Source organism: Pseudoduganella sp. jia 9, assembly GCF_055502615.1.
Genome location: NZ_JBUPWE010000009.1, coordinates 167,769 through 280,183, shown reverse-complemented (window position 1 = coordinate 280,183; position 112,415 = coordinate 167,769). Strand labels below are relative to the sequence as shown.

Sequence of the window (112,415 nt, the reverse complement as noted above, 5' to 3'; positions counted from 1 at the left end):
AGCCATCCTGGCGCTGACGTTCGTGCGCCTGGTCTATCGCCTGATCATGAAGGCCGTGCACAAGATCACCGGCCGCGGCACGAAGACGCCGCCGCCGATGGCTGAAGCCGCCTGATCGCTACCGTCTTTCTCCATTGGGGCCGCCACAAGCGGCCCTTTTTTTCGGCCATTGTTTCCTTGGACCGGGGTCAGACCCCGGTTTTGAGCAACGTTTCACGGGATACGTTGTTGGGAAGCCTGTCCATCTGGTTTTTTGAGACCAAAACCCCGTGCTTGTCTAGCAGATTGATCAATCAAATTGTTACTAAAGTTGTTTTGATACATGTTGCAGTGCGGGGAAACGAACGCTCGTATCAAAATTTTCTGTGGTGTAGTATGCTCGCCCCGCAGCCCCAGCCGTGAGAGGGGAGCAATTATTCGAATGGCAAGAATAGACAGCGAGACTATCCGTGAACAAAAAATACCTGACCCTGATCATCATGGCCGCGATGGCGACCGTGTCCGCGACCGCCGGCGCATCCGGCTACCGCTTCGGCTCGCAGAGCGTGTCGTCGCAAGGTACGGCCGAGGCAAACGGCGCCGAGGCGGCCGATGCGTCGACGATTTTCGCCAACCCGGCGGGCCTGTCGCGGCTGGAAGGCCGGCAATTGATGACCGGCGTGACCGGCCTGGTGCCGCATTCCACGTACGCCGATAGCGGCTCGACCCGTTTCACCGGCACCAGCACCCAAGGCACGCGCCTGCAGGACGATTACGCGCCCACTGCGGTGGCCGCGCCGTCGCTGTACTACAGCCAGAAGCTGAACAGCCAATGGACCGCCGGCTTCGGCATGTTCGTGCCGTACGGCGCCAACCTGTCGTATGACTGGGACTGGTCCGGCCGCTACGCGCTGACGAACATGAAGCTGACCGCGATCGCGCTGAATCCATCCATGGCATTCAAGATCAACGAGCGCCACTCGTTCGGCTTCGGCATTACGGCCGAGTTCATGAAAGCCAGCCTGGGCCAGATGGTCGACGTGCCCGGTTCCGTGGCCGCGTCGCAGGCCGCCGGCACGGGTGGCGCGCTGATCCGCCAGATCGCCGCGCTGGGCGGCAATCCGGCCTTGCTGGCCCGCGTCACCGATGCGCGCGCCGAAGTCGAGGGCAAGGACTGGGGTTATGGCTTCAACGTCGGCTACCTGTACCAGCCGGCACCGGGCACCCGCTTCGGTATCGCCTACCGCTCGCACATCGATCACAAGCTGGGCGGTGGTGCCGACTGGGACTTCTCCACCGTGACCACCGACCCCATCGTGAATGGCGTCATCGAAGCGGCATCGCACCACGAGGATTCCGCTGCGCGTGTGAAACTGCGCACGCCGGAAACGCTGTCGGTAAACGGCTACCACGAGTTCGACGACCGCTGGGCCGGCGTGTTCGATGTCACCTGGACGCGCCACTCGCGCATGCAGAACATCAACATCGAGTTCCTCGGCACCGACAATGGCGACGAGGTGATCCGCCAGCAGTGGAAGAACACCGTGCGCGTCGCCCTGGGTGCGAACTACAAGCTGAACGACCGCGTGCTGCTGCGTGCCGGTATCGCCTACGACGAGGCGCCGGTGCGTAGCGACGAGCTGCGCCATTCGGCATTGCCGGATTCGGACCGCAACCAGCTGTCCTTCGGCGCCAACTGGAAGCTGTCGGACAAGTCCTCGATCGACGTTGCATACTCGTACCTCGACTTCAAGGAAGCGAACAGCAACTACAGGAACGACTGCCGTCCTGGCCTGCTGACCTGCACGGGCAATGGCGAAACCACGAAGGGTACCTGGCAGACGCACATGAACCTGCTGGGCGTGGCCTACAACTACAAGTTCTGATCGTCTTACCGCGGCATTCACAGCGGGTGCCGCCTCGGCGGCACGAAAAAAAGCCGGCACCTCGCGCGAGGTGCCGGCTTTTTTACTGATTGCCAGATCAGCGGTTCGGCGTGGTGCCGGAGGTGCCCGTGTCGCCGGCGGTGCCGGACGTGCCCGAGGTGCCGCCGGGCGAGGCTGGCGTCGTGGCGCCATCGGTCGGTGGCGTCGTGGTGGCGTCGGCCGGCGGGGTGGTGGTGTCCATGGCGCCGCCGGTCGTGCCGGCATCGCCGCTGGTGCCGCTGGCCGGCGGGGTGGCCGGAGCGGCCGGCGTGGTGCTCGTATCCGGCGTTACGGCGGGTGCCGTGGTGTCGGCCGGTGCCGTGTCCGCATTGCGGTCCTTGCAGCCGGTCAATGCGGCGGTGCCCAGCACGGCGGCCAGGATCAGGGCGGACGATTTACTCAGCTTGATCATTTCGACTCCTTAAAAAAGTGGGGTAGTGGTGCAACCCCCAGTTGTCGTAAGACCGCCAGGATGGTTGCCGGTTCAATGACATGCCTGATAGTAAGTGCCGCTATTCCCTCAGGCTGGGGCTAGCGTACGCAACAGGGCCGGTATTTCGGCCGAAATCTCCCGCGCCAGGTAACCCAGCACGCCATACCGGATCGACAGCTGTTCGCCGGCGGAAGCATGCAGCGCAACGCCCCACGCGGCAGCCTGCTCCAGTGTGGCGCCGCGTGCCACGAGGCCGGCAATGATGCCTGCCAGCGTGTCACCCGAGCCGGAAATGGCCAGGCCGACATTGCCGCCCTGGTGTTGCCACTGCTGGCCGTCCGGCGTGGCGATCACGGTGGTGGCGCCCTTCAGCGCCACGATCGCGTTCCAGCGCCGTGCGGCCTCCTGCGCCGCCTCGATCGGGGCGTCGCAGATTCGTTCCTTGTCGCGCCGCGTCAGGTGCGCCAGTTCGCCGGCGTGCGGCGTCATCAGCACTGCTTCGCGGAAGCGGAAATGTTCCATGTCCTTCGGCTCCTCCAGCAGGTGCGGTTCGCCTTGCGCCCGCACCGCGCCCATCGCCGCCGCATCCAGGATCACGGGGGTGCCGGCAAAGCGCGGCAGCAGCGCATGCACCAGTTCCGCGGTGGCCGCATCGTCCTGCATGCCCGGCCCTACCAGCAGCGCGCTGGTCTTGCCGGCCAGTTCGCCGAGCCGCCGCGCCGCTTCCACCGTGAACCCGCCGGCGCTGGTTTCGCCCAGGCCGATCACGCGGGCCTCGGGTATCGCGGTCGCCACCAGCGGCGCCACCGTGGCCGCCGTGGCCATCGTCAGCTTGCCGGCGCCGGCCCGCAGCGCGGCGGTCGCCGCCAGCATCACGGCACCGGGCATTTCGCGCGAGCCGCCCACGATCAGCACGTGGCCGCGGCCTTCCTTGTCGTCGTCGAACGACGGTTCGGGCAGCGCCCATTCCCGTAACGTGGCGGCGGTGATTTCGGTTGTCATCGATGCTCCTGTCGTCACGATTTGGGGGCCGCCGGCTGGTCCTTGCTTTTCGTGACCGGCGTGCCGGTGGACGTCAGCGGCGCAACGAAGTTTTCCAGGTCGAGCACGAGCTTGCCCCGCTTGCCGGCGGCCGGATCGAAACGGTAGGACGTGACGCTGCAGTTCGGCACGTCGGCGGCACGGTCGATGGCGAGGATCGCGTCTTCGTCCATGCGTTCGAGCAGATAGCGGCAGCAGTTGACGATCACCTGGTGCCCCACGATCAGCACGCGCTCGCCGCGGTATTCGCGCGTGATCATCTCGAGCACGCTGCGCAGGCGCAGGATCACGTCGCACCAGCTTTCGCCGCCAGGTGGCCGGAAATAGAACTTGCCCACGTGGCGGCGCTGCTCGTGCAACTCGGGAAACTTGTCGGCAATGCCCAGCGGCGTCAGGCGGTCGATGATGCCGAACTCCTTTTCGCGCAGCCGCTCGTCGGTCACCACCGCCAGCAATTCATCGCGATCGAGGCAGTCGATTATCGCCTGGGCCGTCTCGCGCGCCCGCAGGTAAGGCGAGAACAGCACCACGTTCGGCCGCTGCTCCGGCGGCAACGCACCGAACCATTGCCCCAGCGCAGCCGCCTGGCGTTCGCCCAGTTGCGACAGCGGCACGTCCATGTCCCGTTCGGCGATGTCGATCAGAAACTGTGAGGCAGCTTCGGCTGCTTCACGCGCGACATTGCCGGCACTTTGTCCGTGCCGCACGATCCACATCTGTTGGGGCCACTTTTGTTCCATTGCCGTCCGTCTCAGAATTCGGTTTGCGAATACTAGACGAAACTGCAAAACGGTGGCGCGAGATGGCGCCCAACCGCGCGCGCCGGCGCGGCATCGCTTCCTCAGGCGGGCGTGGTTTCCGATTCGATATCCGCATCCGCATCGGCGTCGCGCTCGAACACGGCCACGTCGGTCTCGCCCATCACGCGCGAAGTCAGCGTGCCCGCCGTGATCGCGCCGGAAACGTTCAGCGCAGTGCGGCCCATGTCGATCAGCGGTTCGATCGAGATCAGCAGGCCGGCCAGCGCCACCGGCAGGTTCATCGAGGAAAGCACGATCAGTGCGGCAAACGTGGCACCGCCGCCCACGCCGGCCACGCCGACCGAGCCGATCGTGATCACCGCCAGCAGCGGCAGCAGGAACGATACGGTAAACGGATCGATGCCGACGGTGGGCGCGATCATCACGGCCAGCATTGCCGGATAAATGCCGGCGCAGCCGTTCTGGCCGATCGTGGCGCCGAACGACGCCGAGAAATTGGCGATGCCTTCCGGGGTGCCGAGCCGCTGCACCTGCGTCTGCACGTTCATCGGGATCGCGCCGGCGCTGCTGCGCGACGTGAACGCGAACGTCAGCACCGGCAGGATCTTCCTGGCGAAGCGCAGCGGGTTCAGTCCGGTACCGGCGACGATGGCGAGATGCACGCAGAACATCAGCAGCAGTGCGCAATAGGAGGCGGCCACGAAGCCGATCAGGTCGAGGATGTCGGCATAGCTGGACGTGGCGACCACCTGGGCCATCAGCGCGAAGATGCCGTACGGCGTCAGCCGCAATACCAGCGTCACGATGCGCATCACGATCGCGTGCGCCACCTTTACCGCATGGTCGAACGACACGAACAGCTCGGGCTTCTTGTCGGCGATGCCGATCGCCGCGATGCCGACGAACACGGAAAAAATGACGACGGCGATGGTGGACGTCTTGCGCCCGCCTGTCATGTCGAGGAATGGATTGGCCGGAATGAACGACAAGATCATGTTCGGCAGCGAGATCGCCTGCGCGTCGGCCAGCCGTCCTTCGAGGTAGGCGCCGCGTGCCACTTCGGCGGCGCTGGACGTCAGCCCCGCCGCCGACAGCCCGAACAGCTTGGCCATCAGGATGCCGATCGCCGCGGCGACCGCGGTGGTGGCCATCAGCGTGCCGATCGTCAGCGCGCTGATCTTGCCCAGCGACTTGGCATCGCGCAGCTTCATGATCGCCGCCACGATCGACACCATGATCAGCGGCATCACGATCATCTGCAGCAGCTTCACGTAGCCGGTGCCGACGATGTCCAGGTATTCGCCGGTGGTCTTGACGATGGCGCTGTCGGCGCCGTACATGGCCTGCAGCGCCGCGCCGGACACCACGCCCAGGCCGAGCGCCGTGAACACGCGCACGGTGAAGCTGGCATGCCGGCGCTGCTGATGGTACAGGAACCCCAGCAGGAGCAGGGCGGCGGCGAGATTGAGCAGAACGGGGAACGTCATCGTGATCCTGACCGGTGGATGGGGTAATCGGGGTAATAAAGTTTGGTAACCGAGCAATGCCCGCCTGCGAAATCGTTGCAACGGCATTGCTTTGACGAATTTTACCGCCGTCCCGCCGCTCGCGTGCGACCGCTCTTGCCGTGCCCATGAGAATATTGCCGCATATCCTTATGCATTGGAGCGCAATGAAATTTCTTCACAAGCTGTTTGGCGCCGGCCATATTGCCGTCGCCGTCTTCTTCCTGCTGTGCGGCGTCGCGCTCGTCGGCATGGCCGCCTGGGAACTCTGGACCGCGATGACCGCCGTGATCGAAGCCGAGGAACCGCCCCGCTTCGTGCGCGTGCTGGAGTGCGTCGGCCTGCTGACGATCGCCGTCGCGTCCTTCGAGCTGGGCCAGACGGTGCTGGAAGAAGAAGTGCAGAGGGAGGCCAGCACCAGCACGCCGACCCGGGTCCGGCGCTTCCTGTCGCGTTTCCTCGTCGTGGTCGTGGTGTCGCTGTCGATCGAATGCCTGGTGTCCGCCTTCCAGTCCCTGCACGGCCATCCCGAACTGCTGCCGCATGCCGGCGTGATCGGCTTGTGCGCCGCCGGGCTGCTGCTGGCCTGGGGTGCCTTCATCCGCCTCAACATCGCCGCCGAACACCTCGAACCGCAAGCCATGCAGGAAGCGCAAGCGGAGGACGACAAGATCGACACCTGAGCTGTCGTCGTGCGGCCACGGCGCCGGCAGTCGTGCTTAACGCCTGCACGAGGCGGCACTTCATGTAGCTCTCCAGCAACGGCACTTTGTCGGCGATCAATGGTGTGATTCGTCGACGAATGACTCGCCCTGGGCAGTGTTAAATTTCCATACGGAAATTTACTTCTCAGGAGGATTACATGACGGTCAAGTCTGGCGCTCCCCTTATTTTTGGTGGTTTTGCTGGCGATATACAGGAAGGGTCGGATTTCGGCGATATCTTCGTCGGTGGCTTCGGGCCGACGGGGGATGCCGGCCACGATGCCGTCTACGGTTACGGCGGCAACGATACGATCTTCGGCGCCGATGGCAACGATACGCTGGACGGCGGCGCCGGCAGCGATCTCGTCGATTACAGCGCGGCTCCGCGCGCCGTCACGGTCCATCTGGGCAATGGTACTGCCGAGCTGGCGCGGTCGGAATTCGATATCGATGGCAGCTTGACCGACCACGCCACGCTGGTGTCGATCGAGCGCGTGCAGGGCTCCGGGTTCGACGACAGTATCGTCGGCAGCGGCGGCGGCGATGTGCTGGCCGGCGGTGCGGGCAACGACACGCTTGACGGTGGCGACGGCATCGACACGGCCAGCTATGCTGGCGCGGCGGCCGGGGTGAATGCCAGCCTGGTGACGGGCGGTGCGAGCTCGACCGATGGTTTCGACCACCTGCGCCATATCGAAAACCTGGAAGGCAGCGGCCACGCCGACGTGCTGGCCGGCGACGGCGGCGCCAACCTGCTCGACGGCGGTGCCCGCAACGATGTACTGCGCGGCGGCGGCGGCAACGACACGCTGGTCGGTGGCACGGGTGACGATACCGCCGTGTTCTCGGGCAAGCAGGGCGAATACGCCATCATCACGCAAGCCGACGGCCGGGTGACCGTCAGCGACCTGCGCGCCGGCGAAGACGGTACCGACACCCTGGCCGGCATCCGCCACCTGCAGTTTTCCGATGGCACGCTGGACCTGGCCGGTATCGATCCGTTGGTGGCGGCCGATGCGCGGGCGCAATCCGTGACCGGCCTGGCGGATGGCTCCTACGTCATCGCCTGGCAGGCCAGCGATGCCGACGGCAGCGGCGTGTTCTGCCGCCAGTTCGACGCCGACGGCATGCCGCGCGGACCCGCCGCGCAGATCAATTCCGCCACGGCAGGCAACCGGGCCGTCCCGGTCGTCGCCGCGCTGTACGACGGCGGCTGGGTTGCCGTTTACCAGAGCGCCACCGCCAGCGGCTGGGACATCGCGCTGCAGCGCTTCAATGCCGACGGCAGCGTCAACGGGGCCGAAGTGGTACTGGGCAGCGCCGGCGACCAGACGGCGCCGGCCGTCACCGCGACCATCGATGGCGGCTTCGCCGTCACATGGCAGGCTGGCACCGACGTGCGCGTGGCGCGCTTCGGCTGGGATGGCGAAGCGCAGGCCGACGTCATCGTCAATGCCAGCACCGCCGGCGAGCAGGGCGCCGCCGCGATCGCGGAGCAGGACAACGGCTGCATGGTGGCCTGGCAGTCGGACAACGGCGGCACCCATGGCGTGCTGGTGCAGCAGTTCCGCTGGGATGGCGAAGCCATGGGCACCGAAGTCCGGCTGGCCACGACGGGCGTCGTCGGCAGCGTCGGCATTGCCACGCTGTATGGCGCAGCCGGCACGGTTGTCTCCGGCACGGTAGTCACCTGGGTCCAGGATGACGGCAACGCCGCCACGGCCGACGATGCCGTGATGGTGCAGCGCTTCGACGCCGGCGGCACGCGTGCAGGTAACCCGGTCGCGGTCGCCAGCACCGGCTTCCAGCACGACGCTGCCGTGGCGGGCCTGCGCGACGGCGGCTTCATCGTCGCCTGGGACAATGTCGCGGCCGACGGCACCACGGCGGTGATGGGGCGCCATTACCAGGCCGACGGCAGCGCCGCCGGTGCCGCGTGGCAGGTCAACCAGGTCGCCATTGCGGGCACCGTCACCGCGCCCGCCGTGGCCGAAGCGGCCGACGGCCATGTGGTCGTCAGCTGGACCACGACGGCGCCCGAAGGCGCCAGCCGAGTGTGGCAGCAGATGATCGACGATGGCGGCGCCGCCGAGTTCGTCGCGTCGAGCAGTCCGGGTCAGCCGCCGAGCGCATCCCGGTTCACCGTGCAGGCCGCCGACGAGCTGGTACAGGTCGCCACGCTGACCGGCGTACAGGATGCGCAGCTGGGCGACTTCGACCTGTTCAACGGGTATTAGCAGTACCGCGTCCCGCCCGGGCGCCGCTTCGCGCAGGCCAGGCGGCTTTTCTACGAGTGCAATGCGTGGCGCTGGCCCGGCCACGGCAGGCACCGCAGCGCGCGGCCGGCAAACAGCCCGTTGAACACGCCGTACAGGGTGCAGACCGCCGTGGCGAACAAGGTGTCGCCGGCCAGCGCCGGGGCGATCACGCAAACGATCGCCACGGCGTACTTCGTCGCGAACGTGGCCATCATCAGCGCCAGCGGCAGCCAGCTGCCGCGCTGCCGTACGGTCGTGGCGCCGGCCGCGTGCTCGGGATACGCCTGTTCCGTGAAGCGCCATGCAAGCAGGGTCGCGGCCGCCATGCCGGCCAGCCAGCCGGCTGCCGGCAGGCCAGCGATGCCGAAACGGCCGGCCATGTCGTGCAGCGACAGCGCCAGCAGTACCGCCGGGAGCACGAACACCTGGCGCAGCGGTATCACGCGGTCGCGGCTGGCGGCGATGCCGCGCCAGACCAGGACCGCCAGCAGCAGCCAGACGTGGAAGGGGGTGTAGGCGACGATCTGCTGCAGCATGGCGGTTCCTCAGGTTGGGTGGTCGATGAGGAGAGCATGCCCGGCAGTTCGTGTCGGGGCGAGGCCGTTGCGACGGAAACGGGCCGCCGGGCCGCGAAACGGGCCCGGGGCGGCGCGAAACAGCAGCGGCTCAGAAGCCCGGCGGGCGTTCCCCGGCCACGCCGGAGAGGCGTTCCAGGGCCATGCCGGCGCGCGCCATCGTGCCTTCGTCGAACAGCCGGCCGATCAGCGTGACGCCGTGCGGCACGCGCCGCGGCGGCGCGAACTTCGGCAGCGGCCGGGACGGGTGAGGAGCCCAGTCGCTGCGCGCCTCGGCGACCTGCACGAAACCGGTGCGCAAGGTCAGCGAAGGGTGGCCGGTATGGTTTGAGATCACCAGCATCTCGTCGCGCAGCGACGGCACCAGCAGCACGTCGACCTCCTCGAAGATGGCCGCCATCTGCTGTGCGACCATGCGGCGCATGCGGTCGGCCTGCACGAAGTCGACGGCGGACAGGAAACGCGCCTCGCGCAGCAGGTTCGGCCACGCATCCGGCGTCTGCTCGGAGAGCAGCTCCATCTTGCCGGAGAATGTCCACTCCTCGAACGCGGCGGCCGCTTCGGCGAACAGGATCGTGTTCAGCGATCCGTACGGCCAGTCCGGCAGCGCCACCGGCACCGGCTTCATGCCGGCCTTGCGGGCCAGCTCCAGCGCGGCGCGGTCGATCCCCTCCTTCATCCACTCGGGCAGGTAGCCGACGCGCAGGCCGCGTACCGGCACGGCGGGGTCGAAGTCGAGTTTCGCGTGCACGCTGGCCACGTCGCCGGCGTCCGGTCCGGCGATCGCGTCGAGCACCAGCATCGCGTCTTCCACCGAGCGCGTCATCGGGCCCAGCTTGTCGAGCGACCAGCACAGCGTCATCGCGCCGGTGCGCGGCACACGGCCGAACGTCGGACGCAGGCCGGTCACGCCGCAGCGCGTGCTGGGGCTGACGATGGAGCCGCCGGTTTCGCTGCCGATCGTGAACGCCACCAGCGCCGCCGCCATCGCCGCGCCGGGACCGGCACTGGACCCCGATGCGCCTTCCTCGGGCAGCCACGGGTTCATCGTCTGGCCGCCGAACCAGATGTCGTTCATCGCCAGCGCGCCCAGCGACAGCTTGGCCAGCAGCACGGCGCCCGCTTCGTGCAGGCGCGCGATGACGGTGGCGTCGGTGACGGGCGTGCGCTCCTTCAGCGGCTCGGCGCCCCAGGTGGTGGCGATGCCGGCCGTGTCCAGCAGGTCCTTCACGCCATACGGAATGCCGTGCAGCGCCCCGCGGTAGCGGCCCGCGGCAATCTCGCGGTCGGCGGCGCGTGCCTGTTCCAGCGCCTGTTCCGGCAGCAGCGTGATGATGGCGCGCAGGCGCGGATCGAACTGGCGGCAGCGCGCCAGGTAGATCTGCGTGAGACGCTCGGAAGTAAGCTTGCCCGCTTCGATCCAGCGCGACAGCTGCGCCACGCTGGCGTAGGCAATGTCGGCGTCGCTGCCCGGCAGGGCCCCGGGATCGGCGAAGCCGCGCACGAAGCGGGCGCGCGCCGGGCCGGCCTTCATGCCCGGCAGCAGCGGATCGAAGCGCGACATCGGTGCCACGCTGTCGTCGATGGCCACCTTGTTCGGGCCGGTGCGGCGTTTCGCCAGGCCGGCCAGCGTGGTGGGCCAGGCCTGGGCGGCCATCTGGCGCTGGGCCGGCGTCATGGTCACCTGCAGCAGCTTTTCCGCTTCCGCGAACGTGGCCGGGGATACCTGCGGCCCGGCGGGCGGCAGCGCGCCGAAGGTGGGTGGGGCACCGGCCGTAGCGGGCGGTTCGGCTGCGGTCGCGGCAGTCGCGGTAGCAGCCGTGGCAGTGGTGGCGGCCAGCAGGCCGAGCGGGGCATTGATCAGGAAGCGGCGGCGGTCGGTCATCTCATTTCGAAGTTTAATTGGCGGCGAACAGGGCAAATTCGCAGTGAAGTCTATCATCGGGGCGACAAGGCAGCGCCCGTTGCCCTATAGTTCCAGGTTTGTACCGTCAACATCAAGAGAAGGAGCCCGCATGCCCACCCTCAACATCAACGGCACCGACACCACGCTCGACGTGCCGGACGATATGCCCATCCTGTGGGCCCTGCGCGACGTGGCCGGCCTGACCGGCACCAAGTTCGGCTGCGGCGTGGCGCTGTGCGGCGCCTGCACCGTGCACCTGGACGGGCAGGCGATCCGCTCGTGCGTCACGCCCGTCTCGGCGGCCGCCGGCAAGAAGATCATCACGATCGAGGCGATCGGCAACGATCCGGTCGGCGCCCGGGTGCAGGAGGCCTGGCGCCAGATCGACGTGGTGCAATGCGGCTACTGCCAGTCCGGCCAGGTGATGGCCGCGACCGCGCTGCTGGCGGCCACGCCGAAGCCGAACGATGCCGACATCGACAACGCCATGTCGGGCAATATCTGCCGCTGCGGTACCTATGGCCGGATCCGCACCGCGATCAAGATCGCGGCGGGTACCGTGGTCGCCAACGCGGCAGTCAAATAAAAGAGGAACGCAATGGGCTCCATGACTGATGAAACCAATGAAAAACTGAGCGACAGCGCGACTGCCCGCCGGCGCTTCCTGCGCGTTGGCGCGGCCGCCGGCGGCGGGCTGCTGGTCGGCTTCGTGCTGCCCGGCTGCAACCGCAAGGAAAGCGACCGCCAGGAAGCCCCGCCGGAAAAGGCGGTGGGCCATGCCGCCACGGCTGTCTCGGAAGTGCCGCCGGGGCTGGCGCCAAACGCCTTCATCCGCATCGACCGCGAGGGGCTGGTCACGCTGATCATGCACAAGGTGGAGATGGGGCAGGGTACTTATACCTCGATCCCGATGCTGATCGCCGAGGAGCTCGGCGTCGACCTGGCCAAGGTAAAACTGGAACATGCGCCGGCCGACAACAACCTTTACAGCGACCCGCTGCTGGGCGGCCAGGTGACGGGCGGCTCGACGTCGATCCGCGGCGCGTGGAAGCCGCTGCGCGAAGCCGGCGCCGCCGCTCGCGCCGTGCTGGTGCAGGCCGCGGCGCAGACCTGGAACGTGGACCCCGGCACGCTGCGCGTGGCGAACGGCGCCGTGACGAACAAGGCCGGCAAGTCGCTGCATTTCGGCGAACTGGTCGACGCGGCGGCGAAACTGGAGGCGCCGAAAGCGGTGGCGCTGAAAGATCCGGATGCCTACACGCTGATCGGCAAGAAGCATGCGCGGCTCGATTCGGCACCGAAGGTCGATGGCAGCGCGCAGTTCGGCATCGACGTGAAGCTGCCGGACATGGGCATTGCCGCCGTGGCGGCCAGCCCCGTCATCGGCGGCAAGCTGATCGCATCGAACGATCCGAAGGCGCTGGCCGTGCCGGGCGTGCGCGAAGTGCTGAAGATCGGCAGCGCGGTGGCCGTGGTGGCGAGCAATATGTGGGCCGCGAAGCAGGGCCTGGCCGCGCTGGCGCCGCAATGGGAATCCGGTGCGAACGCGAACGTGACCACGGCAGGCATCGTGGCCGACATGATGGAAAAATCCAAGGCCGGCGGCGCGGTGGCGGCCGACGAGGGCAACGCGCTGAAGGAGCTGGAGGGCGATGCCAAGGCCGGCCGCAAGATCGAGGCGATCTATGAAGCTCCCTTCCTGGCGCATGCGACGATGGAACCGATGAACTGCGCCGTCGACCTGCGCGCCGACGGTTGCGACCTGTATTGCGGCACCCAGGTGCCCAGCCTGGCGCAGGGCGCCGCCGCCAAGCTGACCGGCCTGCCGCTGGAAAAGGTGAAGGTGCATAACTTCTACCTGGGTGGCGGTTTCGGGCGCCGCCTCGAAGTCGATTACGTGACGCAGGCGGTGGCGTTCGCCAGGGCGCAGGCCAAACCGGGGCCCGTGAAATTCGTCTGGACGCGCGAGGAAGACATCCAGCACGACATGTACCGCCCGTATTACGTGGACCGCCTTGCCGCGAAGCTGGACGACAAGGGCATGCCGCAAGCATGGTTCCAACGCGTGACGGGCTCGTCGATCATGGCGCGCTTCGCGCCGCCGGCCGTGAAGAACGGCGTCGACCCGGACGCCGTCGAGGGCGCGGCCGACCTGCAGTATGCGATTCCCGCGCTGCGCGTCGAGTACCTGCGCCACGAGCCGCCCATCCCGACCGCCTTCTGGCGTGGCGTGGGGCCGACCCACAACGTGTTCGTGGTCGAGAGCTTCATCGACGAGCTGGCGCACGCGGCGAAGCAGGACCCGGTGGCCTACCGCCGCGCACTGCTCGACAAGTCGCCGCGCCTGCTGGGCGTGCTGAACCTGGCCGCGCTGAAGGCCGGCTGGACCAAGCCGTTGAAGGCGGTGGCCGGCCGCAAGGTGGGCCGCGGCGTGTCCGCCCAGTTCGCGTTCGGCAGCTACATGGTGCAGATCGCCGAGGTGTCGGTCGGCCCGGAAGGCGACGTGGCCGTGCACCGCGTGGTGTGCGCGCTCGATTGCGGCCAGCCGGTCAACCCGGACGGCATCGTGGCGCAGATGGAAGGCGGCATCGTCTTCGGCCTGACCGCCGCGCTGTGGGGCGAGATCACTCTGGACGGCGGCAAGGTGGTGCAGACCAATTTCGGCGACTACCGGATGATGCGCATGAACGAGGCGCCGAAGGTGGAGGTGCATATCGTCGCCAGCAAGGACGAGCCGGGCGGCATCGGCGAGCCGGGCACCTCGGGCATTGCACCGGCGCTGTGCAATGCGATCTTCGCCGCCACCGGACAGCGCATCCGCAAGCTGCCCGTGTCGGCGTCGCTGAAGAAGGCCTGATCTACGCGGCTCGGCGGGCACGGCGGCGCGCCAGCGCGCCAACGCCCGCCAGGCCACCCAGCAGCATCAGTCCGGCCGAGGGTTCCGGCACGGCGCTGATGCTGATGTCGCCCATGCTGCCGACGGTGAGGCTGTATGCCCCGGCATCCTCGTCGAAGTAGCCGGTCAGCACATAGACATAGTTGCGGCCCGGTTCCATGAACACCTCCATGCCCGTGAAGTTCCGGCCATCGGCGCTGGCATTCATCAGGTTCTCGTGCGGCTTGTCGGGATCGAACGAGCCATCGTAGAAGAAGGAGACGCAGCTGTATTCGCAGCTCGCCATGAACGAGTACATCCAGTTGCTGGCATTGCCGCTGACGTTGAACGCCTGGTAGGACACGCCCGTGATCCACGGGTACGATTCACCTCCCCAATCGCCCGGGCGTACGAACGTGGGCATGCCGCTGGTGTCGCCGGTCAGCGTGACGATGTCGGCGGCCGCCTGCTGGACGACGCCGGCCAGCAGCAGCGCGGCGGCAATGGTATTGCGAAGAATGGTACGCATCGTTCTCTCCTGATCAGTAGGTGGCAAGGGCGGCGGAAGCGCCACGGCGGCGGCGCGCCGCCATGCCGAGCCCGGCCAGCCCGGCTCCCAGCATCAGCCATGCGGACGGTTCCGGTACGGGAGTGAGCGGCGAGATCTCGAACATTCCGTCGCCGGACACCGTGGTACTGAAGAAGCCGGACGTCGTGGCGTCCTCGCCCGAGATCACCAGTGTGAAATGGCCGACGTCCAGGGGGCCATGGAAATAGGCGGTGAAGTAGCCGAACGCGTTGCCATCGGCGAACAGGAAATTCTGTTGCGGATTCGCCGCGTCGAATGCCCCGGTGTAGATGTACATCGAGCAGTCGAAAACGCAGGTGGTGGCGAAGGTCACGTTCTCGGCCGACTCCAGGATGTTGATATCGAATGCGCGGTACGTCGTGTCGGGGTAGGTCCAGCCGACTGGCGGCCAGTAGAACGGGTCCTCTTCGATCCGGTCCCAGGTCGGCCCGCCGGTGGTGTCGCCGGTGAAGGTGGTGATGGTGGCGCCGGCCTGTTGCGCGAGGCCGGCCAGCAATGCGGCGCCGAGCAGGGCGCGGCGCAGGAAGAATGTCTGCATTGAAGAAGTGCTCCTATCAGAACGGTCGAACCGGTCGAGTCCGCCGCAGGCAGGCATGGCTCGTGGCCATCCTGCCGGTGGTCGGCGTACCGGCATGAGGTAAGTACTTTATTGGATAGCGCTATCATCATGGCTGCCAGCGTCGACTGGAATGCCTGCGTCGAGCGCATCGAATGAATTGCCGATGCGACCGGCCGCAACGATCCGGAGCCCGTGCCGGAGCCCTGTGCCGCGGCACCCTGTCACGGTGCGCGCTGCACATGAGCTCATGTTAGATCGAAAGTTGGAGAGGAATTGCAGTTTTAGATAGCGTTACCAAAAGATTGCCGGGGCAAGCACAATTTCGTGTCATTTTTGACACGGGGCGGTTTCAGCCGCCGGTGCCGCGCCGTGCCCGGCAATCCTGGGAATCGATCATGGCCAGCAGGCTGTCCGGCCGTACGGGCTTGACGAGATAGGCATCGAAGCCGGCCGCCAGGGCACCGGTCCGGTCCTGCGCCTGGCTATAGCCCGACAGGGCGACGGCGAACATGCGCGAACCGCCCGCGCGCAGCCGGCGGATCACTTCGAGGCCGTCGATGCCGGGCAGGCCGATGTCGCAGATCAGCACGTCGAAACCACCTTCCTGCGCCAGCGCCAGGCCGGCGCGCCCATCGTAGGCGGCGGTGACGTCGTGTGCATCGAGCATCAGGAAGCCCTTCAGCGTATCGCACACGTCGACGTTATCCTCGATCAGCAGTACGCGGCATGCTTCATGGGTCAGCGTTGCCGAGGCAGGTTCCGCGGAGGGTATCGGCCCGCCAGCCGGCATCTCCACCGTGAAGATGCTGCCGCGGCCGGGCCCGCCGCTATGGGCCTGGACGGTGCCGCCATGCATGTGCACCAGGTTGCGCACCACGTTCAGGCCCACGCCCAGGCCGCCTTCGGAACGGGCCAGCGAACGGGGGCCCTGGGTGAACAGGTCGAAGATATGGGGCAGCACGTCGGCGGCGATACCGGTGCCGTTGTCGCTCACCGTCACCTTCACGCCGGCCGTGCCGGCGCCGGCTTCCAGCACCAGGTGGCCGCCATCCTGGGTGTACTTGGAGGCATTGGCGAGCAGGTTTGAAAATACCTGCGTCAGACGCACGCGGTCGCCGTTCAGCGTCAGCTCCGGCGCGCTCACCCGCACGTCGAGGCGCTGGCCGCGCTCGGCAACGCGTGGTTGCACGGTTTCGACGGCGCGATCGATGACGTCCGCCAGCGCCACGGGCGCCATGTCCAGTGTGATGCGGCCGCTGCTGATGCGCGCGGCGTCGAGCAGGTCGTCCAGCAGGCGGGCCATGTGTTCGGTCTGGCGGCTGATCACGCTGCGCAGCGCCACGATCTCGGGCGACAGGTTCGGCATGCGTTCCAGCATGGCGGCGGCCATGCTGATCGGGGCGAGCGGATTGCGCAGTTCGTGGGCCAGCATCGCCAGGAATTCGTTCTGGCGCTGGTTGGCCGCTTCGGCCTCGTCCTGCAGGGTCTGCGCGGTAACGGTGGCCTGCACCAGGTGGCTGTTGGCCTCGCGCAGCAGGTTGTTTTCAAAGCGGGCCTGGCGCAGTGCCAGCCGCAGCTCCGCCACGTGCTGCGGATCGTTGTCTTGCGGCTGTTCCAGGTCCGCCATCATGCTAGCTGCCGTCGCGGTGTGCGGAAGGGTGGCCGGACAGCATGCCGTCGAAGCGCACCCGGGTCTCTTCGATCTCGATGCCGGCATCGGTGATGCGGAAGGCCCGCAGCGCGCTGCTGTGCGAGCAGCCGCGCAGCTTGACGACCGAGATCACTTTCGTCAGTTCGCCCTCCATCTCGACGTAGCGGGTGGCGATGATGCCGTCGGTCAGGAAGGAGACCTCGGCATCGGAGAAGCGCAGCTCGGTGAAGCGGTCCTCGATGCCCATCGTGACCAGCACGGTCACGCCGCGCTTGGCCAGGTGAGACAGGATGCGGAACACCGTGAGGCGGAACTCGCGCCGGAATTCCGGTGCCAGGTACAGCAGGAACTCGGACAGCGAATCGATGACGACGCGCTGCGCGCCCGTTTCGTCGATGGCCGTCAGCAGGTCCTGCAGCAGCTCGTCGGCGGTCAGGTCGAGCGCGCGGCTCTCGACGATCCTTACATGGCCGGCCTGGATCAAGTCGGCCAGCGCGGCATTGCGCAGCCGCGACGTGCCTTTCTCGAACGAGCAGGCCACGCCTTTTTCGCCCAGGCGCACCCCCTCGGCGAGGAATTGCGTGCCGAGAATCGTCTTGCCCGATCCGGACGGACCGGCGACCAGGATCGAGTGGCCTTGCGGGATGCCGCCGTGCAGCAGCACGTCCAGCGATGGCACGCCGCTGGAAATGCGGCGCGGGTCGCGGTCCACCGGCACGCCGGGCAGCCGGTCGGCGGCCAGCGGCGGCAGCATGCGCGGGAAGATGCGCACGCCGTCGTCGCCGATGCGGAAGGTATGCATGCCGGCCATGTGCGCCTGGCCACGCATCTTGACGATGCGGATCTTGCGCACCGTCGAGTTGTCCTGCTGGGATTGCGACAGTGCCAGCACGCCGTCCGCCACCGTCATGATCGGATTGGCTTCGGCTTCCACGTGTACATATTCGCCGATCAGGAACGTGGTGGCCTGCCAGCTGGTCATCCGCGTGCCCAGTTCCTGGATGAAGTGCTGCAGGTCGGCAATGCCTTCGCTGCCGTTCTGCGCCGTCTGCGCCACGGAACGGAAGGAATCCACGAATACCAGGCTGGGCGAGAATGCCTCCACTTCACGCATGATGCGTTCCAGCACCCCGGAGAAATCGCCGCTGCGCAAGTCCTCGGCCAGGTTGACATAGCGGATCGCGCTGCCGACCTTGTCGAGCTCGAAGAAATCGTATTGCTGCTGGTAGCGCAGCATCTTCAGCGGCGGCTCGCCCAGCACGGTGAAGAACAGCGCGCGCCGGTCGGGCGTGGCCAGCGCGAACATCATCTGGTGCGCCAGCGTCGTCTTGCCGCTGCCGGGAGCCCCGGCGATCAGGTTGAACGAATACTCGCCCAGTCCGCCGCCGAGCAGGGTGTCCAGCCCCGGCACACCGGTCTCCAGCAATCCCAGACTTACTTTGTCGCTCATTTACTTCTGCTCCCCTGCATTGTTTGGTGCCTGTTCGCCGTTCCACGCGTTGTCGATCAGCCTGGTCGTCAGGCCTTCGCCGATCAGCTCGGTAAGCAGCCGCGTAAACGTAATCAACAGGGCTTCGTTCGCCAGCGCCGCCTGCGCCGGCTCTGCCCCGGCAAGGTCTTTCTCCAGTGTCCGGAACAATGCATCGAGCGGCTGCGAAGACGAGCCGGTGCTGAGCCAGCCGTGGTGTTGCGCCAGCAGCCGGCCGGTGCGCCCGTAGAGCGCGCCGAAGCCGCTTTCGCCGATCAGGGGGCTCAGGTGCAACGCCAGCGAACGCCAGGGCAGCAGGTGCCGCTCCGTCGCATCCGCGCCGCCGGCCCGTGCCAGCATCGCGCGAATCAGTTGCGTGCGCTTGTCGTCTTTGTTATCCATGCATCTGATCAGTGATTGGGTACTTGGCGTGCCGTAGGTACATAGCCCGCGACAGGTGCTTGGCGGCAGGAATATTTGCCTGCCGCCGGTGGCCGCCATTATAGCCGTCCAAGGAAAAACGACACGGCAGGCGGGTGCTGATCGTGTGAGGACTGTATGTTGCAAGGGAATCGTCGCATTGCTGATTGAATAACGCAACCGGAATTGGCTTTTTACCGGCCGCGAGCACGAAAATTCGCACCGTGCTATCCTGCCCGGCTTCGTTTTTTTCGGCTGTTCCCCATGCAAGAAGCAACCCTTCCAGATTCACACACTCCTTCCATCATCGCCCCGCGCGGCGCCGGCATGGCCGAGCTGGCGCTGGCCATCGGTGGTCTGGCCATCGGCACCGGCGAGTTCGCATCGATGAGCATCCTGCCGCTGGTCGCGCAGGACCTCGGCACCACGCTGCCCGACATGGGCCACATGATCAGCGCCTATGCGCTGGGCGTGGTGGTCGGCGCGCCGCTGATCACGATCTTCATGGCGCGCATGCCGCGCCGGATGATGCTGATGTGCCTGATGCTGATGTATGCCGTCGGCAATATCCTCGGTGCGCTGGCGCCCACGCCGGGCCTGCTGATCCTGGCTCGCTTCGTGGCCGGCATTCCGCACGGCGCCTATTTCGGCGTGGCCGCGCTGGTGGCCGCGGCGCTGGTCACGCCCGACAAGCGCGCCCAGGCAGTGGGCCGCGTGATGCTGGGGCTGACGGTGGCCAATATCTTCGGGGTGCCGCTGGCCACGTGGCTGGGGCAGGTGATGGGCTGGCGTTCGGCGTTCGCGATCGTTGGCGCGCTGGCGCTGCTCACCGTGGCGATGGTGTTCGTCTTCCTGCCGTTCATCGCGGCCGGCAATGCCAGCATCCGCGGCGAGCTGGGCGTGTTCCGCCGGCTGCAGGTGTGGCTGACCCTGCTGATGGTGGCGATCGGCTTCGGCGGCATGTTCGCCATGTATACGTACGTGACGCCGACCTTGCAGCAGCTCACGCACGCGTCGCCGCTGGAAATTTCCGTGCTGCTGGGCCTCATCGGCGTGGGCATGACGGTCGGCAGCCTGGTCGGCGGCTGGTTTGCCGACCGCAACCAGACGGCGACGATCTTCGGCGTGCTGGTCTGGGAAGCGCTCGTGCTGGCGGCGTTCGCGTACACCAGTTCGAATCTGTGGCTGGCCGGCCTGAACCTGTTCCTGATCGGCACCGGCATCGCCGTGGTGCCGGCGGTGCAGACGCGCCTGATGGACGTGGCCGGCGATGCGCAGACCGTCGCCGCGGCACTGAACCACTCCGCGTTCAACATCGCCAATGCGCTGGGCGCCTGGGCCGGCGGCCTGACGATCGCTGCCGGGTATGGCCTGGCATCCACCTCGCTGGTCGGCGCGCTGCTGCCGCTGGGCGGCATCGCCGTGCTGGCCGTGTCGCTGGCGGTGGAGCGCAGCAGCGGTGCCCGTGCGGCGGTACCGGCCGCCTGATTGCGCACCTGTGCAACCGGGCACCGGGCCGCGGGCTATACTCGTGGCCCGATATGAACCATTGCGGCAATGACGGAAGAACACGATGACGATCGGCTGAGCATCGAGCTCGGCCTGGCGGAGCGCGGCATCGCGCTGATGAAACTGGAGGGCAGGGTCTTCCTGCGCTTCGACGGTACCGCCGAGGCTGCTGGCCTGCGCGTACCGTATGCGCTGGTGCCGGCCCAGGGTGTGCTGGCCAAGCCGTCGAAATGGCGCAAGCTCGATGCCGACGCACGCGCCGCGCTGATCCGCGAACGCTCGACGGACCGGGCGCTGCGTGAACTGCACGACAGCGTGAATGCCTTCGTCGACGAACTGGCCGGCGAATGCGACGAGTTCGGCCTGGCGCCGATGGATTTCCTGCATACGCTGGCCGATGTGCAGACGTCCGAGCCGGCCTCGGTCGTATTCGACCGCATCCGCCAGCGGCTGGGCCACGCGGTCGAGCGGCAGCGCGAGGAGCAGCATGCCGAGCGCACCCGCCAGAGCATCAACCTAGCCGAGTATCCCGCCTCGTTCGAGGTGGCGCGGCGGCTGCCGCGCAAGTTCATCGCGCTGCTGGGCCCCACCAATTCCGGCAAGACCCACAAGGCGATGGAAGCGCTGGCCAAGGCGGCCAGCGGCGTGTACCTGGCACCGCTGCGGCTGCTGGCGCTGGAAAACTACGAACGCCTGCTGGAGGTGAGCCGCCACGGCAAGCCGCTGGCGGTCAGCCTCGTCACCGGCGAGGAGCGCAGGATCGCCGAGGATGCCACCCATGTCGCCAGCACGGTCGAGATGCTCGATACGCGCACGCCGGTCGACGTGGCGGTGATCGATGAAATCCAGATGCTGGCGGACCGCGACCGGGGCGCCGCCTGGACGGCGGCCGTGTGCGGCGCGCCGGCCCGCACGGTGTACCTGGTGGGCGCGCCGGAAGCGCGCCGCGCGGTCGAGGCGCTGGCCGAACGGCTCGAATGCCCGATCGAGGTGCACGTCATGAAGCGCAAGGGACCGCTGGCGATGGAGCCGGGGCCCGTGCGCAGGGTGAAGAACCTGCGGCCGGGGGATGCGCTGATCGCCTTCTCGCGGCGCGACGTGCTGATGTGGCGCGACATGGTGGCCGAGATGGGCCACTCGGTGGCCACCGTGTACGGCAATCTGTCGCCCGAGGTACGGCGTGCCCAGGCGCAGCGCTTCCGCGACGGCGAGGCCGACATCGTGGTGGGCACCGATGCGATCGCGATGGGCCTGAACATGCCGATCCAGCGCATCGTGATGACGTCCACGGTGAAGTTCAACGGCATCGAGGAAGAGGAAATCCCGGCGCCGCTGGCGCGCCAGATCGCCGGCCGGGCCGGGCGCTACGGCATCCACGAAGAAGGCCTGGTGGCCGGCTACGATGCCGACAGCCACGAGGTGATGCGCTCGCTGCTGAAGGAAAAGCCAGTGCCGCTCAATACCAGCGGCTTCGCGGTGGCGCCCACGCTGGAACACCTGCACCGCATCGCTGCCGTGACCCAGGAAAGCTCGCTGGCCAAGCTGCTGAAGCGCTTCATCCATAACATCGACGTGCCGGACGGTTTCTTTTACCCGCGCATCACCGACGACCAGATGGAGCGCGCGCAATGGCTCGACACCTTGCCGCTGTCGGTGGCCGACAAATTCGCCTTGTCGCTGGTACCCGTGTCGACCAAGGTGCTCGCGCTGCAGCGCGCGTGGGAGCACTGGTGCGTGGCGCTGTCGAAGAAGCGCATCACGCGGCTGCAGGCGGAGGATCACCAGCTGCATTACATGACGCTGCAGGAAGTCGAGGATACCTGCCGCCTGTACTCCGCGTATGCGTGGCTGGGCTACCGTCTGCCCGAGTATTTCCCGGACATCGAACTGGCGCTGGAATTGTCGCGCGCGGCATCCACCCGGGTCGATTCGATGTTGCAGGACCAGAACACCTCGTCGCGGCGCCGGCACCACCGGCGGCGCTGACCCAGCACGGTGACAGCCTGGTTTTCGGCAGCAGGTGACTGATGGGGGGCGTGGCGGATGCTGGTAATTGGTAACGTTTTCATCCACAATTGCCGGCACGTTCATTTCCGACAGGATTACGATGCCGCCCACTTCCTCCCGCCTGGATCTCGTCGATGCGCTGCGCGGCTTCGCCATCGTGTCGATCATGCTGCTGCATAACCTCGAGCATTTCGACCTCTATCACAAGCCGGCCGGGCAGCCCGACTGGCTGGTGGTGCTGGACCAGAATATCTGGGATGGCATGTTTTTCCTGTTCGCCGGCAAGTCCTACCTGATCTTCGCCCTGCTGTTCGGCGTGACGTTCCACCTGCAGGATTCACGGCGGGCGGCAGCGGGCGAGGACTTCCGGCCGCGCTTCGCCTGGCGCATGCTGTTGCTGCTGGGTTTCGGCATGGTCAATTCGCTGTTCTACCAGGGCGACATCCTGTCGTTCTATGCGGTGATGTCGTTCACGCTGCTGCCGGTGGCGCGCCTGGGCAGCCGCGCCGTGCTGGCGATCGCGGCGATCCTGCTGCTGCAGCCGTATTTCTGGGTGCATGTGCTGCAGGCGCTGCCCCAGCCTGACGCGAAGCTGGCGGACCCGGCATCCTGGGCGTACTTTGCCCGCACCGGCGAATACATGACGGGAGGCACGATGTTGCAGACCTACCTGGGCAACGTCACCACCGGCAAGACCGCGGCGGTGCTGTGGAGCTGGGAGAACGGCCGCTTCTTCCAGATACCGGCCGTCTTCATGCTCGGCATGCTGGCCGGCCGCGCCGGCGTTTTCGCGCTGTCGGACGCCAATCGCGCCTTCTGGCGGCGGCTGCTGGTGGTGGCCGTGCTGTGCTTCGCGGCGCTGTACGCCACGACCAGGGGGCTCGATGCCGCCGTGACAGGACAGGCGCTGCAGCGGCCGCTGATGGTGATCGTCAAGTCATGGTCGAACTTCGCGCTGATGGGCGTGATCGTGGCCGTGTTCGCATTGCTGTACCAGCGCGGCACGCTGGCACGGGCGTTGAACGTGTTCGCGCCGCTCGGCCGGATGAGCCTGACCAGTTACGTCAGCCAGTCGGTGGTGGGCACCGCGCTGTACTACGGCTTCGGCCTTGGCCTGTACCAGGTCACCGGCGCCGCCGCCTGCCTGCTGATCGGTGTGGTGCTGGCGCTGCTGCAGGGGCTGTTCTCGGCCTGGTGGCTGAAGCGCCACAAGCAGGGGCCGCTCGAGGCGCTGTGGCACCGGGCCACGTGGATCGGCGTCACGAATCCGGCGTTGGGTCGTCCAGCCAGCTGAGCCGCCCGTGGCCGGCCTCGTTGAGGCGCGCCACGAGCGCGCCCGCGGCGTCGTCCGGCAAGCTGAAATGGCAGGCCACGTCGTCGCCATGCGCCACGTCGAGCAGCGTGGCGCCGGCAGCATCGAGTTCGCGCCGCAGCATGCCTTCCAGCGCATACGGCACCACGCAGCGCAGTTCGCGCGACTTGACGATGGCGATGCGCTCGGCCTTCAGCAGCGCCTGCGCCACGCCATCCGTGTAGGCGCGCACGAGACCGCCCGCGCCCAGCTTCACGCCGCCGAAATAGCGCACCACGGTGGCCAGCACGCCTTCCAGGTCCTGGTGGCGCAGCACGTCGAGCATCGGCCGCCCTGCAGTGCCGCTGGGTTCGCCATCGTCGACCGCGGCCGACTGGCCGCCGGCCAGCAAGGCCCAGCAGACGTGGGCAGCACCGGGATGCTCGGCCTTCAGGCGCGCCACCACCGCTTGCGCGGCGGCACGGTCGGCCATCGGTTGCACGCAGGCGATGAAGCGGCTTTTCTTGATCAGCAGTTCGGCGGAGCAGGGGGCGGCGAGGGTGTGCGGCATCGATACGGAAGCAAGGGGGGACTGCCGATTGTAACCGGCGGCCCGGCCATGCCGGAAGATGGCCGGGCCGCGGCTGTTTCAGGCATAGCTGCGCAGGCGCGCTGCGAACTCGCGCAGCATGCCGATGCCGGAAAGCTCGGCGCGCTCGCACCATTGGCGCAGGTGCGCCAGCAGTTCTTCCGGCGCCGCATGCTGGCGCTGCCACAGCTCGGCCAGCTCGGCGCGCAGCTGCTGCATGGTCAGCAGGGCGTTGCGGTGGCGCAGGAACAGCGCCAGCGTGGCCGCCTGTTCGGCGGGCACCAGGCCGGGATCGCGGCGCAGCAGCCGGTCGACCTGGGCCAGGTAGTGCTTGTCGAACGCCACGGCATGCACCTGCCTGGCTTCCTGGCGGAACGCCCGCCGCAGCATGCGGGCATAGCGGGCCATCACTTCATGGCGGTTGGCGATGATCGCATGCAGCGTGTGCAGGTCCGCCTCCGGCTTGGGCATGGCCCGGCGCGGCCGCGGTGCCACGCGCGTCACGCGGGCAAGGCCGCATGCCTGCAGCAGGCGGATGTACAGCCAGCCCACGTCGAACTCGAACCAGCGCGACGACAGCCGGGCGGACGTGGGGTAGGTGTGATGGTTGTTGTGCAGTTCCTCGCCGCCGATCAGCAGGCCCAGCGGCCCGATATTGGTGGCGGCATGCGGCCCGTCGTAGTTGCGGTAGCCCCACCAGTGGCCCAGGCCGTTGATGATGCCGGCCGCGGTGACGGGAATCCACAGCATCTGTATCGCCCACACGGTAAGGCCGATGACGCCGAGCAGCGCCACGTCGATCACCAGCATCAGGCCCACGCCCTGCCAGACAAAGCGCGAATAGACGTGCCGCTCGACCCAGTCGTCCGGCGTACCGGCGCCGTATTGCGCCACCGTGACAGGATTGGCCGCCTCGATCCGGTACAGTTCCGAGCCTTGCGCCAGCACGCGGCGAATGCCGAACACGGCCGGGCTGTGCGGGTCGCCATCGATTTCGCAGCGGGCATGGTGCTTGCGATGCACGGCCACCCATTCGCGCGTGACCATGCCGGTGGTCAGCCATAGCCAGAAGCGGAAGACGTGGCTCGCGGCCGGGTGCAGCGTCAGTGCGCGGTGCGCCTGGCAGCGGTGCAGGTAGATGGTGACGGCGGCGATCGTGACATGCGTCAGCGCCAGGGTCCAGGCAACGATCGCCCAGGCGTTCCAGTCGAGCAATCCGCGGGACAGGAAGTCGAGCGAGAAGGATAGAAGGGCGTCCATGCTGTGCTCCGTGACGGCAGGTAAGCCAGCATAGTCCCTTTACGTGAGGCCGTCGATATGCGCACACCGTTCGGTTCGGCAACGTACCGTGCAAAAACACCGGGCTGCGCGAGGCAGCCCGGTGCTACGGCGGGCCATGGCGGCCCGGCGTCAGGTGTCGTTCAGGTGTAGCTCAGGTGTCACTCATGCGCGCGCCAGCTGGCGCCGGCGCAGTGCGGCCACGCCCACCAGGCCGACGCCCAGCATCAGGTACGTCGAGGGCTCCGGCACGGCCAGCACCTGGATCGAGCCGCTGCCCAGCGTGGTGGCGATGTCGAGCTGGCCGCTGTCGACCAGCAGCGTATCGAAGAACGTGACCGACGAGTTGCCGCTGCCGATGGCCTGGAACGAGATCGTGGCCAGGCTGCCGGTGCCGGAAACGCCGGGGATCGAGCCGAGCAGCGTGCTGAACACGAAGGACACCGTGCCGGCCGCGTTGTCGATGATGCCTTCGGAATTGTAAGTACCGCCCAGGAAGTCGCCCAGCGTGACGCTGCTGGCCTGCAGCACGTTCGGGTCGAAGGCCAGCGAGAACTGGTAGCTGTACAGGTCGGTGACATCGATCAGCTGCACGTCCAGTTCGACCGCCTGGCCGACGGTTGCCGGGTTGGGTGCCGCGACGGGCGTCAGCGTGGCCGCGTAGGCCTGCAGGCTTGCCGCGCTCAGCAGCGCCGCGCCCAGGTATTTCTTCCATCCACTCATCTTGTTTCTCCTTGTGCCGGGTGGGCAAAAATCAAATGTGATTTGCAATATCGATTTGCACTATCGATTCGCAGTATTCGAGGATTGCCCCGGCCGGGTTGGCCCGGCCGGGTGGTGCTCGCCCGATGCGGGTTCACCCCGCATGGCGAGCTGGACAGCGGTCAGTTGCAGGATGTTCCCTGCGGCACGAGACGGGCCACGTAGGTCAGGTCGCGCACGTCGATGACGCCATCCTGGACGACGTCGGCACGTGGATCGAAGCCTGGCTGGCCGGTACGCGTGCCGAACGCGGCGCGGATGACACCCAGATCCGCACAGTCTACGACGCCGTCGGCGTTGACGTCGCCCGGCAGGTCGATCTTGAAATTCACGTTCGACACGTCGAAGAACACGTTGCCGATCGCCTCGACCTTGATGCGGGCCGAGCTGGTGGCGACTGCCGGCAGGGTGACCGACGCGCTGCCGTCGTTCGGCGTGCTGGCGGCCAGCGTGTGCGGCCAGGTCTTGCCGCCGTCCGTCGACAGCGAGATCTTCACGTTGTCGACGCCCACCGGCGCCGCGTTGGTGTTGGCCACGCTCCACGTCACCGTTTGCGTGGAATTCGCCCGCAGCGTGGCGGCCGCGTTGGGCGAGGTCACCAGGAACGGACCCGCGCCATGCGCCAGTACGAGCCGCGTATCGGCGCTGCTGACACCGCCAACGCCGTCGCGCGCGGTCAGCCGGAAGTTCAGTGCCGCCGGGCTGGCGTTGTCGCCGTAGCCCACGTAGGCAGCGGTGGGCAGGAACTCGGCGTAGCACTCGATGTTGGCGGCGGTCGGCGTGCCCGACGGCGTCGGGCAGGCGCCGCTTTCCGCGTTGGTGTTGTTGGCCAGGATCTGGTCGATGTCGGGGAACACGCGGGTCGGATCGGTCGTCACGTGGTTCTCGCCGGGCGATTCGTACTTGATCGTGTCGGCGCTGCTGACGATGGCGCGCTTGCCGAACTGGCTGAACAGCGGACCGTTGGTCTTGCCGTTCTCCACCAGCTGCGTGCCGTTGCGGCCGCCGCGGTCGTTCTGTTCCCACAGGTAGGTGACCGTGTCGCCATCGGCATCGGTGGCGTTGCCGGTCAGCGCGAACGGGGTGCGTACCGGGATCGTGTAGCCGGCCGGCGCGGTGACCAGCGGCGCGCTGTTGCCGCTCGACGAGACGGTGCCGCCGCGCTTGGTCAGGCCGCCGGCGGCAACTTCACCGGTGAGGCCGCTGACGCCGCTGGAGAAGTTCGCCAGTTCCAGCTGCGCCACATTGGTACCGGCCAGCGTGCCGCCGAACGTGATGTTGAAGCCGGTGTTGGTCAGGCTGCTGATGGTGACGGTGCCGCCCGCTGGCCAGCCGGCAATGCCCTGGATCGCGGTGCGGATGCCGGCGGCCGTGTAGTTGGTGCCGCGCACGATCGGCGCCGACAGGTTGCCGTTCCAGCGGATCTGGAATCGCTGGCCGTTCGCGGTGAAGTTGCGCAGCGCCGCTACCTGCACTTCGTTGATCTCGGCTTCGGCACCGGATGTGTAGGCGACGATCTCGTCGAAGCTGCGCTGCGACCAGTACGGGTCGCTGTGCGGCTGGACGTTGTCCGAGGGGCCGCAAATGCCCGCGTAGGCCATGATCGATGTGCCGCTGCCGGGTTCCACCGAGGTTTCGTCGTTGCGGTTGCCGCCCGTGCAACTGCCATTGACGCCGTTGAAGGTGTGGTTGCCGGAGAACTGGTGGCCGATTTCATGCGCCACGTAGTCGACCGCGAACAGGTCGCCCACCGGCGTGGGCACGCCGGTACAACCCTGCGCCTTGAAGCTGCCGCCGACCACGCCCAGGCTGGCGATGCCGCCGCCGGCCAGGCCGAAGCCGATGTGGCCGATGTCGAAGTTGCTGGCGCCGACCAGCAGCCCGGTGACGACGCGGTTGCGCGACAGGGTGGCGCTGCCGCAGCCGGAAGCCTGCGACGCGGTGTAGCAGGCCGCGCCGCCGCAGGGGCCGTTGGCGCCGGTCATCTGCGCATCGGTGTCCAGGTTCAGCGCATCGGTGCCTTCGATCAGCACCAGGCGGATCGAGGTTTCGTCTTCGTAGATCTGCGTGACGCGGTTGATCAGCGTGACCTTGGCCGCCGTCACGTTGGCGGAGCCGCCGAAGTAGCTGGCATACGTGGGGTCGGTGACCAGGGCCAGGCGATAGGTGCGCAACTGGTTGCCCACGGTGGCGCTGGCGGCCGCGGCGGCTTCGACCACGTGGTACGCCGCGGTGCTGGTGGCGCGGCCGTCGCTGGCGACGACTTCGAAGGCGCCGGTACTGCCGGCCTGCAGTGTCAGTTTCACGACGCCATTGCTGTCCGCCGTGGCGACGGCACTCTGCAGCACCGCCGTATCGCCTTCGGCGCGCACGGTGACATTGACGCTGGCGCCCGGCGTGAAGTTCAGGCCGCGCACTTCCAGGCTGTCGCCTTCCTTGTAGAACCCGCGCGTCAGCGTCAGTTGCGCTTCGCCCAGTGCGGCTTCCACCAGCGGGCCGTGCTGGTTGACGAGGTCGCGGCCGTGGTAGCTGGCGTACAGGCTGTCATCGAGGTGGTAGTACGGATCGACGTACCAGCCGCCGTTCGGCGAGCGCACGGAGGCGTGCAGGCCCAGCTTGGTGATGTCCATCCGCAGCGTGGCGGTCGGATCGTCGATACCCTTGCCGCGGTAGGTCTTGATGTCCGGGTGTTTCGCCGCCAGGCCCGGTTCCATGATCGGCGATTCGACCAGGGCGAAGCGCTGGTAGCCGCCATCGGGGTGGGGCAGGGAAATCGTCAGCGTATCGGGCACTTCGGCAAGGCCGCGCTCGAGCGGCGCGCCGGCCGTCAAGCCGTTCATGCCGATCTTGTCCAGGGTCGCTGCATGGAAGCGCTTCAGTTTCAGCGCGGGCTTCCTGGTCGCGCCGCCGACGGTCAGCGAGCTGGCTGGCGTGGATACGCTCTGCCAGTGCGGCGCGGCGCGCTCGCTGGAGACTGCAGGAGTGGCCGCCTGTGCCGCGTGCGCGATCGGCGCGGCGGCGGTGAAGGCGAGGGCGATACAGAGGGCCAGGGAGGATTTCACGCCCGGCACGGTGCGCATCTGCTGCAACCCGCCGTGGTACGACGGGGTCGACGGCTTGATTCTCATGCAATGTCCTTTCGCGACTTGGTTTGCTCTGCTCGGTGGTCTTGTTGTGTTGCCTCTTGTGTTGCCTCTTGTTGTGATATCCCTTTGCATCCGCCGTCTGGGCGGCGGTTGTCCAGAGCCTGATATAAATAAGACAATTGAACTCAACCATACTATTGCCGGCTTGTTACATAACTCAAGCATAATTTTTCGGGGCGTTGTAAAGACGATGAAATCCTTGCCATACCGTAGTGGGTGGACTGTCAGGAAAGGTCTTTGTTGCCCAAGGCGAGCAGATTTGCCCCGCATGCGCATAAGCTGATGAGGAAATTGACGCTCCGAAAACTTGTTATGCCGATATACAATGGCCGGCTTCATCCATGTGCCGCACGTGCGGCCGCTACATCCCGGCAATCGTCTTGAGCAGCATTCAACATTTCATCGGCGGCGGTTCGCGCAGCGACCTGGTGCGCGGGCGGCAGCTCGTCACCGCGGCGGAGCTCGCTGCCGGGATCACCGGTGGGGCACTTGACGGGAGTTGCCGCCTGATCGAAGCAGGATGCGGCGCATCGCACCATTTCGCGGCGGCGCACATTCCCGGCGCCGCCTACCTCGATACCTGCGCGCTGGAAGGCGGACCGTTGTGGAACAAGGTGGCCGACGAGCTGCTGCTGCGCGTCCTGCTGGCGCATGGAATACGGCACGATACGACCGTGATCCTGTACGGCCGCAACAATCTGGCCGCAGCGCGCGTGGCGCACCTGCTGCTGTATGCGGGCGTCGCCGACGTGCGGCTGCTCGATGGCGGATTCGCCGCCTGGCAGGCTGGCGGATATCGATGCGAGGCTGGCCCGATGCAGCCCCTGGCGCCGGCAGCCGACTTCGGCGGGCCATTTCCCCTGCGTCCCGATTACCTCGTCGACATCGCGCAGGCCCGTACCTTGCTGGCACGGCCGGATGCGGCGCTGGCGAGCATTCGCAGCGAGGCCGAATACCTCGGCAAGGTGTCGGGCTACAGCTATATCGCCGCGCGGGGCGATATTCCCGGCGCGCGATGGGGCAGGGCGGGGGCCGATGGCGATGTCAACAGCATGAGCGCCTACCAGTACGCCAACGGCACCATGCGGCCGGCCCGCGAGATCGCCGCGATGTGGGAACCTTGCGGCATTACGGCCGGCCGGCGCGTCGCGTTTTATTGCGGCACCGGATGGCGCGCGTCGATGGCGTTCTTTTATGCGTGGCTGATGGGGTGGGAGGATATTGCCGTGTATGACGGCGGGTGGCTGGAGTGGAGCAGCGATGCACATGCCTGGAAGCAGTGCAGGGCGAGCCTGGGCTGACATTTCTTGTTCCGCCCGGCCATGACTGCACAGGCGCCAATGCGAACGTTGGCACCTCCCACCAGAAACTCCCTGTACTTACCCGGGCAGCGGTTTGCCTTCGATCCGGAAACGCCTGGATACTCGGAACCCTCGGGTAACGCCGCGTGGATCGGAAACGAGGGGAACGGCGAATTCCTGCTCGCTGAGCAGGACCAGGCGCCATACGATGCCTCCGAAGAAGCGAAACGTCAGTACATTCGGCGGCAGCAGGCTGAGGTCGGCAAATGTGCCGGTCGAGTACATCGCACCCAGCACGGCCGTATCGACCAGCGTCATATCGGAGCTGAACATATAGATGCGCAGCATGTCTTCGAACGGAATGTCGTCGGTGAAGAAGATGATGCGGCAGCCTTGCCATTCCACGGCAGCTTCGAGCACGGCTCCGGGCACGATCAGGCCGGTGGGTCTGCCGTTTATGAGCAATTCGGACGAGGCGAGCTTCGATTCCATATTGGGTGACGTAATCCGTGCTGTGAATTCCGCGGGTGGAAGTAATCTCACGAGCCTTCCCTACCAAATGAAACCAGCGCCAAAGGCTGCAAGAGCACCTCCGACAAACGCACCGATAGTCACGCATACGGGTGCACCAGGGCCGCACGCCAATCCGGCAAGAGCGCCCGCAGCAATGCTTCCGCCGATTCCTGCGGCGGTCGTCGTCAACTCCCGTTTTACTGCGGTAGATCTGTTACGAGCGGTGAGAACGTTGTACGTCGATAACGCCAGCGACAAGAGAATGATACTGCGGCCAAGATATGACAGTCGTCGCACGTTGCGGGTGATCGTGGGATGAGATCTTCCGGCCGACGCGACGATTTCCGCGAATACGCGGTTCTGCTTTGATGGCGAGAGCTTCGTGAAAACAGCGCCTTTCCCGAACAGCTTCGAGGTCTTCTCGGCGACCAGTGCGTTCAGGCCTCGCCCCTCGGCTTTCGTGCGTTCCGCGAAGGCGCGGGCAACAGGAGTGGTATGCGACCTGGTGAGCTGCATGACTGTGTTGCGCGTGGTCTGGGCCTGCTCGGCGGCTTGTACCCACGTCAATTGCCCGCTTGCGACCTGCCGGCGGAGGTTGTCCGACATGGCCTTTATCTCGCGCACATAAATCCGGCGTGCGGTGGAGTCTGTTTCCAGATGCGTTCCAACGCTGGTCGTTGTCGCTTCCAGGGACTTGATCGCGTTGTCGAACACTTCTTCGTCTGACTGCTGCATGGTGACCTCCTGTCAAAGATGTCTGACAAGAGTATTGGTGTGGAGTGAAGCGGCACTTGTAGGAGCGCAAGATCAAGCGCTTTGGCAGTTAGTGATATCCCCCGCTGGCGGCTGCCGCTCTTTGATTTTCCAAACTTAAGAAATGCTAGGGATTTTTCTTTTGGAATCAGTGAACTTAGGCGGTGACTCGACGAATTGCGGGCATGGATGTATTACAAATGGAGATCCGAGCGCCTCAAGGAGAACGCAGGAAGGGTCGGAGGTCTTTCGAAGCGGCCAGACAGGGACCAGAAAACAAAAAGCCCACGAACCGAAATTCGTGGGCTTCCTGAAAAATCTTGGTAGGCCGTGCGGGATTCGAACCTGCGACCAACGGATTAAAAGTCCGCTGCTCTACCAGCTGAGCTAACGACCCAAGGTAAAACACATCAATAAAACTGAGCAACCAAGCTCGGCAACATCTGCAAGTGGTAGGCCGTGCGGGATTCGAACCTGCGACCAACGGATTAAAAGTCCGCTGCTCTACCAGCTGAGCTAACGACCCCCTGCAAACTACGATGATGCTGCTTCTTTCGAGTGGTAGGCCGTGCGGGATTCGAACCTGCGACCAACGGATTAAAAGTCCGCTGCTCTACCAGCTGAGCTAACGACCCTCCGAAAGAAGCGGGATTATAGGATGGCCCGGCCGTTCCTGTCAAATGCTTAGGAGCATCGAATTATGGCCGGCGCACATCGGTAGCCGTCTTTGCGCGAAGGCCGTGCCGGCATCGGTGACAGGCACCGGCACGGACACGGCCTCGGCACGAACAGGGAACGCTTACTTGCCGCCCAGCCGTTCCTTGGCGGTGCGGGCCGCGGCCGTGTTCGGGTAGGCCTTGATCAGCTCGTTGAGCGTCTTCTTGGCGTTGTTGACGGCTTTCAGCTCGGTCTGGCAGGCGGCGACGGTCAGCAGCGCGTCCGGCGCTTTCGGGTTGTCCGGGAAGTTCTTCACGAAGGCCTGTTGCGAGGTAATCGCGGCCTTGCAGTCGCGCTGCAGGTAAAGGGCGCTGCCGAGCCAGTACTGGACGTTGGCGGCATAGGCGGAGCCGGGGTAGCGCTTGCCGAAGTTCTGCAGCGACGTGGTCGCGGCTTCGTAATCGCCTTCCTTGAACTGCTGCATGGCGGCGTCGTAGGCATTCTGCTCGGCCTGGTCGACCGAGGCCGTCTGGCCGTCGATTTCCACCTGGCGCGGTTCCAGCGCGCGCAGCCGCTTGTCCATGTCGGCGTACAGGTCCTTCTGGCGTTTCGAGGCCACTTCGATCTCGTTCTGCAGCACTTCGACCTGGCCGCGCAGGCGGGCGATTTCCTGCATCGTCTGGTCGTGCTGGGCGATCAGGTCCAGCGTCGACGTCTTGTCCGCCTTGGTGTCGAAGCGGCTGTTGACGTCCTTCGTCAGCGCTTCCAGTTTGGCGCGCAGGTCGAGGATCGCGCGGCGCGCTTCGTCGTCGTCGAAGACACCGGCGGAAGCATGCAGGGAGAAGGCGGCAACGGCCAGCGCGACAGCCGTCTTGGTGAATTTGATCATGTTCTCAACGCTCTCAATGAAAAAACGGGGCAGGGCGCAGTATAACTTGCGCGCTGCCCCGTGGCGGGTGTCGACTCGTCGACCCGGAAATTACTTGTAGACGATGTCGGCGCGGCGGTTCTGTGCCCACGCTTCTTCGTTGCTGCCGGTGGCTTTCGGCTTTTCCTTGCCCAGCGAAACGGCTTCGATCTGGCCGTCGGCCACGCCCAGCGCAACCATCGAACGCTTCACGGCTTCGGCGCGCTTCTGGCCCAGGGCCAGGTTGTATTCGGCGCCGCCGCGTTCGTCGGTGTTGCCTTGGATCAGGATGTTGCGGTTGGTGTTCTTCGTCAGGTAGCCGGAGTGGTTGGTGACGACCGACTTGCCGTCTTCACGCACTGCGTAGCTGTCGAAGTCGAAATACACGCTGCGCTGTGCCAGCACGCCTTGTGGATCGTCCAGCGGGTCGATCGACTTGGTTTCCACCGGTGCCACGGCACGGGTGTCCTGCGCTGCCGCTGGCGCTTCGGCCGGCTTGCTTTCCACTACCGGTGCCGGCTCGGAAACCTTGACGGGGCTCGAGCAAGCTGCCAGCAGGGCCGCGCTGCTGATGATGAAGGCGATGCTTTTTACGTTACGCATGTTGATTCTCCTGGTCATTGTGAAAGGTCTTTACTGCCTGTTTTACTTCATGAAAGGACCCCAGGTGGGCTCCTTGATTGCTCCGGCCTGAATGGTCAGGCGTTGCTTGACCCGGCCGTCCACCGACACCACCGCCAGCGCCTTGCGCCCGCCCGATTCGGTCGAGTACAGGATGTACTTGCCGTTCGGAGCGAAGCTGGGGGCCTGGTCGTTGGTGTTATCCGACAAACGTTGCTCCTGGCCGCTTGCCAGATCCAATACATAGAGCTGGAAGTTGCCGTTGCGCCGGGAAATATAGGCCAGCGTCTTTCCATCGGAGGAAATGCGCGGGCTGATGTTGTAGGTGCCGTTGAAGGTCACGCGCTGGGCATCGCCGCCGTTGACGCTCATCCGGTAGATCTGCGGGCCGCCGCTGCGGTCGCTGGTGAAGTAGATCTGCTGGCCGTCGGCGGAAAACTGCGGCTCGGTATCGATGCCGCTGCTGTTCGAGATGCGGCGGATGCCGCCGCCGCTGCTGTTGGCGATGTACACCTGCGTGTTGCCCGTCTTCGACAGGGCCAGGGCGATGCGGCTGCCGTCCGGCGACCAGGAAGGCGCCGAATTGCTGCCGCGTTCGTTGGCGATCACGGTGCGCTGGCGCGTGATCAGGTTCTGCACGTAGATGACCGGCTTCTTCTGCTCGAACGAGACGTAGGCCACCTTGGTGCCGTCCGGCGACCACGACGGCGAAATGATCGGCTCGTTCGACGACAGCGCCAGCTGGACGTTCTCGCCGTCCGCATCCGCCACTTCCAGGCGGTACGACTTGCCCTGCTGCGTCACGTAGGCGATGCGGGTGGCGAAGATGCCGCGCACACCGGTCAGTTTTTCGTAGACGTCGTCGGCGATCTTGTGCGCAGACAGGCGGGTGAACTGCGCCGGCGCCTGCTGGTCCAGTTGCGAGATCTTCGTGTTCTGGATCGTCGACATCAGCTTGTAGCGGACGTCGTAGGTGCCGTTCGGCTGTTTCTGCACGGTGCCCACCACCAGCGCATCGGCGCCGCGTGCCTTGTAGGAGGCGGCATCGACCGCGTTGATGTCGGCGATCGTGCCGGCATCGATCACCTTGAAGGCGCCACTGCGCTCCAGGTCGGTCTTGATGACCTTGGAAATCTGTGTCGGCGACTGGCCCTCGTCGACGAAGGCGGCCACGGCCACGGGAATCTGGTTGCTGCCGACGCCCGAGATTTCCACGCGCAACTGCGCCTGGGCGGTCAGGCTGGCCAGCACGCCAGCGGTGAGGAACAAGGTGTGTAGTTTTTTCATGGTCAAGGCAAGTCTTTCAAATTAAACGTCGCGTTGATATCCCGTTCCACCGTGCCGTCTTTCTTTTTCGGCAGAGGCGACGATTTGGTAATCGCGTTCTCCACTGCGGCATCGTAGGCGGGGATCCCGCTGCTCTTGATCTTTCGGACCGAAATGATTTCCCCAGTCGGCAATTGCGAAATCTTGAACACGGCCTGCGGATTGCCGGAAACGTCCTGGCTGCCCGCATAGCTGATGTTGCCCTTGATCTTGGCCGTGATCGCGGCCACGTAGCCACTGTCCATGCGCGGCGCGGTCGATTTCTCGGCCGAGCCCGTACTGCCGGAGGCGCCGCCCGTGATGCGCTGCATCGTCTCTGCGCGGAGCTTGGCGATTCGGTCAGCCTCTTTCTTTTCCGCGGCCTTCTTCTCGGCCAGCTGCTTTTTCTTGGCCTCGTCTTCCTTTTTCTTCTTCTCGGCCGCTTGCTTCTGCTCGGCCAGGCGTTCCTTTTCCTCTTCCTCGCGCTTCTTTTCTTCTTCTTTCTTCTTCTGCTCGGCGAGCTTGCGCTCTTTTTCGTCTTCGAGCTTCTGCTTGCGCTGTTCCTCCGCCTTTTCGGCGGCGATGCGCTTTTCCTCTTCCTTCTTCTTCTCGCGCTCTTTGCGCAGCGCGATCTCGGGATCGGGCTTCGGCGGCGTCACTTCGCGCGGCGGCGGCGGCGCCACCGGGGTGGGTGGCGGCGGGGCCGGCTCCGGCTCCGGTTGCGGCTCCGGCGTCGGTTCCGGTTCCTCGGCGGGCGGCGGCGGCGGCGCGGCCTGCTGCGTCGTCAGGTCCCACACTTCCGCTTCCACGGCCACCGGCTGCGTACTCTGCCAGTTGATGCCGATGCCCAGGAACAGGAACAGCAGCGCGTGCGTCGCCAGCGCGAGACCGAACGCGCGCCAGCCGCTGCCATGCCGGGGCACCCGGTACGGGCCGCCCCTGTTTGCTTCACTCGTCGCCATGCCTTACTTCGTCGCCAGACCGACGCGGTTGATGCCCATTTTCTTTGCTTCCGAAATCAGCTGGATCACGTCGTCGTACTTGCTTTCCTTGTCGCCAGCGATCAGCACCGGATAATCGGGATTATCCTCGTGCAGCGTCGCCAGCTTGCGCACCAGTGCATCGCGGTTCGGCGCCGTCTCCGGCGCATCGGCATTCTTGCCCGCGATGCCGATCGACAGCGCACCGTTGGGTTTCAGCGTGACCTGGATGTAGGCATCCGGCGGGCGCACCGATTTTTCCGCATGCGGCAGGTCGATCGAGCTCGGGTTGTTCGAGCTCGGCATCACCATGAAGATGATCAGCAGGCACAGCATCACGTCGATGTACGGCACCACGTTGATCTCGGACTTCAGCTTGCGGCCGCGGCCGCCGCGCATGCTGCCGCTGTTGAAGGAAGACGCCATGCTGTACCCCTATCGCGACTGACGCTGCAGGATGTTGGAGAATTCCTCGACGAAGCTTTCAAAGCGGATCGCCAGGCGGTCGATGTCATGCGAAAAACGGTTGTAGGCCACCACCGCCGGAATTGCCGCGAACAGGCCGATCGCGGTGGCGATCAGTGCCTCGGCGATGCCCGGCGCCACGGCCGACAGCGTGGCCTGCTGCACATTGGCCAGGCCGCGGAACGCATTCATGATGCCCCACACGGTGCCGAGCAGGCCGATGTAGGGCGATACGGAACCGACCGAGGCCAGGAAGGCCAGGTGCGATTCGAGCACGTCCATCTCGCGCTGGAATGCGGCGCGCATCGCGCGGCGGGCGCCGTCGAGCAGCGCGCCGCCATCGAAGCTCTCGCGGTTGGCCGCCACGGCCTGCTTGCCCTTGATGAATTCGCCCATGCCCGCTTCGAAGATGCGCGACAGCGCACCGTTGTTGGCGCGGTTGCTGCTGGCGGCCTGGAACAGCTGGTGCAGGTTGCCACCGGCCCAGAATGTCTTTTCGAAATCGATCGTCAGGCGGCGCGCGGCGCGCACGTCGAACCATTTCTTGAAAATGTACGTCCAGCTGACGATCGAAAGGCCGAGCAGCAACGCCATGATCAGCTGAACGATCAGGTGCGCGTTGGAGATGAGGGCGATGAAGGAAAGATCTTGAGAACCGTTCATTGATGAATTAGTTAGAATAGTAAGTACGGCAAAAGGTCACGCTGGCGATGACGCGGCTCTGTTCTCGACGTTATGCGACATAGTCGCGCATGCGGCTGGCCACGTCGTCGGGCACGGCACGCGGATGCAGCGCGGAATCGACACAGCCGATCTTGACATGCGCGGTATTGAGCAGGGTCGTGCCACGCCATGCCTGCTGCCGGAATACGACAGAGGCACGGCCAAGCTTCTCGATAACTAGTGTTAATTCTAGGGCATCGTCCAGTTTGGCCGGCGCATGATAGTCCGCGCTCACGTTCTTCACCACGAACATTGCATCATGCTCTTCCAGCAGCGCCTGCTGGCCAACGCCAATCGCACGCAACCATTCGGTGCGGGCGCGTTCGAAGAACTTCAGGTAATTCGCGTAATAAACGATGCCGCCCGCGTCCGTATCCTCGTAGTAGACACGGACTTTCCAGGTGAACTCTGAAGGCATGATGAGATTGCTACAAGTGTTATTAGGCAACATTCTACGTCATTTAGCACGCAACGTTGCCAAAAGTTTGCTGACAGTATGTCAAGCTGATCAGTTAATCAAATTCGCTGAAATCGACCAATACTTGTAACAAACGCTTACGATTGGTTCACCAGGGCAACTCGGCGCCGCTCATTGACCGGCCTGGCAACCGGCTCAGCCAACACGCTTCACGGCCAGCGGACCGGCCGCCTGGCAGGTCGGCATCAATTCGATCATGTTGATGTTCACGTGCGGCGGCAGCGTGGCGATCCAGTAAGCGGTGGCGGCAATGTCGTCGGCCGTCAGCGGCGTGGTGCCTTCGTACACTTTCGCCGCCGCGGCATCGTCACCCTTCAGGCGCACGTTCGAGAACTCGGTGCCGCCGCACAGGCCAGGAGCGATATTGGTGGCGCGCACGCCGGTGCCCACCAGGTCCGAACGCAGGTTCAGCGTGAACTGGTCGACGAACGCCTTGGTGGCGCCATACACGTTGCCGCCGGGGTAGGGGAAGCGGCCGGCCACCGAACCCAGGTTGATGACCAGGCCGCTGTTGCGTTCCACCATGCCCGGCAGCACGGCGCGCGTCATCGTCACCAGGCCGGTGCAGTTGGTGGCGATCATGGTTTCCCAGTCTTCCAGCTGGGCTTCGTGCGCCGGGCGCACGCCGAGCGCCAGGCCGGCATTGTTGATCAGCACATCGATATCGCGCCAGCCGTCCGGCAGCGCCGCCAGGGCCGCATGGATCGCCGCCTTGTCGGTCACGTCCAGCGGCACGGCGCGCACGTTGGGGCCCAGTTCGCCGGCCAGCGCTTCGAGCCGGTCCTCGCGGCGGCCCGAGATCAGCACGCGGTGCCCGTTGGTGGCGAAGATGCGCGCCATCGCGGCGCCAAAGCCGGCGGTGGCGCCGGTGATGAAGACGATCATGAACGTTCCTCGAGGTTGCGGTTGGTCGGACAGGGCCGGCAAATGCCGGTCAACCCCGGATTGTAGCTGAAACATCAGTGTTGTGGTCGCGCTACCAACGGCGCCGGCGGGCCTGCCGGAGGCAGCTTCCTTGCTCTCGTACAGTACATCACATACAATCTCGGCTCCATTTATGTCTCACGTAACTGGCGAAAAGCGCTCGGGTGCATCGGCACCGCGCGCGAAAGGTGGGTATCCACCGGGGAACGTGAGATGTCACAACGCCGTTCGCCTGGGCAGCCAAGATGGAATCGTGCGGATGTGCGCGCGGTCGGGCTGCCCATGTCTCTCCGGCCTTCGTCATTCGATCCTATCTGCCAGTCCTCATCGGAGTAAATTCATGTTTGCAAAAGATCACAACCTCGCATCCGTCGACCCGGAACTGTTCGGCGCCATCCAGAACGAGAACAAGCGCCAGCACGACCATATCGAACTGATCGCCTCGGAGAACTACACGTCGCCGGCGGTGATGGAAGCGCAGGGCTCGCAACTGACGAACAAGTACGCGGAAGGCTACCCGGGCAAGCGCTACTACGGCGGCTGCGAATACGTCGACGTGGTGGAGCAACTGGCGATCGATCGCGTGAAGCAGCTGTTCGGCGCCGAAGCGGCCAACGTGCAGCCGAACTCCGGTTCGCAAGCCAACCAGGGCGTGTTCTTCGCCGTGCTCAAGCCGGGCGACACGATCATGGGCATGTCGCTGGCCGAAGGCGGCCACCTGACGCACGGCATGGGCCTGAACATGTCCGGCAAGTGGTTCAACGTGGTGTCGTACGGCCTGACCGCCGAGGAAGACATCGACTACGCGGCCATGGAAAAGCTGGCCCACGAACACAAGCCGAAGCTGATCATCGCCGGCGCATCGGCCTTCTCGAAAAAGATCGACTTCGAACGCTTCGCCGCCGTGGCCAAGGCCGTCGGCGCCTACTTCATGGTGGACATGGCCCACTACGCCGGCCTGATCGCCGCCGGCCTGTACCCGAACCCGGTGCCGCACGCCGACTTCGTCACGTCCACCACGCACAAGTCGCTGCGCGGCCCGCGCGGCGGCATCATCCTGATGAAGGCCGAGCACGAGAAGATCATCAATTCGGCGATCTTCCCCGGCATCCAGGGCGGCCCGCTGATGCACGTCATCGCCGGCAAGGCCGTGGCCTTCAAGGAAGCGCAGTCCGATGAATTCAAGGCTTACCAGCAGCAGGTCGTGAAGAACGCCGACGTACTGGCGAAAACGCTGATCAAGCGCGGCCTGCGCATCGTGTCCGGCGGTACCGAGTCGCACGTGTTCCTGGTCGACCTGCGCGCCAAGAACCTGACCGGCAAGGAAGCCGAGGCGATCCTGGGTTCGGCCCACATCACCTGCAACAAGAACGGCATCCCGAACGACCCGCAAAAGCCGTTCGTCACCTCCGGCATCCGCCTGGGCAGCCCGGCGATGACCACGCGCGGCTTCAAGGAAGCGGAAGCGGAAGAAGTGGGCAACCTGATCGCCGACGTGCTGGACAACCCGAACGACGCCGCCACCATCGAGCGCGTGAAAGCCGCCGTCAAGGTGCTGGCCGACAAGTACCCGGTTTACGCGTAATCGACGCGTTGCTACTATCGGGGCGCCGGGCTGTAAGGCCCGGCGCCTTTTTTTGATCCCATTCCGGTCCCTTCATGAAATGTCCGTTCTGCCAGCATGACGAAATCCACGTCCTCGATACCCGCGTATCGGAGGAGGGGGATGCGATCAAGCGCCGGCGGCGCTGCGGCAAGTGCGACAAGCGCTTCACGACATACGAGCGGATTGAACTTTCGATGCCGTTCGTGGTCAAGAAGAATGGCAGCCGCACCGAGTACGCGGAAGCCAAGCTGCGCGGCAGCCTGATGCTCGCGCTGCGCAAGCGCCCGGTGGCCGCCGCGGCCGTCGACGATGCGGTCAAGGCCATCGCGGAAAAACTGCTGACGAGCGGCAAGCGCGAGGTCGACTCGAATTACATTGGCGAACTGGTGATGGCCGAGCTGAAGCGGCTCGACAAGGTGGCGTACATCCGCTTCGCCTCCGTCTACAAGAATTTCGAGGATCTCGCGGAATTCCAGGATGCCATCGAAGAGGCCGGCCAGGAGCGCAAGCGGCAGGAGTAAGGCCGGCCGTCTCGCCATCATCTTCTTCCCTTGGGTGCCCTTGGGTGCCCATGGGTGCTCGTGTCCGTCAACTTGCGAAAACGATTGCAAGGCAATTGCAAGCCGTCCGCGCAGCATTCCTCCAGAAAATCCCCGTCAGGCCAACTCGTCCTTGAGAGGGCGCAACCGCTCCAGTCCGCCACCGTCTATCTTGAACGGCATTCTGACGGGAGGCCACGATGCGCCATGTTGCCGGGTTTACGTTGCTCGAAGTGCTGGTCGCGTTACTGGTGCTTGCACTCGGGCTGATTGGCGGCACCGCCATGCAGCTGCATGCGATGCGTGCGCGGCACGAGTCGGCGCTGCTGTCGGCGTCGGCCCGGATCGCCGCCGCCATGGCCGAGCGCATGCGCGCCAATGCCGGGCAGGTGCCGTCCATCTATCTTGGTGTCGATTACGACGCCCATGCCGGACCCGTGCCGGCCGCGCCGGACAATTCCTGCAGCGATGAGCCCTGCGATGCCGCGCAGATCGCCCGGCTCGACATCCACGAACTGGCGCGCCAGGTACACGCCGGCTTGCCCGCAGGGCGCGCGCGCATCTGCCGCGATGCGCAACTGTACGTGGCGGGACGCTTGCGCTGGGAATGCAGCGGTGCGGCGGATGATCCGGTCGTCGTCAAGATCGGCTGGCGCGGCAGGCGGCCGGACGGCACGCCGGACGGGGACGGCCGGCGCGGCGCACTGCCTGGCGTGGCGATCGCCGTGGCGGGAGCCCGGCCATGACGCAGCGGCGCCGGCAAGCCGGCATCGGCCTGGTCGACATGCTGGTGGCGCTGGCCCTCGGCCTGCTCGTCACACTGGCGGCGGCGGCGACGCTGCTGCTGGCGAACCGGGGTTTTACCCACCAGGCGGCCAATACGCGGCTCGACGACGGCGGCCGCTACGCGGCTGAACTGCTCGGCCAGGCGCTGCGGCAGGCGGCATGGGCGGACCTCGATGGCGGCGCGCCGCCGGCGGATGGCGATGCCGGCATCGGCGGCCTCGATAACCGCACGCTGCCGCGCATGGCGGCCGGCCTGGACGGGGCACTGCCGGCCGGCTCCCTGCACGGCAGCGACGTGCTGGCCGTGCACTTCGGCGGGCTTGGCGGTGCCGGCGGCGACGGGTCCGTGGTGGATTGCGCCGGCTTTGCGATCGGTGCCGGTGAAGCGGGCTGGAGCATCTTCTATGTCGGCCTCGCCGACGATGGCGAGACGGAACTGCGCTGCAAGTACCGTGCGCAGTCGGGCAACTGGAATGCCGATGCGATCGTGCGTGGCGTCGATTCATTCCAGGTGTTGTACGGGCTCGACCTGGACGATCCGGCGGACGGCATTCCCAACCGCTACCTCAACGCCAGCGCCATCCGGGCACTCGATGCGGCCCTGGCGCTGGCCGGGGCGACGCCGGGAGAAAGGGCGCAGGACCTGCGCCGCAAGACGCACTGGAAACGCGTCGCCGTGGTGCGCGTGGCCTTGCTGCTGCACGGCGAAGCGCTGTCGCGGACCGGCTCGCTGCCGGTGCGTTACCACCTGTTCGGCACGCCAGCCACGCCGGACGACCCGGGCACCGTGGTCGACGAAGCCACGCTGGCCGGGCCGTTGCGCTGGCGTGCCCGGCGGCTGTTCGAGCAGGCCGTGCTGCTGCGCAACCGGGACGGTTGACGATGCGCCGCCGGCAAGGAGGCGTAGCGCTGGTCGTGACGCTGGTGATGCTGGTCGCCGTGCTGATGCTGGCGGCAACGTCGGCGGGGATGGCATTGATGGGTGAAAAGGCGGCGCGCGCCGAGCGGGACCGGTACGTGGCGCTGCAAGCTGCGGAGGATGCATTGATGGATGCGGAACGCGATATCGAGGAGGCCGGCCCCGAGCGGGCGGCATTGCTGGCGGCGCCGGGGGATTTTGCGCCGGGTTGCGGCACCGGCGCGGCGCTCGGCCTGTGCGGACCGGCGGCGGACGGGACGCCGCCGTGGCAGGCGGTCGACCTGGCCGCCGATGGTGCCACCGTGGCGCTGGGCCATTTCACCGGCGCGGCAATGCAGACCGGCCAGGGCGCGCTGCCGCTGCGGCGCCCCGCTACATCATCGAGCGGCGGCCCTATCACCGTCCGGGAGAGGATGCAGGAGCCGCCGCGCGCTATTACTACCGCGTGACGGCGATCGGTTTCGGCAACCGGGAAGGGACGCAGGCCGTGCTGCAGTCGGCCTGGCGCCGGCCCGGCGACTGAGCGGCGATCGCAAGGAGAATGCCATGGGCAGTTCGACCAGCCTTGCCGTGCCGCCGCGCCGCCCGCCGTCGCGCTGCGGCCCCGGCACGCCATACCGGCGCCGCAGCCGCGGATGCATATCGGCGAACCCCGCGCCGAACCTGGCGCTGTGCCTCGCCGCCTGCCTTGCGCTGTGCTGCGCGGTATGCCTGCCGATGGGCAGCGCGCATCCACCGTCCGTCAAGCTCGACGACGGCGCCGCCGCGCTGGGGTGCAACGGGGCCCGTACCGTGCACGGGGCGGCGCTGGCGCTTCCGGCGGCGCAGCTGCCGGCGCCGGAGGCGGGCACGGTGCCAGCGGATGCAAGCGTGTTCCAGGTGTCGTACGACCTGTCGGCCGGCAGCGGCACGCTGACCCGGACACCGCTCGTCCATGGCGAAGCCGGTGCGTCGCGACCGCCCGATCCGCTGTGGGACGCGGCCGAGGTGCTGGCCGCCACCCCGCCCGCCGCGCGCCGGATCTACACCAGTCATGGGGATGGCCCGCAGTCCGGGATCACCGTGCCGTTCGAATGGACGCGGCTGTCGGCATCGCAGCAGGCGGCACTGGACCGGCCGCCCTCCGGCACCGCTGCCGACGGCCTCGGCGCCGACCGCGTGGCCTGGCTGCGCGGCGAGCGCGCGCTCGAAGGCGGCACGTTGCGCCGCCGCGCCGGCTTGCTGGGCGATGCGGTGCACGGCACGCCGCTGTACCTGGGCACCGGCTTGAACCTGCATGGCGATGCCGCCTATGCGGCGTTCCAGGCACGCACGCTGCGGCGTGCCCCGGCCGTGTACCTCGGCGCCAACGACGGCATGCTGCACGCGTTCGATGCCGGCACCGGCACTGAACTGTTCGCCTATGTGCCGGCGTCGCTGGTGCCGGTACTGAACGCGTTGCCGGACCCGGGCTACACGCACCGCGCCTATGTCGACGGCCCGCTGGCTGGCGGCGAGGCCTTCATCCGCGGCGCGTGGCGCAGCGTGCTGGTGGTCGCTTTCGGTGCCGGCGGCCAGGGGCTGTTCGCGCTGGATGTCAGCGATCCCGCCGCGTTCGATATGCACCTGGGCGCGCTGTGGGAGTTCACCGGGCGCGACGATGCGGCCATCGGCAATGTATTGCAGCCGGCGCCGGTAGCGCGCCTGAAACTGCGCACCCGCAACGGCATGCCGGAGTACCGCCACTTCGCCGTTACCGGCAACGGCGTGAACAGCCAGGACGGCCGTGGCGCGCTGTTCCTGCTCGCACTGGACAAGCCGCCCGGCGAGCGCTGGCGGCTGGACGGCAATTACCATCGTCTCGACACGCCGCCCGGCGATCCGGCGCTGCCTTCCGGCCTGGGGGCGCCTGCGCTTGTGGCCGACGCGAACCATGTGCTGCGCCATGCCTGGGCGGGCGACCTGCAGGGCAGGCTGTGGCGCTTCGATTTCACCCGCAATGCGCCCTGGCGCACCAACCCGGCCATGCAGCCGGTGTTCACGGCGCGCGACGCCGCGGGCCGGCCGCAGCCGATCACCCAGCCGCCGCTGGTCGTGCATGCGGAAGGCGGCGGCTATTTGGTGCTGTTCGGCACCGGCAGCCTGCATGGCAGGGAAGAGCGCGATCCGGCCCGGTTCGCGCCGCAGTCGTTTTATGCGGTGTGGGACGATCCGGCCGCGCCGCCGGCTGCCGTGCCGCCGGACCGTGCCGACCTGCTGGAACGGCGTGCGGAGGGTGCCGCCGGCGACGCGGCGTTCGTCGTTTCCGGCCGCCACGCATCGGTCGGCGCAGGCGGCCGGGCCCGGGGCTGGTACCTGGATTTCGCCGGCGGTGCCGTAGCCGGCGAGCGCAGCCTCGTCCCCGGCGCGATCGCGGACGGCAAGCTGGTCTTCACTACCGTGGAGCCCGGCAGCGATCCTTGCGCGGACAGCGCCAGCCGCACGTACATCCTCGATGCGCTGTCCGGCTTGCCGGTGGACGGCAGCGGCACCGTGCCGGCGCGCGGCGCGGCCGGCCTGCTGGCGCCCGGCCTGGTCCAGGGAGCGCCGCTGCTGTCGCCCGGTGCGCGCACACGTACGCCGCACGATCCGACGGGCCGCATCCGCGTGGCACGCGACACGGTGATCGTGCATTTCACGGCGCAAGGCGGGCAGGTGCCGGGAGGCAGCAGCGCCAGCTGGCCGGCGGGCCGCCTGTCGTGGCGCGAAGTGGCGAACTGGCGGCAGTTGCACCGCCAGGCAACGGGGGCAGGGCAGCCATGACGGGGCGCGCACGAAGGCGGGACATGCAAGGCAGCTTGACCCGGGGCAGCCTGGCTCCGGGCGGTTTCACGCTGATCGAGGTGATGGTGGTGCTCGCGATCGCCGGCATCCTGGCCGCCATGGCCTATCCCGGCTACGCCCAGCATGTCATCCGCACCAGGCGTACCGAAGGGCAGGCAGCGCTGCAGGCGCTGATGCAGCAGCAGGAGCGCTACTTCACGCAACACAATCGCTATACCGCGTTCGGCGCCGGAGCCGGCATTGCCGATGCGCAGCTGTTCCGCTGGTGGTCTGGCGGCAGCCCGGCCACCAGCGCCTACGAAATCGAAGGCAGGGCATGCGACGGCGAAGACATCGCCGACTGCATACAACTCATCGCCACGCCGGGCACGGCGCGCGTGGACAGCAATTACCGGGACCCGTCATGCGAACGATTGATCCTCACCAGCACCGGCCTGCGCCAGGCCACCGGCCCGGCCGCCCGCTGCTGGCGCTGACGCGGCCGGCCCGCCTGGCGGCGTTTACGCTGGTCGAGGCGATGGCCGCCGTGGCCGTGGCCGCCATCCTGATGAGCGCGGCCGTTCCCGGCTTCCAGGCGATGCTGGAACGCCATGCCGTGCGCGCCGCGGCCGCCGACCTGCTGGCGGCGCTGCACCTGGCACGCTCGCAGGCGATCGGCCGCGGCGAAACCGTCGTCGTCGCACCCGTCGATCCCGCCGGCACGGCCTGGCGCGACGGCTGGGCCGTCTTCGCCGATTCCGATGGCGATGCGCGGCCCGGACCGGGCGAAACGGTGCTGTTCCGGCACGGCCCGGCAGCGGACCGCCTGCGCATCTGGTCGCGGCTGACGCACACTGCGCCGCCCTTCTATGTCGCCTATAATAGTGCGGGCCGTACTTGCCGCGCCGGCAACAGCCTGGCCGCCAACTGGGGCACGCTGTCGCTGCAGCTCGGCCGTACGCAGCGCAATATCAAGATCAACATGCTGGGCCGCGCACGCTTGTGCGATCCCCGGCTGGAAACCGGCTGCAGCATGGCGAACGAACCTGCAAACATACCTGCAAACATATCTGCAAGCGAATCTGCAAACGTATCTGCTAGCGAATCCGCCACCGCGGCGGCCGGCGAATGAGGACCATGGAAACCAATGACGTTCACACTGCGGCGCCCGCTGCCGCGGACGACCTGGCCGGCGTACGCATCACCGACGACGTCGCCGGCATGCGCCTGGCGCTGCAATGGGCGGAACGCGGCCTGTACACCACGTCGCCGAATCCGCACATCGGTTGCGTCATCGTCAAGGACGGCATCGTCATCGGCGCCGGCGTCACGCAGCCGGCCGGCCAGGATCACGCGGAAATCCAGGCGCTGAAGGATGCGCAGCGGCGCGGCTTCGACGTGCGCGGCGCCACCGCCTACGTGACGCTGGAACCGTGCAGCCACTACGGCCGCACGCCGCCATGCTGCGACGCGCTGGTGCGATCAAGCCTGGGCCGCGTGGTCGCGGCGATGGAAGACCCGAACCCGCTGGTGGCCGGCCAGGGCCTGGCGCGGCTGGCGCAGGCCGGCATCGCGGTATCGTCCGGCGTGCTGGCCGACGAAGCCCATGAACTGAACATCGGCTTCTTCTCGCGCATGACGCGGCAGCTGCCTTGGGTGCGCATGAAAGCGGCCGCCAGCCTGGATGGCATGACGGCGCTGCACAACGGCGCCAGCCAGTGGATCACCGGCGAAGCGGCGCGCAACGATGGCCACGCGTGGCGCGCCCGCGCCTGCGCCATCCTGACCGGTATCGGCACCGTCAGGGCGGACGATCCGCAACTGAACGTGCGCGCCGTGGCAACGCCGCGCCAGCCGCGCCGCATCGTCGTCGACAGCCGGCTCGAGATCGACCCGGGCGCCCGCGTGCTGCAGGGCGGCGGCACGTGGATCGTGGCGGCCGTGACGGACCACGACCGCGAAGCGCGGCTGCGCGATACCGGCGCCGAGATCCTCACGCTGCCGAATGCGCAGGGGAAGGTCGACTTGCCCGAACTGATGCGCGAGCTGGCACGGCGGCAGGTCAACGAACTGCATGTCGAGGCGGGCACGAAGCTCAATGGCTCGCTGGTGCGCGAAGGCTGCGTCGACGAGCTGCTGCTGTACCTGGCGCCCACGCTGCTGGGCGATGCCCAGGGCATGTTCGCGCTGCCGGCGCTGGCCGACCTGGCCGGCAAGGTCCCGCTGAAATTCCACGAAGCGAAGATGCTGGGCGACGACCTGCGCATCCTGGCCCGCTTCATCGATAAAAACACCCATTGAAAGAGAAGAGCACACCATGTTTACCGGAATCGTCGCCGCTGTCGGCAACATCGCAACCGTAACCCCGCTGCCCGGCGGCCATGACGCCGGCGTGCGCCTCGTGATCGATGCCGGCGGCCTGCCGCTGGCCGACGTGGCGCTGGGCGACTCGATCGCCATCAACGGCGCCTGTATGACCGTGGTCGAGAAAACGGCGGACAGCTTCGCCGTCGACGTGTCGCGCGAAAGCCTGAACTGCACCGCGGGCCTGGACAGCGTGGGCGAAGTCAACCTGGAGAAGGCGCTGACCCTGCACGAGCGCCTGGGCGGCCACCTGGTGTCCGGCCACGTGGACGGCCTGGGCATCGTGCGCAAGTTCGAGCCGGTGGGCGAATCGTGGGAACTGGTCGTCGAGGCACCTGCCGAACTGGCCAAGTACCTGGCATTCAAGGGCTCGATCGTCGTCAACGGCGTGTCGCTGACCGTCAACCGCGTCGAGGACGTGGCCGGTGGCTGCCGCTTCTCGATCAACCTGATCCCGCACACCATCCAGGTCACCACGCTGAAGCACCTGAAGGTGGACAGCAAGGTCAACCTGGAAATCGACCTGATCGCCCGCTATGTCGAGCGCATGCTGTCGGTAGGCAAAGACGTTCAAGGCTGACCCGATGAAGCCGCTGCCTGCCTTGCTCCTCTGCGCCGCGTGCGTCGGCGCGGTGCAGGCCAGCAAGGCGGGCGGCAACATGCCGGTCGTGTTCGAACCGGCCGGCCCGCAGAAGATGCCGGGCCGGGAAGTCTGCAGGGATGCACCTGCGCGGGCCTCCGGCAACGACACCGCGGCGATGACGGCCCTGCTGGCGGCGCCCGAATACGCATCGGTGCGGCCACTGTTCAACGCGGCGCAGCCGCAGGTGATGTGGTGGATCCGCAATGCCGCATCGATGGAACTGCAGGCGCTGCTGACGGCGTTCCACGAAGCGAACCACATGCTCGATTTCGCACTGTCCGCATGCCACGGCAACCGCGCCGTGTTCCATTTCCGCGGCGAGATCCACGTCACCGACTATGTGCGCGGCCAGGCACCCGGCTTCGTGCTGGCGGACAGCGAGATCCCGGCGGACATCAAGGCGCAGCCGAACGGCCGCTACGCCGTGTATTTCGGCAACCGCAACGTCAACCGCGGCGATTTCTTCCCGCTCATCGACGAACTCAATGCCCACGTGGCCGGCGCCGAATTCGAGGTGGCGCTGGCGGACACGCCGCTGTACCGGGCGACAGCGGTCCAGGCCAGGTCGATCAACGGCAATATCGGCGGCATGGCCGACTTCATGCTCTACACGGGCGCCTACCTGAAAGCGCTGCGCGCCAGCGATCCGGATGCATGGAAACGGCTGGTCGCGCGCAAGAAAATGATGGCCCACGTGCAGCGGCTGTGGACGGCCGCCGAAGCCGTGCTGGCCAGGGCGGCGCCGCTGGCGCCGGAGCACGGCGGCCTGTACCAGTATCCGGCGGCCGCGCTGAACGCGGCCTATGCACCGGCGCTGCTGGCGGAACTGGAAGCGGCCGGCATCCGCCACGGCGGTCGTGCGCCGCCACCCAAGCCGGTACCGGAGCCGGTGCCGGTACTGGAGCCGGTCAGCGCGCCTTCCGCGGCGCAATGAAATCCTGCTGCACCGCCGCCATCAGCAGGTCCGGCGGCAGGATGCCCTGGGCGATCACGAAATCGTTGAATTCCTTCTGCCGGAACTTGTCGCCCAGTTCGATCTCGGCCAGCGTGCGCAGGGCGCGCAGCTTGACGTAGCCGTAGTAGTACGAGGTGGCCTGGCCGGGCGAGCGGTACGAGTAGCGGTCCACCTCCGACTGCGCGAACGGCTCCGACAGCACCACTTCGCGCATCAGGAAGGCCTTTGCTTCGGCCGGTGTCATGCGCCCCAGGTTGATCGACGGGTCGAGCATTGCGCGTGCCATCCGCAGCATGCGCATCTGCAGCGACACGAGCTGGCTTTCAGGGGACATGTAGGGCAGCATCAGCGCTTCCGAGTACAGGCCCCAGCCCTCCACGTTGGTGCTGTTGAAAGCGAAATTGGCGCGTGCGATCGACATGCCCTGTTCCACCATCGAGGCGAACTGCAGCTCGTGGCCGGGGCGCGCCTCGTGCGCGGAAAGTGTCCACGCCATGGCCTCATAGTCGAAGTCGTCCATCTTGCCCTTCGATTTTGGATTCGACAGCGGAATGACGAATTCGCCGTATTCGCCCGTGTTGCCGATCAGGCGGGGCGGGCTCATGAACGGTGCCGGGATGGAGGCCGCCTCGGCATCCGTGGCGATACGGATGTTCGGCGCGCGCTGGGGCAGGCTCACAATGTCGTGTTTGCGGATGATGTCCTCGATCTCCTGCACGCTCTTGCGGTAGAACGGCAGCAGTCCATCGGCCGGGATCGACTTTTTCTTCAGCTCGCGGATCACGTCGCGGTAGTCGCTGGACGGCAGCTTGCGCTGCGCGGCGATCGTGTTGGCAACCACCTGCATCTGGTCGCGCACTTCCTGGAAATCGAAGCTGGCGCGCTCGATCATCTGTTCCGGCGCGATGTCGACGCCCACGTTCACGAGCTGGTCCTTGTACAGCGCCGCGGGCAGCCGCACTTCCTTGCGGGCGCGCGGCAGGATGCTGGCGCGGGTCCAGTCGTCGTAGGCCTGCACCTGTTTCTTCAGGGTCTCGACATCGGCTTCCCAGCCGGTCAGCTTCGCCGCCTTGAACAGTTCGGCGATGCCGGCGAGGTAGGTGGGATTATTGGCCAGCCCATCCTCGATCTCGGCCAGGTAGGGGCCGATCAGCCCTTTGCGCGCGAGTTGCTCCTCGCCGCGCTGGCGCACCAGGGTGGCCAGCGGCGTCATGCCCGCTTCACCGCCGACGTAGCGCTTCAGGCGCACCAGCGCGGCTTTCTGGCGCTCCGGCTTGTTGCGCGGATCGAGCAGGGCCTGCAGGCCGCCGTACACCAGTTCGGCCACGTTCACGTAGTTCAGCAGGTACTGGTGCTCCAGCTTCATCGTGGCGATCTTCTTTTCGCGCGAGTCGATCAGGATCTCGAGGTCCTGGCGCACCTTCGGGTCCTGTTCGGCCGCGCGCTGGCGCCGCAGCGATGCCAGGCGTTTTTCGGTATCGGCCAGTTCGCGCTCGTAGTCGCGCGGCTTGAAGTCGGCCACCGCGGTATCGAATTCCTCGCTGCCCAGCGACGAGGCATTCTCGGGCTGGTACTTGCCCGCGTCCTGCAGCACGGGCTGGGAGTAGGCGTCGCTCTTGGCGACCCAGGCGGGTGCGGCGGTGGCGATCGCACTGCACAGCAGCAGGGCGGTCAGGGTGGCGAGGCGGCCGGCGCGTTGCATGGAGCTTCCTTTCTGTTCGGTACCCGGATGGGCGAAGGCCAGATTGTATGCCGCCCCACGGCCCGGTTGACATAAACTTCGGGCATGACCGTCTCCGATCTTCGCGAAGCCCTGCTGTTCCTGCTGCTGGCGGGGCTGGCCGTGCCCCTGCTGCAGCGCCTGCGCATCAACCAGATGCCGGGTTTCCTGCTGGTGGGCCTGTGCTTCGGCCCCCACGGCCTGGGCACCTGGGCCGGCGACCAGCCATGGCTGGCCGACATCACCTTCCACGACGTCGAAGGCGTCAGGATGTTCGGCGAACTGGGCATCCTGTTCCTGATGTTCATGATCGGCCTGGAGCTGTCGCCCGCCAGGATCTGGGCCTTGCGGCGCGACGTGTTCGGCAGCGGCGTCCTGCAACTGGTGCTGACCGCGGCCGCGATCGGCGCGATCGCTTTCGCCTTCGGCAACCCCGCCGCGCCGGCACTGACGATCGGGGTCACGCTGGCGATGTCGTCCACCGCCGTCGTCATGCAGCTGCTGAGCCGCGGCGGTGCGCTGGGCACGCCGCTGGGGCAGGCCTGCTTCGCCATCCTGATGCTGCAGGACCTGGCCGTGGTGCCGGTACTGATCCTCGTCGAGGGCCTGGCCGGCAGCGCCGGCGCCGCGCTGGGATGGACCCTGCTGCTGGCGATGGCCAAGGCCGCGGCCACGATCGCGCTGGTGTATGTGGCCGGCCGGCGCCTGGCGCGCCCGCTGTTCGCCGCCTTCGCCGTGCAGCGGCAACCCGAAGTCTTTGTGGCGCTGATCCTGCTGCTGACCCTGGGCGTGGCGGCAGCCACCGCGGCGGCCGGGCTGTCGATGGCGCTGGGCGCGTTGCTGGCCGGGCTGCTGCTGGCCGACACGGAATTCCAGTACGAAGTCGAGATCATCGTCGAGCCGTTCCGCGGCCTGTTGATGGGCATGTTCTTCATGGCGGTCGGCATGGAGCTGGACCTGCGCATCGTGGCGCAATACCCGCTGCTGCTGCCGCTGTCGGTGCTCGGCCTGCTGCTGGTGAAGGGAAGTGTCGTTGCCGTGCTGCTGCACCGGCTGGGATGGGGCCGGGCCATGCGCGCCGGCTTGCTGATGGGGCAGGGTGGCGAATTTGCCTTCATCATTCTCGGCTACGCGGTCGGCGCGGGGCTGCTGGCCGGCGCGACCGGCCAGTTCATGCTGGTGCTGGTCACGGCCAGCATGCTGGCCGCGCCGGGCGCCGCCGCGCTGGGCGCGCGCATCGAACGTATCAAGCGCCTGGCGCGGCAGGCCGGCGGCGAAGGCCCGGCCGTGTCCGATGCCGGCGCCGCGGAACATGCGCACCGCGCCGGCCACATCATCATCGGCGGCTACGGCAGGGTGGGGCGGCTGGTGGCGGACGTGCTGGCGCGGCAGGGTATCGCGTGCGTGGCGGTGGAGCGCGACCACCACCTGGCGGCACAGGCCAGGGATGGCGCGCCGAACGTGTTCTCGGGCGACGCGTCGGTACCGGACATGATGGCCCGCCTCGGCGTCGGCCGCTCTGCCGGCGTGGTGCTGACGATGGACGATCCGAAGGCGGCCCTGCAGGCGACGCAGGCGCTGCGCCGGCAGTATCCGGCGATTCCGGTCTTCGCGCGCGCGCGCGACGAAAAACATGCCCGCCTGCTGAAGGATGCGGGCGCGGCCGGGGTGATCTCGGAAACGGTGGAGTCGGGCCTGCAACTGGCCCATTTCGCGCTCGGCGCAGCCGGCATGCCGGAAGGCGCGGCCGGCTTCCATATCGGGGTGGAACGTTCGGAGCGGCTGGCGAGGATGGGTCCCGCCGAGGGCGCAGCGCCGCCGGCGGGGGAGTGAGGCCTGTAGGCCGGGGTGTTACAGCAGCGTGGCGTCCAGCGTGATTTCCGCGTTCAATAATTTCGACACCGGGCAGCCGGCTTTCGCCTTGGCCGCCAGTTCCTGGAACTTCGCATCGTCGGCACCGGGGATCTTCGCCTGCAGGGTCAGGTGCACGGCGGTGATGGCAAAGCCGTCGTCCTGCTTCTCCAGCGTGACATCGGCTTTGGTTTCCATCTTCTCGGCGGTCAGGCCCGCTTCGCCGAGGATCAGCGACAGGGCCATCGTGAAGCAGCCCGCATGCGCGGCGCCGATCAGTTCCTCGGGGTTGGTGCCCGGCTTGCCTTCGAAACGGCTGGCAAAACCGTACGGATACTCCTTCAGTGCGCCGCTCTGGCTGCTGATGGCGCCCTTGCCGTCCTTGATGCCGCCGGACCAGACTGCCGAACCGTTAGTCTTCATCGTGATCTCCTCAACAGGGTTGGTTGGTGAAGCTCCCGTATCTTATGCTGTCCAGTGGCGAGCGGCGTCCCGCTTGCGGGAGAGGCGCAAGCGGTGGCGCCGGCCCCTTCGCTCAGCCGAATCGCGCGGCCGGCACGCCGGCCACGTCGGTGCGCACCGAGAACAGCGCGCCGGCATGCGGGTCGGCGTCGCGCTGCGCCGCGTCGAAGCCTTGCCAGGCGCTGGTGATGTACAGCGTTTTCAGGTCGGCGCCGCCGAACGCCACGGACGACGGCTGCGTGACCGGCATCGGGATCGTCGCCAGCAGTTCGCCGCCGGGGCTGTAGCGGCACACGCGCGCGCCGCCCCACTGGGCGATCCATACGCAATCCTCGCTGTCCACCGTCATGCCGTCCGGCGAGCCTTCGCCGTCGCCGAACTGGCGCCACAGTTGCGGCGTGCCCAGGCTGCCGTCCGGATGCACCGCATACGCATAGGTACGGTTCAGGAAGCTGTCGTTGTGGTACATCGTGCGCCCGTCCAGGCTGAAGGTCGGGCCGTTGCAGATGTGGTATTCGGGCAGGGCCACGTGCAGGCTGCCGTCCGGGTCGAGCCGGAACAGCTTGCCGTCGGCGCGGCTTACGTCGCGCGCGTTCATCGACCCGGCCCAGAGCCGTCCCGCGGCATCCGCCTTGGCATCGTTCAGGCGGATGCCGGTGTCGGCGCCGGGCAACCGGTGCAGGTATTCGAAGCGTGGTTCGGGGTCCAGCCACAGGCGCACGATGCCGTCGCGCAGGCCGGCCATGTAGCCGTCGCCATCCTTGCGGGGAACCAGCCAGCAGACGTAATCCGGCAGGGGCCAGGCGTGGCGCGTGCCGGCGCCATCGAGCGCGTGCAGCGTGTTGCCGACCAGGTTGACGAAATACAGGCGATCATGCTCGGGAATCCAGACCGGGCCTTCGCCCAGTTCGGCGCCCAGCGGCCACAGGTTTAGCGGGGTCATATCACATCCGGTAAGTTGAAAAGTTAGCGCTCATCCACCGGAATTTAACCGAAAACCCCCGGCGCGTGGGCATGCCGGCGTGAACCACGCGAAATTGTGATCGCAACGCGCGCGCAGGTTATCGGTGGCGCGCGATCCGGCCGGTGCGCCCTCAGCGCTCGCTGGCAAGCTGCAGCAGGGAGCGCCGCGGCTCCCCCAGGGCAAACGCCTCGCGCACCGCCGCGCGCAGTTCGTTGTCGTCCCAGGGCTTGCCGAGGAATTTGTAGATCGTGCCCTGGTTGATGGCCTGCTGGATGCTGTCCAGGTCCGCATAGCCCGACAGCAGCATCCGCACCGTGTGCGGATACAGCTCGCGCGCCCGCGCCAGGAATTCCGTGCCGTCCATGTGCGGCATGCGCTGGTCCGACAGCACCACCTGCACATCGTTGGTGGCCAGCAGTTCGAGCCCCTGCCGGGCGCTGCTGGCCAGCAGCACCCGGTAACCCTCGCGTCGGAATGCCCGTTCCAGCGCGTGCAGCACGCCCGGTTCGTCGTCGACCAGCAGCAGCGTCCGGGTTGCCGGCGGCGGCACCGCCACGGCTGCCAGCATGCGTTGTTCGCGCAGCAGGACGGACAGCTCGTCCACCGGCAGGGGGCGGCTGAACAGATAGCCCTGGATCTTGTCGCAGCCCATGTCGCGCAGGAACGCCAGCTGGCCTTCCGTCTCGACCCCTTCGGCCACCACGACGAGGTTCAGGCCATGTGCCAGCGCCGTCGTGGCGCGCGCGATGGCGGCGCTGCGCGGATCGGTTGTGATGTTCCTGACGAAAGTCTGGTCGATCTTCAGCTTGTCGAGCCGGAAGCGCGACAGGTAGCCGAGCGACGAATAACCGGTGCCGAAATCGTCGAGCGAGATGGACACGCCCATCGACGCCAGCTCGTTGAGCTGCATCTGCGTGTGTTCGCTGTCGTGCATCATCACGCTTTCCGTCAGTTCCACTTCCAGCCAGCGGGGCGCCACGCCGTTATCGCGCAGCGCCTTGCGTACCACGGCCGGCAAGGTGCCCGCGGCGAACTGGCGCGCCGACACGTTGACGGCCACCGTCATCGGCGGCAGGCCCTTCGCATGCCATGCCTTCATCTGCCGGCACGCTTCCTCGATGACCCAGGTGCCGATGCCGAGGATCAGGCCGCTGTCTTCCGCCAGCGGAATGAAGTCGCCGGGCGGAATCATGCCCAGTTCCGCGCTTTGCCAGCGCAGCAGTGCCTCGACGCCGGTGACGCGGCCATCCGCCAGCGCCACCTGCGGCTGGAAGTACAGGCGCAGTTCGTTGCGCTCGATCGCGTGGCGCAGGTGCACCTCGAGCGACATCCAGCGCAGCGCGTGGGCATTCATCTCGCCCGTGTAGAAATGGAAGTTGTTGCGGCCGTTTTCCTTGACATGGGAAAGCGCCACGTCCGCGCCCGTCAGCAGCGCGCCGGGCGTGGCGCCGTCGCGCGGATAGATGCTGATGCCCACCGACGCCGTCACATACAGGTCCTGGCCGGCCAGGCGCACGGGCTCGGCCACCTGTTCCATCAGCTTGCGCGCGGTGACGATGATGTCGTCGACGTTCTGGCAGCGCGCCAGCACCAGCGCGAATTCGTCCGCGCCAAGGTGCGCCAGGGTATCGCCCGGCGGCACGATGGCGGCCACGCGCCGGGCGACTTCCTGCAGCAGCGCGTCGCCGGTGGGATGGCCGAGCGCGTCGTTGATGCGCTGCAGCCGGTCGATGTCGAACAGCAGCAACGCCACCTCGTTGCCGCCGTGCTGCGCCGCCGCCAGTGCCAGCTGCAGCCGGTCGTTCAGCAGGTTCCGGTTCGGCAGCAGCGTCAGCGGATCGTGGTTGCTGAGGAAATCGAGCTGCGTGTGCGCTTCCTTCAGCGCGCTGATGTCGCTCGATACGGAGACGTAGGCCACCACCTGCTCGCGCTGGTCGCGCACGGCGTTGATGCGCAGCCGTTCCGGGTACACTTGGCCGTTCTTGCGGCGGTTCCAGATCTCGCCGGCCCACTGGCCCTGGGTTTCCAGGCTGTGCCACATGGCGCGATAGAACGCGCTGTCGTGCCGGCCCGAGCGCAGCAGCCGCGGATTCTGGCCCATCACTTCCCGCTCGGTATAACCGGTGGTCTGCTCGAACGCGGGGTTGACGCCGATGATGCGGCCCTGGGCATCCGTCATGGTGATGCTGTCCTGCGTGCTGTCGAAGACCTGCGCCGACAGCCGCAGGCGTTCCTCGAGCGCGCGGCGCGCGGTAATGTCGCGCAGGATGCTGGTAAACAGGGCCTCGCCGTCGACATTCACCGCCGACAGCGCCAGTTCGCCGGTGAACTCCTCGCCATCCTTGCGCTTGAGCGTCAGTTCGACGATGCGCGTGCTGTACGAACGCTCGCGGCTCTTGCGGTAGCGCTGCACGCGCTCGCGGTGCTCGGCCAGCGAGCGTTCCGCGATCAGCAGCGTGATGGGCTGCCCCAGCATCTCCTGTTCCTTGTAGCCGAACATGGCCTCGGCGGCACGGTTGAAGTGCAGCACGCGTTCGTCCTGGTCGGAGCCGATGATCGCATCCGGCGCCGACTGGGTCATCGCGCGGTAGCGCGCTTCGCTGGTGCGCCGCGCCGCATCCGCATGGCGCCGGGCGGAGGCTTCCATCTGCAACTGCGCGGCATGGCGCTGCACCACCTCGTACAGGTTCATGTTTTCGTAGGCGACCGCCAGTTGCGCGGCCAGCATGCGGATGAACTGTTCGTCGGTATCGTCGAAGCAGGGCGCGTCGCGGCGGTTCGCGGCATACAGCCAGCCGTACAGGTGGAACTGGTCGCGCACGGCCAGGCCGAGCAGGTTGGCCACTTCCGGATGGCCGCCCGGCAGCGCCGGCATGTCGCCGTCGGAGCGGCAGCGGCGCAGCACTTCGCGCCGGTCCATCATCGCGCCGGGGAAGGCGCCGCGCTCGACCAGCACGGGCTGCACCAGGGCGACGTCGATGCCGATCGCTTCCACGTGCTGCACGCTGTTTTCATGCGCGTCCAGCAGGCACAGGACCACGATGTCGGCATGCAGGATCGCGCTGGCGGCCACGCAGAAACGGTGCGCCATCGCACCCGCATCGCGTTCGCCATTCAGGCGCAGCGACAGTTCGTGCAGCGCCGCCATCCGTTCCACGGTCGTTTCCGGGGTTGCAGCCGGAGGCGAGTGGGCAGGGAATGCCGCCGCTGGCAGCGAATCGAAGTACGCCGCTGCCTGCGGCGTGGCCGCGCGGGCGACTTCGCCGGACGACTTGAGGTACGCTTCATCCAGTCCCAGCTCCAGGTTCACGGCGTCCAGGATCGCCTGTGGTTCGGCGGGCTTGGGCAGCACGGTGCGCACGGCGCACGCCGCCCCCATGGTGCGCAGTTCCGGCAGCGAATAGGTAGCGGAGAAAAAAATGACCGGCGTGCCGGCCAGGTCGGGTGTGGCGCGCAGGTGCTGCACGAACTCGTAGCCGTCCATCGTCGGCATCAGGATGTCGGTGATCACCAGGTCCGGGCGGTGACGGTGGCACAGTTCCAGTGCCTGGGCGCCGTCGATGGCTTCGAGCACGGTATGGGAGGTAAAACCGAGCAGTGTCAGCAGGTAGTCGCGGTTGGTGGGCCGGTCATCGACGATCAGAATGGTGGACATGATGCCTTTTCGACAAGTCGATCCTGTGAATGCATGCTACCCCGCGACTCTGGCAGCGGGCGCACGACTGTTGTCTTCGATAGCCGGTGCGGCAGGAAATGATGCTCTGCCGTACTGGCCTTCCGGCCGATCATAGCCAGTACAGTCGAGGTTGCCTATGGTTTTGTTGGTTTTCAGATAAGCATGACAGCTTGTTCCAATGGAAATCCACGGCAATCCGCAGGGCGCTGGATTGTCGGGTGAAAGCGCGCCAAATCCATTAAAATAGCGGGTTGCGAAACACGCCAAGGATTTATTACATGACTATCTCCAGCACTGAAGAAATCGTCGCCGAGCTGCGCGCCGGGCGCATGGTGATCCTGGTCGATGAAGAGGACCGCGAGAACGAGGGCGACCTGGTGCTGGCGGCCGATTTCGTCACGCCGGAAGCCATCAACTTCATGATCCGTTATGCTCGCGGGCTGGTTTGCCTGACGCTGGCCGAGGAAATCGTCGACCGCCTCGAGCTGCCGCTGATGGCCACCCGCAACGGCACTTCGTTCGGCACCAACTTCACCGTGTCGATCGAGGCCGCCGAAGGCGTGACCACCGGCATCTCGGCGGCCGACCGTGCCCGCACGATCCAGGTGGCCGTCGCCAAGGGCGCCCAACCGTCCGATCTGGTGCAGCCTGGCCACATCTTCCCGCTGCGCGCCGTCAAGGGTGGCGTGCTGATGCGCGCTGGCCACACCGAGGCGGGTTGCGACCTGACCGCCATGGCGGGGCTGACGCCGGCTTCCGTGATCTGCGAGATCGTCAAGGACGACGGGACGATGGCACGCCTGCCGGACCTGCTGGAATTCGGCAAGGAGCACGGCCTGAAGATCGGTACCATCGCCGACCTGATTCACTACCGCAGCGCCAAGGAGTGCATGGTCGAGCGCATGGCCGAGCGCGAACTGCGCACCGCGCACGGCGACTTCCGCATGATCGCCTTCCGCGACACGCCGAGCGGCTCGGCGCACCTGGCGCTGGTGCATGGCGACGTTGCCGCCGACGAGGAAGCGCTGGTGCGTGTGCACCAGCCGGTGTCGATCCTGGATTTGCTGGAAACGGAAGCAACCACCCACTCGTGGAATGTATCGGCTTCGCTGAAGGCCATCAAGGCGGCGAAATCCGGCGTGATGGTGCTGCTGAACTGCGGCGAGACGGCCGAGCAGCTGTTCGGCCAGCTGGCCGCGCTGAACAAGGATGCCAAGCCGCAGGGCCGTGCCGCCAGCATGGATCTGCGCACCTACGGCATCGGCGCGCAGATCCTGCGCGCACTCGGCGTACGCCGCATGAAACTGCTGGCGAGCCCGCGCAAGATGCCGTCGATGACGGGCTTCGATCTCGAAGTGACCGGCTACCTGGCCAAACCCGAAGCTTGAATCCTTCCACACACTATATAAGAGGCGCATCATGACCGTAGGAACCTACGAAACCAATCTGAACGGCGAAGGCCTGCGTATCGGCATCGTCCAGGCCCGTTTCAACGAGGACGTGTGCCATGGCCTGCTGTCGGCCTGCCTCGCGGAGCTCAAGCACCTGGGCGTGGCGGATGAAGACGTGCTGCACGTGACCGTGCCGGGTGCGCTGGAAATCCCGCTGGTGCTGCAGAAGATGGCCGAATCGGGCCAGTTCGATGCGCTGGTGGCGCTGGGTGCGGTGATCCGCGGCGAAACCTACCATTTCGAACTGGTGTCGAACGAATCCGGCGCCGGCATTACCCGCATCGGCCTCGATTTCGGCATCCCCATCGCGAATGCCGTGCTGACCACCGAGAACGACGAGCAGGCCGAAGTGCGCATGGCCACCAAGGGCGCCGATGCGGCGCGCGTGGCCGTCGAGATGGCGAACCTGGCGATCGCGCTGGAAGAGCTGCAGCAAGACGCCGGCGACGACGAGTAAGCTGCAAAGAGAAATACAAAGGAAGAACCATGAACGATAAAGCTGTGCACGCCAACCCCAGCAAGAACCGCACGCCGCGCCATCGCGCGCGCGAGTTCGCGCTGCAGGGACTGTATCAATGGCTGCTGAACAATGAGCCGGCGAAGACGGTCGTCAACAACATCCGCGCCGCCCATGGCTTCGACAAGGCCGACGGCGATTTCTTCGCGGCGCTGCTGTACGGCACGATCGAGCAGTCGATCGAGCTGCGCGAAGGTTTCGCGCCGCTGGTCGACCGCGGCATTGGCGAACTGTCGCCGATCGAGCACGCCGTGCTGCTGCTGGGCGCGTTCGAGCTGAAGAACCATCCGGAAATCCCGTACCGTGTCGTCATCAATGAAGCGGTCGAGCTGACCAAATCGTTCGGCGGCATCGACGGCCACAAGTACGTCAACGGCGTGCTGGACAAGCTGGCGCCGAAGCTGCGCGCCGACGAAGTGGCGGCCGACAAGAAGCGCTGATCCATCGCGCCCCAACAGGAAGCCACCCGCGGGTGGCTTTTTTGTTGCCGCTACAACAAACTGGGGACGTACCCTTGTATTCAGGAAAGCCGTGGCTTGAAGGAACGCTGGCAAAAAACTGGGGACGTACCCTTGTTTTGAGGAAAGCCGCAGTTTGAACGGGCCCCTTGCCGCCCTGCGCGGATAAATTTCCAGACAACAGGGGTACGTCCCCAGTTTTTGGTTGGGCAATAAAAAAGCCACCGTCCGGTGGCTTGGGTTCGACGACGACTGGTTCGGATCACAGGCCGGCCAGTTGCTCCGCTTCCGTTTTCGGCGTGGCGGGCACCGCGGGTTTTGGTTCGGTGCTCGCGGTCACGGTGGCCGGTGCGGATGGCCGCGTGAAGGTCGGCACCTTCTTGCCGGCGGAAACCTGCTTCAGGCGCTTCCATTCCGCCAGCACGCGGGAACCGTAGCCGTCGTCCGTTTCAAAGGCGGCAGCGCCGACGTAATATTTCAGGCCGGCTTCGACCGAACCGCCGCGTTTCACGTAGTCCCTCAGGATCAGCGAGCCGACGCGGATGTTGGCCACCGGGTTCAGCGCGGCCTGGACGCCGCCCATGTCCTGGAACTTGTCGTGGTGCACCTTGGACATCACCTGCATCAGGCCCTGCGCGCCCATCGGGCTTTCGGCGAACGGGTTCAGGCCCGATTCGATCGCCATCACCGCCAGGATCAGCAGCGGGTCGATCTTGATTTCACGCGCCGTCATGTAGGCGGTCGACACCAGCATGTTGGCGGCATCGTTGGCCACGCGATAGCGCTTGGACAGCCAGTCGGTGACACGCTGCTGTTGCTTGCGGGTGCCCAGCAGCGCTTTTTCCTCGGCCGTGGCGGCATCCTTGCCGTCCGCCGCGGCGGTGATCGCAGGTGCATCCATCAGTTCGTGCAGCGGTGGGGCCGTCACGGTGGCGACAGGCGCCGGCATGGCGGACTCCTGCGGCGCCAGCGATTTCGACAGCATGTGCGCCAGGTCCGGGCGGGCCCACAGTACGGCGAGGATGACGATGGCGGTCACGCCGAAGATCGTGAACGCGTGTTGCGCAGTCGTGAAGACACTGCGCAGGGTAATGCGCTGCGCGCCGAAGCGCGCGGCCGGTCCGGAGACCAGCGAGCGGCCGGCAGTTGCCAGCCCGTTGAAACGATTGATCATAGAACTCCCTGCAATGTCCGTAAAAGCATGCCCCGCCGCGCGCAGTCGCGCGACACCGTTGCTGTGCAATTGCCGTGCATCAGATGTGTTATCGTCCGTCGCCGCCGTGGAGGCACGCGAGCCGGAACGTCTTCATTGCTTGCCTGAGCTGGTTTCTGAGCTGATGTAGTCAGGCGCCAGTCGCAATACAACTTTGTTCGGGGAGTAAGGTGAACCCGTGCTCAAGTCAATGGTTGAAGCACTCCGGGTTGAACCCTGGGTAAAAACCCTTGAGGCAGACGCCTCGAGAAAAACACTCCTTAAAATGTCATGTGGAGCCCCGACTCCGTGAATGATGAGCGACACATAGTTAGCATTATTGCCATGTCCTCTTCAAGTAGGTCGAATTGTAGAAGCCGTTTTATATCGCGTCAATACTAACGAACGCATTCTTTATAACTTTTGGATATGGTATTGTCGAGCAGTGAGGGGCAATTGCTAATAGAATCAACCACTTGCCCGGATCACTTGAAGCCGGCCGTCGAACGAGAAAAAAACGTAAAATTTGTATGAAATATTCAGATCTGCGAGATTTTATTGCTCAATTGCAAAAAATCGGCGAACTTAAGCCCATTTCATTGCCAGTTTCACCATATTTGGAGATGACGGAAGTCTGCGACCGCACCTTGCGGGCCGGCGGGCCCGCTCTGCTGTTTCAGAATCCTGTAAATTCCAGCATGCCGGTACTGGCCAACCTGTTCGGTACGCCACGCCGCGTGGCGCTGGGGATGGGCGCGGAAAGCCTGGGCGAGCTGCGCCGTATCGGCCATGTGCTGGCGCGCCTGAAGGAGCCGGAACCGCCGAAAGGGTTCAAGGACATCATGGACATGGGCTCGCTGGTAAAAGCCGTCTGGGACATGGCGCCGAAGGAACAGCGCAGCGCGCCGTGCCAGGAAATCGTCTGGGAAGGCAACGATGTCGACCTGGGCCGCCTGCCGATCCAGCATTGCTGGCCGGGCGACGTGGCGCCGCTGATCACATGGGGCCTGGTCATCACGAAAGGCCCGAACAAGAAGCGCCAGAACCTGGGTATCTACCGCCAGCAGGTGCTGGGCCGTAATAAAGTGATCATGCGCTGGCTGGCGCACCGGGGCGGCGCGCTGGATTTCCGCGAGCACTGCATCCGGCACCCCGGCCAGCCTTACCCGGTGGCCGTGGCGCTGGGTGCCGATCCGGCCACCATCCTCGGCGCCGTCACGCCGGTGCCCGACACGCTGTCCGAGTACCAGTTTGCCGGATTGCTGCGCGGCAGCCGCACGGAACTGGTGAAGGCGATCGGCAGCGAACTGCGCGTGCCGGCATCGGCCGAGATCGTACTGGAAGGGCATATCTACCCGGACGAAAACCATCCATCCGGCTACGAGCATGCGCTGGAAGGGCCGTATGGCGACCACACCGGTTACTACAATGAGCAGGACTGGTTTCCGGTGTTTACCATCGACCGCATCACGATGCGCCGCGACCCGATCTATCACTCCACGTATACCGGCAAGCCGCCCGACGAACCGGCGGTGCTGGGCCTGGCGCTGAACGAGGTGTTCGTGCCGCTGCTGCAGAAGCAGTTCACCGAGATCACCGACTTCTACCTGCCGCCGGAAGGCTGCAGCTACCGGATGGCCGTGGTGCAGATCCGCAAGCAGTATGCGGGGCATGCGAAGCGGGTGATGTTCGGCGTGTGGAGCTTCCTGCGGCAGTTCATGTATACCAAGTTCATCGTCGTCGTCGACGAGGATGTCGATATCCGCGACTGGAAGGAAGTGATCTGGGCGATCACGACCCGCGTCGACCCGACCCGCGACACCACGCTGGTCGACCACACGCCGATCGACTACCTCGACTTCGCCTCGCCGATCAGCGGCCTGGGCAGCAAGATGGGCATCGATGCCACGAATAAATGGCCGGGCGAAACCACCCGCGAGTGGGGCACCACGATCCAGATGACACCGGAAGTCAAGCGCAAGGTGGACGACATCTGGCAGCAGCTGGGACTGTAATTTCCCGTTCGGCCGGAGACCGGTTATAATGATGTCTGGCGGGCCCCTGCGCATTGCGGCATGGTTTACCTGGTCAGGTCGGGAACGAAGCAGCCAAAGCCGTTCACCGCAAGTGCCGCAGATCAGGCTCGCCTCCCGATCATTGAAAAAAGCTGCTCCGGCGGCTTTTTTTACGCCTGTACTGTTCAGCCAGCCATGATGCCTGCGTCCCTATTGTTGGCCTCACCGGCGCTGGTCTGCGGTAAAATCCCGGCATGTCCTATCAAGTCCTCGCTCGCAAGTACCGTCCCCGCAACTTTGAAACGCTCGTCGGCCAGGAGCACGTCGTCCGTGCGCTGACGCATGCGCTGGGCACGGGCCGGCTGCACCATGCCTACCTGTTCACCGGCACGCGCGGGGTCGGCAAGACCACGCTGTCGCGCATCCTGGCGAAATCGCTGAACTGCACCGGGCCGGATGGCAACGGCGGCATCACCGCCACGCCCTGCGGCGCATGCGAGGCCTGCCGTGCCATCGATGGCGGCCGCTTCGTCGACTATATAGAGATGGATGCCGCGTCGAACCGCGGCGTGGATGAAATGGCGCAGCTGCTCGAGCAGGCCGTCTACGCGCCCAGCAATGCCCGTTTCAAGGTCTACATGATCGACGAAGTGCACATGCTGACCAACCACGCGTTCAACGCCATGCTGAAAACGCTGGAAGAGCCGCCGGAGCATGTGAAATTCATCCTGGCGACGACCGACCCGCAAAAGATTCCGGTCACCGTCCTGTCGCGCTGCCTGCAGTTCAACCTGAAGCAGATGCCGCCCGGGCACATCGTCGGCCACCTGGAAAACATCCTGGGCCAGGAAGGCGTGACGTTCGAGCAGCCGGCCCTGCGCTTGCTGGCACAGGGCGCGCACGGCTCGATGCGCGATGCGCTGTCGCTGACGGACCAGGCGATCGCCTATGCGGCCGGCGCCGTCACGCTGGAAGCGGTGCAGGGCATGCTCGGCGCGCTAGACCAGTCATACCTGGTGCGACTGCTCGATGCGCTGGCGAACCGCGATGGCGCCGACCTGATGGCGGTCGCCGACGAGATGGCCAGCCGCAGCCTGTCGTACAACGGCGCGCTGCAGGACCTGGGCACCTTGCTGCACCGGATTGCCCTGGCGCAGACGGTGCCGGCGGCCGTGCCGGAAGATCTGCCGGAATACGCCGACATCCTCCGTCTCGCCACCGAGTTCGACGCGGAAGAGGTGCAACTGTATTACCAGATCGCCGTCCATGGCCGCAACGAACTGGGCCTGGCGCCGGACGAATACGCCGGCTTCTCGATGACGCTGTTGCGGATGCTGGCCTTTCGCCCCGGCGTCGGCGGCGCCGATGCCGCGCCCGGCGGAGCCCCCGCCAACACGCCGGTAATGTCCCGCCCGGCCGCGGGCGGCTCGCCGGCACGTGCCGCCGCCGCCGCTGGATCGGCAGGTACGCCATCGCCAGGATCGGCAGGCGCGTCGGCAGCGGGATCGGCAGCAGGGTCGGCAGGAACATCGGCAGCAGGATCGGCAGCAACGCAGGCGGCCGGCCCGCGTGCCGCCGTCGCCTCCGCGGCCAGCCATGCAGCCGCCGCGCCGCCTCCGGCGGCGGCGGCCGGGCCGCGCGCAGCCGTGTTCTCGCCGCCGGCCGCGCCCACCCCCGCGCCATCGGCGCCCGCGGCGGCGCGTCCGTCCGGCCCCGTGAGTCCGGCGCGCGCGGCGATCAATGCGGCGCTCGAGGCGGCGCGCGCGGCCACGCTGGCGCGTACCGGCGCACGTCCGCCGATGCGCACTGCCGCTCCGGAAGAACCCGCGCCGCAGGCGCCGCAAGCGCCAGCCATGCAGGCGGCCGCGCCGGCCAAGCCGCTGCCGTGGGAAGAGTCCCGGCCGCAAGGCGAAGCGGCGGTGCTCGAAGCGCCCCCCACGGTGCAGCCGCAAGCCCGTCCGGCACCGCCGGAAGATGACGACCTGCCGCCATGGGTCACCGAATTCTCGGACGATAGCGCGGTTGCCGCACCGGCGCAGCAGCGGGCCGAAGCACCGGTGCAGCACCGCGCCGACGCACGGGCCGACGCACGGGCCGAAGCGCCCGCCACAGCCGCAGCGGCAGCCGCGGCCGCGCCCGTGCGCCAGAGCGCGCCGGCCCAGGCGCCGTATGCCTACGCGGTCACGCCCGTTCCCGAACTGGAGTGGGACGGCAACTGGCCGCTGCTGGCCGCGCACCTGCCGCTGCGCGGCGTTGCCCAGCAACTGGCCACGCAGGCCGAACTGATCGAATGCAAGATCGATGGCAATGCCGTCGTATTCCACCTGCGCTGCCCGATCGACACGTGGCGCACGCCGCCGAACGTGGAGAAACTGACGGCGGCGCTGGCCGAGCGTTTCGGCCGCCCCGCGCGGGTCGAAACGGAACTCGGCCCGGTGTGGTACACCACCGCCGCCGAGCAGCAGGCGCACCGCGAAGCCTGCCAGCGCCGCGCCGAGGACACCGTGCACAACGACCCGTTCGTTCAGGCGATGGTGCGCGAGTTCGGCGCCTTCGTCGTGCCCGGCTCGATCGTGGCTCCCATTACGCCGGCCCACTGAAGGCCGCCCCCAATCACCCAACCGATACGGAGAAACACATCATGATGAAGAACCAGCTCGCCGGCCTCATGAAGCAGGCCCAGGCAATGCAGGACAATATGAAGAAGGCGCAGGAATCGCTGGGTTCCATCGAGGTGGAAGGCCAGTCCGGCGCCGGCCTGGTGAAGGTCGTCATGACCTGCAAGAACGATGTCAAGCGCGTGTCGATCGACCCGTCGCTGCTGGCCGACGACAAGGACATGCTGGAAGACCTGGTCGCTGCCGCCTTCAATGACGCCGTGCGCAAGGCCGAAGCCACCGCCGCCGAGAAAATGAGCGGCCTGACCGCCGGCATGAACCTGCCGGCCGGCTTCAAGATGCCGTTCTGACGGCTGCACGGGGCGCGCCATGTTCATCGTCACGCTGACCTACCTGAAGCCCAACGAGGAGATCGACGCGCTCCTCGCCGCCCACCGCGCCTTCCTGCGCGAGCAGTATGCGAACGGCATGTTCGTGCTGTCAGGCCGGATGGTGCCGCGCACCGGCGGCATCATCATCGCCGATGCCGACAGCCGCGCGGACGTGGAAGCAGTGATCGAACTGGATCCGTTCAAGCAGGCGGGCGCGGCCAGCTACGCGATCACCGAGTTCGTGCCGACGATGGCGGCCGACGGCCTGGAAGCCTGGCTTCCGGACCACCAGGCCTGAACATGGCGGCGGCACTTTCGCGCCTCGCGCCTCGCGCGGCGCATCATCCGGCCTGCCGGCTGCCTGGCTGACACACATGGCGAAATCGCTGGAATACCTGACGGAGGCGCTGCGCCGCCTGCCCGGCGTGGGGCCGAAGTCGGCGCAGCGGATGGCCTTCCACCTGCTGCAGCACGACCGCGAGGGTGCGGCGATGCTGTCGCGCGCGCTGTACCAGGCCGTCGAATCGGTCAATCATTGCGCGCTCTGCAATACCTTCACCGAGGCCGAGGTGTGCGACATGTGCGCCGACGAAGCCCGCGACCGCCACCTGCTGTGCGTCGTCGAAACGCCGGCCGACCAGGCCATGATCGAACAGACGCTGACCTACAAGGGCCTGTACTTCGTGCTGATGGGCCGGCTGTCGCCGCTGGACGGCATCGGCCCGAAGGACATCCATCTTGAAAAACTGCTGGCCCGCGCCGCCGACGGCGTGGTCGGCGAAGTGGTGTTGGCCACCAACTTCACGAACGAAGGCGAAGCCACCGCCCACTATATCAGCGAGATGCTGAAGGCGCGCGGGCTGCAGGTGAGCCGGCTGGCCCGCGGCGTGCCGGTCGGCGGCGAACTCGAATACGTCGACCCCGGCACGATCGCCCGGGCCATGCTGGACCGGCGCAGCACCTGAGCAAAAGTTGCCTGAAAAATGGGGACGGACCCTGGTTTCCAGGAAACTTCAACAACAGGAAAAATGGGGACGGACCCTGGTTTCCAGGAAACTTCAACAACAGTAGCGCGCCTGACCGCCAGCCGCCGCTCAGCAGAAAATTTCCTGAAAAACAGGGTCCGTCCCTGATTTTTCAGTGCGCCCGGGCGGTTCCCGTCAGCAGCTCGCCGATCGCTTGCGCGGTTGATGGCCGGCCCAGCAGGTAGCCCTGCGCCATGTCGCAGCCGTACTGCTCCAGCAACTGCAACTGCTCGCCGGTTTCCACTCCCTCCGCCACCACGGCCAGCTTCAGGCCATGCGCCATGGCGATGATGGCGCGCGTGATGGCGGCGTTCTCGGAATCTTCCGGCAGTCCGCTGATGAAGCTGCGGTCGATCTTCAGCGCGCGCACGTTGAAGCGCTTCAGGTAATTCATCGACGAGTAGCCGGTACCGAAATCGTCGATCGACAGGTACACGCCGATCGCGCGCAGCTGTTCCAGCGTGGCCAGCGTGGCCATCGCATCGTCCATCAGCGTGCCCTCGGTCAGTTCCAGCTCCAGCAGGCACGGGTCGAGGCCCGTGTCGTTCAGTACAGACAGCACCGTCTGCGCCAGGTTCTCGTCCTTGAACTGGCGGGCCGACAGGTTCACCGCCATCCGGATCGGCCGGCCGGCCTGTTCCTGCCATGCGCGCGCCTGGCTGCAGGCGGTGCGCAGCACCCAGGCGCCGATCGGCACGATCAGGCCGGTTTCCTCGGCCAGCGGAATGAATTCGTTCGGGCCGATGATGCCGTGTTCGGGATGGCGCCACCGCACCAGCGCCTCGACACCCACCAGCCGACCGCTGCGCACATCGATCTGCGGCTGGTAATGCAGGTACAGTTCGTTGTTCTGCAGCGCGCGGCGCAGGCCGATCTCCAGCTTTACATGGCTCATCATCTGCGTCGTCAACGCGGAGCTGTACAGTTTCGCGTTGTTCCTGCCGCAGTTCTTGGCGTGATACATCGCCGTGTCGGCGTATTTCAGCAGCGAGCTCGAATCGTCGCCATCTTCCGGGTACAGCGAAATGCCGATGCTGGCGGTGACGAAGATCTCGTGCCCGTCCAGGTGGAACGGCCGCCGCATCGCATCCTTGACGCGGTGGGCCACGTTCAGCGCATCTTCGACACGCTCCAGGTCGGGGATCAGGATGGTGAACTCGTCGCCGCCCAGCCGTGCCAGGTTGTTGCCGCGCCGCTCCTGGATGCCGCGCGCGGGCGCCTCGCCGAGACCCTGGTGCGCCACCACGTCGCCCGGGCGGATCGTTTCGTGCAGCCGCTCGGACACCACCTTCAGCAGCAGGTCGCCCACATCGTGGCCCAGCGTATCGTTGATGCGCTTGAACGAATCCAGGTCCATGAACAGGATCGCGAACTTGCGGCCGTGCTGGCGCGAGCGCGCCAGTTCGCGGTCCAGCATTTCCAGGAACGCCTGCCGGTTCGGAATGCCGGTCAGGCTGTCGCAATAGGCCAGCCGCCGGATCTGTTCCTCGGTGCGTTTGCGCTCGCTGATGTCGCGTACCAGCCCCAGTACTTCGCCGGCGCCGGTGCTGACGAGGCGGGCCTCGAAGTGATGCACCGTATCGCCGCGCTCCAGCGCGTAGTCGACCGAGCGGATCGAGTGGGTGTCGAGCACCGTCTTCAGCTGGTCCAGCAGGCGCTCGGCGATGGGGCGCGGCAGCACGTCGCGCACGTGCCGGCCCACGCACTGCTGCTCGGTGAACGCGGCACCCGGGTCGTGGCCCTGTTCGTAATCGAGGTAGTAGCCGTCCGGGCTCATGCGGAAGAAGGTATCCGGAATGGCTGCCAGCACGGCGCGGTTGTGCGCGTCCGCGATACGCAGGCGGGCGATCGCGTCGCTGGCGCGCAGCACGTACAGCACCCGGTGGCCGAGGATCGGCCAGTTGATGGGCTTCGACACGAAGTCGGTGGCACCGGCTTCGTAAGCCTGCGTCACGGCCTTCAGGTCGTCGTCGCCGGTCACCATCACGATCGGCACCGCGGTCGCATGGCCACGCCCCTGCTCGCGGGCCCGGATGGCGCGGCACACTTCGAAGCCGTCCATGCGCGGCATTTCCACGTCGAGCAGCACGAGGTCGGGCGCCAGCCGTTCGAAGCAGGCCACCGCCTGTTCGCCGTCTTCGGCTTCGATCGTGTCCAGCCCGACCTGGGCCAGCATTTCCAGCATCAGCAGGCGCATGACGGGATCATCGTCGGCCACCAGCACGGTACCGCGATGAGAGGGGAGGGGTGCTGCCATTCTAGGTCTCCTTGGCGAACTGGGAAGAAAGCGTTGCGCGGATTGCCGTGTACTCGCGCTCCATCGTCGAGAGCAGGACGGCGGCGCCGTTGTCGATATCGTTGCGGCCCAGCTGTTCCATGTCCTTGCTGAGCTGGGCCAGCGTGTCGGCGCCGATATTGGCGCTCGACGATTTCAGGCTGTGGGCCACCTTGCGCAGCGATCCAGCGTCGGCGGCGGCGATCGCGTCGCGCAGCGATGCCAGGCGCCGCGGCGTGTCGTCGATGAACGCATGCAGCACGCGCTGCAGCAGGATCTCGCCCTTGTCGGCGCTGAGGGCGCGAATCGCGTCCAGCGCGTGGCGGTTGATCGCGCCTCCCGCCAGCCTGGGCGCCGGCGGCACGGACGCGTTGGACACGGCCGCCGGCCTGCGCGTATCGCCGTGATGCACCAGCGCCGCCTGCGGCAGCGCGATCCAGCGCGCCAATGTGGCGGACAGCATGGCCTGCGAAAACGGCTTCGACAGGTAATCGTCCATGCCCGCCGCCAGGCAGGTTTCGCGGTCGCCCTGCAGCGCATTGGCGGTGATCGCAATGATCGGCAATTGGCGCGCCCGGCCCTGCTGCAGCTCGTGGCGGCGGATCTCGGCGGTGGCGGCCATGCCATCCATCACCGGCATCTGGCAATCCATCAGCACCAGGTCGAAGTCGCCCGCCTGCACGGCCGCCAGCGCTTCCTCGCCGTTGCAGGCGCGGTGTACCGCCAGGCCGAGGGCTTCGAGCATCCCGCTGGCCACTTCGACGTTGACGGGATTGTCCTCGGCCAGCAGCACGGTATGGCGCCGCCGCGCGGCCGGCAGCACCTGTTGCGCCGGCATGGCCGCCGGTGCGGGCCGGGGCAGCAGCCGCGCCAGGCGGTCGGATTGCGGCGGCGCCATGCGCACGCCTTCGCTGGCGCGCTGCGGCGCCACGATGCAGTCGTACAGGTCGCTCTCGCGCGCCGGCTTGATCAGCTGGAAGGCCACGCCGGCCTCGCGCCGCTGTACCGTGTCCGCGGCGTTGCGCTCGGTCGACAGCAGCAGCAGCCGCACGGCCGCCAGCGCCGGATCTGCCTTGATCTCCGCCGCCAGCACGAGCCCGCCGATCTTCGGCAGCTCCATGTCCAGCAGCGCCACGTCGCATGGCTGGCCTGCGGCGCTTGCCGCACGCAGCAGGCGCAAGGCCTCCTCGGCGCTGTCGGCGCATTCGCATTTCACATGCCAGCGTGCCAGCAGGCCTTCCAGCGCCATGCGCGTCTCCGCATTGGCATCGACGACCAGCGCGCGCAAGCCCTTCGTCGTCCGCTGGTAGAACGAGGCGTCTTCGGCATCGACGCCGCGCTTGTCGAAGCGCACGCTGAACCAGAACACCGAACCGCGGGTCAGCGCGTTGTCGACACCGATCGTGCCCCCCATCAGCTCCACCAGCTGCTTGGAGATCGCCAGCCCCAGGCCGGTGCCGCCGTGCTTGCGGGTGGTGGAACCATCGGCCTGCGAAAACGAATCGAAGATGCGCGTGCGTGCCTCGCGCGACACGCCGATGCCGGTATCGTGCACCTCCACGCGCAGGCCGACCGACTGGGCATCCTCGGTGATCACGGCAATCCTCACCGTGATGCGGCCCGCATCGGTAAACTTGATCGCGTTGCCCAGCAGGTTGACGATCACCTGACGCAGGCGGTTCGGATCGCCGATCACGGCCACCGGGATATCGTTGGCGATGGCGAATTCAAGCTCCAGGCCCTTCGCCTGGGCCTGCGGCGAGAATACGTAGTCGATGTCATCCAGCAGTTCGCGGAAGTTGAAGTGGATGTATTCCACCGTCAGCTTGCCTGCTTCCACCTTCGAGAAATCGAGTATGTCGTTGATGATCACCAGCAGGTGTTCGCCGGAGCGCTGGACCATGCTGGTGTAGTGCCGCTGCTGTTCGGTGAGATCGGTGGCCAGCAGCAGCTCCGTCATGCCCAGCACGCCATTCATCGGCGTGCGGATCTCGTGGCTCATGGTGGCCAGGAAGGCACTCTTGGCCTGGCTGGCCGCTTCCGCCGCGTTCTTGGCCTTCTCCAGCTGCTCGGTGCGCACGCTGACCTGGCGCTCCAGCTGGTCGCGGTACTGGGCCAGCTTGGTATCGCGGTGTTCGATCTGGGCCAGCATTTCGTTGAAGCTGTCGATCAATGTGCCCAGTTCGTCGCTGCGCTGGTGCTGCACCTGGGCATAGGTCTGGCTGGACGACACGCGCTGTGCCGCCGCGATCAGTTCGCCGATCGGCTGGGCGATGCTGACCTTGAAGCGCCCGGCCAGCACCAGCGCCATCGAGAACGAGATCACGCTGGCCACCGCCGTGATGGCCACGCTTTCCAGCATGCCCAGCCACATGCGCGTGGCCGCCGCTTCGATCATGACCGCGCCCACCAGGTGGCCGGCCACGCGCACCGGGCGCACGATCTGCATGGTGCCTTGCGTGGTGTTCTCCACCGTGTTCCGTATCGCGCCCATGGCCGCGCGCGAGAACGGCTGCGTCGGCTCTGCCGCCGGCTGCGCCGTCTTCAGCGCCGCCAGGATGTCAGGCGCCAGTCCCGGCACGGGTGCGGCACCGCGCGCCGGGAACGTGGCGAAAGGCTTGCCGTTGCGGTCGTACAGCACCGCCTGCGTGATCTCGTCCAGCACCACGAGCGCCGCGAGTGCCTGTTCGGCCGTTACGCGGTCGGCATACAGCAGGGGGGCCACGCTGTTGACGCCGATGACGTCCGCCAGCGAGGTGACCTGCCGGGTCTGGTTTTCAGTATGGTTGAATACAGAGTTCAGGGCGAACGCGGCAAAGACCAGCAGCAACGCGCTGCCAGTGGACAGCACGGAGATCACGGTCAGTTTCCTGCTCAGGCCCGAACGTTCGAAAGTAAGCATGTCCGCCGCCGCTAAAAGATTCCATCAGGAAAACTTTATCGGTTCGGGACAGGGCACACCTTGAGATGTATCTATATTTCCAGTGCTAAACTTTTTGTTGTAAATACGATAATTGACCAGTTACACTCGGTATTTCATTCGACAAGAGCGGGATCATGAGCGAAAACAACGGTATCGACGCGGCTTTCTGGGAACGGGCGGACGCCGTCATCCGGCTGGCAAACGAGCAGGGTACGACGGTGCCGAATAGCAACGTCAGCGCATCGCTGCTGTATGCGGCGGCGCGCTTCAATGCCTTCATCGTCTCCACCGGCGCCTCCAGTGCGGAGGCGATGCAGGCGGACAAGGAAGAGGCGATCCGCTACTTCACCGATGAATATCGCAAGATGCTGAGCCAGAACCTGGACGATCACATCGCCAACTTCGACACCTACCGGCAGCCGGTCACCGTTCCGGGCGAGTAACAGATAGCGGCTGCCGGGTTCACGGCGCCGCCGGCGCGCCCAGCGCCTTCAATCGCTCGACGGCATTGGCATTCTTCGGATCGAGCGCCAGCGAGCGCCGGTAGTTGTCGATCGCGGCTTCGCGCTGGCCGGCCTTGGCCTGCGCCTCGCCCAGGCTGTCGTACAGGTTGGCGTCCTTCGGATGCAGCTGGGTGCCGAAGCGGAAGATCGCCACCGATTCCGCCAGCATCCCGTCGCGCAGCAGTTCGTAGCCCCAGCTGTTGAGGTCGTGCGGTTCCAGCTTGAACGTGGCTCCTTGCGTTTTCAGCTCTTCGTGGATCGCGCCGGCCTGGTCGAAGCCGCGTGCCGCCAGTTGCGCCGCGAAGTTTTCCAGCGTGGGCGGCACGCCGCTGCCGCGCCGCAGGTCGAGCGATGCCATATGCTTCGGCACGCCGTTGGCGGCAGGCTTGTTGGCCATGAACGTGCGCGCCGCCGCGTCATCCTTCAGGTAGCCATCGAGGAACTCGCGCACGTAGCGCGCGGTCCAGCCATAAGCCTGCGTGACCTCTTCGCGGCTGTACTCGTCGAATTCGGCGTCGCGCGCCACGTGCAATGCATCCGCCGCGAAATTCTGATGGACCATCGGAAGCATCGTCACGATGTACACGTCGGCGTAGGTCATGTGGTTCAGCAGGCTGAAGTCCGTGCTCTGCTGCTTGCGGTTCAGCTCTTCCACCGTCCTGGGCCGCTGGCCCACGAACAGCATCGGCACCGCCAGCCGCGCCGGCGTGACATACGGGATCGCCGCCTTGCCGCCATCGACCAGTTGCGGGAAAGACCGCACCGAGCCGTCCAGGCTGACGAGCGCCTTGATGCGGTCGTCCTTCGCGGCCGCCACCACGTTGGCCAGACCGCCCCAGCTGAAGCCGGCCACCGCCAGCCGGCCGATGTCCGCATTGGCGAACGTGGCGGCCTGGCCGATCAGCCAGGCAATGTCGGTGGCCTGTGTTTCCACGCCTTCGATATCGGCCGTCATCGAGCGCTGGCGCGCGCCCTGCGAAGCGCTGGACAAGACGATGTAGCCGTGGCTGGCCAGGTATTCGCACAGGTCGGCGTTCTCCGCCGCCGTGGCGCTGAAGCTCGGTGCGTAGATCACGACGGGGAATTTGCCCGCCAGGGCCGGCGCATCGCGCACCGCCCGCATCGGCTGTGCCAGCACCTGGGCTGCGGAGGGCGTCGCTTGCGTGAGTTCGGCAAGGCGCGTGTCCGTCTTGCGCCGCAGGGTGGCGGCATCGAGTGCGAAGTCGGCCTCGGTGGCGCCGGTGGCGTAGTAATCGCGGAACGTCACCGGCTTGCCGCCGCGCGCCGCCGGATACCACGCCAGAACCTGCATGGGCCGCGCCCGTTCGCCGCCGGCCGGCTTGCCGGTCGCCAGCGATACGCGCGTCTTGTACACGCGCGAGCGGTCGTACTGCTGTTTTACCTGCAGGCCCACGGCATGGGGACCGGGTTTCAGCGGGAAGGTAAAGGTATCGGCGGCCTGGGCGGCGGGTGCAGCGCAGAGGATCAGGGCAAACAGGAGTGGGCGCATGGCGGGAGGGGAGGGTAGCAAACGCGCAGTATAGAAGAGTTAGTCGCTGGCAAATCTCCCCGATTGTCACGGCGCCGGAAACGAAACGGCCCGGCCGCTTGCGCGGCCGGGCCGATCATCGCCAGGGATGGCAAGCCGCGTCAGCAGCAGCCGCCCCGCTTGCCGGCACCGCCGTAGCGGGCTTCCTGGCGCTCCTTGAAGAACTCCTCGTAGCTCATCACCGGCTGGTCCGGGTGCGTGGCCTCGCAGTGCGCCACGTAGGTGTCGTACTCCGGCAGGCCCACCATCAGCCGCATGCTCTGGCCGAGATAGCGGCCGGCCTTGACGATTTCATCGAACATGATGTTCCCGCCTGCCTTACTGCGCCGGCATCATCTGCGGCGGCGTTTCCTTGTGGCTTGGATGCGCCGCGGCATGGGCGCGCAGCGCCATGCGCACGCCGAACACCAGCACCGACAGCACCACCACCATGAAGAAGGCGGCCAGGCCGGCATTGATGTAGTCGTTGAAGATCACCTGGCCCATCTGGTCGAGCGACTTGGCCGGGGCCAGCACTTCACCCTTGTCCAGCGCCGCCGAATACTTGTCCGCATGGGACAGGAAGCCGATCTTCGGATTCGCGTCGAACACCTTCAGCCAGCCCGCATACAGCGTGCAGATCAGCAGCCAGATCGTCGGCACGATCGTCACCCACGCATAGCGGGCGCGCTTCATCTTGAACAGCACCACGGTGGCAAGGATCAGCGCGATACCGGCCAGCATCTGGTTGGCGATGCCGAACAGCGGCCACAGCGTGTTGATGCCGCCCAGCGGATCGACCACGCCCTGGTACAGGAAGTAGCCCCACGCCGCCACGCACAATGCGGTCGCCACCAGGCTGGCGAACAGGTTGTCGGTCTCCTTCATGGCCGGGGCGAAGGCGCCCAGCAGATCCTGCAGCATGAAGCGGCCGGCGCGCGTGCCCGCGTCGACGGCGGTGAGGATGAACAGCGCCTCGAACAGGATCGCGAAGTGGTACCAGAATGCCATCATGGCCTGGCCGCCGATGACGTTGGACAGGATGTGCGCCATGCCCACCGCCAGCGTCGGTGCGCCGCCGGCGCGCGAGATGATGGTGTGCTCGCCCACGTCCTTGGCCATCTGCGTCAGCATTTCAGGCGTCACGTAGAAGCCCCACTGCGAGATCGCCGCGGCAGCCGATTCGGGGGTGGTGCCGATCAGCGCGGCCGGGCTGTTCATGGCGAAGTAGATGCCCGGCTCGATGGTGGAAGCGGCGATCAGCGCCATGATGGCGACGAACGATTCCATCAGCATCGCGCCGTAGCCGATGAAGCGGGCGTGCATTTCGTTCTCGATCATCTTCGGCGTGGTGCCCGAGGAGATCAGCGCGTGGAAACCGGAAACGGCGCCGCAGGCGATCGTGATGAACAGGAACGGGAACAGGTTGCCGGACCAGACCGGGCCCGTGCCGTCGATGAACTTCGTGATCGACGGCATCTGCAGCGTGGGCGCCACGATGATGATGCCCAGCGCCAGCGCGACGATGGTGCCGATCTTCAGGAAGGTGGACAGGTAGTCGCGCGGCGCCAGCAGCAGCCACACGGGCAGCACGGAAGCGATGAAGCCGTAGCCGATCAGCATCCAGGTCAGCTCGGTGCCGGTGAACATGAACAGCGGCGCCAGGGCCGCGTGTTCCTGCACGTACTGGCCGCCGACGATGGCCAGCATCAGCAGCACGAAGCCGATGATGGAGACCTCGCCGATGCGGCCCACGCGGAAGTAGCGCGAATAGATGCCCATGAAGATGGCGATCGGGATGGTGGCCATCACGGTAAACGAACCCCACGGCGAGCCGGTCAGGGCCTTCACCACGATCAGCGCCAGCACCGCCAGGATGATCACCATGATCATGAAGGTGCCCAGCAGCGCGATATTGCCGGGGATCGGCCCCAGCTCGGACTTGATCAGGTCACCCAGCGAGCGGCCGTCGCGGCGCATCGACAGGAACAGCACCATGAAATCCTGCACGGCGCCGGCAAACACCACGCCGGCAAGGATCCACAGCATGCCGGGCAGGTAGCCCATCTGCGCGGCCAGTACCGGGCCGACTAGCGGGCCGGCGCCGGCGATGGCGGCGAAGTGGTGCCCGAACAGCACGTTCTTGTTGGTGGGGACGTAATCGAGGCCGTCGTTGTGCTTGTAGGCCGGCGTCATGCGCTTGGCATCGAGCTGCATCACGTCGCGCGCGATGAACAGACTGTAGAAGCGGTAGGCGATCAGGTACACGCAGACAGCGGCGATGACGATCCAGATCGCGCTGATCGGCTCGCCGCGTTTCAGGGCGACCACGCCCAACGCGCTCGCGCCGGCCAGCGATAGCGCTGCCCAGCCGAATTTCTTCATTACGGGGTTCATGTTTCCTCCAGTTGTTTTGCCGCTTGGCGGGTGAGGGATCACCCGCAGCCTCATTTGAGCTTCCTGTTGCGACTTATATATTAAGTATTCACGACCTGTATATCTCCCACAAGCGCACTTCTACGCAGACCCGCTGCGTAGTATTACGTAGAAAGCCGCGCCAGTGCGCAACGTACAATCGCGGCATGAAACTCCGCCAGAAAGTCATCTTCCTCGCGATCACGCCGCTGATCCTGGCGCTGTGCGCCATCGCGCTGGCAGTGTGGCACCAATCGGCCTTGCTGGCCACGCAGCAGAAGGCGGCGATCGAGCAGGCCTACCTGGCCAGCAAGGAGGCCGAGCTGAAGCACTACGTGGCGCTGGCCTCGCACTCGGTGAAGCACCTGTACGAATCCGGCCGCACCGATCCGGCCACGCTCGACGAGGCGAAGCGGATCCTGGCTTCGCTCAGCTTCGGCGACGACGGCTACTTCTTCGTCTACGACATGCAGGGCAACAGCCTGATGCACCCGCGCCAGCCCGACCTGGTGGGCCGCAACCTGTACGCGATGCGCGACAGCGCCGGCAACCTGACGCTCCAGCGCCTGCTGGCGCGGGCCGGCGCCGGCGGCGGGCTGGAACGCTACCAGTGGGTCAAGCCTTCCACGCGGCAGGAGGCGGCGAAGCTTGGCTATGTGATCCCGATGGAACGGTGGGGCTGGATGATGGGCACCGGCATCTACCTGGACGACGTGGAGCGCGCGCTGGCGAAGATCGACGCGCAGCAGCGCCGCAATATCCAGAACACCATGCTGTGGATCGCGGCGATCGCCATCCTGTCGGCGTTGGCGGTGGGCTTTTCCGGGCTGGCGCTGAACGTTTCCGAATCGCGCGTGGCCGACGCGAAGCTGAAGGCGCTGGCGCAGCGCGTGGTCGAATCGCAGGAAGAAGAACGGGCGCGCCTGTCGCGCGACCTGCACGACGGCATCAGCCAGTGGCTGGTGTCGATCAAGCTGCAGATCGAGGCGGGCATCGAGCGGCTGTCCGGCCAGCCCGCGCAGACGCAGAAGGCGCTGGCGGTGTTCGAGCACACGGCCGGCCAGTTGAACAAGGTGCTGGGCGAAGTGCGCCGCATTTCCCACAACCTGCGCCCGGCGGTGCTGGACGATATCGGCCTGGCCCCGGCCCTGGCCCACCTGGCCGAGGAATTCCAGCACAACAGCGGCATGCCGGTGCAGTTCACCGCCGAAGGCAGCACCGAGCGGTTGCCGGAAACAGCCAACACGGTGCTGTTCCGCATCGCCCAGGAGGCGCTGACGAACATCGAACGCCACGCGCACGCCGGCCGCATCGCGCTGGCGCTGGCCGGCAGCGCGCATGGCGTGACACTGTCGATCGGCGACGATGGCGTGGGCTTCGATGCGGCCGATATCGCCCAGCACCCGCAGCGCGGCATCGGCCTGCGCAACATGATGGAGCGGATGGAGGCGATCGGCGGCCGGCTGGAGCTCGATTCTTCCCCGGGCGGCACCACCGTGCGGGCCCATATCGATTACGGAACGTGAGATGACGATCAGGATATTGCTGGTGGACGATCACCCGCTGGTGCGGGACGGCCTGCGCGCGCGGCTCGAAGCCGTGCCTGGGTTCGACGTGGTGGCCGAAGCGGGCAGCGCCGCCGAGGCGCTGGAGGCGGCGCGCGTGCACGCGCCCGGCCTCGTGCTGATGGATATCAATATGCGCGGCACGAACGGGATTGAAGCAACAGGCGCCTTCCGCGACCAGTTCCCCGATATCGCGGTGCTGATCCTGTCGATGCACGACAAGCAGGAATACGTGTCGCAGGCAATGGCCGCCGGCGCGCGCGGCTACGTGCTGAAGGATGCGCCGGGCAAGGATATCGTGGTGGCGATCGAAACCGTGATGTCCGGCGGGATCTACTACAGCGCGGCGCTGGCCCGGCAACTGGTGCGCGCGCCGGCGCATGACGAGTTGACCAGCCGCGAGCAGGAGGTGCTGCGGCACATCGCCAACGGCGAATCGAACAAGCAGATTGCCCGCGAACTCGACCTCTCGGTGCGCACCGTGGAAACGCATCGCCTGAACATCAAGCGCAAGCTCGGCATCGAGGGGCAGGCCGAGCTGATCAAATTTGCGGTGCAGCGGGCGCGCGACCTGTAACCACTGCTGAACAACGGAAAAGCGATTTTCTGTTGTTCGAAATGAACAGACGCTCGTGCATTTTGTGAGTCTCAAGTGTGCAGGCACGTGCGCTGGTGGTTTTCTGATATATTCCTGAATGCATCTTTTTGCTTTATTGAAATATTCAGGTTGAAACATTTGCTGGTTTTGCCCTGCGCAAGGGGCTGGCTGTTCCTTTAGCTCGCATAACGATTGCGCCCAACCGCACCGAGAAGACGATGTCCCAATCCGACCTGTTCCCCGTGCCGGGACTGGAAGCCGTAGCCGACGCCCGGCATCAGTGGACCGCGCTGGCCGTCCGGCCATTTTCCACTGGCACTGCCGGCAGCGCGGATACGCACGGCACGGCGTCCCTGCTGGCACTGTTGTGCCGGCCCGACGCCCTGGCCGCCTTCGCTCCCCTCGACTGTATCGTTCCGCTGGCCGATCCCCTGTCCGTCGATGTGGCGCAGATGGCGCTGCTGCCGGCCGCGCGGATCGTGCTGCACGTGCCCGCCGCCGTGCTGCAGGCGCCTGCCGTGCGCAAGCATTGCGCCGCGCTGGCCGAGCAGGGTTTCCGGCTGCTGGTGGAAGGAGAGGCCGGCATGCATGCCGCGCAAGCGGGCATCCGCGGCATCGCGCAGGGCGGCAGGGGCCTGCCGTCCATGCTGTCCCTGCTGAGCCTGCCGGGACCGCACTGGGCGCATGACGTCGAGGACGCCGCCCGCTTCACCACCTGCCGCGAGGCCGGCATGGGCTGGTTCAGCGGCCCCTACGCGCGCCGCCGCACTGCCGACGCCGGCGACGGCACCTCGCGCAAGCGCCTGCTGTCGCTGCTCGGCCTGCTGGCGCAGGATGCCGATTCGCGCGAACTGGAAACCGTGCTGAAACAGGACCCGGCGCTGTCGTATCACCTGCTCAAGCTGGTCAACTCGGCGGCATTCGGCTTCACCAACCCGATCCACAATTTCGGCCAGGCGATCAACGTGCTGGGCCGGCGCCAGTTGCAGCGCTGGCTGCAACTGCTGCTGTACGCGCGGCCGCAACAGGATGGCCTGCCGAACCTGCTGCTGCCCGAGGCGGCGCGCCGCGCGGCGCAGATGGAGGCCCTGTGCAGGGCGCTGGGCGGCGACCGCGACCGGCAGGACCTGGCCTTCGTGGTGGGCGTGTTCGCGCTGCTCGACGAACTGCTGGCAATGCCAATGGCGGACATCGTCGCGGCATTGACGCTTGACCTGGATGTCGTCGGCGCGCTGCTCGATCGTGCCGGCCCGTTCGGCGCCATGCTGGCGCTGGTCGAGCAGCCGGTCCCCGACCCGGCCGCCATCGCGGCACTGGGACTGGCGCCGGAACAGTTCTGGGATAGCCAGCTGCAGGGCTGGCGCTGGGCGATCCAGGTAAGCAGGACGATCTGATGTCCCTGCACCCGCCTGCGGCCTTGCCCGTCACGGACTACCTCGACAGCAGCGCGGCGCTGTGCGATGCCGTGCTGCACCTGCGCGGCCCGGCCCTGGCCGCCGAACTGGGACGGATCGCCGGCGACGTGACGCACAGCCCGTGGGCGCGCTACGTGCCGCCCGACACCGCGCCTGCCGCGGCCGCGCCGCCGGATGCGCTGGTGCAGGAGATCGCGTACGACGGCTGCCGCCTGGGCCGCTTCGAGATCGCCGGCGGCGCGCAAGGGGCCGCCGAGCGCCGCAACCTGGCAAGCCTGGCGCGCCTGGCCGCCGGCGTGCTGCACGTTCACTCGCTGGCGCAGCGCTCCACCCACGCCTATGCGCAGGTGGAAGCGATGCTGCAGCACCAGGCGCAGATCCTCGACCAGATCCACGAATCGGTGATCTCGATGGACCAGCATGGCTTCATCACGAGCTGGAACAAGGGCGCCGAGCGCCTGTTCGGCTACACCTCGGTGGAAGCGATCGGCCGCAACATCCTGTTCCTGTACGACGACGAAGACCCCACGTTCCACGATCCATTCCTGATGCAGGGCGGCCGCCTGATGGAAGTGCGGCGCAAGAAAAAGTCCGGCGAAGTGTTCTGGGCCAGCCTGTCGCTGTCGCCGATGTTCGACGCGGACGAGCGCTCGACCGGCCTGATCGCCTACCTCACCGACATCACCGAGCGCAAGCAGGCCGAGGAACGCATCCACCACCTGGCCTACTACGATGCGCTGACCGGCCTGCCGAACCGCACGCTGCTGACCAAGCTGGTGGACCAGGCGCTCTCCGTAGCGCTCCGCACCAAGTCGCTCGGCTGCGTGCTGTTCGTCGACCTGAACCGCTTCAAGCTGATCAACGACACGCTGGGCCGCCTGGCCGGCGACCAGCTGCTGCGCGAAGTGGCGCAGCGCTTCCGCATGGTGCTGCGCGAACAGGACGTGGTGGCGCGCCTGAACGGCGACGAATTCGCCATCGGCCTGTTCGAGATTACGCAGCACTACGAAGCCAGCACGGTGGCGCAAAAGCTGATGGCCGCGCTGTCGCAGCCGTTCCTGATCGACGGCCACGACCTGCGCGTGGGCGCGGCGATCGGCATCAGCGTCTATCCGCAGGACGGCCTCGACGCCGAAACGCTGCTGCGCCAGGCCGATATCGCCATGTACCGCGCCAAACAGGGCGCCGAAGCGGATGGCGTGGCCTTCTACAGCGCGGACATGAACCAGGGCATGCACGAACGCATGCGCATCGAATCGGGCCTGCGCCAGGCCCTCGGCAGCGGCCAGCTGCTGCTGCATTACCAGCCCAAGTTCTCGATCGACGACGGCGCCATCATCGGCGCCGAAGCGCTGGTGCGCTGGCAGCACCCCGAGCACGGCATGGTGCCGCCCGGCGAGTTCATCCCGCTGGCCGAAGCCACCGGCCTCGTGGTGCAGGTGGGGGAGTGGGTGCTCGAAGCGGTGTGCGCCCAGGCCCAGGCCTGGCAGCGCGCCGGCATGCAGCCGATCCGGCTGGCCGTCAACGTCTCCGCCCGCGAGTTCACGCCCTCGCTGCCGGACCGCGTGCAGGAAACGCTGCAGCGCCACGGCCTGGCGCCGGCATGGCTGGAACTGGAGATCACCGAGAGCACGCTGATGCACAACATCGACCGCGTGATCGCCATCATGGACCGCATTTCGGCGCTGGGCGTCACGCTCTCGCTGGACGATTTCGGCACCGGCTATTCCAGCCTTTCGTACCTGAAGCGCTTCCCGATCGATACCCTGAAGATCGACCGTTCCTTCACCACCGGCATCCCCGCCGACGCCAACGACTGCGCCATCGCCAGCTCGATCATCAGCATTTCGCGGCAGCTGTCGCTGCGGGTGATTGCCGAAGGCGTGGAAACGCGCGAGCAGCTGGAGTTCCTGCGGCGCTCGGGCTGCAACGAGGTGCAGGGCTTCCTGTACTCGCGGCCCTTGCCGCCGGCGGAGTTCTCGCGGTCGCTGGCCGAGCAGGGCTGGGCGGATTCGGTTGCCGGCTCTGGCGGTGGGGAATGATTTCTGTATAATGCGGGCACTTCCGGCATGCAGTGTGTTGCCGGCGAGTCAAAAGGAAGCGTGGCCGAGTGGTTGAAGGCAGCAGTCTTGAAAACTGCCGACGGTGTGAGCCGTTCGTGAGTTCGAATCTCACCGCTTCCGCCAAGGAAAAGAAAAATGGATCGCGAAAGCGGTCCATTTTTTTGCCTTGGCGGAAGCTAGCAGAGCGCCTGCGCGCTCTCCTCGTAAGATTCGATGGGCTGTGCCTGCAGGCAGCCCTCTCCGAATCGCCTCAATGACCTCGCGCGTCGAAGGCGCGCGCTCGTTCATACCATTCAAAGCGCCGGGGGCAAGGCGACGTGACGGAGCCAGAGCGTTTCGCCTTGCATTATCATGGGGTGGGTACTCACGGGAGGCGATGGATACAGCACGCACGTGCTTTGCGGCTTGGCTCGATGGTCGCGGCGGCGTGGGGAACGTGGAGCATACGGCAATCCTCCGCCATGTCAGTGCGTTTTTCTAGGCGCATGGAGAGGCCAGCCTCACTTGGTGGCATCTTGCAAATGATCCGCACAAACCGACACGTGCGGGCTTCCACTGCATGGTGTCACACGACGGGAAGGCGATCAATTACGGTGCTGACCATTACAAGGAATATGGAGATCGAATGCCTCCGCTGGACGCGGTAGAAACGCAGATTGGGTATATCGTGTTTAGCGTGGATTTCCGAAATGAAATCTGAAAGGACAACTCCGGGTTTTTCGTTTTCGCGCCCCAATAGGTCGGTGACGCTAGCGTCTGCGATACACCGATTTCATCAGTTGCGGGTACGGTTTTCCGCAACTAATGTGCCAATGTAGCGTATGTAGGAAAAAACAGGTTTAACGTTTCGTCGCGCGCTGCCCTACGGCGTGCAAGAAAGCCTATCAAACCTAGGCCGAGGGCGGACATTGCTATGCCAGGAGGTTCGGGAACGGAGGAATCGACCGAGATAGTGGACTAATCGGTAATATACCAACGCTTGCCGAAGTCTGCATCATTCGACCAGCCCCATTCCCGGTCATCGCCCGGAGCGGTGCCCAAATAGAAGCTTTCGGAGTAGTATCTATTGCCGAAGCCAGCCCATGATCTTGTAATCGGTGGCACTGTGGAACATGAATATGAGGATGTCATCGCGTTCCGCAGGCCCGATTGGGTCGAGATAATCGCGCCCGTACCCTTTCAGGTGCGTTAGTTCGTTCGCGGTAATATCCTTTAAGCTCTGTTCGGTTTGGGCGAGTGCTCAACCTTGAAGTAGGCGGACTTGAAATTAGGTGATCCGTTAAAGGTTTCTCTAATTACATGGTGTGTCGGTGTCCCTCCAGATGATACGACCACGAAAAAGCTCTGGAAGATTGAATAGTCATCAGTGGTTATGCCTAGTAGTGGCTTGTCAATTGGCACTTCGCTATGGCGGCTCAACCAATATAGAATCATATGCCGTGTCAATCTGATAAAGCAAGTGGCTTCCTTGGTATCACGCACTACTTTAGGGACGATATCGTCATCTGTAGGCTTTGGGCCGCTCATTTCTGGGTTCGTATCGAATTCGTTGTGGCGGAACTCTGCGGCATGCACGAACGAGGAGCGCTGGCGGCCATATACATTGCTTACTAAATCCTTAACGACCTTCGACTGTATTTGATCCAGAGTTGCAATAAATGAAATCATATTGCAGATTGCCTTAGCCTCACCTACCAGATTATGCTTGAACGTTTGAGGCCCATGAATATCACAAGACAAGATTCCACTGCATGGTTGCTTGAAGTCTTCCGCTAGCGAGGAGAGCGCGGCGGCGTGCGCTACTACTGAGAGCGTAGGCATGCTCATCGTTATTGACATGCCAGAGTAGGCCGATAGTACCGCTTTTTCGAAGAGGGTCCGCATCTCAGCCTGTAGTTGGTGCCAGGCACTGACAATCCATTCAAGCGACTTAGAGCGATCCTCTATCTCGTCAGTTTTAGAGAAGGTCCAAGGAATGAGAGTTTTCGAATCGGGAGGGAGTATGCGCCCGATCGACGGAAAAGACTGGCCGCCGCCAAGCGGAGGCATGATAATACGCGCCATACGAGGTACCGCGATAGACATAAATGCACAAATCCTATTTGCCTGCTTTGAAGCCACTTTGCGAGAATTACTTTCTGCACCAGGAGGTAGCGTAACAATTAAAGCAGATACAAATCGGCCATCGTCAAGCTTTACAGTGGGATATATTGTTGTGCTGGCAAACTTCCAGATATCAGTGAAACCTGCGCAATCTTCGAACTCAACAAAAAACAGGTGATGCGTAGGCCATTCTTTTCCACATACAGCTCGTCCGGTCGCGACTTTGCAGAGCCGAATAAGTCTCCGGTCGAGAATCGTAATAATTTGAGGAGAAATTTCTAGGCTAAGTTCCTTATTCTTGATGTTAGAATCCTCTGTGAGGTAGACGGTGGCTGACATTGAAGTTTTTCTCACCTCAAGTTGTAAGCAGATGTGGTAATCGGAATTGGTCAACTTATCTTGGTGATGGAAAGTGTAAGAGCACAAATTAGTTCCCTTGCTGAGGTCAGGGGAATAATGCGCCAGTCCACCAAATTTATTGATAAGGTTCTCGAGTTCTTCCGTGAGGGGCGCTACGAATTTACGATCAATGTTTAGCGGTAACTCTCTTCCTAGACGAGGCATGTCGTGCGCAAGAACGTAGTTCCTGGTTCTTTCTATTTTCACATCTTCTCCTGATTTTTATGAACTATTCGCTCCAGCGTTCGAGCCCTGCGCATATAAAGCTTAATTCTACGCTAATTATTGCTAGTGCGGCAGGGATTGCAGGATGTTACCAAAAGATCATGTGCGGAAAAGTGCGCGTACGCCCATCTACTCAGCGTAGTTATGCGGCTTGCGGACCTTTTTGGGTCATTAATGCAAGGTGGGGCGGAAAATTTTTTGGACATTTGTTGACACCAAGATAAAATGAAGCCTCGTTTAACGGGGGGGATTTAAGGGTCAACTGTTCAGGAATACCCACAAGGCGCTTATATTTGCCCTCAATTACTCGTCCAGTATTATGCGCTTTTTCCGATGGCGAAGCTGTTTCGCGTTGGTATAGGTTCTTGCAAAGCGTAAGTTGGAATGACGGTGCCGGTGCAGTTGGCATCATTTCGGCGCGGGTCAGTTAGCTGCCGCCGTTCCAGTAGGCTTGCATTATCGCTCGTTATACCCCTCAGTAGGAAGAATGACCATGTTGTCAGAGCCGCGACAGGGTGACCGTTGCGTACCGCGAGGCCATTGCGACCCTTACAGAATGGGCAATCCCGCGTGCTACAGGAATCACGCTTCGCAATGAGGGAGCTGCGATCATCCGATCCTTTTACGAGAGGTTTGCTCCCTATGAGCGGCAGCAGGGAACTGGGCGCTGCGAAGGCCACTCCATACGACCAGAGGTCGCGGATCCATCAGGCACTGAAAGAACTTGACCTGCATACGCAGCGTGCGGTTCACGATTGCTTGACTGATTTGGTTGATGTACCTTGCCCGGTTCCTTGCGGCCAAAACGCCGCGTTCTAGACGGGCATCACGCTCAATCTGCACGTTGGCGCAACGAGCGCGATATTTCTCGATTGCATCTTATTGCAAAGACAATTATAATTGCGAATCGACAATCTAGAGATTCTTATGGACGAAATGCTGAAATCTGTAAAAGCGCAGCTGTATGACCGGCTAGCGAGCCAACTAGTTGTTTCGTTCGTATGTTCGTGGCTGCTGTGGAACTATAAGATAGTAATTGTAGTTTTGTCAGGAATTTCACCGGCCGATAAGTTTATGGCTATTGAAATGCTTGATTTAACGGCGCGGTTCCCCGATTGGTACTGGGTTTTGCATCTGTTTATAGGACCTGCCGGAACGGCTGCTGTACACATATTTGGAATCCCGCGCTTGGAAGAAAAGGTCTACCGCTACACGCTAAAACAGAAGCGTGAACTAAAACGAATCCGGCAAGAGATCGAGGATGAGACACCTATTTTGCAAGATGAGGCAAATGAACTGCGCAAGCAATTTGTCAAAAGTTCGGAATATCACAAGCATTTGGCGAGCAAGCAGCAAGAAATTGACTCGCTACGGGATGATTTTTCAAAAATGAAAGTCGAATTCGATAAGGTAAGCGCTGATAATAAGCAATTGCGAGCCGTCCCGGACGAGATACCAGATGAGCAAGCTAAGGTTCTCGAATATGTTATAGAAAAGGATGCGTCTGTTTCACGCGATGAAATAAAAGCTTTGATTGGTCATCTATCTAAGAATGACATCAAGCTTCTAATCGATGACCTGTACATGCATAAGGAGTATTTGCGGCCAATCTCAGAGAATCAGTTAGAAATTACGGACCACGCTCGCCGGCTCATGTCTGCAAGGGAGCGCCGCCGCCGCGAAGCTACGAGCGGCAACTAAACTCTTACAATCGACTCTGCACTAAAGTATAGTTGCTACTTAAATACGCCTCAGAAGTGTGTCTTGCTACTTTCGACATACGTCCAGCACCTGAAAGGCCGCGCTTAACCGTCACGCCGCGTTGTCCGACTCGGCCTCACGGACCGACGGCAATAGCGATCTTTCCTCGTAATCCGTTATCGCCTTTCGAGGTGGGCTTGCGCAAGAGGAATCTCGGCTAACGAATAGGTCGCCCCACATGCGGCCTGAGCTGTCCACGTTTGACCAAGGCGCTTAGTTCATCGAGCTTGCCGCGATTCAGTCTTGTGAACACGAAGTGATAACTGGCATTCTGTTTCTCGCATCACGGCTTCGACATAGTCTTCGGTCTCGTAGTCGATGACGGAATCGGCTCCCATGGTGCGAACTCGAAATTCGCCTCGCGGACAGTGATGATTACCCTTGCACCCAAGACCTTCACAAGCTGGATCGCCACATGTCCTGCGCCGCCGTGCACCAGGATGCTTTCCCCGACGCGAATTGCCGCACGCACGACTAGCGCTTTCCATGCCGTGCATCCGACCAGCGTCAGGCTTGCGGCTTCAAGGTGGCTAAGCGAGGCGGGTTTACTCCCGATGATGTGTTCGGCGGTGACGTGTATTCGGCATAGCTTCCCTGGCCTTCAAAGATTTGGGGCGGGTACCAGACTTCGTCGCCTCGGGCAAAAGGCTGTCACGCTTGCGCCGATTTCTTCGACCACGCCGGAAACGTCGTGTCCGGTAGTGGCGGGAAGTGGCACCAGGTCGGGGTAATCCCCGCGCCCTACCTGAAAGTGGAGGGGATTGATGGACGTGGCGTGAACCCGAACCAGAACTTGTCCTGCTCCAGGTACCGGTTTGGCCACATCGCGGAGTTCAAATGCGTCCGGACCGCCAAAAGTGCTGAGTGGCGTTGCGCACGATGGCTAGCGCGGCCCGGGCAGGACCCGGGCCTCCATGACAAAACCAGTCACCCTCAACGCGGATAAACAAACCCCGTCCGTATATCCATCGGCACCAGCTTCGCGCCGTTGCGCACCGTCAGCCGCTGCGGCGGCTCATCGCCCGCCAGCGCGCGTGGCGCAACCGGCAGCCCTTCGCCCTTGCGCAGCAGCGCATCGCACCGCTCGTACACGTTCGGGCAGCCGGTGGCCCCCAGCAGCGCCTGAACTACGGCCACCTTCCACAGGTCGACCCCGCCGGCATTGAACTGGCATACCAGGTAGCCGCCGGTGCCGCCATAGCTCTGCACGATCAGGCCCGACAAACCGTCCTTTTCGCCATCGATCACCTGGACCAGCGCCTGGGGATCGGCAGTGCGCAGCGCCTCGGCGCGGCGGGCCACGGCGGCTTGCACGCGCCGCTTCATCATTGCATGATCGACCGGCTCGTCCTCGCGCAGGGTCCACACGCGGGCGGCGATCTGCGACTTGGCGTTGTAGGCTGCGCGGGCCAGGAACTGGCGCGCCGACGACTGCACGATCGCCGTGGCGCCCGGCTTGTTGCGCTCCTGCGGCTTGCCGTCCACCTTGTCGATGGCGGACGCGTAAATGTACGGGTCGCCGGCCAGCAGGCCTTTTTCCTTACCCTGTTTGATGGTGATGATGAGCATATGCGGCTTTCGTGTAAGGGTCGGGATGATACAGCATGCGGCCGGCAGGGCCGCGTGGAGGACGAGGCATTGGCCAGCCGATGTACCGGCCAATGCCCCGGTACAGTAATGGACTCCGCTGTACTGCCCGCAGCCGTGCGATTGCCCTACGATGTACCTTTCCCCAAGGAGCGGAGCGCAGATGAAAACCATCGGCCTGATCGGCGGCATGAGCTGGCAATCCACGGTGCCGTACTACCGGCAGATCAACGAAGCGGTACAGCAGCGCGCCGGCGGGTTGCACTCGGCGAAGATCGTGCTGTACAGCGTGGATTTCCACGAGATCGCGGCATTGCAGCACGCGGGAGAATGGGCCGCGGCAGGGCAGTTGCTGGCGGGGGCCGCTGCCGCGCTCGAGCGCGCCGGCGCGGATTTTCTCGTGCTGTGCACGAACACCATGCATGCGGTGAGCGATGCGATCACCGCCGCCGTCGACATTCCGCTGCTGCATATCGCCGACCCGACGGCCGATGCGGTGGTGCGCGCCGGCGCGCAAACCGTTGGCTTGCTCGGCACACGGTTCACGATGGAGCAGCCGTTCTACCGGGAGCGGCTGGCGCGGCGCGGCCTGGAAGTGCTGGTGCCGCCGCCGGAGGAGCGCGAACTGGTGCACCGGATCATCTACGACGAGTTGTGCCAGGGCCGCATCGAACCGGCTTCGCGCGATGCTTACCGCCGCGTGATGGCGGGCCTGGCCGCGCGCGGGGCGCAAGCCATCATCCTGGGCTGTACCGAGATTTCGCTGCTGGTGAGCGAGGAAGATGCGGCCGTGCAGCTGTTCGATACCACGGCCCTGCATGGCCTGGCCGCGGCGGAACGTGCGCTGGAGTGAGGGAACTGAGCAAGGGGACTGAACCAGGGAACCGAACAAGGGAACCGGACAAGGAAATTGGAGGTCCGGCAAACCCGCTACTTCGGCGCCCTGTCTTTCGCCCGCCGCTGCGCGGGTTCATCGAGCACCCGACGGATCACCGGTTTCGGCACGCCGTCGCGCGCCATCACCAGGGCGGCCTGGTAGCGGCTGATGTTCGGCATCAGTTCCACGGTGGCGTCGACGGCTTCGGCCACCGGTTCGTTCGGCTTGTTTCGGCGTTCGTTCTGCATGCGTACCTCCAGTTGCGAGCTTACACGCGTCGGGCGTGGCGCGACAATCGGATCACTGCGTTTTGCGCCTGCGCCGGATTTCGAACAGGGCCAGCGGCACGCCGGCCAGCAACAGCGCCCACGTGCCCGGCTCCGGCATGGCGGTGATCGCGAAGGTCGTTTCCGGTGTCCAGCGGTACTCCCATTCCGCGAACTGGCCGGGCCAGAATTCGTAGCGGTATTCGCGCTCGCCCGTGGTGTACAGGTGCCCGGCGCCGACATAGCCCTCGGGATCGCGGCCGGACTGGCCGACGGTGAACGACAGTGTGCCGTCGCGGTATGCGAACGCTTCCGTGCCACAGCGGTAGTACTCGTTGCTGTGGCTTTCGCAGGCGATGAAATCGACGCCGTTCACCACCAGCGACAGGATTTCCGCACGCGCCACAACCCCGTCGCCATCGCTGTCCTGGCCGGAAAAGCTGCCAGTCAGCTTGCGCTCGGGAAGGAAGGTGCCGGCAAGCGAATCGTGGAATCCCTGGTACTCGAAGCTCCAGGTCTCGGCGTGGCCCGGAATCGCGCAAGCGGCCAGGACAGCGCATAGGAACGTTCTCTGCATGGCAGTCTCCGGAAATGGCACAGAAGGCTATCAGTCTAGGACGGAGTTCCCCGCGATGGGCGCGGCAGTACGGGCGATTTGAATAAAATCAAATGCGCCTATCACGGATTAACCAGCCCGGCGCTGCCCGGCGCCGGCCCCAGTGTCCCGAGCGGCCCGGGCCGCAGTTGCGTCAGTTGTGGCCAGTGATCCGTCACGAAGCGGGCCAGTGGTTCGCCAAGCAGCAGGCCGGCCAGGCCGACCGCCGCGATGACACCCATCGCCACGGCGATCGACAGCACGAAGCGGCGGTTCGGCACCCGCAGCACGAACGGCAGGTTGATCGCCACGCTGGCCAGTGATGCAAGGACCGCGCCGGTGGCGGCAACGTCCAGCTCGAGCTTGCCTTCGGCCGCCAGGCTGGCCGCTGCCGCCACCGCGCTGGCGCTCGACACGGTGCCGCCGAGCGCGCTCACGACGTAGAAGCCCACGTTGCCGAAGTATTTCTGCGTCAGTACGCCGACGATGTGCAGCAGCAGGAAGATCAGGCCGTACTTCAGCGCGCTCCACAGCGAAAACGGCAGCACGATCTGGTTTTCCTGCGTGTCGGCGGCGGCTTGCGGTGCCGGTTCGGCCGGGTGGCGGCGCACGAACACGAAGAAGGCCGTGGCCGCCAGCATCGCGGCGAACGCGCCGATGCCCGCCACCGCCACCGCGGGGGCCAGCAGCGCAAGGATGACGGCGTTGCGCATCACCATCGCCACGGTGGCGAGCAGGATGCCGCGATAGGCCGCCGCCGCCACGGCGCCCACCGCGCTGCCGCTGACCCGCGAGGCCAGTTCGTTGACGGTCACGCTGCTGTTCACCAGGCCGCCCAGGAAGCCGGCGATGGTCACGCCGCGCGCACCGAAAGCCTTCCACAGCACGTAGTTGACGAAGCCGATGCCGGCGATCAGGATCACGGTGGCCCAGGCGGCACGCGGCTGGATCAGGCCCATCGGCCCGATGCTGCCCGTGGGCAGCGCGGGATAGATGACGATCGCCAGGATCGCCAGCAGCAGCGCCGAGCGCAGTTCGCGCTCGGTCAGCCCGATCGAGAAGCCTTGCAGGATATCCTTCCATGCCAGCAGCGCGGTGGACGAGACCATGATCGCCGCGGGCGTCAGCGTGTGGCCCTTGCCGCACATGATGCCGGCGATGCAGGTGACGAGCATGGCGGCGGACGTCGTCAGCTCGGTACCCTCGTGCGTGCGCATGTCCTGCAGGTTCAGGAAGATCGTCAGCAGCCCGGTCAGGCACAGTACGATGTAGGCGTACATGTCGCCGAGCGAGGCGCCGACGGCGCCCAGCACGGCGATGAAGGCGAAGGTGCGCAGGCCCGCTTCCTTCTTGCGCCTTTCTCGCTCGAGGCCGATCAGCAGGCCGAGCGCCAGCGCCAGCGCGAAGCGGGTCAGCATCTCGAGGTAAGGCCAGTCGGCGACCGGGTGGATCATCCCCGGCGCGGCGGGCAGGGCGGAAATCAAACTCATGAGCCGACTGTAACGCCGAACGTCACGCACCGCCCACACATTTTGGAGCGTGGCAATGCTGTGCCGCGAAAATGCGCGTTGGGCTAGGATGACCTTTCGAAACATAAAGGAGGCATCATGCAGAACGACGACAAGGAACGGCTCCAGCAGCCACCGATCCCCACCCACCTGCCAAAGACGGTGGCGCCTGCGGACGTGAAGAAAATCGTGGGCGATCCGGTACCGCACGGTGCCGATTACAACCTGCCGCCGCCGGCGGGCGCCGGCAAGTCGATGGGCAGCGGCCTGGACGATTCAGTGGGCGGCCCGACGATGGGCGCCGCCCCGGCGCCGCGCGGCCAGGCCGCGATGACGCGTGACCAGGACAGTCGCGCCGTGGACCAGCACATGGGCAACTTGCAGCAGGGCGCGCAGCAGGGCAATCAGCAGCAGGGTAATCAGCAGCAGGGCAATCAGCAGCAGGGCAATCAGCAGCAGGGCAATCAGCAGCCGGGCAATCAGCAGCAAGGCAGCCAGCAGCAGGGCAACCAGGCGCAGCCCGGGGGCAGCCAGTCCGGCACGCCCGGCAATGCGCAGCGCGCCACCGGGCAGGAAGGCGGCGCGCGCTCTGAAGGCTTGCTGCCTGGGGGCGATGAGACCGACGGCCGCTTCAACGTGGCCGAGGAAGTCAGCGCCGACCAGCAGTCCGACCAGGCGCGCAAGGTGGGCAGCATGGAAGACGCGGCAAAAGGGCCGCATGGCGACAAGCTGTCCGAAGCGGTGGCACGCTCGGTGGGCAAGGAAGGCGACAAGTCCTGATCGCCGGAGCGTCGGGCGACGACTCCGAAGCGTGGCAGGCCGGCCGGCTACGGAAGCGGCCGGCCTGCGTTAATTAGCGGGCAGCACGAGCCGCATTGCGAAATACACAATGCGCACATTTTTCACCGCGACTTTTAAGCTGGATCAAATCTCCTGCTGAGCATTCCCCTGAGTCCTCTGCCTATACTGCGGAGTATTGCGCAACGCAACGTGTGTTGCTGTAAACCAAGGGGACTTACCATGCACCAGGATCCGCTCTTAGCCAGCATCGGCGGCATGCTGCGCCGGTTCAAGCGTGCCGAAGCGTGGTTGCGCAGCGCCGGCATGCCAGTGTTCCTGGCGCGCGTGCCCGTTTGGCTGCTGTGCCTGCAATACTGCATCATGATGCGCGGCAAAACAGTGCGCATCTCCCGGGTTGCCGAGCGCATTGCATGCTGGCTCGAAACGATCACCGAGCTGTCCCAGCATGAACATGCGCGCATCGAGCTGATCGACATGGACAGCGGCATGCGCAACGATATCGAATCCACCAAGCGCACGCTGCTGCTGTTGCGCGAGCTGAGCGTGGATGTCGGCGGCATGTTCGACAGCATTGGTTTCCAGTCCAGGTTCCTGGACAGCACGCAGGAAAAATTCCTGGCCGTCGTCGAAGAGTCGTGCATTACCGCCACCACGCTGCAGCGGGCAATGGAAATGCACGACGTGCGTGCGCTGGCGCTGCTGCGCGAAATGCATGAGGCGGAACACGCGGGGGCTGTGGAAGCGCCGGAAGCCGGCGATGCGCCGCAGGAATCGGCGCCTTATCGCGAGACCCGCGACGCCGGCGAGGTCGCGGCCGCCAGCCTGGGCGCCACTGCCAAAGCCTGAAGCTGTCGCCGAAACGCCGAAAAATCACGATGCGTTTCCGCAGCCGGTGTCGAATTCCTGGCAAATCCCCTGGGAAATAGTGTCCGACACCAGCCTTGCATTGCCATTCCCGATTCAAACCATCGGTTCACGCCCGGACGTGGCCACCGGCACGCCTGCCGGCCGCGCGCTGCGGCATTCAACGCGGCGGGTGAAGAGAGGCCGCCGCAGCCATGACGCGCTGGTCACGTCCGCCGTGACCGGTTACCGTCGCACAGTCGTGGCCACTGTGCGACACTGCACAGATCGATTACTGTGCTTTGGACAAGATCAACAGCCAGCGGCCGAACAGCAGGATCTCGATATGGCCCGGCTGCACGCCGGTATCGCATTCGATGATCGGGTTGACCGGGTAAAAGCGCTTGCGGAAGTCGCGGCAGACCAGCATCTCGCGCTTGCCGAAGCGCACCAGGAAGGACGTTGGAGCGTACTCGAGTCCGAAACGCGATTCGAAACGCGAAGGGAGACGGCGAGGGTCGTAGTCGATGGTTGCCATGACAGTTCCTTATCGAAAAAGGATCGAATAAACAAAGAGTTCGCAGCGCCGGTCGAAAGTCGGTCCAGGGTCTGGAACAGGTCGGTCGCATGAGCCTGGGAAGTGCTTCCGCTTGCTTCCTGAGCGCTGCCTACTGGATAGAAGCTTAACATAACTACTGTACAAAAACACAGGGCTGTATGAAAAAACAGGTTTTTTGCTGGCCCGTTGCAAATACGAGAAATCGATGAGCCGGATCGCCTATTCCAAACTGCTGCGTTTCCTCGAAGCCCGCATTACCCCTGGCGGCGAATTCGGCCTGCACCTGACGGCCGGGTTGGCCCTGCTGGTTTCAGCCGTGGCCGTATTTCGCGAGATCGCCGAAGCGGTCGGCGAACAGGACGACATCGCTCTCTTCGACGTGCACGTGGCGCAGTGGTTCCACACCCACGCGTTCGAGCCGCTGACGACCATCGTGCTGGGCTTCACGCACGTGCACGGCATCGTCGGCATGTCCGTTGCATCGAGTCTGCTGGCGCTGTGGTTCTGGCGCAGACAGGCCAGGTACTGGCTGCTGTGCGTCGTCATTGCGGCGCCCGGCGGCATGCTGATCAACGTGCTGCTCAAAAACGTGTACGCGCGTCCCCGGCCGATGTTCGATGAGCCGCTGCTCACGCTCGCCACCTACAGCTTCCCCAGCGGCCACACGGCCGCCTCCACGCTGTTCTATGGGCTGATCGCCTGCTATGTCGTCACCACGTCACCCAGCTGGCGCAAACGCTGCCTGGCGATGGTGCTGGCCGCCGTGATGGTGCTGCTGGTGGCGTTCAGCCGCGTCTACCTGGGCGCGCATTTCGTCTCCGACGTGCTGGCCGCGATGGCCTACAGCGCCGGCTGGCTGGCGGTCTGCATCGCCGCCGTTTCGACGCTGCGGCGCCGGCGCCTGGCACGCAGGGACGAGTGATGCGGCAGGCCGTGGTGATCGTCAATGCCGGTGCCGGGCAGGGCCATGATGGCGATCGGGCAGTGGCGCTGCGCGACAAGTTCGCGGCCGTCGGCATCGATGCCGACGTCACGCTGGCCGGCGGCGGAGATGAAATGATCGGCGTGGCACGCGAGGCACTCGACGACGGCATCGGCCTCGTGGTGGCGGGCGGGGGCGACGGCACGATGAATGCCGTGGCTTCGGTGCTGGCCGGCAGCCAGGCCGCGCTCGGCGTGCTGCCGCTGGGCACGCTGAACCATTTCGCCAGGGATCTCGGCATCCCGCTGGCGCTGGACGACGCCATCGCCAACATCGCCCATGGCCGGCCGGTGGCGGTCGATATCGGCGAAGTCAACGGCAGGATCTTCCTGAACAATTCCAGCCTGGGGCTGTATCCGGACATCGTGCGCGACCGCGAAAAGCAGCAGCGCCGGCTCGGCCGCGGCAAATGGCTGGCATTCTGCTGGGCCAGCGTGGCGGCCTTGCGCCGCTTCCCGTTCCTCAGCCTGCGGCTGCATGTGCACGGCGACGAGCATGCGCGGCGCACCCCTTTCGTCTTCATCGGCAATAATACCTACACGATGCAAGGGCTCAATATCGGTGAACGCGCCCGGCTCGACGAAGGGCACCTGAGCCTGTACGTGGCCCAGCGGCCCACGCGCTTCGGGCTGGTGCGCCTGGCGTGCCACGCGCTGGCCGGGCGGCTGGCCGAGGCCCGCGACTTCGACGTGGTGCTGGCCGACGAGCTCACCATCGACACCCGGCGCAAACTGGTGCGCGTCGCCACCGATGGCGAAGTGACGCTGATGGCGCCGCCGCTCGAATACCGTTCCCGTCCCGGTGCGCTGACGGTCATCGTACCGGGCGCCGACTAGGAGAAAACATGCGAACCATCGTGCACCTGTCCGACATTCATTTTGGCCGCGTCGACGAGCGGCTGCTGGCACCGCTGCGCGCCACGGTCGAGGCAGTGCAGCCGCACGTCGTGGTGGTGTCCGGCGACCTCACGCAGCGCGCCCGCAGCGAGCAGTTCAAGGCGGCGCGCGCCTGGCTGGACACGCTGCCGCAACCGCAGATCGTGGTGCCGGGCAATCATGACATTCCGCTCTACAACGTGGCGGCGCGCTTCCTGACGCCGCTGACGAAATACCGGCGCTACATCACGGAAAACCTGGCGCCCGAATATGTCGACGATGAAATCGCCGTCATGGGCCTGAACACCGCGCGCTCGCTGACGATCAAGGATGGCCGTGTCAACCGCGAGCAGATCAGGCGCCTGCATGACCGCATGGCGAAAGTGGATCCGAACCTGACGCGCATCGTCGTCACGCACCATCCGTTCGACCTGCCCGAGGCATTCGACGAAAACGACCTCGTGGACCGAGCGCCGATGGCGATGGAAGCGTTCTCGCGATGCGGCGTGGATCTGCTGCTGGCCGGGCACCTGCATGCCAGTCATTCCGGCAACAGCGCCACGCGCTACAAGATCGCCGGCTATGCGGCACTGATCGTGCAGGCCGGCACGGCCACGTCCACGCGGGGCAGGGGCGAGACCAACTCGTTCAACGTGCTGCGCGTCGATGGCGACGAGATCCAGGTGGAGCGCTACGGCTGGCAGGAGGCATCGGCCGCCTTCGAAGTGGCCACGATCGAGATCTTCCGCCGCGACGGCAACACCTGGCAGCCGCTCGGCACCGCGCCGGATATCTACGAAGCCATCACCAGCGAAGAAACCGTGGCGCCGCAGATCGTCAACAACTGACGCCGGGTAAGGACCGGCTGGTGGCTACAGCCAGTAATCCCACACCTTCGATGCCCATTCCTTCACCCGCGTCACCAGCGGCCGGTCGCGCCAGGCCGCCAGCGTGACTTGCTTCGAGTTCTTGATGTCGTCGCGGAACGCGCCTTCCATTTCCTTGCCGAAGGCGTCGCCCAGCACGATCACGTTGACTTCCGCGTTGTGCTGGAAGCTGCGGCGATCGATGTTGGCCGAGCCCACCGTGGACCAGACGCCGTCGATCACCATCGTCTTCGCGTGCAGCACGGCCAGCTTCAGCTCGTAGATCTGCACGCCGGCTTCCAGCAGCCGGTCGTAGACGGCGCGGCCGGCATGGAACACCAGGCCGCTGTCGGAAACGCTGGGCAGCACGATGCGCACCTGCACGCCACGTTTCGCCGCATCGATCAGCGCCTGCAGCGTCTGCTCGTCCGGCACGAAGTAGGCGCAAGTGATGTGGATCGATTTCTTTGCTTCCTGGATCGCCAGCAGCATCGCCTTGTAGATCTCGTACTGCCCGCCCGGTTCGCTGCCCAGTACCCGCACCAGCTTGTCGCCGGCGATGATCGGGTTGGGGAAATAGTCGGCTTCGCGCAGGTCGTCGGTATCCTGTCCGGTCCAGTGCTGGATGAACAGCCACTGCATCGCCTGCACGGCGGGGCCGTCGATGCGCACGTGGGTATCGCGCCAGCCCACGTCCTTCTCGCTGCGCGGCCGGCTTTTCGAGCGAAATGGCGAACTCTTCGAATAGGTGTCGCTGATGTTGATGCCGCCCGTGAAGCCGATCTTGCCATCGACGATCAGCATCTTGCGGTGGTCGCGGTTGTTGACCTTCCAGCCGTTGCCGCGCACCTTGGCCGGGTTGACCGGGTTGTAGGCCACCAGGTGGATGCCGGCGGCGCGCATGCGGTCGAAGAACGCCTGCGGCACCATCAGCGTGCCCACGCTGTCGTAGATGATGTTGACCGTCACGCCGGCCTTCTGCTTGGCGATCAGCAGGTCGGCGAACTTGTCGCCCATTTCGTCCTGGTCGAAGATGTAGGTCTCGAAGTTGATGTGGTTCTTCGCGCCCTCGATGGCGGCCATCATCGCCTTCATCGTGGCGGGGCCGTCGAACAGCAGTTTCACCTGGTTGCCGGCGATCAGCGGCACGCCGGTGGCGGCTTCCTCGAGGGCCGCCTGGGCCTTCAGGTCGAGCGTGTTCTTCGACCAGCGCTTGGCCAGCAGCGCCTTGGCGCGGGCCGGCGACAGCTCGCCGTTGACCGACTTGACCACCGGTACCGCCGCGGCGGCCTCCTTGGCCTTGTCCGGATCGACGGCCGGCAGCGACGCGCAGGCCATCAGGCACCATCCGGTCAGGACCACCGCCAGGAGATGGCGTGGGTTCCAGCGTTTCATTTGTTTTCCTTTGTGCCAAAGAAGAAGTCGACCGGCGCCCTGCGCAGCCGGCTGCCCAGCGCCCGCAGCAGCAGGAAGCCGTGCTCGAACGGAATGCGGCGCGCGCGCAGCGCCACCCATAGCGCGAGACCGAAACTGACCAGCAGGTTGACGGCCCCGATTGCCAGGAAACCGGTGACGGAAGTCACCACCAGTTGCCAGCTCACATTGTGATCCAACGCGACCAATGCTGTCGCGAAATTGGCCGACGAGAAAGTAACGTGGCGGATATCGATCGGCAGCCCCAGCAGCAAGCCCAGTGCGCTGGCACCGCCCAGCATGATGCCGAAAGCGAAATTGCCCATCAGGCTGCCCAGGTTATGTTCCAGGTAGCGGCCGAGGCGGATGGTGCGCTCCGCACCGAGCAGGGCATTCAGGCCGCGCAGTTGAGTGATACGGCGGCCCCAGCGGGTGTACAGCGCCTGGTTGTCGTAATAACCCGAGACCAGGCCGGCCAGGAACAGGCAGACGCCGGCAATCGCCGCATAGAACAGCGCCGGAGTGTGGAGCGGATCGATATCGTGCAGCAGGTGCATGGCCTTGCCCTGGCTGACCAGGTGTTGGCCGGTAACCTGCAACCAGCCCCACGCGATCAGCCAGGCGGTCGGCAGGGCGGTGGCGATGTTGCCGAGCACGGCAGTAACCTGGGTGCGGAACACCTTGTTGATCAGCTCGGCCAGGCTGTCAGGGTCGATGTGGCGGCCGTCCCGGCTTTGCAGGCTGGCGGCGATGTGCGACGCCGTCATCGCCGGCTGCTTGGTGGCCACCGTGAAGTGCAGCAGGTGGATGAACACGAAGCCCAGCGAGTAATTCATTGAAAACAGGAACGCTTCGACGAGTGGCGCCGCGCGCAGCGTACCGAGCAGGATCTTGAACAGGGCCATGAAGCCGACGACCACGCCGGCCCCGGCAGCGGACAGGAACATGCCGCCCAGCGCGCGTCGGTTCTCGGCAATGTAGTGCTCGCCGGTGCGGCTGGCGTTTTCCGTGACGTTGCGCGCCAGCAGGTGGATATTGTCGCGGAACAGGTCGCTGACCGTGTACTTGTTGTTGTGGGCCTCGATCAGTTCCAGCGTCATCGCCAGCGTGGCGGCGCGGCGCTGCGCCTGCCGGGTGACGGGCACGCGCTGCGGCTGCGTGCCGACCGTGCCGTTGACCAGGTTGACCGACGGCGCGGCACGCAGTTCGCCCGACACGTCGACCAGGAACAGCAGCTTGCGCATACGGTCGATGCTCTGGGTGAGTGTCACCAGCAGATAGGTGAGGGCGATGGTGGTGCCCTGCACCAGCGCCTTGCGGCGGATGCGGGCGATCACGCTGTCGCACTGGTCGAGCATCACCAGCAGGTGCTTCGGGTCGTCGAGCGTGACATCCTCGCCCGCCATCAGGCGCGCGTAGCCGTCGAGGTAATGCTGCACTTCGCGGTTCTGCACCAAAAATGGCGATTCGAACTCTTCCATCTCGGTGTGGAAATTGGTCAGCTTCGGTTCCAGCCCCACCGCCGCCACGCGGTAGGACAGCGTGCGGATCGCTTCCAGCATGCCCGGCAGCATCACGATGCGGTCGCGCCGGTGGAACAGCGTGTCGAACAGGTCGAGCCAGTCGAGCGCCGGCACCGCGCTGATCCATTCCCAGTCGGTCTTCCTGTAGAACACCTGGTCCAGCAGGTCGGCCAGGTATTCGTCGCCCAGCGCGGGGGGCAGCATGCGGTAGGCGATGCGGCGCTTCAGTTCGGTGAAAAAGCCGTCGTTCGACAGCACGCCCACTTCCGTGTACAGGCTGGCGTGGCGGCGCGCCTTTAGCAGGCGCAGCACATAGGCGCGCAGCTGGCGCGCGTGTTGCGGATTGCCGCGCAGCAGTTGGGTAAGGGTACGGACATTGGCAGCCGCGCGGATGTAGTTGCCGCGGCGGCGGGGGCGCAACTGACCGACGAGATCGACCAGTGCGGCCACCCCCGTCGTCTGTTCATCGATGCTGTCGAGGATGGCAAGCATGGGGCACTTCGTAACGAAAGACCGCAGTATACCGCTCAACAGTAGACCGTCTGTACGCTAGCGAACCCAGGTTTTCGCGATTATTTCCCAGTCGTAGCATGCATGAGTCATTTCCTTACGTGAACTTCATCGGCTCGGCAGTTTTTTATTCACTTTGACGCCGCACAGGTATATGGTTGAAGCATGAGTACTGGTTTGTGAGTCTCCGCACAGAGAAGCAATGCGGGTCGGCATTATCCTTGTATCAAGTTATTTGTATTCAAGTTTTAGGTGAGAAGCTTTAGGTGAGCAACCCCCAGGCGAGAACCTCGGGAAAGCATGCAAGGTGGCAGGACCGAGCCAATCGGTCGTTGGACTTGACCTAGAGACGAATCATGAACACCAAGTTGATCGCATTGGCCTGCCTGTTTCCGCTGACAGCGCTGGCACAGGAACCCTCCTCGATCCGCATCTACGGCGTGCTCGATGCCGGTGCCGTATCCGAGCACGATTGCCCGAACGGCGACTGCCCCAGCACGAAGATCTCGCCCGGCGTCTCCACCGGCTCGGTGCTTGGTTTCTCCGGCCAGGAAGACCTGGGCAACGATACCCGCGCCATCTTCACGCTGGAAGCGGGCGTGCGCAACGACACCGGCCAGTCCGACCAGGGCGGCCGCCTGTTCGGCAGCCAGGCCTACGTGGGACTGGCGAACCGCTGGGGCGCGCTGACGGTGGGGCGGCAATACGACGTGGGTTACGAAACCCTGGTCGAGGTGGCCGACCCGTTCCGCACCGGCACCGCCGGCACGGCGACCAACCTGATCGGCAACGGTACCAGGCGGTCGGACAATTCCATCAAGTACCGCTCGAACACCTTCCGCGGCTTTTCCGCCAGCGCGATCTACAGCTTCGGCGAATCGGCGTTCAGCACGACCCGCAACCGTGCATACGGCGCCACGATCGGCTACCAGGGCGGCCTGTTCACGCTGCGCGCGGCGCACCAGCGCAAGAACAACTTCCTGCAGGGCGCCGGCGCCACCACGCCGGTCGACCTGTCGGCGCGCAATTCGATCGTCGCGGCGAACATGCACGTGTCGAAGGCGGCCACCCTGTACGCGGCCTATGCCGTCAACAAGGGCGTCGGCAGCTCGCCGTGGGACCAGGACAATCCGTATGGCGCGCTGGTGCTGGCATCGCCGTCCACGCGCAGCAACGACGCGCTGACCGGCGTGTCGTACTCGTCCGGCGCTGCCACGTACATGGTGTCGTACATCCGCAAGGACGACCGCACGCTGGCCAACCAGGACGCCAACCAGATCGCGGTCGGCATGACCTACGCGATGTCGAAGCGCACCGCGTTCTATGCCGCCTACGCCAGGATCAAGGACGAGAACAACGCGCCGTACACGGTCGGCAATTTCAGCGAGCAGGGCAAGGGCCGCAGCGCCTTCAACGTGGGCTTGCGGCACGCGTTCTGAAGGGTGGGGGATGATGGCTGGTGTGCGGCACTGTCCAGGATGGTGGACGCATGATGACTGGTGTCGGACACCCTTGGGGTGTCGGACACCGTTTTTCGTTCGGGATCAGTGCTGTGGCTTTGGATGCCGAAACCGGTGTCAGGCTCCAGGGGATGCTGGGGTCAAGGTAACTTCGGCAAGATATCAACTTCAAGATATCAACTTCAAGATATCAACTTCAAGATATCAGCGGCAAGACGGCAGCGGCAAGACAGCCGCCGCCTTACTGCACCGGCGGCGTGCTTCCACAATCCGCGGCCAGCCAGCGCCCGGCGCTTTCCACCGTCATTTGATGGGCCTGGCCCTGCACGGTGCTGTCCACGTTCATCCGCATCGAATAGCCGCTGTCGCCTTCGAAGATCACCTGACCATTGCCGGACGATGGCGGCCGGCTGCACTTGAACGCAATGTTGAGGCCACCCGGCACCGGGGTCTGCGTGGTGGTGCACTGGCCCGGCTGGCCGGACGGCAGGCGCGGGTTTTCCGCCTGTTCTTTCGACAGGCAGAAGTTCACCTTCACGCCGCCGCCCTCGGCAAGCTGCATCGTCACGCCATGCCGCGCCAGCATCTGGTCGACGGCGCTGCGCTGTTCGGCAGGCAGCGCAGCCATCTGTTGCTGGGCCAGCGCCAGCGCCTGCATCGTTTCGGGATTGGCGGCGGCGACCTTGCTGGTCATTTCCCACAGCCCAGGTTTCAGCGCGGCGCCCTGGGCCGCCTGCGTGCAGGCGGCGGCAAGGACCATGGCGATCAGGCGTGACGGATGCATGGTGGACTCCCTGGATCAGGAACGCGGTGCCGGTTCGGCCACGTAGATTTCCACGCGGCGGTTGCGGGCACGGCCGCTGTTGTCGTCATTCGACGCGATCGGCTCGCGCGCACCGCGGCCCTCGACCACCACGCGTGTCGGCGACACGCCGCGCGAAGAGAGATAGTCGCGGGTGTGCGAGGCGCGCTCCACCGACAACGGCTGGTTGATCGAATCGGAACCCGTGCTGTCCGTGTGGCCGATGATCGTCACCGTGGTCGCCGGATTTTCCTTCAGCGTGGTGGCGAAGCGGTCGAGGATCGGGCGGAAGTTGTCCTTGATGTCGGCACGGTTGGTGTCGAACGAGATATCGCTCGGGATTTCCATCCGCAGGCGGTTGTCGGCGGTCTGCGAGACCTGCACGCCGGTTCCCGCGGTCGCCTGTTCCATGGCTTGCTTCTGGCTTTCCATCCGTTTCGACCAGATGTTGCCGACCACGGCGCCGGCGGCCGCGCCCAGCACGGCGCCGCCTGCTGCGCGGCCACTGCCGCCTGGACCGGTTGCGGCGCCCAGGATGGCACCCAGCCCGGCGCCGACGCCGGCACCCGTGGCGGTGCCGCGCTGTGTCGCATCCATGTTGGCGCAACCCGAGGCGCCAATTGCCATCGCCGCGGCCACGGAAACGGCCACGGCCTTGCGTACTGCATTCGAAATGATCATGATTTTCATCCTCCTTGATGTCGCATTGTAGACGCTGCAAAGCAAGACGGCGCTGCACGTACGTGCAGCGCCGCCGCGGGAGCCTTCAACGCTACAGGCCTCGTCCGCTGATCAGGCGCAGCAGGATCATGATGACGGCGACCACCAGCAGGATGTGGATGAAGCCGCCGATGGTGTAGGAGGTCACCAGGCCCAGCAGCCAAAGGATAATAAGAACTACAGCAATTGTGTAAAGCATGATCGTATCCTCTCGTCTCGGGTTTATATGTCCGGCTTCTCGCCGTCATGGATTCCAGTATGCGAGCAAGCGGAAAGCGCTTCTGTACGGTGCCGTACAAACTTTGTCATTTTTTCATTGATTCCCTGGGCGTGGTACCCAGCCCAGCATGCCCAGCATGCCCGCGATGCCGAGCAGGCCGGCCAGCAGGCCACCCGTCAGCAGTACCAGCGCCATCATTTCGGCGGAGCCGCCGCCTGCCGCGCCGACTCCTCCTTCATCCAGATTCAGGTAAGCGATCCGCGCCAGCAGCAAGCCCGCGGCGATCAGCCAGCCCCACAATGCCTTGGTCATGTCGTTCTCCCCATGCGCCCCGGTGGCGCGAGATTTCATTGTCGGGGTCACTCATCAGGCAGTTCTGTTCGATGGCAGACAAAGCAAAAAAAAGCCCCGCACGGTAGCGGGGCTGTGACGCAACAGCAACGAAGACAGCGACGGATCAGCGCGATTGCAACTGGCCCTCGACCACCTTCACCTGGTCTCCGCCACGCCATACCGGCGAGTCGGTATAGAAGGTGCGCACTTCGCCGTCGTGCATCCGCACCATGACTTCGTAGTTGCGCTTGCCCTTCAGGTTGCCCTCGACCTGGTTGCCGACCACCGCGCCGCCCACAGCGCCGGCGATCGTGGCCAGGTCCTTGCCGCGGCCATCGCCGACCTGGCGGCCCAGCAGTCCGCCGACCACGGCACCGCCGGCGGCGCCCATGCCGCTGCCTTCTCCGCGTGTCTTGCCTTCCTTGACGGATTCAACGATGCCGCACTCCTTGCAGACGGCGGCCGCGCGCTTCGATTCCGCGGCCTTGTCGGCGGCGCGCTCGCGTTCGCGCTCGCGCTGCAAGGCCTTGTCGCGTGCCGGCGCCGGCACGCGCTCTTCCTGGGCAGGCACCACCGGTGCGCTCACCGCGGCCGAGCCGCCGGTGCCGCCACCTGCCGAGCTGCCGGAGGTCGGCAGTTCGCCGGTGGGTGTGCCGTTGATGGTGCCGGCGCCGGCCGCGTACTGGCTCGACTGCGTGGCCGGCGTGGCCGGCGCCACGGCTGCCGTGGCCAGCTGCTCGGACGGCGGTGTCATCAACTCTCCCGGCCGGCCGGCATGCTTGGAAGAAGGCAGCCAGCCCATCAGGGCAGCGATGCCGACACCGCAGAACAGGATCAGCACAACGGCGGCGATGATGAAAATGGCCGGGACGTTGTGCTTGGTCGGTGGGGTACTTGGATGGTTCATGGGGACTCCTGTTTTATATGTATGGCGGCCGTTCCGGCACGATGAAACCATTGTCATGCCACGCCCGCGGGTATTCCGTGCGTCACCGTACATACACCCCGGTAAGGAAACGTTAATCTCATTACAAGATGTGCACATGCCAACCGATCAGACCAACATGAACCTGAATTTTGACACCGCGCACAGTAATCCCGCACCGCCGCCGCCCGCGAGCAATCGCCTGCTGGCGAGCCTGCCGGAAGAGGATTTCGCACATATCGAGGCGCTGTGCGAATCGGTGGAAGCCGACGTCGGCGAAGTGCTGTACGAGCCCGGGACGCCGATCGCCTTCATCTACTTCCCCATCGATGCCCTGGTCTCGCTGCTGGCCGTGGCGGAAGGGCGCATGACGCTCGAAGTGGGCTCGGTAGGCCGCGAAGGCATGCTGGGCGCCTCGGTCGCGCTTGGCCACCGGCAGGCGCAGGTACGCGCCGTGGTGCAGCGCGCCGGCGCCGTGCTGCGCATGCGCGCCGAAGACTTCCACGCCGAATTCGCCCGCATGGAATCGCTGCAGCATCTGCTGCACCGCTATACCGACACGCTGCTCGCGCAGGCGATCCAGATCGCCGTATGCAGTCGTTTCCACGTGCTGGAAGCGCGGCTGGCGCGCTCGCTGCTGATCACGCGCGATCGCCTGCAATCGGAAAAATTCCACCTGACGCACGAATTCCTCGCGCACGCGCTCGGCGTGCGGCGCGTCGGCGTCACCAAGGCCGCCAGCGCGCTGCAGAACCAGAAGCTGATCACCTACAGCCGCGGCAACATCGAGATCCTCGATTCGGCCGGCCTGGAAGCGGTGTCCTGCCGCTGTTATGAGCTGGTCAAGGAAAACGGCGCGATCGGCATGGGCACCGTATTTGTCTGAGGCGGCACGGGAGGTGCGTGCCGCAATAAAAAAAACGGAGCGCGAAGCTCCGTTTTTTTGTCGCGGAAGGGCCGCTCAGCGGGTCGGCTTGTTGACCTGGTTGCCGATCACGCCACCGACGGCCGCGCCACCCACGGTACCCAGCGCGGAGCCGCCGGAAAGGGCGGAGCCGGCGACGGCACCGACACCCGCGCCGATGGCGGTATTACGGTCTTGCGCCGACATGTTCGCGCAGGCCGACAGGCCCAGTACGGCGCCCGCGACGGTAAGGCGCATTGCGATCTGCTTGATATTCATGATGCACTCCTTCTTGAATTGCCCAGCGAAGTTATCGGAGCGTGCCGGCCAGGCCGGCGCAGTCTTGATCAACCTGGCGTCACGACCGCGTGACGCTTCGACCCTTACTTCACCTTCAGGTCGTTCCTGACGACTTTCACGCCCGTGATGCTGCGTGCCGCCGCCACCGCCTTTTCCGCCTCCTCGGCGCTGGCGGCAAAGCCGGACAGGCGCACTTCGCCGTCATAGGCTTCCACCATGATGTCGCCGGGATTCAGGCCGGGCTGGCTGGCCAGGCTGGATCGCACATTGGTGGTCAGCGTGCTGTCGCTCATCTCCACGCTGGACGGAGGTGAGACATCCACGGATGCACAGGCCACCAGCATCGCCAATACCATGCCGGACAAAACGGTCGTCGGGGAAGTCAGGTTGTTCATGGCTCGCTCCTCGATTGGATACGGGTGCTGTGTCAGCACCGATGGAACGAGCTTATGAAAACGGTATAAACCGAACTGTTCGCAAACGCACGCAGTAACGATTTGTTACGTTTTCATCTGTCAATTTAACTTTGCAAGCGACCCCGTCAGCTGCGTGTCCGTTGCGCGGAAACTGCCGGGATATGAGCGCCAGCGCACGCTGGAGCCAATGCAGTGTTGTCGTTGCCGCCACGATAGTCTCATATGTGCGGCACCGTACCGATAGCAAATTGTCCATTCGGCTATAACTTCACTACGTTCCGCATACCCAGTCGGATTCATCCATTCAGAGGAGAAAAAGAATGAGCCCTCGTTATACCTTGCCGATGCTGTGCGCCGCCGTCCTGTTGTCGGCATGCGCCAGCCAGAAAGCCCCCGCCACCGCCGATGTCGCCGTGTCGCGCGCTGCCGTCGAGAATGCCGCCCAGGCCGGCGCTGCCGAACTGGCACCCGCCGAACTGCTGGCGGCCCGCGAGAAGATGCAGCAGGCCAGCCGTGCACTGGCCGACAAGGACTACAAGCTGGCCTCCGACCTGGCCCAGCAGGCGCAGGCCGATGCGAAGCTGGCACAGAGCAAGGCCACGTCCGCGAAGGCGACCAGCGCCGCCAATGAGGTGCAGGAAAACATCCGTGTGCTGCGCGAAGAACTCGACCGCGCCAACAAACAGTAAGGAGGAACTTCATGAAACGTACGTTTACCCCCGTGCTGCTGTCGCTGGCCATCGCACTGTCCGCCTGCAGCTCGACGCCATTGACCACCAGCACGCTGGACCAGGCGCGCAGCGATTACTCGGCGGCGCAGGCCAACAGCGCTGTCTCGCAATACGCCGTGCGCGAATTCAACGATGCCACCGCCGCGCTCAATGCGGCCAACAACGCGGCCGGCGAGCGCGAGAGCACCGACAAGATCGACCAGCTGGCCTACGTGGCCAAGCAGAAGATCGCCACCGCGCAGGAAGTGGCCCGCGCCCGCAAGGCCGAGGCCGAGCTGAAGCAGTCGTCCCAGGAGCGCGAACAGGTGCGCCTGCAGGCCCGCACCGCCGAGGCCGAAGCGGCCAAGCGCTCCGCGGAGCAGGCACAGGCCGAGGCCGAAGCGGCGCGCGCCCGTGCCGAGCAGGCCAATGCCGCCACGCAAAGCGCGCAGGCCCAGAACCAGGCCCTGGCCGCGCAACTGGCCGAGCTGCAGGCCAAGCAGACCGAGCGCGGCACCATCATCACGCTGGGCGACGTGCTGTTCAATGTCGACCAGGCGGTGCTGACGTCGGGCGGGCAGGCAACCGTGCAGAAGCTCGCCACGGTGCTGCGCGAGAACACCGACCGTACCGTGCTGATCGAAGGCTTCACCGACAGCACCGGTTCCACGGCGCATAACCTGGAACTGTCGCAGCGCCGCGCCGAAGCGGTGCGCAGCGCGCTGTCGCAGGCGGGCATCGACCGCTCGCGCGTGGAAGTGCGCGGCTACGGCGAGGCCTATCCCGTGGCGGGCAATGAAACGGCGGGCGACCGCCAGCTGAACCGCCGTGTCGAAATCGTGCTGTCCGAACCGGGCCAGCCTATCCAGGCACGTCGCTGATTACACAGGAAAGGAACACCATGTCCGAAACGACCCCCACCCAGGCCAGCGGTATCGATACCGCGGCCATCCGCGCCGCCGCACAGAACCTGTCGGACGGCCCGGTCACGGCAGGCTACAAGGGCGACCGCGAAGCCGTGCTGAAGATGCTGAACGACGCGCTCGCAACCGAGCTGGTCTGCATCAACCGCTACAAGCGGCATTACTACACCGTCAGCGGCAAGAACAATGCGGCAGTCAAGGCCGAATTCCTCGAGCATGCCGGCGAAGAAGAAAAGCATGCCGACTGGCTGGCCGAGCGCATCGTGCAGCTGAATGGCGCGCCCGACTACAACCCGGCCACGCTGCATGAGCGCAGCCATGCCGAATACGACGATTCGCTTGAAGTCCAGTCGATGATCCGCGCCAACCTGATCGCCGAGCGCGTGGCGATCGAGGCCTATCGGCAGATGATCGAAAGGATCGGCGACACCGATCCCGTGACCACGCAGCTGCTCGTGAAGATCATGGCCGAGGAAGAAGAGCACGCGGACGATATGCGCGATTTGCTCGAATGAGCATGCCGTTGTAAAGTTGATACTCAACACTGTGAAAAGGAGCTTTAATCATGCTGGAAAATAACATCAGTACCGTCAACAACGACGTGAAAACCCTGGTCAAAGACGCACAAGCCCTGTTCACTGCCGCCACCGCACTGACTGGCGAAAAGGCCGAAGAACTGCGCGGCCGCGGCATGCGCGCGCTCGACTCGGCGCTGGCGAAAGCCCAGGACGCACAAGTCAAGGCAGTGGAAACGGGCAAGCAGGTTGCCGCGACCACCGACGTGTACGTCAAGGAAAATCCGTGGCGTTCGATCGCCGTCGCGGCTGGTGTCGGCCTGCTGGTCGGTGTGATCCTGGGCCGTAAATAAGCCCGCGGAACTGGGAGACGCTATGGAGCACTCCGAGCATACCGAACCGCGCGCTCCCGGCCTGATCGGTTCGTTGTCGGGGTTGGTCAAGAACGCGATGCGTCTTGTCCTGTCCCGCCTCGAACTGGCAATGACGGAACTGTCCGAGGTCCGCGATCATCTTGTCCGGATGGCCGTGCTGCTGGCAATGGCCATCCTGGCGGCGTGGTTCGCGATCGCCTTCGGCACCGCGACGCTGGTGTTCCTGCTCTGGGACGCGCTGGGCTGGAAGATCCTGCCGATCGTGGCCGTCATCTTTGCCGTGGCGGCCTACCTTCTGGTGAAGGGTGCCATGGCCCGGGTTCGCAATGGCGCCCTGGCGCTGCCTGCGACGATGGCGGAACTGAAAGCCGACCGCGACATGTTGCTGTGAAAGGAAAGCGATGAGCGACAAGGAACAACGCAAGGCCGCACGCGACGCCACGAAGGCCCGGCTGATCAAGGAAGGTGAGCTGTACCGCATCGGCGTTCTGGCCGGCAAGCACAACATGGCGCATGCCATGCATCCCGACATGCTGTTGCACGGCGCGGTCGACCTGGCGGTCGGCACGGTGCAATCGCGGCTCGCCGGCGTCATCGGCGGTACCGCGGCGGCGGCCGGTGCCGGCGGACTGCTCGCCAACTACAAGACGATCATGCCGATCGCCATGTCGGTGGGCTCCTTCATCTCGCGCAAGCGCCTCGTGAAACCGGCCATCGGCCTCGGTGCCGTGCTGGCTGGGCTCGGCGCATGGATCTACAAGCGCAAGCAGAGCGGCTCGCTGTAAGGCGCGCACGCCTCGCCAGGAACGCCGCGGATTCCGCGGCGTTTTTTTTGGGCGCTGTTCGCTTTAAATCGGTGAACGTTCGACCAGAACCATTGTCAGACCTCTTGTTGAGATACTTCATGTATATCAGGAGGCGAGATGGGCGCAGCCGATGTCAGCGTGGTGTTGAAGGTGCTGGAGCAAGTCCAGCTTTCCGGTGCGGAAATCGCTCTTCTGCAGGGCGTTCTCGCCAATCTTGTATTACCCGGCCACTGCCTGCGCCTGATCGAGGAGGCCGCGGGCAACCGGTCGTGCCCCGCCTGCGGCGGCAAGCGGTGCCACCGCTGCGGCCAGGCCAACGGCCTGCAGCGCTATCGCTGCGTCGCCTGCCGGCGCAGCTTCAATGCCCTGACCGGCACGCCGCTGGCCCGCCTGCGCTTGCGCGACAGGTGCTGCCGTATCTGCAATGCCTGATCGATTCGGCCACGGTCGGCAAGGCTGCTGCGCGCGTCGCGGTGGCAAAATCCACCAGCTTCCGCTGGCGTCATCGCTTCATTGCCGCCGTGCGACGGGAGCCCCGACCGCTGCTGTCCGGCATTGTCGAGGCGGACGAAACTTATCACCTTGAATCGCAAAAAGGCTCGCGAAACCTGGATCGCCCGCCCCGCAAACGCGGCGGCAAGGCGCGCCGGCGCGGCATCAGTGCCGAACTGGACTGCTTTCTCGTTGCCCGCGACCGCAACCGGCAAACCTGCGACTTCGTCACCGGCCGCGGCCCGGTAACCGCCAACCAGTTGGCCAGACACTTGCTGCCGGTGCTGGCAATGGACGTCCTGCTCGTCAGCGATGGGGCCAATGCCTATAAAGCGTTTGCGCGGCAGGCCGGCATCACGTACTGCTGGGAAAACCCCACTTAATGCGAACAGCGCCTTTTTTTTTGAGAAGGCGGCCGTTCCGGCGCATTCCCGGTACACATGGCATTTGCAGGCTACAATGCCTGCCGATACTTTCAACTGCGGAGGTGCGGCTTGAGCGATGCGGATTCCCATCCACTGAACCCGAACGGCATGCGTGTCGTCCTCGTGCTGCAGGGCGGCGGGGCGCTGGGCGCCTACCAGGCCGGGGTCTACCAGGCGCTGCACGAACATGGGCTGGCGCCGGACTGGGTTGTCGGCACGTCGATCGGCGCCATCAATGCCGCGCTGCTGGCCGGCAATCATCATGAGCACCGGCTACAGCGGATCAAGGAGTTCTGGGACCGCATGTCGCAACGCGATCCCTACGATCCCACATGGATGAGCGAGGCGCAGCGGCGCCAGAACATCCGCTTCTCGACGCTGCAGGCAATGGTGTCCGGCGTGCGCGGCTTTTTCCGGCCACGCGCGTTCAGTCCGTTCGGCCTGGGGCTGCCCGTGCCGGCCGAGCAGGCCAGCTTCTACGACACCGAAGAGCTGAACGCGACGCTGGAAGAGCTGGTCGACTTCGATGTGCTGAACAGCCCCGAAGGCATGCGCCTCACCGTCAATGCACTGCGCGTGTCGAGCGGAACCCTGGCCAGCTTCGACAGCCGCGATCCCGGCCGCATCACCGCCGACCATATCCGGGCCAGCGGCGCGCTGCCGCCGGGCTTCGCGGCCGTGCGCATCGATGGCGAGCTGTACTGGGATGGCGGCCTGTACTCGAACACGCCGCTGCAGACCGTGCTGGACGATACGCACCGCCCGGCCGATACGCTGTGTTTCATGGTCGACCTGTGGAGCGCCGAGGGGCCGGAGCCCGATACGCTGGAGGAGGTGCAGACGCGGCAGAAGGACGTGACCTTTGCTTCCCGCTCGCAGCGCCACCTTGACGATTACGTGAAGACGCGCCGCCTGCAGCAGAAGCTGCGCGAGCTGTACGCATCGATGCCGCCGCAGCAGCGCAGCGCGCAGCATGCGCGCGACCTGGCCGAGCTGGGCTGCGACACGACGCTGCACGTGGTGCGCATTCCCTATGCCGGCCACGACTGGCACATGGCGCTGAAGGACATCAATTTCTCGCACGGCTCCGTGCAATGGCGCTGGAACCAGGGCTATGCCGATGCACTGCGCGCGATCGGCGCCGCCGGCTGGCTCGCGTTCGTGTCGGAAGACACGCCACTCGTGGTGCATGAGCTGCCGCCGCTGCCGGACTCGACGGCTGCCGGCGCACCGCAGCTGCCGCTGGGCGCCAACGCGGCCGCGTCCTGACCGGCGGCCAGGCTTATTCCGACGGCCCGGCGGTGTCGTACACACCGCCCATCTGGTTCGACTGCGCCACCA

106 protein-coding genes, 4 tRNA genes, 1 other RNA gene, 2 pseudogenes and 1 riboswitch (2 of these 114 cut by a window edge) are annotated in these 112,415 nt (G+C 65.4%); of the genes and pseudogenes, 56 read left to right on the top strand and 57 right to left on the bottom strand.

Annotation, left to right across the window (positions count from 1 at the left end):
- Nucleotides 1-115: the 3' portion of an efflux RND transporter permease subunit gene (locus ACY34H_RS13820; RefSeq protein ID WP_464978058.1), read on the top strand. Its footprint begins 3,107 nt before the window's first position; only the last 115 of its 3,222 coding nucleotides appear in the window; its start codon lies off the left edge, out of view; it ends in the stop codon at nt 113-115.
- A gap of 334 nt (nt 116-449) precedes the next feature.
- Nucleotides 450-1,865, top strand: coding sequence for an OmpP1/FadL family transporter (locus ACY34H_RS13815; RefSeq protein ID WP_464978057.1), 1,416 nt, complete (start codon nt 450-452; stop codon nt 1,863-1,865).
- A gap of 97 nt (nt 1,866-1,962) precedes the next feature.
- Here ACY34H_RS13815 and ACY34H_RS13810 read toward each other — a convergent pair whose 3' ends face one another.
- The 4 genes from ACY34H_RS13810 to ACY34H_RS13795 all read right to left on the bottom strand — a co-directional run bounded on the left by ACY34H_RS13810 (nt 1,963) and on the right by ACY34H_RS13795 (nt 5,626).
- Nucleotides 1,963-2,316 carry a hypothetical protein gene (locus ACY34H_RS13810; RefSeq protein WP_464978056.1) on the bottom strand — a complete coding sequence of 118 codons (354 nt, stop codon included), beginning with the start codon at nt 2,314-2,316 and terminating at the stop codon, nt 1,963-1,965.
- Between the two features lie 108 nt (nt 2,317-2,424).
- The gene (locus ACY34H_RS13805; RefSeq protein WP_464978055.1) at nt 2,425-3,339 is read right to left on the bottom strand and encodes an NAD(P)H-hydrate dehydratase; all 915 of its coding nucleotides are present in this window, start codon (nt 3,337-3,339) and stop codon (nt 2,425-2,427) included.
- Between the two features lie 14 nt (nt 3,340-3,353).
- Nucleotides 3,354-4,118: a histidine phosphatase family protein gene (locus ACY34H_RS13800; RefSeq protein WP_464978054.1), complete on the bottom strand. Its 765-nt coding sequence runs from the start codon at nt 4,116-4,118 to the stop codon at nt 3,354-3,356.
- A 101-nt stretch (nt 4,119-4,219) separates the two neighbouring features.
- Complete coding sequence (locus ACY34H_RS13795) at nt 4,220-5,626, bottom strand: L-cystine transporter (RefSeq protein WP_464978053.1); 1,407 nt, start codon at nt 5,624-5,626, stop codon at nt 4,220-4,222.
- Nucleotides 5,627-5,811: 185 nt separating this feature from the next.
- On the opposite strand from ACY34H_RS13795, the gene ACY34H_RS13790 reads away from it, so the two are divergent.
- Both ACY34H_RS13790 and ACY34H_RS13785 read left to right on the top strand, forming a co-directional pair.
- Nucleotides 5,812-6,327 (top strand): hypothetical protein, encoded by a 516-nt coding sequence (locus tag ACY34H_RS13790; RefSeq protein WP_464978052.1) that lies wholly within the window; start codon nt 5,812-5,814, stop codon nt 6,325-6,327.
- Between the two features lie 179 nt (nt 6,328-6,506).
- Nucleotides 6,507-8,585 (top strand): hypothetical protein, encoded by a 2,079-nt coding sequence (locus tag ACY34H_RS13785; RefSeq protein WP_464978051.1) that lies wholly within the window; start codon nt 6,507-6,509, stop codon nt 8,583-8,585.
- 50 nt (nt 8,586-8,635) lie between these two features.
- Here ACY34H_RS13785 and ACY34H_RS13780 read toward each other — a convergent pair whose 3' ends face one another.
- Complete coding sequence (locus ACY34H_RS13780; protein WP_464978050.1) at nt 8,636-9,142, bottom strand: DUF6622 family protein; 507 nt, start codon at nt 9,140-9,142, stop codon at nt 8,636-8,638.
- 130 nt (nt 9,143-9,272) lie between these two features.
- Nucleotides 9,273-11,066: an amidase gene (locus ACY34H_RS13775; RefSeq protein WP_464978049.1), complete on the bottom strand. Its 1,794-nt coding sequence runs from the start codon at nt 11,064-11,066 to the stop codon at nt 9,273-9,275.
- Between the two features lie 130 nt (nt 11,067-11,196).
- On the opposite strand from ACY34H_RS13775, the gene ACY34H_RS13770 reads away from it, so the two are divergent.
- The gene (locus ACY34H_RS13770; protein WP_464978048.1) at nt 11,197-11,673 is read left to right on the top strand and encodes a (2Fe-2S)-binding protein; all 477 of its coding nucleotides are present in this window, start codon (nt 11,197-11,199) and stop codon (nt 11,671-11,673) included.
- 12 nt (nt 11,674-11,685) lie between these two features.
- Nucleotides 11,686-13,944 (top strand): xanthine dehydrogenase family protein molybdopterin-binding subunit, encoded by a 2,259-nt coding sequence (locus tag ACY34H_RS13765; protein WP_464978047.1) that lies wholly within the window; start codon nt 11,686-11,688, stop codon nt 13,942-13,944.
- Between the two features lies 1 nt (nt 13,945).
- Here the strand turns inward: ACY34H_RS13765 and ACY34H_RS13760 are convergent, their stop codons facing one another.
- From ACY34H_RS13760 to ACY34H_RS13735, 6 genes are all read right to left on the bottom strand, one after another.
- Nucleotides 13,946-14,491, bottom strand: coding sequence for a PEP-CTERM sorting domain-containing protein (locus ACY34H_RS13760; protein ID WP_464978046.1), 546 nt, complete (start codon nt 14,489-14,491; stop codon nt 13,946-13,948).
- Between the two features lie 13 nt (nt 14,492-14,504).
- A complete protein-coding gene (locus tag ACY34H_RS13755) occupies nt 14,505-15,089 on the bottom strand; it encodes a PEP-CTERM sorting domain-containing protein (RefSeq protein ID WP_464978045.1) in 585 nt (194 codons plus the stop codon).
- A 370-nt stretch (nt 15,090-15,459) separates the two neighbouring features.
- Nucleotides 15,460-16,740 carry a hybrid sensor histidine kinase/response regulator gene (locus ACY34H_RS13750; RefSeq protein ID WP_464978044.1) on the bottom strand — a complete coding sequence of 427 codons (1,281 nt, stop codon included), beginning with the start codon at nt 16,738-16,740 and terminating at the stop codon, nt 15,460-15,462.
- Between the two features lies 1 nt (nt 16,741).
- Nucleotides 16,742-18,211 (bottom strand): ATPase domain-containing protein, encoded by a 1,470-nt coding sequence (locus tag ACY34H_RS13745; RefSeq protein ID WP_464978043.1) that lies wholly within the window; start codon nt 18,209-18,211, stop codon nt 16,742-16,744.
- A complete protein-coding gene (locus ACY34H_RS13740) occupies nt 18,212-18,631 on the bottom strand; it encodes a hypothetical protein (protein WP_464978042.1) in 420 nt (139 codons plus the stop codon). It lies immediately after the preceding gene.
- Nucleotides 18,624-18,941 carry a hypothetical protein gene (locus ACY34H_RS13735; protein ID WP_464978041.1) on the bottom strand — a complete coding sequence of 106 codons (318 nt, stop codon included), beginning with the start codon at nt 18,939-18,941 and terminating at the stop codon, nt 18,624-18,626. Before ACY34H_RS13735 ends, ACY34H_RS13740 begins: the two co-directional genes overlap by 8 nt.
- A gap of 35 nt (nt 18,942-18,976) precedes the next feature.
- Between ACY34H_RS13735 and ACY34H_RS13730 the strand changes: the two genes are divergently transcribed.
- The 3 genes from ACY34H_RS13730 to ACY34H_RS13720 all read left to right on the top strand — a co-directional run bounded on the left by ACY34H_RS13730 (nt 18,977) and on the right by ACY34H_RS13720 (nt 23,459).
- The gene (locus ACY34H_RS13730) at nt 18,977-20,137 is read left to right on the top strand and encodes an MFS transporter (protein ID WP_464978040.1); all 1,161 of its coding nucleotides are present in this window, start codon (nt 18,977-18,979) and stop codon (nt 20,135-20,137) included.
- Nucleotides 20,138-20,206: 69 nt separating this feature from the next.
- Complete coding sequence (locus ACY34H_RS13725; protein WP_464978039.1) at nt 20,207-22,144, top strand: helicase-related protein; 1,938 nt, start codon at nt 20,207-20,209, stop codon at nt 22,142-22,144.
- 121 nt (nt 22,145-22,265) lie between these two features.
- Complete coding sequence (locus ACY34H_RS13720) at nt 22,266-23,459, top strand: DUF418 domain-containing protein (RefSeq protein WP_464978038.1); 1,194 nt, start codon at nt 22,266-22,268, stop codon at nt 23,457-23,459.
- On the opposite strand, the gene ACY34H_RS13715 is transcribed toward ACY34H_RS13720, so the two are convergent.
- From ACY34H_RS13715 to ACY34H_RS13700, 4 genes are all read right to left on the bottom strand, one after another.
- A complete protein-coding gene (locus tag ACY34H_RS13715; RefSeq protein ID WP_464978037.1) occupies nt 23,425-24,027 on the bottom strand; it encodes an IMPACT family protein in 603 nt (200 codons plus the stop codon). The genes ACY34H_RS13720 and ACY34H_RS13715 overlap by 35 nt on opposite strands.
- 78 nt (nt 24,028-24,105) lie before the next feature.
- A complete protein-coding gene (locus ACY34H_RS13710) occupies nt 24,106-25,305 on the bottom strand; it encodes a DesA family fatty acid desaturase (RefSeq protein ID WP_464978036.1) in 1,200 nt (399 codons plus the stop codon).
- Nucleotides 25,306-25,488: 183 nt separating this feature from the next.
- Nucleotides 25,489-26,046 carry a cohesin domain-containing protein gene (locus ACY34H_RS13705; protein ID WP_464978035.1) on the bottom strand — a complete coding sequence of 186 codons (558 nt, stop codon included), beginning with the start codon at nt 26,044-26,046 and terminating at the stop codon, nt 25,489-25,491.
- 161 nt (nt 26,047-26,207) lie between these two features.
- Nucleotides 26,208-29,213 (bottom strand): reprolysin-like metallopeptidase, encoded by a 3,006-nt coding sequence (locus ACY34H_RS13700; RefSeq protein WP_464978034.1) that lies wholly within the window; start codon nt 29,211-29,213, stop codon nt 26,208-26,210.
- Between the two features lie 398 nt (nt 29,214-29,611).
- On the opposite strand from ACY34H_RS13700, the gene ACY34H_RS13695 reads away from it, so the two are divergent.
- A complete protein-coding gene (locus ACY34H_RS13695; protein ID WP_464978033.1) occupies nt 29,612-30,532 on the top strand; it encodes a sulfurtransferase in 921 nt (306 codons plus the stop codon).
- Nucleotides 30,533-30,610: 78 nt separating this feature from the next.
- Here ACY34H_RS13695 and ACY34H_RS13690 read toward each other — a convergent pair whose 3' ends face one another.
- The 13 genes from ACY34H_RS13690 to ACY34H_RS13630 form a co-directional block, all read right to left on the bottom strand.
- Nucleotides 30,611-31,024, bottom strand: a complete 414-nt coding sequence (locus tag ACY34H_RS13690; protein ID WP_464978032.1) for a hypothetical protein — start codon at nt 31,022-31,024, stop codon at nt 30,611-30,613.
- A gap of 60 nt (nt 31,025-31,084) precedes the next feature.
- Nucleotides 31,085-31,780 carry a hypothetical protein gene (locus tag ACY34H_RS13685; RefSeq protein ID WP_464978031.1) on the bottom strand — a complete coding sequence of 232 codons (696 nt, stop codon included), beginning with the start codon at nt 31,778-31,780 and terminating at the stop codon, nt 31,085-31,087.
- A 339-nt stretch (nt 31,781-32,119) separates the two neighbouring features.
- Nucleotides 32,120-32,195: transfer RNA gene (locus ACY34H_RS13680), tRNA-Lys, on the bottom strand.
- 53 nt (nt 32,196-32,248) lie between these two features.
- Nucleotides 32,249-32,324: transfer RNA gene (locus ACY34H_RS13675), tRNA-Lys, on the bottom strand.
- Between the two features lie 33 nt (nt 32,325-32,357).
- A tRNA-Lys gene (locus ACY34H_RS13670) sits at nt 32,358-32,433 on the bottom strand.
- A 164-nt stretch (nt 32,434-32,597) separates the two neighbouring features.
- Entirely contained in the window at nt 32,598-33,344 is a 747-nt protein-coding gene (gene ybgF / locus ACY34H_RS13665; RefSeq protein ID WP_464978030.1) for a tol-pal system protein YbgF, read from the bottom strand.
- Nucleotides 33,345-33,434: 90 nt separating this feature from the next.
- Nucleotides 33,435-33,965, bottom strand: coding sequence for a peptidoglycan-associated lipoprotein Pal (gene pal / locus ACY34H_RS13660; RefSeq protein ID WP_464978029.1), 531 nt, complete (start codon nt 33,963-33,965; stop codon nt 33,435-33,437).
- A gap of 42 nt (nt 33,966-34,007) precedes the next feature.
- Nucleotides 34,008-35,270, bottom strand: coding sequence for a Tol-Pal system beta propeller repeat protein TolB (gene tolB, locus ACY34H_RS13655; protein WP_464978028.1), 1,263 nt, complete (start codon nt 35,268-35,270; stop codon nt 34,008-34,010).
- Between the two features lie 2 nt (nt 35,271-35,272).
- Nucleotides 35,273-36,250, bottom strand: coding sequence for a cell envelope integrity protein TolA (tolA, locus tag ACY34H_RS13650; protein WP_464978027.1), 978 nt, complete (start codon nt 36,248-36,250; stop codon nt 35,273-35,275).
- A 3-nt stretch (nt 36,251-36,253) separates the two neighbouring features.
- On the bottom strand, nt 36,254-36,694 hold the full coding sequence (locus tag ACY34H_RS13645; RefSeq protein WP_464978026.1) for an ExbD/TolR family protein: 441 nt from the start codon (nt 36,692-36,694) through the stop codon (nt 36,254-36,256).
- Between the two features lie 9 nt (nt 36,695-36,703).
- Nucleotides 36,704-37,396 (bottom strand): protein TolQ, encoded by a 693-nt coding sequence (tolQ, locus tag ACY34H_RS13640; RefSeq protein ID WP_464978025.1) that lies wholly within the window; start codon nt 37,394-37,396, stop codon nt 36,704-36,706.
- Between the two features lie 70 nt (nt 37,397-37,466).
- Complete coding sequence (gene ybgC, locus ACY34H_RS13635) at nt 37,467-37,874, bottom strand: tol-pal system-associated acyl-CoA thioesterase (RefSeq protein WP_464978024.1); 408 nt, start codon at nt 37,872-37,874, stop codon at nt 37,467-37,469.
- Nucleotides 37,875-38,069: 195 nt separating this feature from the next.
- Nucleotides 38,070-38,819 (bottom strand): SDR family NAD(P)-dependent oxidoreductase, encoded by a 750-nt coding sequence (locus ACY34H_RS13630; protein WP_464978023.1) that lies wholly within the window; start codon nt 38,817-38,819, stop codon nt 38,070-38,072.
- Nucleotides 38,820-38,990: 171 nt separating this feature from the next.
- Nucleotides 38,991-39,103, top strand: a riboswitch (ZMP/ZTP riboswitch).
- Nucleotides 39,104-39,198: 95 nt separating this feature from the next.
- Here ACY34H_RS13630 and glyA point away from each other — a divergent pair.
- The 12 genes and pseudogenes from glyA (at nt 39,199) to ACY34H_RS13570 (ending at nt 49,430) form a co-directional block, all read left to right on the top strand.
- The gene (gene glyA, locus ACY34H_RS13625) at nt 39,199-40,443 is read left to right on the top strand and encodes a serine hydroxymethyltransferase (RefSeq protein WP_464978022.1); all 1,245 of its coding nucleotides are present in this window, start codon (nt 39,199-39,201) and stop codon (nt 40,441-40,443) included.
- Nucleotides 40,444-40,517: 74 nt separating this feature from the next.
- Complete coding sequence (nrdR, locus tag ACY34H_RS13620; protein WP_137316776.1) at nt 40,518-40,985, top strand: transcriptional regulator NrdR; 468 nt, start codon at nt 40,518-40,520, stop codon at nt 40,983-40,985.
- Nucleotides 40,986-41,203: 218 nt separating this feature from the next.
- On the top strand, nt 41,204-41,749 hold the full coding sequence (pilV, locus tag ACY34H_RS13615) for a type IV pilus modification protein PilV (protein WP_464978021.1): 546 nt from the start codon (nt 41,204-41,206) through the stop codon (nt 41,747-41,749).
- Complete coding sequence (locus ACY34H_RS13610; protein ID WP_464978020.1) at nt 41,746-42,669, top strand: PilW family protein; 924 nt, start codon at nt 41,746-41,748, stop codon at nt 42,667-42,669. Before pilV ends, ACY34H_RS13610 begins: the two co-directional genes overlap by 4 nt.
- Before the next feature lie 2 nt (nt 42,670-42,671).
- Nucleotides 42,672-42,767: pseudogene (locus ACY34H_RS13605) on the top strand (hypothetical protein); the annotation flags it as partial.
- A gap of 176 nt (nt 42,768-42,943) precedes the next feature.
- Nucleotides 42,944-43,231 (top strand): pilus assembly protein, encoded by a 288-nt coding sequence (locus tag ACY34H_RS13600; protein ID WP_464978102.1) that lies wholly within the window; start codon nt 42,944-42,946, stop codon nt 43,229-43,231.
- Nucleotides 43,232-43,254: 23 nt separating this feature from the next.
- Nucleotides 43,255-45,489: a pilus assembly protein gene (locus ACY34H_RS13595; RefSeq protein WP_464978019.1), complete on the top strand. Its 2,235-nt coding sequence runs from the start codon at nt 43,255-43,257 to the stop codon at nt 45,487-45,489.
- 23 nt (nt 45,490-45,512) lie between these two features.
- Entirely contained in the window at nt 45,513-45,986 is a 474-nt protein-coding gene (locus tag ACY34H_RS13590; RefSeq protein ID WP_464978018.1) for a type IV pilin protein, read from the top strand.
- The gene (locus ACY34H_RS13585; protein ID WP_464978017.1) at nt 45,914-46,621 is read left to right on the top strand and encodes a GspH/FimT family pseudopilin; all 708 of its coding nucleotides are present in this window, start codon (nt 45,914-45,916) and stop codon (nt 46,619-46,621) included. Before ACY34H_RS13590 ends, ACY34H_RS13585 begins: the two co-directional genes overlap by 73 nt.
- An 89-nt stretch (nt 46,622-46,710) precedes the next feature.
- The gene (gene ribD, locus ACY34H_RS13580) at nt 46,711-47,790 is read left to right on the top strand and encodes a bifunctional diaminohydroxyphosphoribosylaminopyrimidine deaminase/5-amino-6-(5-phosphoribosylamino)uracil reductase RibD (RefSeq protein ID WP_464978101.1); all 1,080 of its coding nucleotides are present in this window, start codon (nt 46,711-46,713) and stop codon (nt 47,788-47,790) included.
- A gap of 16 nt (nt 47,791-47,806) precedes the next feature.
- A complete protein-coding gene (locus ACY34H_RS13575; protein ID WP_464978016.1) occupies nt 47,807-48,433 on the top strand; it encodes a riboflavin synthase in 627 nt (208 codons plus the stop codon).
- A 4-nt stretch (nt 48,434-48,437) separates the two neighbouring features.
- Nucleotides 48,438-49,430 carry a hypothetical protein gene (locus tag ACY34H_RS13570; RefSeq protein WP_464978015.1) on the top strand — a complete coding sequence of 331 codons (993 nt, stop codon included), beginning with the start codon at nt 48,438-48,440 and terminating at the stop codon, nt 49,428-49,430.
- Here the strand turns inward: ACY34H_RS13570 and ACY34H_RS13565 are convergent.
- On the bottom strand, nt 49,405-51,153 hold the full coding sequence (locus ACY34H_RS13565; RefSeq protein ID WP_464978014.1) for a DUF885 domain-containing protein: 1,749 nt from the start codon (nt 51,151-51,153) through the stop codon (nt 49,405-49,407). The two genes, ACY34H_RS13570 and ACY34H_RS13565, sit on opposite strands and share 26 nt — an antisense overlap.
- Nucleotides 51,154-51,237: 84 nt before the next feature.
- Here ACY34H_RS13565 and ACY34H_RS13560 point away from each other — a divergent pair, with 84 nt between their 5' ends.
- On the top strand, nt 51,238-53,004 hold the full coding sequence (locus ACY34H_RS13560) for a cation:proton antiporter domain-containing protein (RefSeq protein WP_464978013.1): 1,767 nt from the start codon (nt 51,238-51,240) through the stop codon (nt 53,002-53,004).
- Nucleotides 53,005-53,022: 18 nt separating this feature from the next.
- Here ACY34H_RS13560 and ACY34H_RS13555 read toward each other — a convergent pair whose 3' ends face one another.
- The 3 genes from ACY34H_RS13555 to ACY34H_RS13545 all read right to left on the bottom strand — a co-directional run bounded on the left by ACY34H_RS13555 (nt 53,023) and on the right by ACY34H_RS13545 (nt 58,103).
- Nucleotides 53,023-53,445, bottom strand: coding sequence for an OsmC family protein (locus ACY34H_RS13555; protein ID WP_464978012.1), 423 nt, complete (start codon nt 53,443-53,445; stop codon nt 53,023-53,025).
- A 112-nt stretch (nt 53,446-53,557) separates the two neighbouring features.
- Nucleotides 53,558-54,427, bottom strand: a complete 870-nt coding sequence (locus tag ACY34H_RS13550; RefSeq protein WP_464978011.1) for an SMP-30/gluconolactonase/LRE family protein — start codon at nt 54,425-54,427, stop codon at nt 53,558-53,560.
- A 151-nt stretch (nt 54,428-54,578) separates the two neighbouring features.
- Complete coding sequence (locus tag ACY34H_RS13545) at nt 54,579-58,103, bottom strand: EAL domain-containing protein (protein ID WP_464978010.1); 3,525 nt, start codon at nt 58,101-58,103, stop codon at nt 54,579-54,581.
- Nucleotides 58,104-58,402: 299 nt separating this feature from the next.
- On the opposite strand from ACY34H_RS13545, the gene ribBA reads away from it, so the two are divergent.
- Genes ribBA through nusB form a run of 3 tightly spaced genes read left to right on the top strand, consistent with a single transcriptional unit; the run spans nt 58,403 to nt 60,532 of the window.
- Complete coding sequence (ribBA, locus tag ACY34H_RS13540) at nt 58,403-59,512, top strand: bifunctional 3,4-dihydroxy-2-butanone-4-phosphate synthase/GTP cyclohydrolase II (RefSeq protein WP_464978009.1); 1,110 nt, start codon at nt 58,403-58,405, stop codon at nt 59,510-59,512.
- Nucleotides 59,513-59,543: 31 nt separating this feature from the next.
- The gene (gene ribH, locus ACY34H_RS13535) at nt 59,544-60,032 is read left to right on the top strand and encodes a 6,7-dimethyl-8-ribityllumazine synthase (protein WP_464978008.1); all 489 of its coding nucleotides are present in this window, start codon (nt 59,544-59,546) and stop codon (nt 60,030-60,032) included.
- A 29-nt stretch (nt 60,033-60,061) separates the two neighbouring features.
- Nucleotides 60,062-60,532, top strand: a complete 471-nt coding sequence (gene nusB, locus ACY34H_RS13530; protein WP_464978007.1) for a transcription antitermination factor NusB — start codon at nt 60,062-60,064, stop codon at nt 60,530-60,532.
- Between the two features lie 280 nt (nt 60,533-60,812).
- Here nusB and ACY34H_RS13525 read toward each other — a convergent pair whose 3' ends face one another.
- Entirely contained in the window at nt 60,813-61,724 is a 912-nt protein-coding gene (locus ACY34H_RS13525) for a transglycosylase SLT domain-containing protein (protein WP_464978006.1), read from the bottom strand.
- A 548-nt stretch (nt 61,725-62,272) separates the two neighbouring features.
- Here ACY34H_RS13525 and ubiD point away from each other — a divergent pair.
- The 6 genes from ubiD (at nt 62,273) to recR (ending at nt 67,711) form a co-directional block, all read left to right on the top strand.
- Nucleotides 62,273-63,757, top strand: coding sequence for a 4-hydroxy-3-polyprenylbenzoate decarboxylase (ubiD, locus tag ACY34H_RS13520; RefSeq protein ID WP_464978005.1), 1,485 nt, complete (start codon nt 62,273-62,275; stop codon nt 63,755-63,757).
- Between the two features lie 37 nt (nt 63,758-63,794).
- An RNA gene (ffs, locus tag ACY34H_RS13515) (signal recognition particle sRNA small type) lies at nt 63,795-63,893 on the top strand.
- Between the two features lie 118 nt (nt 63,894-64,011).
- Complete coding sequence (locus ACY34H_RS13510; protein WP_464978004.1) at nt 64,012-66,357, top strand: DNA polymerase III subunit gamma/tau; 2,346 nt, start codon at nt 64,012-64,014, stop codon at nt 66,355-66,357.
- 41 nt (nt 66,358-66,398) lie between these two features.
- Nucleotides 66,399-66,725, top strand: a complete 327-nt coding sequence (locus tag ACY34H_RS13505) for a YbaB/EbfC family nucleoid-associated protein (RefSeq protein ID WP_137316794.1) — start codon at nt 66,399-66,401, stop codon at nt 66,723-66,725.
- Nucleotides 66,726-66,744: 19 nt separating this feature from the next.
- The gene (locus tag ACY34H_RS13500; RefSeq protein WP_464978003.1) at nt 66,745-67,044 is read left to right on the top strand and encodes a YciI family protein; all 300 of its coding nucleotides are present in this window, start codon (nt 66,745-66,747) and stop codon (nt 67,042-67,044) included.
- Nucleotides 67,045-67,120: 76 nt separating this feature from the next.
- Nucleotides 67,121-67,711: a recombination mediator RecR gene (gene recR / locus ACY34H_RS13495; protein ID WP_464978002.1), complete on the top strand. Its 591-nt coding sequence runs from the start codon at nt 67,121-67,123 to the stop codon at nt 67,709-67,711.
- A gap of 172 nt (nt 67,712-67,883) precedes the next feature.
- On the opposite strand, the gene ACY34H_RS13490 is transcribed toward recR, so the two are convergent.
- Together ACY34H_RS13490 and ACY34H_RS13485 are read right to left on the bottom strand one after the other, a co-directional pair.
- Nucleotides 67,884-70,028: a putative bifunctional diguanylate cyclase/phosphodiesterase gene (locus ACY34H_RS13490; RefSeq protein ID WP_464978001.1), complete on the bottom strand. Its 2,145-nt coding sequence runs from the start codon at nt 70,026-70,028 to the stop codon at nt 67,884-67,886.
- Nucleotide 70,029: 1 nt separating this feature from the next.
- Nucleotides 70,030-72,948 carry a hybrid sensor histidine kinase/response regulator gene (locus ACY34H_RS13485; RefSeq protein WP_464978000.1) on the bottom strand — a complete coding sequence of 973 codons (2,919 nt, stop codon included), beginning with the start codon at nt 72,946-72,948 and terminating at the stop codon, nt 70,030-70,032.
- A gap of 155 nt (nt 72,949-73,103) precedes the next feature.
- Between ACY34H_RS13485 and ACY34H_RS13480 the strand changes: the two genes are divergently transcribed.
- Entirely contained in the window at nt 73,104-73,412 is a 309-nt protein-coding gene (locus ACY34H_RS13480) for a DUF3144 domain-containing protein (RefSeq protein ID WP_464977999.1), read from the top strand.
- Between the two features lie 19 nt (nt 73,413-73,431).
- Here the strand turns inward: ACY34H_RS13480 and ACY34H_RS13475 are convergent, their stop codons facing one another.
- The 3 genes from ACY34H_RS13475 to ACY34H_RS13465 form a co-directional block, all read right to left on the bottom strand.
- Nucleotides 73,432-74,982, bottom strand: a complete 1,551-nt coding sequence (locus ACY34H_RS13475; RefSeq protein WP_464977998.1) for a CocE/NonD family hydrolase — start codon at nt 74,980-74,982, stop codon at nt 73,432-73,434.
- 140 nt (nt 74,983-75,122) lie between these two features.
- Nucleotides 75,123-75,323, bottom strand: a complete 201-nt coding sequence (locus ACY34H_RS13470; RefSeq protein ID WP_137316801.1) for a YbdD/YjiX family protein — start codon at nt 75,321-75,323, stop codon at nt 75,123-75,125.
- 16 nt (nt 75,324-75,339) lie between these two features.
- Entirely contained in the window at nt 75,340-77,397 is a 2,058-nt protein-coding gene (locus tag ACY34H_RS13465; RefSeq protein ID WP_464977997.1) for a carbon starvation CstA family protein, read from the bottom strand.
- Nucleotides 77,398-77,582: 185 nt separating this feature from the next.
- Between ACY34H_RS13465 and ACY34H_RS13460 the strand changes: the two genes are divergently transcribed.
- From ACY34H_RS13460 to ACY34H_RS13440, 5 genes are all read left to right on the top strand, one after another.
- On the top strand, nt 77,583-78,941 hold the full coding sequence (locus tag ACY34H_RS13460; protein ID WP_464977996.1) for a cache domain-containing protein: 1,359 nt from the start codon (nt 77,583-77,585) through the stop codon (nt 78,939-78,941).
- A gap of 1 nt (nt 78,942) precedes the next feature.
- Complete coding sequence (locus ACY34H_RS13455; RefSeq protein WP_464977995.1) at nt 78,943-79,557, top strand: response regulator; 615 nt, start codon at nt 78,943-78,945, stop codon at nt 79,555-79,557.
- Nucleotides 79,558-79,796: 239 nt separating this feature from the next.
- A complete protein-coding gene (locus tag ACY34H_RS13450; RefSeq protein ID WP_464977994.1) occupies nt 79,797-80,972 on the top strand; it encodes an HDOD domain-containing protein in 1,176 nt (391 codons plus the stop codon).
- Complete coding sequence (locus ACY34H_RS13445; protein WP_464977993.1) at nt 80,972-83,035, top strand: putative bifunctional diguanylate cyclase/phosphodiesterase; 2,064 nt, start codon at nt 80,972-80,974, stop codon at nt 83,033-83,035. Before ACY34H_RS13450 ends, ACY34H_RS13445 begins: the two co-directional genes overlap by 1 nt.
- A 54-nt stretch (nt 83,036-83,089) precedes the next feature.
- Nucleotides 83,090-83,179: transfer RNA gene (locus ACY34H_RS13440), tRNA-Ser, on the top strand.
- Nucleotides 83,180-83,857: 678 nt separating this feature from the next.
- On the opposite strand, the gene ACY34H_RS13435 is transcribed toward ACY34H_RS13440, so the two are convergent.
- The gene (locus ACY34H_RS13435) at nt 83,858-84,007 is read right to left on the bottom strand and encodes a PEP-CTERM sorting domain-containing protein (RefSeq protein WP_464978100.1); all 150 of its coding nucleotides are present in this window, start codon (nt 84,005-84,007) and stop codon (nt 83,858-83,860) included.
- A gap of 261 nt (nt 84,008-84,268) precedes the next feature.
- Nucleotides 84,269-85,765, bottom strand: coding sequence for a hypothetical protein (locus ACY34H_RS13430; RefSeq protein WP_464977992.1), 1,497 nt, complete (start codon nt 85,763-85,765; stop codon nt 84,269-84,271).
- Between the two features lie 945 nt (nt 85,766-86,710).
- Here ACY34H_RS13430 and ACY34H_RS13425 point away from each other — a divergent pair.
- Nucleotides 86,711-87,484 (top strand): hypothetical protein, encoded by a 774-nt coding sequence (locus ACY34H_RS13425; RefSeq protein ID WP_464977991.1) that lies wholly within the window; start codon nt 86,711-86,713, stop codon nt 87,482-87,484.
- A 136-nt stretch (nt 87,485-87,620) separates the two neighbouring features.
- Here ACY34H_RS13425 and ACY34H_RS13420 read toward each other — a convergent pair.
- Together ACY34H_RS13420 and ACY34H_RS13415 are read right to left on the bottom strand one after the other, a co-directional pair.
- Nucleotides 87,621-88,367 (bottom strand): annotated as a pseudogene (locus ACY34H_RS13420) (alcohol dehydrogenase catalytic domain-containing protein).
- A 110-nt stretch (nt 88,368-88,477) separates the two neighbouring features.
- Entirely contained in the window at nt 88,478-89,113 is a 636-nt protein-coding gene (locus ACY34H_RS13415; protein ID WP_464977990.1) for an SAM-dependent methyltransferase, read from the bottom strand.
- 181 nt (nt 89,114-89,294) lie between these two features.
- On the opposite strand from ACY34H_RS13415, the gene ACY34H_RS13410 reads away from it, so the two are divergent.
- Nucleotides 89,295-89,984: an aspartate/glutamate racemase family protein gene (locus ACY34H_RS13410; protein WP_464977989.1), complete on the top strand. Its 690-nt coding sequence runs from the start codon at nt 89,295-89,297 to the stop codon at nt 89,982-89,984.
- Nucleotides 89,985-90,061: 77 nt separating this feature from the next.
- Here ACY34H_RS13410 and ACY34H_RS13405 read toward each other — a convergent pair whose 3' ends face one another.
- The 3 genes from ACY34H_RS13405 to ACY34H_RS13395 form a co-directional block, all read right to left on the bottom strand.
- Nucleotides 90,062-90,256, bottom strand: coding sequence for a hypothetical protein (locus tag ACY34H_RS13405; protein WP_464977988.1), 195 nt, complete (start codon nt 90,254-90,256; stop codon nt 90,062-90,064).
- 52 nt (nt 90,257-90,308) lie between these two features.
- Nucleotides 90,309-90,851, bottom strand: coding sequence for a PEP-CTERM sorting domain-containing protein (locus ACY34H_RS13400; RefSeq protein WP_464977987.1), 543 nt, complete (start codon nt 90,849-90,851; stop codon nt 90,309-90,311).
- A 101-nt stretch (nt 90,852-90,952) separates the two neighbouring features.
- Nucleotides 90,953-92,359, bottom strand: a complete 1,407-nt coding sequence (locus ACY34H_RS13395) for an MgtC/SapB family protein (RefSeq protein WP_464977986.1) — start codon at nt 92,357-92,359, stop codon at nt 90,953-90,955.
- A gap of 117 nt (nt 92,360-92,476) precedes the next feature.
- On the opposite strand from ACY34H_RS13395, the gene ACY34H_RS13390 reads away from it, so the two are divergent.
- Both ACY34H_RS13390 and ACY34H_RS13385 read left to right on the top strand, forming a co-directional pair.
- Nucleotides 92,477-93,157 (top strand): hypothetical protein, encoded by a 681-nt coding sequence (locus ACY34H_RS13390; RefSeq protein ID WP_464977985.1) that lies wholly within the window; start codon nt 92,477-92,479, stop codon nt 93,155-93,157.
- Between the two features lie 240 nt (nt 93,158-93,397).
- Nucleotides 93,398-94,024 carry a hypothetical protein gene (locus ACY34H_RS13385; protein WP_464977984.1) on the top strand — a complete coding sequence of 209 codons (627 nt, stop codon included), beginning with the start codon at nt 93,398-93,400 and terminating at the stop codon, nt 94,022-94,024.
- 289 nt (nt 94,025-94,313) lie between these two features.
- Here ACY34H_RS13385 and ACY34H_RS13380 read toward each other — a convergent pair whose 3' ends face one another.
- Complete coding sequence (locus ACY34H_RS13380) at nt 94,314-94,559, bottom strand: hypothetical protein (RefSeq protein WP_464977983.1); 246 nt, start codon at nt 94,557-94,559, stop codon at nt 94,314-94,316.
- 226 nt (nt 94,560-94,785) lie between these two features.
- Between ACY34H_RS13380 and ACY34H_RS13375 the strand changes: the two genes are divergently transcribed.
- The 3 genes from ACY34H_RS13375 to ACY34H_RS13365 are packed head-to-tail and all read left to right on the top strand — an operon-like array spanning nt 94,786 to nt 97,285.
- Nucleotides 94,786-95,502, top strand: coding sequence for a phosphatase PAP2 family protein (locus ACY34H_RS13375; RefSeq protein ID WP_464977982.1), 717 nt, complete (start codon nt 94,786-94,788; stop codon nt 95,500-95,502).
- Nucleotides 95,502-96,398, top strand: coding sequence for a diacylglycerol/lipid kinase family protein (locus ACY34H_RS13370; RefSeq protein ID WP_464978099.1), 897 nt, complete (start codon nt 95,502-95,504; stop codon nt 96,396-96,398). Before ACY34H_RS13375 ends, ACY34H_RS13370 begins: the two co-directional genes overlap by 1 nt.
- Before the next feature lie 8 nt (nt 96,399-96,406).
- Nucleotides 96,407-97,285, top strand: coding sequence for a metallophosphoesterase family protein (locus ACY34H_RS13365; RefSeq protein ID WP_464977981.1), 879 nt, complete (start codon nt 96,407-96,409; stop codon nt 97,283-97,285).
- Nucleotides 97,286-97,309: 24 nt separating this feature from the next.
- Here ACY34H_RS13365 and cls read toward each other — a convergent pair whose 3' ends face one another.
- The gene (cls, locus tag ACY34H_RS13360; protein ID WP_464977980.1) at nt 97,310-98,698 is read right to left on the bottom strand and encodes a cardiolipin synthase; all 1,389 of its coding nucleotides are present in this window, start codon (nt 98,696-98,698) and stop codon (nt 97,310-97,312) included.
- Complete coding sequence (locus tag ACY34H_RS13355) at nt 98,695-100,731, bottom strand: site-specific recombinase (protein ID WP_464977979.1); 2,037 nt, start codon at nt 100,729-100,731, stop codon at nt 98,695-98,697. The genes cls and ACY34H_RS13355 overlap by 4 nt, the downstream gene beginning before the upstream one ends.
- 374 nt (nt 100,732-101,105) lie before the next feature.
- Here ACY34H_RS13355 and ACY34H_RS13350 point away from each other — a divergent pair, with 374 nt between their 5' ends.
- Nucleotides 101,106-102,188 (top strand): porin, encoded by a 1,083-nt coding sequence (locus tag ACY34H_RS13350; RefSeq protein ID WP_464977978.1) that lies wholly within the window; start codon nt 101,106-101,108, stop codon nt 102,186-102,188.
- 262 nt (nt 102,189-102,450) lie between these two features.
- Here ACY34H_RS13350 and ACY34H_RS13345 read toward each other — a convergent pair whose 3' ends face one another.
- The 5 genes from ACY34H_RS13345 to ACY34H_RS13325 all read right to left on the bottom strand — a co-directional run bounded on the left by ACY34H_RS13345 (nt 102,451) and on the right by ACY34H_RS13325 (nt 105,191).
- Nucleotides 102,451-102,993 carry a DUF3617 domain-containing protein gene (locus tag ACY34H_RS13345; protein WP_464977977.1) on the bottom strand — a complete coding sequence of 181 codons (543 nt, stop codon included), beginning with the start codon at nt 102,991-102,993 and terminating at the stop codon, nt 102,451-102,453.
- A gap of 15 nt (nt 102,994-103,008) precedes the next feature.
- Entirely contained in the window at nt 103,009-103,638 is a 630-nt protein-coding gene (locus ACY34H_RS13340) for a YiaD family glycine zipper/OmpA-like lipoprotein (protein ID WP_464978098.1), read from the bottom strand.
- A gap of 145 nt (nt 103,639-103,783) precedes the next feature.
- On the bottom strand, nt 103,784-103,930 hold the full coding sequence (locus ACY34H_RS13335) for a lmo0937 family membrane protein (RefSeq protein ID WP_121670992.1): 147 nt from the start codon (nt 103,928-103,930) through the stop codon (nt 103,784-103,786).
- A 114-nt stretch (nt 103,931-104,044) separates the two neighbouring features.
- The gene (locus tag ACY34H_RS13330) at nt 104,045-104,263 is read right to left on the bottom strand and encodes a hypothetical protein (protein ID WP_464977976.1); all 219 of its coding nucleotides are present in this window, start codon (nt 104,261-104,263) and stop codon (nt 104,045-104,047) included.
- Between the two features lie 145 nt (nt 104,264-104,408).
- Complete coding sequence (locus tag ACY34H_RS13325; RefSeq protein ID WP_464977975.1) at nt 104,409-105,191, bottom strand: glycine zipper 2TM domain-containing protein; 783 nt, start codon at nt 105,189-105,191, stop codon at nt 104,409-104,411.
- 157 nt (nt 105,192-105,348) lie between these two features.
- Between ACY34H_RS13325 and ACY34H_RS13320 the strand changes: the two genes are divergently transcribed.
- On the top strand, nt 105,349-106,095 hold the full coding sequence (locus tag ACY34H_RS13320) for a Crp/Fnr family transcriptional regulator (protein WP_464977974.1): 747 nt from the start codon (nt 105,349-105,351) through the stop codon (nt 106,093-106,095).
- Between the two features lie 75 nt (nt 106,096-106,170).
- Here the strand turns inward: ACY34H_RS13320 and ACY34H_RS13315 are convergent, their stop codons facing one another.
- Both ACY34H_RS13315 and ACY34H_RS13310 read right to left on the bottom strand, forming a co-directional pair.
- The gene (locus ACY34H_RS13315) at nt 106,171-106,395 is read right to left on the bottom strand and encodes a glycine zipper 2TM domain-containing protein (protein ID WP_464978097.1); all 225 of its coding nucleotides are present in this window, start codon (nt 106,393-106,395) and stop codon (nt 106,171-106,173) included.
- 101 nt (nt 106,396-106,496) lie between these two features.
- Complete coding sequence (locus tag ACY34H_RS13310) at nt 106,497-106,808, bottom strand: BON domain-containing protein (RefSeq protein WP_464977973.1); 312 nt, start codon at nt 106,806-106,808, stop codon at nt 106,497-106,499.
- A 341-nt stretch (nt 106,809-107,149) separates the two neighbouring features.
- Here ACY34H_RS13310 and ACY34H_RS13305 point away from each other — a divergent pair, with 341 nt between their 5' ends.
- The 9 genes from ACY34H_RS13305 to ACY34H_RS13265 all read left to right on the top strand — a co-directional run bounded on the left by ACY34H_RS13305 (nt 107,150) and on the right by ACY34H_RS13265 (nt 112,343).
- Nucleotides 107,150-107,518 carry a DUF4398 domain-containing protein gene (locus ACY34H_RS13305; protein WP_464977972.1) on the top strand — a complete coding sequence of 123 codons (369 nt, stop codon included), beginning with the start codon at nt 107,150-107,152 and terminating at the stop codon, nt 107,516-107,518.
- Nucleotides 107,519-107,529: 11 nt separating this feature from the next.
- Nucleotides 107,530-108,420: an OmpA family protein gene (locus ACY34H_RS13300; RefSeq protein ID WP_464977971.1), complete on the top strand. Its 891-nt coding sequence runs from the start codon at nt 107,530-107,532 to the stop codon at nt 108,418-108,420.
- A gap of 20 nt (nt 108,421-108,440) precedes the next feature.
- Nucleotides 108,441-108,977, top strand: a complete 537-nt coding sequence (locus ACY34H_RS13295) for a ferritin-like domain-containing protein (RefSeq protein ID WP_464977970.1) — start codon at nt 108,441-108,443, stop codon at nt 108,975-108,977.
- Nucleotides 108,978-109,027: 50 nt separating this feature from the next.
- Complete coding sequence (locus ACY34H_RS13290; RefSeq protein WP_464977969.1) at nt 109,028-109,330, top strand: ElaB/YgaM/YqjD family protein; 303 nt, start codon at nt 109,028-109,030, stop codon at nt 109,328-109,330.
- A gap of 22 nt (nt 109,331-109,352) precedes the next feature.
- The gene (locus tag ACY34H_RS13285; protein WP_464977968.1) at nt 109,353-109,742 is read left to right on the top strand and encodes a phage holin family protein; all 390 of its coding nucleotides are present in this window, start codon (nt 109,353-109,355) and stop codon (nt 109,740-109,742) included.
- Between the two features lie 10 nt (nt 109,743-109,752).
- Nucleotides 109,753-110,136, top strand: a complete 384-nt coding sequence (locus tag ACY34H_RS13280) for a hypothetical protein (protein ID WP_464977967.1) — start codon at nt 109,753-109,755, stop codon at nt 110,134-110,136.
- 138 nt (nt 110,137-110,274) lie between these two features.
- Nucleotides 110,275-110,589, top strand: coding sequence for a transposase (locus ACY34H_RS13275; RefSeq protein WP_464977966.1), 315 nt, complete (start codon nt 110,275-110,277; stop codon nt 110,587-110,589).
- Nucleotides 110,565-111,032, top strand: coding sequence for an IS1595 family transposase (locus ACY34H_RS13270; protein WP_464977965.1), 468 nt, complete (start codon nt 110,565-110,567; stop codon nt 111,030-111,032). The genes ACY34H_RS13275 and ACY34H_RS13270 overlap by 25 nt, the downstream gene beginning before the upstream one ends.
- 111 nt (nt 111,033-111,143) lie before the next feature.
- The gene (locus ACY34H_RS13265; RefSeq protein ID WP_464977964.1) at nt 111,144-112,343 is read left to right on the top strand and encodes a patatin-like phospholipase family protein; all 1,200 of its coding nucleotides are present in this window, start codon (nt 111,144-111,146) and stop codon (nt 112,341-112,343) included.
- A gap of 13 nt (nt 112,344-112,356) precedes the next feature.
- On the opposite strand, the gene ACY34H_RS13260 is transcribed toward ACY34H_RS13265, so the two are convergent.
- A protein-coding gene (locus ACY34H_RS13260) for a hypothetical protein (RefSeq protein ID WP_464977963.1) crosses the window boundary here: on the bottom strand, nt 112,357-112,415 show its 3' portion. Its footprint extends 322 nt past the window's final position; 59 of the gene's 381 nt are visible here — the last part of the coding sequence; its start codon lies off the right edge, out of view — the gene reads right to left on this strand; the stop codon is at nt 112,357-112,359.

Coding starts and splice junctions, on each gene's coding strand:
- ACY34H_RS13810 (WP_464978056.1), bottom strand. CDS start 2,316: ATGATCAAGCTGAGTAAATCGTCCGCCCTGATCCTGGCCGCCGTGCTG.
- ACY34H_RS13805 (WP_464978055.1), bottom strand. CDS start 3,339: ATGACAACCGAAATCACCGCCGCCACGTTACGGGAATGGGCGCTGCCC.
- ACY34H_RS13800 (WP_464978054.1), bottom strand. CDS start 4,118: ATGGAACAAAAGTGGCCCCAACAGATGTGGATCGTGCGGCACGGACAA.
- ACY34H_RS13795 (WP_464978053.1), bottom strand. CDS start 5,626: ATGACGTTCCCCGTTCTGCTCAATCTCGCCGCCGCCCTGCTCCTGCTG.
- ACY34H_RS13790 (WP_464978052.1), top strand. CDS start 5,812: ATGAAATTTCTTCACAAGCTGTTTGGCGCCGGCCATATTGCCGTCGCC.
- ACY34H_RS13785 (WP_464978051.1), top strand. CDS start 6,507: ATGACGGTCAAGTCTGGCGCTCCCCTTATTTTTGGTGGTTTTGCTGGC.
- ACY34H_RS13780 (WP_464978050.1), bottom strand. CDS start 9,142: ATGCTGCAGCAGATCGTCGCCTACACCCCCTTCCACGTCTGGCTGCTG.
- ACY34H_RS13775 (WP_464978049.1), bottom strand. CDS start 11,066: ATGACCGACCGCCGCCGCTTCCTGATCAATGCCCCGCTCGGCCTGCTG.
- ACY34H_RS13770 (WP_464978048.1), top strand. CDS start 11,197: ATGCCCACCCTCAACATCAACGGCACCGACACCACGCTCGACGTGCCG.
- ACY34H_RS13765 (WP_464978047.1), top strand. CDS start 11,686: ATGGGCTCCATGACTGATGAAACCAATGAAAAACTGAGCGACAGCGCG.
- ACY34H_RS13760 (WP_464978046.1), bottom strand. CDS start 14,491: ATGCGTACCATTCTTCGCAATACCATTGCCGCCGCGCTGCTGCTGGCC.
- ACY34H_RS13755 (WP_464978045.1), bottom strand. CDS start 15,089: ATGCAGACATTCTTCCTGCGCCGCGCCCTGCTCGGCGCCGCATTGCTG.
- ACY34H_RS13750 (WP_464978044.1), bottom strand. CDS start 16,740: ATGATGGCGGACCTGGAACAGCCGCAAGACAACGATCCGCAGCACGTG.
- ACY34H_RS13745 (WP_464978043.1), bottom strand. CDS start 18,211: ATGAGCGACAAAGTAAGTCTGGGATTGCTGGAGACCGGTGTGCCGGGG.
- ACY34H_RS13740 (WP_464978042.1), bottom strand. CDS start 18,631: ATGGATAACAAAGACGACAAGCGCACGCAACTGATTCGCGCGATGCTG.
- ACY34H_RS13730 (WP_464978040.1), top strand. CDS start 18,977: ATGGCCGAGCTGGCGCTGGCCATCGGTGGTCTGGCCATCGGCACCGGC.
- ACY34H_RS13725 (WP_464978039.1), top strand. CDS start 20,207: ATGACGGAAGAACACGATGACGATCGGCTGAGCATCGAGCTCGGCCTG.
- ACY34H_RS13720 (WP_464978038.1), top strand. CDS start 22,266: ATGCCGCCCACTTCCTCCCGCCTGGATCTCGTCGATGCGCTGCGCGGC.
- ACY34H_RS13715 (WP_464978037.1), bottom strand. CDS start 24,027: ATGCCGCACACCCTCGCCGCCCCCTGCTCCGCCGAACTGCTGATCAAG.
- ACY34H_RS13710 (WP_464978036.1), bottom strand. CDS start 25,305: ATGGACGCCCTTCTATCCTTCTCGCTCGACTTCCTGTCCCGCGGATTG.
- ACY34H_RS13705 (WP_464978035.1), bottom strand. CDS start 26,046: ATGAGTGGATGGAAGAAATACCTGGGCGCGGCGCTGCTGAGCGCGGCA.
- ACY34H_RS13700 (WP_464978034.1), bottom strand. CDS start 29,213: ATGAGAATCAAGCCGTCGACCCCGTCGTACCACGGCGGGTTGCAGCAG.
- ACY34H_RS13690 (WP_464978032.1), bottom strand. CDS start 31,024: ATGGAATCGAAGCTCGCCTCGTCCGAATTGCTCATAAACGGCAGACCC.
- ACY34H_RS13685 (WP_464978031.1), bottom strand. CDS start 31,780: ATGCAGCAGTCAGACGAAGAAGTGTTCGACAACGCGATCAAGTCCCTG.
- ybgF (WP_464978030.1), bottom strand. CDS start 33,344: ATGATCAAATTCACCAAGACGGCTGTCGCGCTGGCCGTTGCCGCCTTC.
- pal (WP_464978029.1), bottom strand. CDS start 33,965: ATGCGTAACGTAAAAAGCATCGCCTTCATCATCAGCAGCGCGGCCCTG.
- tolB (WP_464978028.1), bottom strand. CDS start 35,270: ATGAAAAAACTACACACCTTGTTCCTCACCGCTGGCGTGCTGGCCAGC.
- tolA (WP_464978027.1), bottom strand. CDS start 36,250: ATGGCGACGAGTGAAGCAAACAGGGGCGGCCCGTACCGGGTGCCCCGG.
- ACY34H_RS13645 (WP_464978026.1), bottom strand. CDS start 36,694: ATGGCGTCTTCCTTCAACAGCGGCAGCATGCGCGGCGGCCGCGGCCGC.
- tolQ (WP_464978025.1), bottom strand. CDS start 37,396: ATGAACGGTTCTCAAGATCTTTCCTTCATCGCCCTCATCTCCAACGCG.
- ybgC (WP_464978024.1), bottom strand. CDS start 37,874: ATGCCTTCAGAGTTCACCTGGAAAGTCCGTGTCTACTACGAGGATACG.
- ACY34H_RS13630 (WP_464978023.1), bottom strand. CDS start 38,819: ATGATCGTCTTCATCACCGGCGCCACCGCCGGCTTTGGCGCCGCGATG.
- glyA (WP_464978022.1), top strand. CDS start 39,199: ATGTTTGCAAAAGATCACAACCTCGCATCCGTCGACCCGGAACTGTTC.
- nrdR (WP_137316776.1), top strand. CDS start 40,518: ATGAAATGTCCGTTCTGCCAGCATGACGAAATCCACGTCCTCGATACC.
- pilV (WP_464978021.1), top strand. CDS start 41,204: ATGCGCCATGTTGCCGGGTTTACGTTGCTCGAAGTGCTGGTCGCGTTA.
- ACY34H_RS13610 (WP_464978020.1), top strand. CDS start 41,746: ATGACGCAGCGGCGCCGGCAAGCCGGCATCGGCCTGGTCGACATGCTG.
- ACY34H_RS13595 (WP_464978019.1), top strand. CDS start 43,255: ATGGGCAGTTCGACCAGCCTTGCCGTGCCGCCGCGCCGCCCGCCGTCG.
- ACY34H_RS13590 (WP_464978018.1), top strand. CDS start 45,513: ATGCAAGGCAGCTTGACCCGGGGCAGCCTGGCTCCGGGCGGTTTCACG.
- ACY34H_RS13585 (WP_464978017.1), top strand. CDS start 45,914: ATGCGAACGATTGATCCTCACCAGCACCGGCCTGCGCCAGGCCACCGG.
- ribD (WP_464978101.1), top strand. CDS start 46,711: ATGCGCCTGGCGCTGCAATGGGCGGAACGCGGCCTGTACACCACGTCG.
- ACY34H_RS13575 (WP_464978016.1), top strand. CDS start 47,807: ATGTTTACCGGAATCGTCGCCGCTGTCGGCAACATCGCAACCGTAACC.
- ACY34H_RS13570 (WP_464978015.1), top strand. CDS start 48,438: ATGAAGCCGCTGCCTGCCTTGCTCCTCTGCGCCGCGTGCGTCGGCGCG.
- ACY34H_RS13565 (WP_464978014.1), bottom strand. CDS start 51,153: ATGCAACGCGCCGGCCGCCTCGCCACCCTGACCGCCCTGCTGCTGTGC.
- ACY34H_RS13560 (WP_464978013.1), top strand. CDS start 51,238: ATGACCGTCTCCGATCTTCGCGAAGCCCTGCTGTTCCTGCTGCTGGCG.
- ACY34H_RS13555 (WP_464978012.1), bottom strand. CDS start 53,445: ATGAAGACTAACGGTTCGGCAGTCTGGTCCGGCGGCATCAAGGACGGC.
- ACY34H_RS13550 (WP_464978011.1), bottom strand. CDS start 54,427: ATGACCCCGCTAAACCTGTGGCCGCTGGGCGCCGAACTGGGCGAAGGC.
- ACY34H_RS13545 (WP_464978010.1), bottom strand. CDS start 58,103: ATGTCCACCATTCTGATCGTCGATGACCGGCCCACCAACCGCGACTAC.
- ribBA (WP_464978009.1), top strand. CDS start 58,403: ATGACTATCTCCAGCACTGAAGAAATCGTCGCCGAGCTGCGCGCCGGG.
- ribH (WP_464978008.1), top strand. CDS start 59,544: ATGACCGTAGGAACCTACGAAACCAATCTGAACGGCGAAGGCCTGCGT.
- nusB (WP_464978007.1), top strand. CDS start 60,062: ATGAACGATAAAGCTGTGCACGCCAACCCCAGCAAGAACCGCACGCCG.
- ACY34H_RS13525 (WP_464978006.1), bottom strand. CDS start 61,724: ATGATCAATCGTTTCAACGGGCTGGCAACTGCCGGCCGCTCGCTGGTC.
- ubiD (WP_464978005.1), top strand. CDS start 62,273: ATGAAATATTCAGATCTGCGAGATTTTATTGCTCAATTGCAAAAAATC.
- ACY34H_RS13510 (WP_464978004.1), top strand. CDS start 64,012: ATGTCCTATCAAGTCCTCGCTCGCAAGTACCGTCCCCGCAACTTTGAA.
- ACY34H_RS13505 (WP_137316794.1), top strand. CDS start 66,399: ATGATGAAGAACCAGCTCGCCGGCCTCATGAAGCAGGCCCAGGCAATG.
- ACY34H_RS13500 (WP_464978003.1), top strand. CDS start 66,745: ATGTTCATCGTCACGCTGACCTACCTGAAGCCCAACGAGGAGATCGAC.
- recR (WP_464978002.1), top strand. CDS start 67,121: ATGGCGAAATCGCTGGAATACCTGACGGAGGCGCTGCGCCGCCTGCCC.
- ACY34H_RS13490 (WP_464978001.1), bottom strand. CDS start 70,028: ATGGCAGCACCCCTCCCCTCTCATCGCGGTACCGTGCTGGTGGCCGAC.
- ACY34H_RS13485 (WP_464978000.1), bottom strand. CDS start 72,948: ATGCTTACTTTCGAACGTTCGGGCCTGAGCAGGAAACTGACCGTGATC.
- ACY34H_RS13480 (WP_464977999.1), top strand. CDS start 73,104: ATGAGCGAAAACAACGGTATCGACGCGGCTTTCTGGGAACGGGCGGAC.
- ACY34H_RS13475 (WP_464977998.1), bottom strand. CDS start 74,982: ATGCGCCCACTCCTGTTTGCCCTGATCCTCTGCGCTGCACCCGCCGCC.
- ACY34H_RS13470 (WP_137316801.1), bottom strand. CDS start 75,323: ATGTTCGATGAAATCGTCAAGGCCGGCCGCTATCTCGGCCAGAGCATG.
- ACY34H_RS13465 (WP_464977997.1), bottom strand. CDS start 77,397: ATGAACCCCGTAATGAAGAAATTCGGCTGGGCAGCGCTATCGCTGGCC.
- ACY34H_RS13460 (WP_464977996.1), top strand. CDS start 77,583: ATGAAACTCCGCCAGAAAGTCATCTTCCTCGCGATCACGCCGCTGATC.
- ACY34H_RS13455 (WP_464977995.1), top strand. CDS start 78,943: ATGACGATCAGGATATTGCTGGTGGACGATCACCCGCTGGTGCGGGAC.
- ACY34H_RS13450 (WP_464977994.1), top strand. CDS start 79,797: ATGTCCCAATCCGACCTGTTCCCCGTGCCGGGACTGGAAGCCGTAGCC.
- ACY34H_RS13445 (WP_464977993.1), top strand. CDS start 80,972: ATGTCCCTGCACCCGCCTGCGGCCTTGCCCGTCACGGACTACCTCGAC.
- ACY34H_RS13425 (WP_464977991.1), top strand. CDS start 86,711: ATGGACGAAATGCTGAAATCTGTAAAAGCGCAGCTGTATGACCGGCTA.
- ACY34H_RS13415 (WP_464977990.1), bottom strand. CDS start 89,113: ATGCTCATCATCACCATCAAACAGGGTAAGGAAAAAGGCCTGCTGGCC.
- ACY34H_RS13410 (WP_464977989.1), top strand. CDS start 89,295: ATGAAAACCATCGGCCTGATCGGCGGCATGAGCTGGCAATCCACGGTG.
- ACY34H_RS13405 (WP_464977988.1), bottom strand. CDS start 90,256: ATGCAGAACGAACGCCGAAACAAGCCGAACGAACCGGTGGCCGAAGCC.
- ACY34H_RS13400 (WP_464977987.1), bottom strand. CDS start 90,851: ATGCAGAGAACGTTCCTATGCGCTGTCCTGGCCGCTTGCGCGATTCCG.
- ACY34H_RS13395 (WP_464977986.1), bottom strand. CDS start 92,359: ATGAGTTTGATTTCCGCCCTGCCCGCCGCGCCGGGGATGATCCACCCG.
- ACY34H_RS13390 (WP_464977985.1), top strand. CDS start 92,477: ATGCAGAACGACGACAAGGAACGGCTCCAGCAGCCACCGATCCCCACC.
- ACY34H_RS13385 (WP_464977984.1), top strand. CDS start 93,398: ATGCACCAGGATCCGCTCTTAGCCAGCATCGGCGGCATGCTGCGCCGG.
- ACY34H_RS13380 (WP_464977983.1), bottom strand. CDS start 94,559: ATGGCAACCATCGACTACGACCCTCGCCGTCTCCCTTCGCGTTTCGAA.
- ACY34H_RS13375 (WP_464977982.1), top strand. CDS start 94,786: ATGAGCCGGATCGCCTATTCCAAACTGCTGCGTTTCCTCGAAGCCCGC.
- ACY34H_RS13370 (WP_464978099.1), top strand. CDS start 95,502: ATGCGGCAGGCCGTGGTGATCGTCAATGCCGGTGCCGGGCAGGGCCAT.
- ACY34H_RS13365 (WP_464977981.1), top strand. CDS start 96,407: ATGCGAACCATCGTGCACCTGTCCGACATTCATTTTGGCCGCGTCGAC.
- cls (WP_464977980.1), bottom strand. CDS start 98,698: ATGAAACGCTGGAACCCACGCCATCTCCTGGCGGTGGTCCTGACCGGA.
- ACY34H_RS13355 (WP_464977979.1), bottom strand. CDS start 100,731: ATGCTTGCCATCCTCGACAGCATCGATGAACAGACGACGGGGGTGGCC.
- ACY34H_RS13350 (WP_464977978.1), top strand. CDS start 101,106: ATGAACACCAAGTTGATCGCATTGGCCTGCCTGTTTCCGCTGACAGCG.
- ACY34H_RS13345 (WP_464977977.1), bottom strand. CDS start 102,993: ATGCATCCGTCACGCCTGATCGCCATGGTCCTTGCCGCCGCCTGCACG.
- ACY34H_RS13340 (WP_464978098.1), bottom strand. CDS start 103,638: ATGGCAATTGGCGCCTCGGGTTGCGCCAACATGGATGCGACACAGCGC.
- ACY34H_RS13335 (WP_121670992.1), bottom strand. CDS start 103,930: ATGCTTTACACAATTGCTGTAGTTCTTATTATCCTTTGGCTGCTGGGC.
- ACY34H_RS13330 (WP_464977976.1), bottom strand. CDS start 104,263: ATGACCAAGGCATTGTGGGGCTGGCTGATCGCCGCGGGCTTGCTGCTG.
- ACY34H_RS13325 (WP_464977975.1), bottom strand. CDS start 105,191: ATGAACCATCCAAGTACCCCACCGACCAAGCACAACGTCCCGGCCATT.
- ACY34H_RS13320 (WP_464977974.1), top strand. CDS start 105,349: ATGAACCTGAATTTTGACACCGCGCACAGTAATCCCGCACCGCCGCCG.
- ACY34H_RS13310 (WP_464977973.1), bottom strand. CDS start 106,808: ATGAACAACCTGACTTCCCCGACGACCGTTTTGTCCGGCATGGTATTG.
- ACY34H_RS13305 (WP_464977972.1), top strand. CDS start 107,150: ATGAGCCCTCGTTATACCTTGCCGATGCTGTGCGCCGCCGTCCTGTTG.
- ACY34H_RS13300 (WP_464977971.1), top strand. CDS start 107,530: ATGAAACGTACGTTTACCCCCGTGCTGCTGTCGCTGGCCATCGCACTG.
- ACY34H_RS13295 (WP_464977970.1), top strand. CDS start 108,441: ATGTCCGAAACGACCCCCACCCAGGCCAGCGGTATCGATACCGCGGCC.
- ACY34H_RS13290 (WP_464977969.1), top strand. CDS start 109,028: ATGCTGGAAAATAACATCAGTACCGTCAACAACGACGTGAAAACCCTG.
- ACY34H_RS13285 (WP_464977968.1), top strand. CDS start 109,353: ATGGAGCACTCCGAGCATACCGAACCGCGCGCTCCCGGCCTGATCGGT.
- ACY34H_RS13280 (WP_464977967.1), top strand. CDS start 109,753: ATGAGCGACAAGGAACAACGCAAGGCCGCACGCGACGCCACGAAGGCC.
- ACY34H_RS13275 (WP_464977966.1), top strand. CDS start 110,275: ATGGGCGCAGCCGATGTCAGCGTGGTGTTGAAGGTGCTGGAGCAAGTC.